At 64.6% G+C, this 113,166-nt stretch carries 99 protein-coding genes and 5 pseudogenes (2 of these 104 only partly in view); 38 read left to right on the top strand and 66 right to left on the bottom strand.

The window, feature by feature from the left end; genetic code table 11:
• Together HAP41_RS42190 and HAP41_RS42195 are read right to left on the bottom strand one after the other, a co-directional pair.
• Window positions 1–130: the 5' portion of a GNAT family N-acetyltransferase gene (locus HAP41_RS42190; RefSeq protein ID WP_166077909.1), read on the bottom strand. It extends 494 nt beyond the left edge of the window; 130 of the gene's 624 nt are visible here — the first part of the coding sequence; it begins with the start codon at window positions 128–130; its stop codon lies off the left edge, out of view.
• A gap of 69 nt (window positions 131–199) precedes the next feature.
• Window positions 200–403: a DUF1127 domain-containing protein gene (locus tag HAP41_RS42195; protein ID WP_063980835.1), complete on the bottom strand. Its 204-nt coding sequence runs from the start codon at window positions 401–403 to the stop codon at window positions 200–202.
• A gap of 110 nt (window positions 404–513) precedes the next feature.
• Here HAP41_RS42195 and HAP41_RS42200 point away from each other — a divergent pair, with 110 nt between their 5' ends.
• A complete protein-coding gene (locus tag HAP41_RS42200; protein WP_063980834.1) occupies window positions 514–1,413 on the top strand; it encodes a transcriptional regulator GcvA in 900 nt (299 codons plus the stop codon).
• Between the two features lie 143 nt (window positions 1,414–1,556).
• Window positions 1,557–2,888: an MFS transporter gene (gene tcuC / locus HAP41_RS42205; protein ID WP_071916835.1), complete on the top strand. Its 1,332-nt coding sequence runs from the start codon at window positions 1,557–1,559 to the stop codon at window positions 2,886–2,888.
• A gap of 114 nt (window positions 2,889–3,002) precedes the next feature.
• On the opposite strand, the gene HAP41_RS42210 is transcribed toward tcuC, so the two are convergent.
• From HAP41_RS42210 to HAP41_RS42220, 3 genes are read right to left on the bottom strand one after another with little or no spacing between them, the layout of a single operon-like run.
• Window positions 3,003–3,416: a Rieske (2Fe-2S) protein gene (locus tag HAP41_RS42210; protein ID WP_166077860.1), complete on the bottom strand. Its 414-nt coding sequence runs from the start codon at window positions 3,414–3,416 to the stop codon at window positions 3,003–3,005.
• Complete coding sequence (locus HAP41_RS42215) at window positions 3,416–4,525, bottom strand: amidohydrolase family protein (protein ID WP_166077841.1); 1,110 nt, start codon at window positions 4,523–4,525, stop codon at window positions 3,416–3,418. Before HAP41_RS42215 ends, HAP41_RS42210 begins: the two co-directional genes overlap by 1 nt.
• Before the next feature lie 24 nt (window positions 4,526–4,549).
• Window positions 4,550–5,608 carry an amidohydrolase family protein gene (locus HAP41_RS42220; RefSeq protein ID WP_166077822.1) on the bottom strand — a complete coding sequence of 353 codons (1,059 nt, stop codon included), beginning with the start codon at window positions 5,606–5,608 and terminating at the stop codon, window positions 4,550–4,552.
• Window positions 5,609–5,749: 141 nt separating this feature from the next.
• Here HAP41_RS42220 and HAP41_RS42225 point away from each other — a divergent pair, with 141 nt between their 5' ends.
• A complete protein-coding gene (locus tag HAP41_RS42225) occupies window positions 5,750–6,232 on the top strand; it encodes a CinA family protein (protein WP_166077801.1) in 483 nt (160 codons plus the stop codon).
• 261 nt (window positions 6,233–6,493) lie between these two features.
• Window positions 6,494–7,324, top strand: a complete 831-nt coding sequence (locus HAP41_RS42230) for an alpha/beta hydrolase family protein (protein ID WP_224580595.1) — start codon at window positions 6,494–6,496, stop codon at window positions 7,322–7,324.
• Window positions 7,325–7,353: 29 nt separating this feature from the next.
• On the opposite strand, the gene HAP41_RS42235 is transcribed toward HAP41_RS42230, so the two are convergent.
• From HAP41_RS42235 to HAP41_RS42300, 14 genes are all read right to left on the bottom strand, one after another.
• Window positions 7,354–8,178 carry a hypothetical protein gene (locus HAP41_RS42235; RefSeq protein ID WP_166077774.1) on the bottom strand — a complete coding sequence of 275 codons (825 nt, stop codon included), beginning with the start codon at window positions 8,176–8,178 and terminating at the stop codon, window positions 7,354–7,356.
• 67 nt (window positions 8,179–8,245) lie between these two features.
• The gene (locus HAP41_RS42240) at window positions 8,246–8,521 is read right to left on the bottom strand and encodes a DUF1488 family protein (RefSeq protein ID WP_063980827.1); all 276 of its coding nucleotides are present in this window, start codon (window positions 8,519–8,521) and stop codon (window positions 8,246–8,248) included.
• Window positions 8,522–8,656: 135 nt separating this feature from the next.
• Window positions 8,657–9,274 carry a tetratricopeptide repeat protein gene (locus HAP41_RS42245; RefSeq protein WP_166077750.1) on the bottom strand — a complete coding sequence of 206 codons (618 nt, stop codon included), beginning with the start codon at window positions 9,272–9,274 and terminating at the stop codon, window positions 8,657–8,659.
• Between the two features lie 120 nt (window positions 9,275–9,394).
• Window positions 9,395–10,864 (bottom strand): AMP nucleosidase, encoded by a 1,470-nt coding sequence (locus HAP41_RS42250; protein WP_166077742.1) that lies wholly within the window; start codon window positions 10,862–10,864, stop codon window positions 9,395–9,397.
• 240 nt (window positions 10,865–11,104) lie between these two features.
• On the bottom strand, window positions 11,105–12,439 hold the full coding sequence (locus tag HAP41_RS42255) for an HlyD family type I secretion periplasmic adaptor subunit (protein WP_166077723.1): 1,335 nt from the start codon (window positions 12,437–12,439) through the stop codon (window positions 11,105–11,107).
• On the bottom strand, window positions 12,436–14,184 hold the full coding sequence (locus tag HAP41_RS42260) for a type I secretion system permease/ATPase (RefSeq protein ID WP_166077714.1): 1,749 nt from the start codon (window positions 14,182–14,184) through the stop codon (window positions 12,436–12,438). Before HAP41_RS42260 ends, HAP41_RS42255 begins: the two co-directional genes overlap by 4 nt.
• A gap of 260 nt (window positions 14,185–14,444) precedes the next feature.
• Entirely contained in the window at window positions 14,445–14,714 is a 270-nt protein-coding gene (locus HAP41_RS42265; protein WP_063980822.1) for a GlsB/YeaQ/YmgE family stress response membrane protein, read from the bottom strand.
• Between the two features lie 363 nt (window positions 14,715–15,077).
• Entirely contained in the window at window positions 15,078–16,052 is a 975-nt protein-coding gene (locus tag HAP41_RS42270; RefSeq protein ID WP_166077694.1) for an ABC transporter ATP-binding protein, read from the bottom strand.
• On the bottom strand, window positions 16,049–17,455 hold the full coding sequence (locus HAP41_RS42275) for an amidase (RefSeq protein WP_166077689.1): 1,407 nt from the start codon (window positions 17,453–17,455) through the stop codon (window positions 16,049–16,051). The genes HAP41_RS42270 and HAP41_RS42275 overlap by 4 nt, the downstream gene beginning before the upstream one ends.
• Window positions 17,452–17,649 carry a hypothetical protein gene (locus HAP41_RS42280; RefSeq protein WP_018321359.1) on the bottom strand — a complete coding sequence of 66 codons (198 nt, stop codon included), beginning with the start codon at window positions 17,647–17,649 and terminating at the stop codon, window positions 17,452–17,454. Before HAP41_RS42280 ends, HAP41_RS42275 begins: the two co-directional genes overlap by 4 nt.
• Window positions 17,646–18,707, bottom strand: coding sequence for an ABC transporter ATP-binding protein (locus HAP41_RS42285; protein ID WP_166077651.1), 1,062 nt, complete (start codon window positions 18,705–18,707; stop codon window positions 17,646–17,648). The genes HAP41_RS42280 and HAP41_RS42285 overlap by 4 nt, the downstream gene beginning before the upstream one ends.
• A gap of 3 nt (window positions 18,708–18,710) precedes the next feature.
• The gene (locus HAP41_RS42290) at window positions 18,711–19,613 is read right to left on the bottom strand and encodes an ABC transporter permease (RefSeq protein ID WP_166077609.1); all 903 of its coding nucleotides are present in this window, start codon (window positions 19,611–19,613) and stop codon (window positions 18,711–18,713) included.
• A gap of 3 nt (window positions 19,614–19,616) precedes the next feature.
• Complete coding sequence (locus HAP41_RS42295) at window positions 19,617–20,570, bottom strand: ABC transporter permease (RefSeq protein WP_166077574.1); 954 nt, start codon at window positions 20,568–20,570, stop codon at window positions 19,617–19,619.
• A 201-nt stretch (window positions 20,571–20,771) separates the two neighbouring features.
• The gene (locus tag HAP41_RS42300; RefSeq protein ID WP_166077556.1) at window positions 20,772–22,427 is read right to left on the bottom strand and encodes an ABC transporter substrate-binding protein; all 1,656 of its coding nucleotides are present in this window, start codon (window positions 22,425–22,427) and stop codon (window positions 20,772–20,774) included.
• Between the two features lie 200 nt (window positions 22,428–22,627).
• Here HAP41_RS42300 and HAP41_RS42305 point away from each other — a divergent pair, with 200 nt between their 5' ends.
• Complete coding sequence (locus HAP41_RS42305) at window positions 22,628–24,223, top strand: ABC transporter substrate-binding protein (RefSeq protein ID WP_166077553.1); 1,596 nt, start codon at window positions 22,628–22,630, stop codon at window positions 24,221–24,223.
• Window positions 24,224–24,599: 376 nt separating this feature from the next.
• Here the strand turns inward: HAP41_RS42305 and HAP41_RS42310 are convergent, their stop codons facing one another.
• Window positions 24,600–26,831 (bottom strand): CHASE2 domain-containing protein, encoded by a 2,232-nt coding sequence (locus HAP41_RS42310; protein WP_166077529.1) that lies wholly within the window; start codon window positions 26,829–26,831, stop codon window positions 24,600–24,602.
• A 147-nt stretch (window positions 26,832–26,978) separates the two neighbouring features.
• Window positions 26,979–33,791 carry a FecR domain-containing protein gene (locus HAP41_RS42315; protein ID WP_166077507.1) on the bottom strand — a complete coding sequence of 2,271 codons (6,813 nt, stop codon included), beginning with the start codon at window positions 33,789–33,791 and terminating at the stop codon, window positions 26,979–26,981.
• 116 nt (window positions 33,792–33,907) lie between these two features.
• Between HAP41_RS42315 and HAP41_RS42320 the strand changes: the two are divergent.
• The 3 genes and pseudogenes from HAP41_RS42320 to HAP41_RS42330 all read left to right on the top strand — a co-directional run bounded on the left by HAP41_RS42320 (window position 33,908) and on the right by HAP41_RS42330 (window position 37,234).
• Window positions 33,908–34,743: pseudogene (locus HAP41_RS42320) on the top strand (IS5 family transposase).
• Window positions 34,744–35,305: 562 nt separating this feature from the next.
• Window positions 35,306–36,037 carry a transglutaminase-like cysteine peptidase gene (locus HAP41_RS42325; protein ID WP_166077477.1) on the top strand — a complete coding sequence of 244 codons (732 nt, stop codon included), beginning with the start codon at window positions 35,306–35,308 and terminating at the stop codon, window positions 36,035–36,037.
• Window positions 36,038–36,109: 72 nt separating this feature from the next.
• Window positions 36,110–37,234: a lysozyme inhibitor LprI family protein gene (locus tag HAP41_RS42330; protein WP_166077468.1), complete on the top strand. Its 1,125-nt coding sequence runs from the start codon at window positions 36,110–36,112 to the stop codon at window positions 37,232–37,234.
• 189 nt (window positions 37,235–37,423) lie between these two features.
• On the opposite strand, the gene HAP41_RS42335 is transcribed toward HAP41_RS42330, so the two are convergent.
• The 6 genes from HAP41_RS42335 to HAP41_RS42360 all read right to left on the bottom strand — a co-directional run bounded on the left by HAP41_RS42335 (window position 37,424) and on the right by HAP41_RS42360 (window position 44,213).
• The gene (locus HAP41_RS42335) at window positions 37,424–38,623 is read right to left on the bottom strand and encodes an ABC transporter substrate-binding protein (protein WP_166077459.1); all 1,200 of its coding nucleotides are present in this window, start codon (window positions 38,621–38,623) and stop codon (window positions 37,424–37,426) included.
• An 81-nt stretch (window positions 38,624–38,704) separates the two neighbouring features.
• A complete protein-coding gene (locus tag HAP41_RS42340; protein ID WP_166077439.1) occupies window positions 38,705–40,543 on the bottom strand; it encodes an AMP-dependent synthetase/ligase in 1,839 nt (612 codons plus the stop codon).
• Between the two features lie 90 nt (window positions 40,544–40,633).
• On the bottom strand, window positions 40,634–41,422 hold the full coding sequence (locus HAP41_RS42345) for an ABC transporter ATP-binding protein (RefSeq protein ID WP_166077418.1): 789 nt from the start codon (window positions 41,420–41,422) through the stop codon (window positions 40,634–40,636).
• Window positions 41,423–41,425: 3 nt separating this feature from the next.
• Window positions 41,426–42,184 carry an ABC transporter ATP-binding protein gene (locus tag HAP41_RS42350; RefSeq protein ID WP_071916857.1) on the bottom strand — a complete coding sequence of 253 codons (759 nt, stop codon included), beginning with the start codon at window positions 42,182–42,184 and terminating at the stop codon, window positions 41,426–41,428.
• Complete coding sequence (locus HAP41_RS42355) at window positions 42,181–43,332, bottom strand: branched-chain amino acid ABC transporter permease (RefSeq protein WP_028148665.1); 1,152 nt, start codon at window positions 43,330–43,332, stop codon at window positions 42,181–42,183. Before HAP41_RS42355 ends, HAP41_RS42350 begins: the two co-directional genes overlap by 4 nt.
• Window positions 43,333–43,337: 5 nt before the next feature.
• Window positions 43,338–44,213, bottom strand: a complete 876-nt coding sequence (locus HAP41_RS42360; protein WP_166077389.1) for a branched-chain amino acid ABC transporter permease — start codon at window positions 44,211–44,213, stop codon at window positions 43,338–43,340.
• Between the two features lie 262 nt (window positions 44,214–44,475).
• Here HAP41_RS42360 and HAP41_RS42365 point away from each other — a divergent pair, with 262 nt between their 5' ends.
• The 5 genes from HAP41_RS42365 (at window position 44,476) to HAP41_RS42385 (ending at window position 49,396) form a co-directional block, all read left to right on the top strand.
• Window positions 44,476–45,225 (top strand): ABC transporter ATP-binding protein, encoded by a 750-nt coding sequence (locus tag HAP41_RS42365; protein WP_166077374.1) that lies wholly within the window; start codon window positions 44,476–44,478, stop codon window positions 45,223–45,225.
• The gene (locus HAP41_RS42370) at window positions 45,222–46,748 is read left to right on the top strand and encodes a permease (RefSeq protein ID WP_166077370.1); all 1,527 of its coding nucleotides are present in this window, start codon (window positions 45,222–45,224) and stop codon (window positions 46,746–46,748) included. Before HAP41_RS42365 ends, HAP41_RS42370 begins: the two co-directional genes overlap by 4 nt.
• Window positions 46,749–46,840: 92 nt before the next feature.
• Window positions 46,841–47,647: an MBL fold metallo-hydrolase gene (locus HAP41_RS42375; RefSeq protein WP_166077284.1), complete on the top strand. Its 807-nt coding sequence runs from the start codon at window positions 46,841–46,843 to the stop codon at window positions 47,645–47,647.
• Between the two features lie 65 nt (window positions 47,648–47,712).
• Window positions 47,713–48,231, top strand: a complete 519-nt coding sequence (locus HAP41_RS42380) for a hypothetical protein (protein ID WP_166077280.1) — start codon at window positions 47,713–47,715, stop codon at window positions 48,229–48,231.
• Between the two features lie 112 nt (window positions 48,232–48,343).
• The gene (locus tag HAP41_RS42385) at window positions 48,344–49,396 is read left to right on the top strand and encodes an amidohydrolase family protein (protein WP_166077272.1); all 1,053 of its coding nucleotides are present in this window, start codon (window positions 48,344–48,346) and stop codon (window positions 49,394–49,396) included.
• Between the two features lie 80 nt (window positions 49,397–49,476).
• Here the strand turns inward: HAP41_RS42385 and HAP41_RS42390 are convergent, their stop codons facing one another.
• The gene (locus HAP41_RS42390) at window positions 49,477–49,932 is read right to left on the bottom strand and encodes a cupin domain-containing protein (RefSeq protein WP_166077264.1); all 456 of its coding nucleotides are present in this window, start codon (window positions 49,930–49,932) and stop codon (window positions 49,477–49,479) included.
• A 238-nt stretch (window positions 49,933–50,170) separates the two neighbouring features.
• Between HAP41_RS42390 and HAP41_RS42395 the strand changes: the two genes are divergently transcribed.
• On the top strand, window positions 50,171–50,725 hold the full coding sequence (locus HAP41_RS42395) for a hypothetical protein (RefSeq protein ID WP_166077262.1): 555 nt from the start codon (window positions 50,171–50,173) through the stop codon (window positions 50,723–50,725).
• Between the two features lie 137 nt (window positions 50,726–50,862).
• Here the strand turns inward: HAP41_RS42395 and HAP41_RS42400 are convergent, their stop codons facing one another.
• Complete coding sequence (locus HAP41_RS42400; RefSeq protein ID WP_166077245.1) at window positions 50,863–52,119, bottom strand: aminopeptidase; 1,257 nt, start codon at window positions 52,117–52,119, stop codon at window positions 50,863–50,865.
• Window positions 52,120–52,231: 112 nt separating this feature from the next.
• Window positions 52,232–53,593, bottom strand: a complete 1,362-nt coding sequence (gene pcaB / locus HAP41_RS42405) for a 3-carboxy-cis,cis-muconate cycloisomerase (RefSeq protein WP_166077232.1) — start codon at window positions 53,591–53,593, stop codon at window positions 52,232–52,234.
• A gap of 470 nt (window positions 53,594–54,063) precedes the next feature.
• Here pcaB and HAP41_RS42410 point away from each other — a divergent pair, with 470 nt between their 5' ends.
• Window positions 54,064–55,614, top strand: a complete 1,551-nt coding sequence (locus HAP41_RS42410) for a winged helix-turn-helix domain-containing protein (RefSeq protein ID WP_166077222.1) — start codon at window positions 54,064–54,066, stop codon at window positions 55,612–55,614.
• A gap of 202 nt (window positions 55,615–55,816) precedes the next feature.
• On the opposite strand, the gene HAP41_RS42415 is transcribed toward HAP41_RS42410, so the two are convergent.
• Window positions 55,817–56,239: a GFA family protein gene (locus HAP41_RS42415; protein WP_028148676.1), complete on the bottom strand. Its 423-nt coding sequence runs from the start codon at window positions 56,237–56,239 to the stop codon at window positions 55,817–55,819.
• Between the two features lie 207 nt (window positions 56,240–56,446).
• Window positions 56,447–57,235 (bottom strand): methanethiol S-methyltransferase, encoded by a 789-nt coding sequence (gene mddA / locus HAP41_RS42420; protein WP_166077183.1) that lies wholly within the window; start codon window positions 57,233–57,235, stop codon window positions 56,447–56,449.
• Between the two features lie 133 nt (window positions 57,236–57,368).
• Between mddA and HAP41_RS42425 the strand changes: the two are divergent.
• Window positions 57,369–58,918 (top strand): annotated as a pseudogene (locus tag HAP41_RS42425) (winged helix-turn-helix domain-containing protein).
• 56 nt (window positions 58,919–58,974) lie between these two features.
• Here HAP41_RS42425 and HAP41_RS42430 read toward each other — a convergent pair.
• The 5 genes from HAP41_RS42430 to HAP41_RS42450 form a co-directional block, all read right to left on the bottom strand.
• Window positions 58,975–60,219, bottom strand: a complete 1,245-nt coding sequence (locus HAP41_RS42430; RefSeq protein ID WP_166077180.1) for an acyl-CoA dehydrogenase family protein — start codon at window positions 60,217–60,219, stop codon at window positions 58,975–58,977.
• Window positions 60,220–60,314: 95 nt separating this feature from the next.
• A complete protein-coding gene (locus tag HAP41_RS42435) occupies window positions 60,315–61,247 on the bottom strand; it encodes a helix-turn-helix domain-containing protein (RefSeq protein ID WP_166077157.1) in 933 nt (310 codons plus the stop codon).
• Between the two features lie 193 nt (window positions 61,248–61,440).
• Window positions 61,441–62,010 carry a DUF2147 domain-containing protein gene (locus HAP41_RS42440; RefSeq protein WP_166077138.1) on the bottom strand — a complete coding sequence of 190 codons (570 nt, stop codon included), beginning with the start codon at window positions 62,008–62,010 and terminating at the stop codon, window positions 61,441–61,443.
• A gap of 32 nt (window positions 62,011–62,042) precedes the next feature.
• Window positions 62,043–62,705 carry a DUF3313 domain-containing protein gene (locus HAP41_RS42445; RefSeq protein ID WP_166077130.1) on the bottom strand — a complete coding sequence of 221 codons (663 nt, stop codon included), beginning with the start codon at window positions 62,703–62,705 and terminating at the stop codon, window positions 62,043–62,045.
• A gap of 253 nt (window positions 62,706–62,958) precedes the next feature.
• Window positions 62,959–63,597 (bottom strand): TetR/AcrR family transcriptional regulator, encoded by a 639-nt coding sequence (locus HAP41_RS42450; protein WP_166077115.1) that lies wholly within the window; start codon window positions 63,595–63,597, stop codon window positions 62,959–62,961.
• A gap of 215 nt (window positions 63,598–63,812) precedes the next feature.
• Here HAP41_RS42450 and HAP41_RS42455 point away from each other — a divergent pair.
• From HAP41_RS42455 to HAP41_RS42470, 4 genes and pseudogenes are all read left to right on the top strand, one after another.
• Window positions 63,813–65,362 (top strand): annotated as a pseudogene (locus tag HAP41_RS42455) (ABC transporter substrate-binding protein).
• Window positions 65,363–65,599: 237 nt separating this feature from the next.
• Window positions 65,600–66,571: an ABC transporter permease gene (locus tag HAP41_RS42460; protein WP_166077112.1), complete on the top strand. Its 972-nt coding sequence runs from the start codon at window positions 65,600–65,602 to the stop codon at window positions 66,569–66,571.
• On the top strand, window positions 66,568–67,407 hold the full coding sequence (locus tag HAP41_RS42465; RefSeq protein ID WP_028148686.1) for an ABC transporter permease: 840 nt from the start codon (window positions 66,568–66,570) through the stop codon (window positions 67,405–67,407). The genes HAP41_RS42460 and HAP41_RS42465 overlap by 4 nt, the downstream gene beginning before the upstream one ends.
• Before the next feature lie 2 nt (window positions 67,408–67,409).
• On the top strand, window positions 67,410–68,948 hold the full coding sequence (locus HAP41_RS42470; protein WP_166077093.1) for a dipeptide ABC transporter ATP-binding protein: 1,539 nt from the start codon (window positions 67,410–67,412) through the stop codon (window positions 68,946–68,948).
• 18 nt (window positions 68,949–68,966) lie between these two features.
• Here HAP41_RS42470 and HAP41_RS42475 read toward each other — a convergent pair whose 3' ends face one another.
• Window positions 68,967–69,239, bottom strand: coding sequence for a hypothetical protein (locus tag HAP41_RS42475; protein ID WP_224580593.1), 273 nt, complete (start codon window positions 69,237–69,239; stop codon window positions 68,967–68,969).
• A gap of 417 nt (window positions 69,240–69,656) precedes the next feature.
• Here HAP41_RS42475 and HAP41_RS42480 point away from each other — a divergent pair, with 417 nt between their 5' ends.
• From HAP41_RS42480 to HAP41_RS42490, 3 genes and pseudogenes are all read left to right on the top strand, one after another.
• The gene (locus HAP41_RS42480; protein WP_166077088.1) at window positions 69,657–69,830 is read left to right on the top strand and encodes a hypothetical protein; all 174 of its coding nucleotides are present in this window, start codon (window positions 69,657–69,659) and stop codon (window positions 69,828–69,830) included.
• Window positions 69,827–70,084, top strand: coding sequence for a hypothetical protein (locus HAP41_RS42485; RefSeq protein ID WP_166077086.1), 258 nt, complete (start codon window positions 69,827–69,829; stop codon window positions 70,082–70,084). Before HAP41_RS42480 ends, HAP41_RS42485 begins: the two co-directional genes overlap by 4 nt.
• A 56-nt stretch (window positions 70,085–70,140) precedes the next feature.
• Window positions 70,141–70,914, top strand: a pseudogene (locus tag HAP41_RS42490) (AEC family transporter); the annotation flags it as partial.
• A 163-nt stretch (window positions 70,915–71,077) separates the two neighbouring features.
• On the opposite strand, the gene HAP41_RS42495 reads toward HAP41_RS42490, so the two are convergent.
• Together HAP41_RS42495 and HAP41_RS42500 are read right to left on the bottom strand one after the other, a co-directional pair.
• Window positions 71,078–71,365, bottom strand: a complete 288-nt coding sequence (locus HAP41_RS42495) for a hypothetical protein (protein WP_166077062.1) — start codon at window positions 71,363–71,365, stop codon at window positions 71,078–71,080.
• Between the two features lie 126 nt (window positions 71,366–71,491).
• Entirely contained in the window at window positions 71,492–71,833 is a 342-nt protein-coding gene (locus HAP41_RS42500; RefSeq protein ID WP_166077045.1) for a hypothetical protein, read from the bottom strand.
• 120 nt (window positions 71,834–71,953) lie between these two features.
• On the opposite strand from HAP41_RS42500, the gene HAP41_RS42505 reads away from it, so the two are divergent.
• The 4 genes from HAP41_RS42505 (at window position 71,954) to HAP41_RS42520 (ending at window position 76,744) form a co-directional block, all read left to right on the top strand.
• Window positions 71,954–72,274 carry a helix-turn-helix domain-containing protein gene (locus HAP41_RS42505; RefSeq protein WP_166077004.1) on the top strand — a complete coding sequence of 107 codons (321 nt, stop codon included), beginning with the start codon at window positions 71,954–71,956 and terminating at the stop codon, window positions 72,272–72,274.
• Window positions 72,275–72,498: 224 nt separating this feature from the next.
• Complete coding sequence (locus HAP41_RS42510; protein ID WP_166076991.1) at window positions 72,499–73,224, top strand: outer membrane protein; 726 nt, start codon at window positions 72,499–72,501, stop codon at window positions 73,222–73,224.
• 166 nt (window positions 73,225–73,390) lie between these two features.
• Window positions 73,391–75,547 carry a methyl-accepting chemotaxis protein gene (locus tag HAP41_RS42515; protein WP_166076984.1) on the top strand — a complete coding sequence of 719 codons (2,157 nt, stop codon included), beginning with the start codon at window positions 73,391–73,393 and terminating at the stop codon, window positions 75,545–75,547.
• Window positions 75,548–75,682: 135 nt separating this feature from the next.
• Window positions 75,683–76,744, top strand: a complete 1,062-nt coding sequence (locus HAP41_RS42520; RefSeq protein ID WP_166076952.1) for an MBL fold metallo-hydrolase — start codon at window positions 75,683–75,685, stop codon at window positions 76,742–76,744.
• 59 nt (window positions 76,745–76,803) lie between these two features.
• On the opposite strand, the gene aroQ is transcribed toward HAP41_RS42520, so the two are convergent.
• Genes aroQ through HAP41_RS42540 form a run of 4 tightly spaced genes read right to left on the bottom strand, consistent with a single transcriptional unit; the run spans window position 76,804 to window position 80,134 of the window.
• On the bottom strand, window positions 76,804–77,235 hold the full coding sequence (gene aroQ, locus HAP41_RS42525; protein WP_166076946.1) for a type II 3-dehydroquinate dehydratase: 432 nt from the start codon (window positions 77,233–77,235) through the stop codon (window positions 76,804–76,806).
• Between the two features lie 19 nt (window positions 77,236–77,254).
• Window positions 77,255–78,535: a TRAP transporter large permease gene (locus HAP41_RS42530; RefSeq protein WP_166076937.1), complete on the bottom strand. Its 1,281-nt coding sequence runs from the start codon at window positions 78,533–78,535 to the stop codon at window positions 77,255–77,257.
• A complete protein-coding gene (locus HAP41_RS42535) occupies window positions 78,532–79,080 on the bottom strand; it encodes a TRAP transporter small permease (protein ID WP_166105443.1) in 549 nt (182 codons plus the stop codon). The genes HAP41_RS42530 and HAP41_RS42535 overlap by 4 nt, the downstream gene beginning before the upstream one ends.
• A gap of 25 nt (window positions 79,081–79,105) precedes the next feature.
• A complete protein-coding gene (locus tag HAP41_RS42540; RefSeq protein WP_206706258.1) occupies window positions 79,106–80,134 on the bottom strand; it encodes a TRAP transporter substrate-binding protein in 1,029 nt (342 codons plus the stop codon).
• A 158-nt stretch (window positions 80,135–80,292) separates the two neighbouring features.
• On the opposite strand from HAP41_RS42540, the gene HAP41_RS42545 reads away from it, so the two are divergent.
• The 3 genes from HAP41_RS42545 to HAP41_RS42555 all read left to right on the top strand — a co-directional run bounded on the left by HAP41_RS42545 (window position 80,293) and on the right by HAP41_RS42555 (window position 86,286).
• Complete coding sequence (locus HAP41_RS42545; protein ID WP_085402607.1) at window positions 80,293–81,027, top strand: GntR family transcriptional regulator; 735 nt, start codon at window positions 80,293–80,295, stop codon at window positions 81,025–81,027.
• A 198-nt stretch (window positions 81,028–81,225) separates the two neighbouring features.
• Complete coding sequence (gene hemA, locus HAP41_RS42550; protein ID WP_028148697.1) at window positions 81,226–82,455, top strand: 5-aminolevulinate synthase; 1,230 nt, start codon at window positions 81,226–81,228, stop codon at window positions 82,453–82,455.
• A 321-nt stretch (window positions 82,456–82,776) separates the two neighbouring features.
• On the top strand, window positions 82,777–86,286 hold the full coding sequence (locus HAP41_RS42555) for a PAS domain-containing hybrid sensor histidine kinase/response regulator (RefSeq protein WP_166076892.1): 3,510 nt from the start codon (window positions 82,777–82,779) through the stop codon (window positions 86,284–86,286).
• 6 nt (window positions 86,287–86,292) lie between these two features.
• On the opposite strand, the gene HAP41_RS42560 is transcribed toward HAP41_RS42555, so the two are convergent.
• The 4 genes from HAP41_RS42560 to HAP41_RS42575 all read right to left on the bottom strand — a co-directional run bounded on the left by HAP41_RS42560 (window position 86,293) and on the right by HAP41_RS42575 (window position 89,248).
• Window positions 86,293–87,117, bottom strand: coding sequence for an SDR family NAD(P)-dependent oxidoreductase (locus tag HAP41_RS42560; protein WP_166076853.1), 825 nt, complete (start codon window positions 87,115–87,117; stop codon window positions 86,293–86,295).
• A gap of 17 nt (window positions 87,118–87,134) precedes the next feature.
• The gene (locus HAP41_RS42565; RefSeq protein ID WP_166076825.1) at window positions 87,135–87,698 is read right to left on the bottom strand and encodes a cytochrome P460 family protein; all 564 of its coding nucleotides are present in this window, start codon (window positions 87,696–87,698) and stop codon (window positions 87,135–87,137) included.
• 66 nt (window positions 87,699–87,764) lie between these two features.
• On the bottom strand, window positions 87,765–88,793 hold the full coding sequence (locus HAP41_RS42570) for an alpha/beta fold hydrolase (protein ID WP_166076824.1): 1,029 nt from the start codon (window positions 88,791–88,793) through the stop codon (window positions 87,765–87,767).
• 35 nt (window positions 88,794–88,828) lie between these two features.
• Window positions 88,829–89,248, bottom strand: a complete 420-nt coding sequence (locus HAP41_RS42575; protein ID WP_166076811.1) for an organic hydroperoxide resistance protein — start codon at window positions 89,246–89,248, stop codon at window positions 88,829–88,831.
• A 200-nt stretch (window positions 89,249–89,448) separates the two neighbouring features.
• Between HAP41_RS42575 and HAP41_RS42580 the strand changes: the two are divergent.
• Window positions 89,449–92,284: pseudogene (locus HAP41_RS42580) on the top strand (ATP-binding protein).
• 30 nt (window positions 92,285–92,314) lie between these two features.
• Here HAP41_RS42580 and HAP41_RS42585 read toward each other — a convergent pair.
• The gene (locus HAP41_RS42585; protein ID WP_071917775.1) at window positions 92,315–92,986 is read right to left on the bottom strand and encodes a response regulator; all 672 of its coding nucleotides are present in this window, start codon (window positions 92,984–92,986) and stop codon (window positions 92,315–92,317) included.
• 343 nt (window positions 92,987–93,329) lie between these two features.
• On the opposite strand from HAP41_RS42585, the gene HAP41_RS42590 reads away from it, so the two are divergent.
• A complete protein-coding gene (locus HAP41_RS42590) occupies window positions 93,330–94,955 on the top strand; it encodes an MFS transporter (RefSeq protein WP_175617987.1) in 1,626 nt (541 codons plus the stop codon).
• 62 nt (window positions 94,956–95,017) lie between these two features.
• Here HAP41_RS42590 and HAP41_RS42595 read toward each other — a convergent pair whose 3' ends face one another.
• The 3 genes from HAP41_RS42595 to HAP41_RS42605 form a co-directional block, all read right to left on the bottom strand.
• Window positions 95,018–95,491 (bottom strand): secondary thiamine-phosphate synthase enzyme YjbQ, encoded by a 474-nt coding sequence (locus tag HAP41_RS42595; protein ID WP_166076779.1) that lies wholly within the window; start codon window positions 95,489–95,491, stop codon window positions 95,018–95,020.
• Between the two features lie 160 nt (window positions 95,492–95,651).
• Complete coding sequence (locus tag HAP41_RS42600) at window positions 95,652–96,170, bottom strand: hypothetical protein (protein WP_166076764.1); 519 nt, start codon at window positions 96,168–96,170, stop codon at window positions 95,652–95,654.
• A 41-nt stretch (window positions 96,171–96,211) separates the two neighbouring features.
• Window positions 96,212–96,454: a hypothetical protein gene (locus tag HAP41_RS42605; RefSeq protein ID WP_166076733.1), complete on the bottom strand. Its 243-nt coding sequence runs from the start codon at window positions 96,452–96,454 to the stop codon at window positions 96,212–96,214.
• Between the two features lie 75 nt (window positions 96,455–96,529).
• Here HAP41_RS42605 and HAP41_RS42610 point away from each other — a divergent pair, with 75 nt between their 5' ends.
• The 5 genes from HAP41_RS42610 (at window position 96,530) to HAP41_RS42630 (ending at window position 99,165) form a co-directional block, all read left to right on the top strand.
• Window positions 96,530–96,904 (top strand): AtpZ/AtpI family protein, encoded by a 375-nt coding sequence (locus HAP41_RS42610; RefSeq protein WP_166076726.1) that lies wholly within the window; start codon window positions 96,530–96,532, stop codon window positions 96,902–96,904.
• Window positions 96,905–97,016: 112 nt separating this feature from the next.
• On the top strand, window positions 97,017–97,766 hold the full coding sequence (locus HAP41_RS42615) for a F0F1 ATP synthase subunit A (RefSeq protein ID WP_071916889.1): 750 nt from the start codon (window positions 97,017–97,019) through the stop codon (window positions 97,764–97,766).
• 53 nt (window positions 97,767–97,819) lie between these two features.
• Window positions 97,820–98,050 (top strand): F0F1 ATP synthase subunit C, encoded by a 231-nt coding sequence (locus HAP41_RS42620; protein WP_007599451.1) that lies wholly within the window; start codon window positions 97,820–97,822, stop codon window positions 98,048–98,050.
• Window positions 98,051–98,110: 60 nt separating this feature from the next.
• Complete coding sequence (locus HAP41_RS42625) at window positions 98,111–98,674, top strand: F0F1 ATP synthase subunit B family protein (protein WP_085402616.1); 564 nt, start codon at window positions 98,111–98,113, stop codon at window positions 98,672–98,674.
• A gap of 5 nt (window positions 98,675–98,679) precedes the next feature.
• Entirely contained in the window at window positions 98,680–99,165 is a 486-nt protein-coding gene (locus HAP41_RS42630; RefSeq protein ID WP_085402617.1) for a F0F1 ATP synthase subunit B family protein, read from the top strand.
• A 201-nt stretch (window positions 99,166–99,366) separates the two neighbouring features.
• On the opposite strand, the gene HAP41_RS42635 is transcribed toward HAP41_RS42630, so the two are convergent.
• From HAP41_RS42635 to HAP41_RS42655, 5 genes are all read right to left on the bottom strand, one after another.
• The gene (locus tag HAP41_RS42635; protein ID WP_063980773.1) at window positions 99,367–100,023 is read right to left on the bottom strand and encodes a hypothetical protein; all 657 of its coding nucleotides are present in this window, start codon (window positions 100,021–100,023) and stop codon (window positions 99,367–99,369) included.
• A gap of 134 nt (window positions 100,024–100,157) precedes the next feature.
• Window positions 100,158–100,745 (bottom strand): GNAT family N-acetyltransferase, encoded by a 588-nt coding sequence (locus tag HAP41_RS42640; protein WP_014498500.1) that lies wholly within the window; start codon window positions 100,743–100,745, stop codon window positions 100,158–100,160.
• Between the two features lie 39 nt (window positions 100,746–100,784).
• A complete protein-coding gene (locus tag HAP41_RS42645) occupies window positions 100,785–102,074 on the bottom strand; it encodes a M16 family metallopeptidase (RefSeq protein WP_028148714.1) in 1,290 nt (429 codons plus the stop codon).
• A complete protein-coding gene (gene thrC, locus HAP41_RS42650; RefSeq protein WP_166076654.1) occupies window positions 102,071–103,489 on the bottom strand; it encodes a threonine synthase in 1,419 nt (472 codons plus the stop codon). Before thrC ends, HAP41_RS42645 begins: the two co-directional genes overlap by 4 nt.
• 594 nt (window positions 103,490–104,083) lie before the next feature.
• On the bottom strand, window positions 104,084–104,728 hold the full coding sequence (locus HAP41_RS42655) for a response regulator transcription factor (RefSeq protein ID WP_014498503.1): 645 nt from the start codon (window positions 104,726–104,728) through the stop codon (window positions 104,084–104,086).
• Window positions 104,729–104,814: 86 nt separating this feature from the next.
• Between HAP41_RS42655 and HAP41_RS42660 the strand changes: the two genes are divergently transcribed.
• Window positions 104,815–106,146, top strand: coding sequence for a histidine kinase (locus tag HAP41_RS42660; protein WP_166076641.1), 1,332 nt, complete (start codon window positions 104,815–104,817; stop codon window positions 106,144–106,146).
• Here the strand turns inward: HAP41_RS42660 and HAP41_RS42665 are convergent, their stop codons facing one another.
• From HAP41_RS42665 to coxB, 9 genes are all read right to left on the bottom strand, one after another.
• Window positions 106,147–106,512: a nuclear transport factor 2 family protein gene (locus HAP41_RS42665; RefSeq protein ID WP_085402620.1), complete on the bottom strand. Its 366-nt coding sequence runs from the start codon at window positions 106,510–106,512 to the stop codon at window positions 106,147–106,149.
• A gap of 118 nt (window positions 106,513–106,630) precedes the next feature.
• A complete protein-coding gene (locus tag HAP41_RS42670; RefSeq protein WP_166076636.1) occupies window positions 106,631–107,383 on the bottom strand; it encodes an SURF1 family protein in 753 nt (250 codons plus the stop codon).
• Window positions 107,380–107,781: a DUF983 domain-containing protein gene (locus HAP41_RS42675; protein ID WP_166076618.1), complete on the bottom strand. Its 402-nt coding sequence runs from the start codon at window positions 107,779–107,781 to the stop codon at window positions 107,380–107,382. Before HAP41_RS42675 ends, HAP41_RS42670 begins: the two co-directional genes overlap by 4 nt.
• 199 nt (window positions 107,782–107,980) lie before the next feature.
• Window positions 107,981–108,877, bottom strand: coding sequence for a cytochrome c oxidase subunit 3 (locus HAP41_RS42680; protein WP_166076616.1), 897 nt, complete (start codon window positions 108,875–108,877; stop codon window positions 107,981–107,983).
• A gap of 79 nt (window positions 108,878–108,956) precedes the next feature.
• Window positions 108,957–109,607, bottom strand: a complete 651-nt coding sequence (locus HAP41_RS42685) for a cytochrome c oxidase assembly protein (RefSeq protein WP_063980766.1) — start codon at window positions 109,605–109,607, stop codon at window positions 108,957–108,959.
• A 5-nt stretch (window positions 109,608–109,612) separates the two neighbouring features.
• A complete protein-coding gene (locus tag HAP41_RS42690) occupies window positions 109,613–109,789 on the bottom strand; it encodes a cytochrome c oxidase system small membrane protein (protein WP_014498510.1) in 177 nt (58 codons plus the stop codon).
• Window positions 109,786–110,730 carry a heme o synthase gene (locus HAP41_RS42695; RefSeq protein ID WP_166076593.1) on the bottom strand — a complete coding sequence of 315 codons (945 nt, stop codon included), beginning with the start codon at window positions 110,728–110,730 and terminating at the stop codon, window positions 109,786–109,788. Before HAP41_RS42695 ends, HAP41_RS42690 begins: the two co-directional genes overlap by 4 nt.
• A 61-nt stretch (window positions 110,731–110,791) precedes the next feature.
• Window positions 110,792–112,417: a cytochrome c oxidase subunit I gene (gene ctaD / locus HAP41_RS42700; protein WP_071916896.1), complete on the bottom strand. Its 1,626-nt coding sequence runs from the start codon at window positions 112,415–112,417 to the stop codon at window positions 110,792–110,794.
• Window positions 112,418–112,505: 88 nt separating this feature from the next.
• Window positions 112,506–113,166 carry the 3' portion of a cytochrome c oxidase subunit II gene (gene coxB / locus HAP41_RS42705; RefSeq protein WP_063980764.1) on the bottom strand. Its footprint extends 179 nt past the window's final position, so the window shows 661 of its 840 coding nt (coding positions 180–840); the start codon falls outside the window, past its right edge; its stop codon occupies window positions 112,506–112,508.

Genomic DNA, 113,166 nt, shown 5'->3' on the forward strand with positions numbered 1-113,166 from the left:
GCGATCGAAAATAGTGCTGAAGCTCCTCGGTGTCGCGCGGCTCGACGAAGCGGATGTTGATCGCCTCACCCTGCCGGGTGCGCAGCACGTCCGAATATTGCTTCAGATCTTCCAGGCGAAGAGTGCTCATGACACGAGCCCTGCGGAAAGAGGGACCGCCGGCGCCCCTGTGATCAGGCGGCGCCGGCCTGGCGGCCAATCAGGCCCGCCAGAAGGGTTTGTCAGCCTCGTAGGCGATGTCGGTCCAGGACAGGCCGACGTCGTGGAGATCGCGGGCCGTCCAATGGGTCAGTTCGCGGCGGGTCCGGTAGCGCTCGTGCCAGACGTGAAGCGTCTCGCCGATCTGCTGGATGAGGCCGGGTGCATGATGATTTGTCATCGAATTGTGGGTCAAAGTAGACATTTTCAGCTCCTTGAGCTAACTTGACCGCTAATATCTGCTTGCTACCGCGCTGCGACAAACGACAATTTGTACCCCTTCGCATGAAATAACGTCATGCATCCTGCTGCCAAATGACTGCCAGATTGCCCTCCCTGAACGGATTGCGGGCCTTTGAGGCCGCCGCGCGCCATCTCAGCTTCACGCTGGCCGCGTCCGAGCTGAACGTGACCCAGACCGCGATCAGCCATCAGATCCGGCGGCTCGAGGAGGAGCTCGGCATCCGCCTGTTCGTCCGGCAGAACCGCGCGCTGGCGCTGACGCCGGAAGCGCGCGACTATTTGCCGGGCGTCCGCGCCGCCTTCAACGACCTCCGCCTTGCGACCGACCGGCTGCTGCGCAAGGACGACGACAAGGTGCTGACCGTCTCGACGCTGGCATCGCTCGCCGCGAAATGGCTGCTGCCGCGGCTGACCGATTTCCAGGAGCAGCACCCCGGCATCGACGTCCGCATCACCACCTCGACCAGCCTCGTCGATTTCCAGCGCGACAATGTCGATGCCGCGATTCGCTATGGCCGCGGTCAATGGCCGGGCCTGCGCGCCGACTGGCTGATGGCCGACGAGCTGTTTCCGGTGTGCAGTCCGTCGCTGCTGCGCGGCGACAAGCCGCTGCGCCAGCCTGAGGATCTCAAAGGCTATCCGCTGCTGCACACCTCCAATGCCAACAGCGATGACTGGCGGCTGTGGCTGACGGCGGCCGGCCTTCCGGGCGACATCGCCAGGCAGCCCGGCATCACCTTCGACATGATCTTCATGACCATCCAGGCCGCAATCGACGGCATCGGCGTGGCAATGGGGCGAACCTCCTACGTCCAGGACGACATCGCCAAGGGCCGGCTCGTGGTGCCCTTCAAGATCGCGCTGCCGGCCGATGCCGGCTTCTACCTGGTCGCGCCGGAGGGCCGGCGCGAGGCGCCGAAGCTGGCCGCGTTCCGCGAGTGGATGATCGCTGCAACGCAGAATAAAGCGTGAAAAATCATCAGCTTCCCCGGTGAAATCGATTGACTCGCCGCGCCCCGCGCGAGAGGGGTAGGACAGATTGTCGCAGCCGACAATCTGATGCCTTGCCGTGAAATGAGTTCCGGTCCGGCCGCGCCTTCCAGGGGAGAAACGTCATGGCTGGACCAGCAACCAATCCGCCCGAGATCAAGTCGCGCATCGGCGCGATCCTCCGCGCCACCTCCGGCAATTTTCTCGAGCAGTTCGATTTCTTCCTGTTCGGCTTCTATGCCGCCGCCATCGGCAAGGCGTTCTTTCCCTCCAGTAACGAGACAGCCTCGCTGCTCAACACTTTTGGCGTGTTCTGGCTCGGCGCGCTGATGCGCCCCGTCGGCGCGATCGTGCTCGGCGCCTACATCGACCGCATCGGCCGCCGCCAGGGCCTGATCGTCACGCTCGGCATCATGGCGATCGGCACCGTCGTGATCGCATTCTGCCCGAGCTATGCGACCATCGGCATCGCGGCGCCCGTCATCGTGCTGATCGGCCGCCTGCTGCAGGGCTTCTCCGCCGGCGTCGAGCTCGGCGGCGTCTCGGTCTATCTCGCGGAAATCTCCACGCCCGGCAATCGCGGCTTCTACACCTCGTTCCAGTCGTCGAGCCAGCAGGTCGCGATCTTCGTGGCCTCGATCCTCGGCTTCATCCTGTCCGAGGTGATGCCGGCGGACGTCGTGACCGCCTGGGGCTGGCGCATTCCCTTCTTCGTCGGTTGCCTCATCATTCCCCTGATCTTCATGCTGCGGCGGACGCTCGAGGAAACGCCGGCCTTCCTCGCCATGAAGAAGCACCCGACGGCAAACGAGGTGTTCGCCTCCGCGCTCGCCAACTGGCGCATCGTCATCCTCGGCATGATGATCGCGGTCCTGACCACGACGACATTCTACTTCGTCACCGTGTACACGCCGACCTTCGGCAAGACGGTGCTGAAGCTCTCGACGCAGGACGCACTGCTCGTGACGCTGCTCGTCGCCGTGACCAACTTCTTCTGGAATCCCGTCGGCGGCGCGCTGTCCGATCGCATCGGCCGCAAGCCGGTACTGCTCGCCATCGCCGGCCTGGCGCTCGTCACCGCCTACCCGGCACTGTCCTGGCTGGTCGCCGCGCCGACTTTCGGCAAACTGCTCGCGGTCGAGATGTTGTTCTCGTTCTATTTCGGCATGTACAGCGGCACCATGCTCGGTGCTCTCGTCGAGATCGTGCCGGCGCATGTCCGCACCACCTGCTTCTCGCTGGCCTTCGCGCTCGCCGCTGCGCTGTTCGGCACGTTCACGCCATTCGCCTCGACCTTGCTGATCGACTACACCGGCAACAAAGCCTCACCCGGCTTCTGGCTGATGTTCGCCGCTGCGCTTGGCATCATTGCCGCATCGATCGTCTATCGCGGTGGCCGCCAAGCGGTGACGACGTACGATGCGACCGGTGAAGCGGCGCCGGCGGTGAGCCACTGATGGTCATTCCGGGGCGCCTCGAAGAGGCGAACCCGGAATCCATTTCTCCCAACATTCTTGCGGCACGATGGATTCCGGGCTCGATGCTTCGCATCTCCCCGGAATGACAGTAACCTAAAGCTCCACCACCACGTAATCGCTCTCGACCTTCACCGGGATGGTCTCGGCGACATACGGGCCCTTCACCACGCTCGCACCCGGCTCGACATGCGCCGGATAGGCCTTCACGCGGAAGCGACGGGGGTCGCAATAGGACTGGCCGGTGCGGATGTCGAACTCCCAACCGTGCCAGGGGCAGCGGATGATCTCGCCGAGCTTGGTGTATTCGATCTCGCCGGGTTCCTTTGATTGCGCGAGCCCGATCAGCGGGCCCTCGCACAGCGCCGCGCCCTGATGCGGGCAGCGGTTCATCAGGCCGAAATACTCGCCCTTGATGTTGAAGACCGCGATCGGCCGTCCGTCGATCTCCAGAAATTTTCGCGTGCCCGGCGGAAGCTCATCCACCGCCGCAATCACGTGCCGCGCCATCAAGCAATCCCATAGAGCATGCGCGCATTGCCGAGATAGAACGCTTCGCGGTTGGCGTCGCTGACGCCCGCCGGCAGCACGCGCGACGGCTCGTCATAGTCCCAATGCGGATAGTCGGTCGCGAACAGCAGTCGGTCCCAGCCGATCCATTTGATGACGTCGAACAGGTCCTCGCGCCGCTCCGGGTCCTCCATCGGCTGCGTGGTCCACCACACCTGCTCGCGGATATATTCAGACGGCGGCCGCTTCACGTGCGGCACTTCGCTGCGCAGCCGGTGCCAGACCTTGTCGAGCCGCCAGGCAAGCGACGGAGCCCAGCCGAAGCCGGCCTCGATCATCACCATCTTCAGCTTCGGAAAGCGCTCGAACACACCTTCCAAGACAAGGCTCGCCAGCGCCGATTGCTGGCACTGCGAGTGGCCCACCATCTCCTCGATGTAATAGGAAGGCCAGCCGGACGGCGTGATCGGATTGCCGCCGAAGCCGAAAGCGTGCACGCCGACGGGAAGCCCCGCCTCTTCCGCGGCCTGATAGATCGGCCAGTAACGGCGTTGACCGAGCGGCTCGACATTGCGGCTGAGCAGCAGCTCCTGCACGAAATTCTTGTCGCCGGCGCGCTCGCGGATTTCGGCGGCGGCCGACAGGCCGTCCTCATTGCCGACGACGATGGACGCCTTCAGACGCTTGTCCTTGCTGGTCCATTTGTCGATCTGCCAGTCGTTGATCGCCGAGCACAGCGCCGCCGAGAGCTCGTGATTGCGGATGCCCTGCCCGGTGTTGAGCGGATTGAGCACGCCGAGTTCCACGTTGTTGGGATCGAGCAGCTGCTTCTGCATGAAGGACAACGAAGAGCCCTGCGGCCCGCCTTCCGGCGGATAGGCGTCGCGACGCGATGCGTTGGGCTGGGCCTTCGGATAGGGCGGGCCTTCCATCATGCCCTGATAGGCATGGACGCCGTAGACTTCGAGATGATGCTGCCAGCGTTTCGCCAGATAAGGATAGAGCTCGGTGCGGGTGGCGCGTGCCGGATGGATGTCGCAGTCCGCGATTGCGGTTTTGACGGTCAGTGGGGAAGCGGCTTCGGTGCTCTCGCGGAATTGGACATTCATCGCCTTGCCTCCTTTGGCAGCGGGCTAAGTCAGGCGGGGATAGGTCGCATGCGGATTTTCGATCATGATCTTGCGCACGAGATCGGGGGTGAGGCCCTCGGGCAGCGCGTCCTGGCCGTCGAATTGCCAGTGCGGATAGTCCGTGGAGAATAGAACCAATTCGTCGGACTGCATATGATCAAACAGGCGAATTAATGTCTCAGGTTCCGGCGGCGCATCAAATGGCTGTAAAGAGAACCGGATGTTGCTGCGCACAATGTCGAGCGGCGCGCGATCGACCCATGGCGTCTCCATTCGCACCCCGCGCCAGAAGTTGTGCAGGCGCCAGAGAAAAGGGGAGATCCAGGAGACGCCGGATTCAAGCATGACCATTTTCAGCCGCGGATATTTGGCGAACACGCCCTCGACGATCAGACTGGTGATCTGAGTCTGGAACGCCTGGGCCTGACCGACATAATCCTCGATGTGATAGGAACCCCAGCCCACGGCAGTCGGCGGATTGTGATAGGCGGAACCGGCGTGAATCCCGATGGGCAGCTGGAGCCGTTCCGCCGCCTCGTAGATCGGCCACACCGCGCGCTTGCCGAGCGGCGTGTCGCCCATGACCAGCATCAGCACCTGCACGAAGCGGCGGTCCTGTGCGCAGCGCTCGATCTCGGCGACGGCTTTCTCGACACTTTGCGTGGGGATCACGATCGAACCACGCAGCCGTGAATCGCGATCGAGCCATTCCTTCACGAGCCACTCGTTCAACGCGCGGCAGAAGGCGGCCTGCAAATCTTCCGAAAACACCATCTGCACGCCGTAGAGTGGATTGCAGATGGCGTATGTGAGCTTGAAGGGACCGAGCAGATGGCGCTGCATGTCCTCCAAGCTTGCGCCGGGCTTGCCGGTTTCCGGCCGCCAATCGGGACGCGCCACGATCGGCGAGTTCTGCGGATAGGATTGCGAGACAAGGTCGACCATGCCGCGCGTCGTCACCTGATCGCGCCAATAGTCATTCAGGTACGGCAGCAGGCTGGTCAGATGCGGCACGGCGGGATGCACGTCGCAATCCACCCCGCCGGCGATCAGGGACGCCATCACGTCTCCTTCACGTTTCCTCGTCACGTTTTGTCTTGTCCACCATTCAAGCAGGCCTGCCCGTCGCCCGCAACTCGGCCAAGGCCGCTGTCATATGCTAGGAAGGCACAGCTCCGTTGCGAGGACTGAGAGGTTAAAGGGATGAAAGAGCTCGTCGGCATTGCGGAACAGGTTGCGGCCCGACTAATCGCGCGCAAACAGACCATTGCAGTGGCTGAATCCTCGACCGGCGGCCTGATCTCGGCCAGCCTGCTCGCGGTGCCCGGCGCCTCCGCCTATTTCCTCGGCGGCGCCGTGGTCTACACCCGCGATGCCAGGCGTGTGCTGATGGATATTTCGGACGAAGGAATGAAGGGCTTTCGTTCCTCGTCGGAGCCATATGCGAGACTCCTCGCCGAACAGATGCGCAGCCGCTTCAGCTGCGACTGGGGCCTGTCCGAAACCGGCGCCGCCGGCCCCACCGGCAACCGCTATGGCGACGCCGCCGGGCACAGTTGCATGGCGGTTTCGGGACCTACGGCAGAGGTGATCACGCTGGAGACGGGCAACAACGACCGGTTTGCGAACATGCAGGTGTTTGCGGCCACGGCGCTGAAGCTGTTGCTGCGGAAGCTGGAGGGGTGAACGCCCTCACATGGGAACCGCACGCGCTCCCGATCTCCAGCCGGACCGACCGTCGTGCCGGCGCATGAGCGAGCGCGTCACCGCCCAGGCGCGATAGGAGCAATGATGCGACTTCCTGCGTTCGTCTTCGCGACCCTGCTCGTCCTTGGGATAACGACGGCGCAAGCCGCCGGGGTCAGAAACTTCGACATTCCTGCCGGTCCGGCGGGACCGGCAATCCGACTGCTGGTCTGGACTCCGTGTGCTGAGTCACCTCGCGAGATGGATGCGCGTGGCGCCACCTTCTTCGCCGTGCCCGCATGTCCAGTCATCGGAGAAAAGCTTCCACTCATCGTGATGTCGCACGGCCGCCGAGGATGGTTCGGCGGTCACCATGACACCGCCGCGGCTTTGGCCGATGCCGGGTTCGTCGTGGCGGCGCTCAATCATCCCGGCGACACCATGCGTGACACCAGCCGCACCGACAGTCTTTCGGTTCTCGTCGAGCGCCCCACGGATATGAGCCGGCTGATCGACTATATGCTGGAGGGGTGGCCGGACGCATCCCGCATCGATCCTCAGCGCATCGGGCTCTACGGGTTTTCGTTTGGCGGCTACACCGGCCTTGTCGTCATCGGCGGCGATCCCGATCTGCGCAAGGGATTGCCGAATTGCGAGACGTCGAGCTTGAAGGCGTGCAAACAACTCGAGAGCGGCGAGCTTCCTGATCAGCCGACGACCCATGATAAGCGCGTCAAGGCCGCGGTCATCATCGATCCCTATCCGGTGTTCGTCTTCCCGGAGGAGAATCTGAAAGCAATAGCAGTGCCGGTTCAATTGTGGAGTTCTGCCCCCGCGCAGAATGCCGATGGTCTATCCGGATGCTGTGCGGCAGCCATCAATCAAAGGCTTCCGATCAAGCCGGACTACCATTTCGTGGACAATGCCCGGCATTTTTCCTTCCTCGCGACCTGCACCCCAAAGGACGCCCGGGAGGCCCCCGCCGTCTGCACCGATGCGCCGGATTTCGATCGCGTCGATTTCCACCGACGGCTTCACGTCGATGTCGTTGCGTTCTTTCGCAAGCATTTCGCCGAAAGCGCCAAGCCGTGACGCGGCCCTCGGCCCGGCGCCGCGCCGGCCTAAGAGCAGGACAAGCCGTTGCCGGGCTCGCGGCAGAGCTTCGCGCGAACCTCTACGATATCGATATCGTACTTCCCGGCTCTCCGCTTGCGCGAGGCGGAGGCCGAGTCGGCACTGTCCATCGAAAGCAGATTGAGCTGCTTCTTGGTCGCCGCGCTGCACATCAGAGCAGCGTTGCCGCCGAGGTATCTCGACTGGGCGCCAAGCTCCTGCCGGGTGAGCTCCGCGAATGGCCCCAGACGCAATTGCGTTTCGACCGCTGCGATTTCAGCGTCGCTCGCCTGCGTCCGGGCAACACCCTTCATCCTGCGTTCGAAGCCGTTTGCGATCGCCGCCCCATGTTCCGCACCAAGATCCGCAACCTCTTGCGCTGCGTCCGTAAACTCACCGCGCTGGGAACCGGCCAACAGATAGGACTTGCAAGCCAACGGGTTGCTCGCGAGCTTCAGGAGGGTCGCCAGTTCCGCCCGGTCCAGGGCATTGATGTGCTCGTCGTCGGCATAGACTTCCATCTCGCTCGCCAGGATCATGTTGAGTGCACCATTGGCGGCGGACCATCCGCCCTCGTTGAAGGCCTCTTCGGTCTCCCGAAGGAAGACCGCCCTGAGCGCGGGATCGCTGCGGGCAATCGACGCGGCCAAAGGGAAGCGCGCGATGTTCTGATCGAAATCGCGCGCAAACGCGCTCGGCCCGGAGAGGCTCGCATATGCCAAGTTTCCGGCCAGCAGGGCGACGACGACGAGCAGCAGGATTGATCTTCTGGTCATGTGAGAGTTTTGGTGTGGGTTACCGCGAGAGATCATCTCACGCCGGGTCACCGCCATCCATTGCAACTACAGGCTGCCCTTAATGAATCCTTTCGCAGCCGTGGCGAGTTGCGCGGATGCCCTGCTATCTTGCCAGATGCCGCATGAAGATCCGCACCACATATCCCTGGACCCGCGGCGCTTCGTCGTAGATATCCGACGCGAGCCGCTCGATGGTCTCACGCAGGGATAGGAACTGCGCCTGGCGCGCGCTGCTCTCGGTGCCCTGCATGCCCGCGAGCTCGTCCATCGCGGCATCGCTGATCTGGCAATGCACGACCTCATCCTCACGCATCATCGTGAAGCGAAAGGCCAACCGTTCGAGGTCGTGGCCGATGATCCTGTCGCGCGACAGCGGCATTCAATTGTCCCGTTCGCGCCCCCGAACGGGACAATGCTGAAAATCTGGCGCTTTGTCACCATCCGCGCCAGGAGGCATCGCTGTCATGCGATGTTCATCAACAGCGAGCTTCCGTCGGTCGGCCCGGCTCCAACGTCAGTAGGCGAGCGCCGTGCCGGTCGGCTTGTCGAGTGCCGCGGCCAGCGATCGATACTCCTCACAATCCGTCCCGCAGATGGCAGCGATCCGGCTGAGATGATAGAGCGCCTGCTCGCGGTTACCCCGCTCGAGCTGCCACAACCCGTAATACTGCCACGTCAATACGTGGTTCGGATCTGCCTTCAACGCGCGCTCGTACCAGACCTGCGACTGCTCGTAGTCGCCGAGCTTGCGGTAGGAATAGCCGATGAGGTTGGCGACGTTCGGATGGTCGTCATGGCCGAGCGATTTTAATTCCGCGATCGCGGTCGCATAGTCGTTGCGCTCGTAGATGGTGTCATAAGCCACGCGGTAGCCGGCCGCGAAAGCGGGATCGCCGATACTGGACTGGTTGTTCGGCTTCCTGCCTTTGTGTGTCGCCTTGGTGCCCCAGCGTTTCGGGTAGACTGGCTGCGGCTGCGGCCTCGGATCCGCATAGGCTCCGGCATAGGGATCGGTGGAGCTGATGCCGCCCCCGCCGCCACCACCGCCGCCGCCGGCGGCAAAGGCCGGCGAGCTCAACAGTACTGCCGCAAATGTACCGAGCGTGACGAGCCTGATCATCGCTGTGATCATGTCTGCCTCCTGTCCTGTTCAAGCGGCCCCGGACGACGTGATAACCCTGCGTCGGCCGCGATATTCCGGGACACTGTGCTCACAGAGACGTCAGCGTTCGTACGACAGTCACGTTGTCCTTTACTGGAACGCGACCTCGGCGAAGCTTCGCAGCTTTCGCGAATGCAGCCGTTCCGATTCCTGCTGCTTGAGCCGCTCCAGCGCCTTCAGGCCGATCTCGAGATGCTGGCCGACGCGGCGGCGGTAGAATTCGCTGGCCATGCCCGCGAGCTTGATCTCGCCATGCAGCGGCTTGTCGGAGACGCACAGCAGCGTGCCGTAGGGAACGCGGAAGCGGTAGCCGTTGGCAGCGATCGCGGCCGATTCCATGTCGAGCGCGACCGCGCGCGACTGCGACATGCGGCGGATCACCTCGGGCCCCGAGATCTCCCAGTTGCGGTTGTCGACACTCGCGACGGTGCCCGTGCGCATCAGGCGCTTCAGCTCGAAACCTTCGAGGCCGGTGACGTCCTCGACCGCCTGTTCGAGCGCGACCTGCATCTCGGCCAGTGCCGGGATCGGCACCCAGAGCGGCAGCTCGCGGTCGAGCACGTGGTCCTCGCGTACATAGCCGTGGGCAAGCACGTAGTCGCCGAGCCGCTGCGTGTTGCGCAGGCCTGCGCAATGGCCGAGCATCAGCCAGGCATGCGGGCGCAGCACAGCAACGTGGTCGGTGACGTTGCGCGCGTTCGACGGGCCGGTGCCGATGTTGATCAGGGTGATGCCGCGATAGCCAGGCGCGACCAGATGGAAAGCCGGCATCTGCGGCGCGCGGGCAGGCGCCACCCCGCTGGTTGCGCCGCCGCTGCCCGTGATCACATTGCCCGGCGCGACGAAGGCCTCGAGGCCGGCTTCACCGGACTGCAGCCGCTGCTGGCAGAGCTGTGCGAAGGCATCGACATAGAACTGGTAGTTGGTGAAGATCACGAAATTCTGGAAATGCTCCGGATCAGTGCCGGTGTAGTGATAGAGCCGCCGCAGCGAATAATCGACACGGGCAGCCCGGAACAGGGACAGCGGCTCGGGCGCGCCCGGCTGAAGCTCGAAGGTGCCGTCGGCGATCGAATCGTCCATGGTGGCGAGATCAGGCACGTCGAACGCGTCGCGTAGCGATCGCGTCACAAGGGAATTCTCGCTGGTGGTGATGGCGGCTTCGATGTTGATGTCGCGGCGATAGGCAAAGTGGATCGGGATCGGCTCGGCGGATTCGCCGATCTCGACGGGAACGCCGTGGTTCTGGATCAACAATCCGATCTGCTCGGTGAGATAGGCGCGGAACAGATCCGGCCGCGTCACGCTGGTCTCGTGCACGCCGGGGCCGGCGACGAAGCCGTAGGCGAGACGCGAGTCCAGCCGCGCATACGTCGCGGTGGTGACGCGGACGAAGGGATAATAGGCCCGCACCCGCGTCGTGATCGCCTCGCCGTTGACATAGGCCTCGAACCGGTCGCGCAGGAATTTCGTGTTGCGCTCGTAGATTTCCTCGAGGCGGGCGACTGCGAGGACGGCGTCGGTGAAGGATTTGGTGGCGATGGAGGGTGGGGATTGCATTGTTCGACCGCCGGGTTGCTGGGCTTGAGTCGAACTATAGCAAAGAACGATGGCAATCGTCAGCGAAGGGCGGTTTGCGGACCACACGCTCCACTGTCATGCCCCGGCTTGACCGGGGCATCCAGTACGCCGCGGCGTCCCGGTTCAATCACAGCCGCCTGTGGAATACTGGATCGCCCGGTCAAGCCGGGCGATGACAGCGAGTGTGCGGCGCGCTCCGGGATGACGCGCTTTTGCGCGTCACTTCTCGCGGAAGGCCCGCATCAGCTGGTCGTGCAGCGGCTTCATCAGATAGGACAGCATGGTACGGTCGCCGGTCTGGACGAAGGCTTCTGCCGGCATGCCGGGGATCAGCTTGGAGTCGCCGAGCTTGGCGACCTCTTCCGGGGACATCGACACGCGGATGGTGTAGTAGCTCTGGCCGGTGCGCTGGTCGGTGGTGACGTCGGGCGAAACGCGGCTGACGACGCCATTGAGCTCGGGCGTGGTGCGCTGGTTGAACGCGGACAGGCGCAGCAGCGTCTTCTGACCGATCTGGAGCTTGTCGATATCGACAGGATTGACCTTGGCCTCGACCTGGAGATCGTCGGCCTGCGGCACGATCAGCATCAGCGCGTCGCCGGCGGTGACGACGCCACCGACGGTATGCACGGTCGATTGCAGCACCATGCCGTCCTGCGGCGCGCGGATGTCGACACGGCGGAGCTGGTCTTCGGCGGCGACCTTGCGCTCGATCATTTCACCGATCTTGTCGTTGGTCTCGCGCAGATCCTTGGAGACCTCGCTCACCATGTCCTTGTCGACCTGGATGATCTGGAGCTCGGTCTCGGTGATCTTGCCCTTGGCCTGCGCGCGCGAGGCGATGTATTGCGCGCGCTCGCCGTTGAGGCGGGCGCTGTCGCGTTCCAGCGTGGTCAGGCGAGAGATCTGCACCAGGTGCTTCTCGTAGAGATCGCGGACACCGACCAGCTCCTGCTGCACCAGGACGATCTCCCTGTCCTTGGCCTTTTCCTGGGCGGACAGTCCTTCGATCTCCTCATTGAGCTGCTGGACACGCTCGCGGAGCTGCGCCTTCTGCCCGGCGCGGCCATTGACGCGGACGTCGAACAACTTGGTTTCGGCGGAGAGCAGGTTCTTGACGTCGGGATCGTTGCCGCGATCGAGGAGCGATTGCGGAAACTCGATCTTGTCGACACCGCGCTGCTCGGCCTGGAGCCGCGCCGTGCGCGCCAGCGCGGCGTCGAGATTCTTGGTGACGATGGCGAGGTTCGCCTTGGTGACGGTGTCGTCGAGCCGCACCACGATATCGCCGGCCTTGACCACGTCGCCGTCGCGGGCACGCAGCTCGCCGACCACGCCGCCGGTCGGATGCTGCACCTTCTTGACGTTGGATTCGACCACGACCTGGCCCGGCGCGATCAGGGCTCCCGAGATCTGCACCGTCGAGGCCCAGCCGCCGAGACCGATGACGAGGGCCAGCACGATGGCCAGCCCGAGCATCAGATGAAACCTGATGGAATCCCGCACGGTCCTCTTCGCGGCGGGCTTCCTGCCGCCGATAGCCATCGTGCTCATGACTTGGGCACTCCGCCTTCGCTGACGATCTTGATCGGTGCCGGCGGCGTCACGCGCGGCTGAAGCACCTGGGCAAGCACCTGCTCCTTCGGCCCGAACGCCTGCATGCGGCCGTCGCGCAGCACCAGGATCTGGTCGACCGCCTCGACGCCGATCGGGCGATGCGCCACCACGATGACGATGGCGCCGCGCTCGCGCGCGCTGCGGATCGCGCGGGTCAGCGCCTCGTCGCCTTCGGTGTCGAGATTGGAATTGGGCTCGTCGAGCACGATCAGGAACGGGCTGCCGTAGAGCGCACGCGCCAGTGCCACGCGCTGCGCCTGGCCCGCGGAGAGCGCGGTGCCCTGCTCGCCGACCTGCGTGTTGTAGCCCTCGCGCATCTTGATGATCATCTCGTGCACGCCGGCTTCCTTCGCCGCGGAAATGATGCCGTCAGAGGTGGCCTCGGGATCGAAACGGCTGATGTTCTGCGCGATGGTGCCGCCGAACAATTCGACGTCCTGCGGCAGATAGCCGATGTGGCGGCCGAGCATGTCGGAGGCCCACTGATCGAGCGCCGCGCCGTCGAGCCGCACCTTGCCACGGACCGGATGCCAGACGCCGACCAGCGCGCGGATCAGCGACGATTTGCCGGAGCCGCTCGGCCCGATCACGCCGAGGCCATTGCCGGCGGTGAGCGCGAAGCTGACGTCCTGCACAATGAGGCGCTGATCGCCCGGCGGCACCATGGCGATGCCCTCGACCGACAGACGACTGGTGGGCGCCTGCAACTGGGTCGGTATCGTTTGCGGCGGCATCTGCTCCAGCAGGCGCGTGAGGCGCTGCCAGCTCTGACGTGCCGCGACAAAGGATTTCCAGTGCGCGATGGCGAGATCGACCGGCGCGAGGGCGCGGGCGGAGAGGATCGAGCCGGCGATGATGATGCCTGCGGTCGCCTCCTGGTGGATGACGAGATAGGCGCCGACCGCGAGCACGGCCGATTGCAGCATCATGCGCAGCACTTTTGCGACCGCACCGAGACCGCCGGCGACGTCGCTCGCACGCTGGTTGCCGTCGAGGTACTTTTCGTTGGCCTCGCTCCAGCGCTGGTTCATCCGGCCGGTCATGCCCATCGAGACCATGACTTCGGCGTTGCGCCGGCTGGAGGCGGCGAGATCGTTGCGCTGGGCGGCGAGGCCCATCGCCTCCTTGGCCGGCTGGCGGGACATGAATTCGGTGACCAGCGTCAGCCCGACCAGGATGATGGCGCCGGCCAAGGCGGTGAGGCCGATCATGACGTGGAAGGCGAAGCAGATGGCCAGGTACAGCGGCAGCCAGGGCAGGTCGAAGAACGCGCTCGGGCCCATGCCGCCGAGGAACGAGCGGACATTGTCGAGGTCGCGCAGCGGCTGCAAGCCCTCGTTGCGGCTGCCGACCAGGAGCGGCAGGCGCACGACGGTGTCGAACACGCGCTTGTTGAGGGCTTCATCGAGCGCCGTGCCGATCCGCCCCAGGATCCGGTTTCGGATCATGTCGAGCATGCCCTGCGCCATATAGAGGAAGCTGGCGATGATGATCAGGCCGACGAGAGTCGGAACGCTGCGGCTCGGCAGAACCCGGTCGTAGACCTCCAGCATGAAGATCGACCCAGTCAGATAGAGCAGGTTGATCATGCAGCTCATCAAGCCGACGCCGACGAACGCCGTGCGACAAGCACGCAAGGCGTCACCGAGCTCTGAACGGCGGACGCCGGGTACGGCTGCCATCAGTCTGATCTCTTTCGGGTAAGGGGCAACGCCCCTGATTTCCTAGGTCGTTCAGGGGTACGCGACCTGGATTAACATCGTATTCCCCCGCGACGAACGCGGTCGAATTAATCCAGGTCCCTGATAGGCCACCTCTACCCCTGACGGCCTCGCACGCAAGTCCGGTATTTCACAGTCTTTGCGGCTTTTTATAGCAGACATCGCGGCCTCTCCCCAGCGGGGGAGAGGCGAAAGTTCTGGCTCACCGAGCCAATGTGACGCTAGAGCCGGCCGCCGCCGCGCACCAGCCGCACCACCAGGAGCAGGATGATGGCGCCGATGGCGGAATAGATGATCTCGGACACGAGTCCGGTGCCGAGATGGATCCCGAGCTTCGGAAACAGGAAGCTTGCGACAAACGCGCCGGCGATGCCGATCACGATGTCGCCAATGATGCCGAACCCGCTGCCGCGCACCACCTTGCCGGCGAGCCAGCCGGCGACGAGGCCGACGAACAGGATGACGATGAGGCCTTGGCCAGAAATGTACATAAGTTGAAGTCCCTCTCCATGAACGGGGGCATGGAACCGGAACCGGGATGAATGGGGTCTGAATGGTCGGTTCGGATAAAAATGTCGAAAACAACCCCATGCACAGTAGGAGTGCAGTTGGCCGGCGGTGCGAGGTGAACTGTGACAAGTCGGTGTTGTCGTAGAGGGATTCTGAAGAAGTGCGCGATTTGAAGTGAGGGACGCGCCGCTCTCTCATTCCCTCCCCCTTGCGGAGGAGGGCCTGGGAGAGGGGTGGCCACGGGCGAGGTCTGAGTTTGTGGCGCCCCCTCTCCCCCGCCCTCCCCCGCAAGGGGGGAGGGAGCGCAGTGTCGCGCGGGGGATGTAGTACGGCTGGAGAACGAGCTACGTCGCTCCCACCGGCTCCGCCAGCACGCACCTCGCCGCCCGGCCCGGTCCGACCTCCACATTCGCAGGCGGTTGCTCCAAGCATCGCGGCTGGGCGACCGTGCAGCGGGGGGCGAAGGAGCAGTTGTTCGGCTTTTCGGCCAGCGAGGGCGGGGTGCCGGGGATGGTCTCCAGCCGGGCGCCGCGCTTGGCGCCGTGGATGGTGGAGGCGAGCAAGCCCTTGGCGTAGGGGTGCACCGGCGTGCGGACGATGTCGCGGAGCGTCCCCTGCTCCACGATCTGGCCGGCATACATCACCGCGACGCGGTCGCAGATCTCGATCGCAACACCAATGTCGTGGGTGACGAAGATGACGGACATGCCGAACTCGCGCTGAAGCTCGCGCAGCAGCAGCAGGATCTGGATCTGCACGGTGGCATCCAGCGCGGTGGTCGGCTCATCCGCGAGCAAGATCTTGGGACGGCAGGCGAGCGCCAGGGCAATCATCGCGCGCTGGCGCATGCCGCCGGACATCTCGTGCGGATAGGCATCGAGCCTGCGCTTTGCGGAGGGAATGCGCACGACCTCGAGCATTTCGAGCGCCCTCGCCCGCCCTTCCGCATAGCTCTTGCCTTCGTGGCGCACGACGCTTTCGGCGATCTGCGCGCCGATGGTGTAGACCGGATCGAGCGCGAGCGCGGGCTCCTGGAAGATCATCGACACGGTCTGGCCGCGGAACGACGACAGCTCCTCGTCGTTCATGGCGAGCACGTCGCGGCCCATCACGTTGACCTTGCCCGTGATCTGCGTGCGCTTCTTCGGCAGCAGCCGCATCAGCGCGCGCAGGGTCACGCTCTTGCCGGAACCGGACTCGCCGAGCAGGCCCAGCACCTCGCCGTCACCGAGCGAGAGACTGAGATCGTTCACGGCAAAGACCGTGCGCTCGCCGGTGAAGCGGATGTTGAGGCCTGAGATGTCGACGAGCTTTGTCATGACGGCAGTTTGGGTACCCGGTCGTGGTAGTCGGTGACGCGCTGGAAGGCGGCGCCGATGGTGAGCAAGGTCGCTTCATCGAAGGAGCGGCCGATCAGCTGCATGCCGACCGGCAGGCCGCTTTTGGTAAAGCCGGAGGGAATGGTGAGCGACGGCAGGCCGAGAAAATTCACCGGGCGGGTGAACAGCGTCAGCCGCTGCACCATGGCCGGCGCGTTCGGGCCGCCGCCGACATCGCTCTCCTCGATCGTCGGTGCCGGCACGGGCGATGCCGGCGCGATGATCGCGTCAACACCAGCGGTGGCTGCATTGTGGGCGGCGAGTGCGGGGCCGCGCCAGCGCATCGCTTCGAGATAGGTGATGGCGGGAACGGCAAGACCGTTCTGAAGCCGCATCAGGACCTGCGGGCCATAGTCCTGCGGACGCTCGATCATCCAGCGCTTGTGGAAGGCGGCAGCTTCGGCCGCGAGCACGAGCTGGCTTGCCGCAGACAATTGCCGCTGGTCGGGCAGCTCGACCGTGACGATGTCGGCGCCCTCGCGCTTGAGCACCGCGATGGTCTCGTCCAGCACGCGCGCGACCTCGCCGTCGAGATCGTCGACATAGAAGGACGCGGGCACGCCGATCTTCAGGCCCTTGAGCGAACCCTTGGTGGCGCCGACATAGTCGGACAGCGGCTCGCGGCTGCAGGTCGAATCCGCGGGATCGGGACCGGCCATCAGCGCCAGCAGCAGCGCACAATCCTCGGCGGTGCGGGCGAGTGGGCCGACGGTATCGAGCGATTGCGACAGCGGCATCGCGCCGGCGCGGCTGACGGTGGTCTTCAGCCCGGTGACGCCGCAGAAATGCGCGGGCATGCGGATCGAACCACCGGTGTCGGAGCCGAGCGCCGCGAACGTCAGGCGCGCCGCGACCGACGAGCCGGAGCCGGAGGACGAGCCGCCGGTGATGTGCGCGACGTTCCAGGGATTGCGCACCGGGCCGTAATGGGCGTTGTGGCCGGTCGGGCCATAGGCGAATTCGGCCAGATGCAGCGTACCGAGGCGGACCTGGCCGGCATCCTTCAGCCGCTGCAAGGCCGTGGACGTGACGGTCGGCACGAAATCGCGGCGGATCAGCGAGCCGCAGGTCGAGACGTGGCCCGCGTCGTAATACATGTCCTTGTGCGCGAGCGGCACGCCGTGCAGCGGACCGCGGACATTGCCCTTGGCGAGCTCGGCATCCGCGGCCTCGGCAGCCTTCAACGCGGGCTCGGCTTCAACCGACATGAAGGCGTTGAGATGCGGCTGCCACTGCGCGATGCGGTGCAGTAGCGCGCGCGTTACCTCATGCGAGGACGCCTGCTTCATCGCAATCGCACGCGCGACCTCGGTGAGCGTCATCAATGCAGGCTCACGGCTCATTTCGACACCTTCTGCGTCTGCGCGATCGGATAGAGCGCGGGCTCAAGATCGAATGGCAGCGTGCCGGCGATGGCCGCGAAGCCTTCGAAGGCCGGTCCGATAGAATTGGAGATACGCGTCGCGATCTCGTCATCAACAGGGACGCCGGCGATCTGCGCGATCGGCTTGATCTCTTTGGGTGTCGGTCTTGTCATGCTGTTTCCTCTGCGGGCGCGCGGCTATGGCCTGAACCCGGAATCGCCATGTAGCACGCGGCCTCGTGGCCCATTCTATCGAGCGCGGTGAGCTTTGGTGCTGCATTTGCGCAGAGCGGCTCCGCAAACGCGCAGCGGGTGTGGAAGCGGCAACCCGGGGGCGGATCGATCGGATTGGGCGGATCGCCGGTGATCGGCGGCTTTTCGGTGCGACGATCCGGGTCCGACGACGGCATCGCGGCAAGCAGTGCGCGCGTATAGGGATGCGCAGGGTTATCCCAGACCTGATCGACCGGGCCGAGCTCAACGACCTCGCCGAGATACATCACCAGCACGCGGTCCGAGATGTAGCGCACGACGTTGAGGTCGTGGCTGATGAAGAGATAGGTCAGCCCGAACTCGCGTTTGAGGTCGGCGAGCAAATTGAGCACCTGTGCCTCGACGGACTTGTCGAGCGCCGAGACGGCTTCGTCCAAAATCACCAGCCGCGGCGACAGCGCCAGCGCACGCGCAATGTTGACGCGCTGGCGCTGGCCGCCGGAGATCTCGTGCGGATAGCGGTTGGCGAAGTTTTCCGGCCGCAAGCCGACCTTGCCGAGCAGCTCGCGCGCGAGCGCACGGGCCGTTCCATCGGCCATGCCGTGCACTTTCGGGCCGAACGCGATCGATTCCTCGATCGTCAGGCGCGGATTGAGCGAGGCATAGGAATCCTGGAACACCATCTGCATGCCGCGGCGCAGATCGCGCAACGACAGCGCCTGGCCGACGGTCATGCCGTCATAGATGATGTCCCCGGTATCGCGCGGCATCAGATGCATCAGCAGCCGCGCGGTGGTGGACTTGCCGCAGCCGGACTCGCCGACGATGCCGACCGTCTCCCCCTTCGCGACCGAGAAGGAGACATTGTCCACCGCGCGCACGGTGCGCTTGGCGGCGAACAATCCGCCGCGCACGGGGAAATGCTTGGTCAGACCGTTGACCTGGAGCAGCGGCTGCGCGACGCCGCCAACGTCCTCGACCGGTTCCAGCATTTCAACGGATGTGTTGCTCTCCCTCATGGCCTAGTTCCTGATGTCCATGGCGCTGCGCAGGCCGTCCGAGAGCAGGTTGAAGCAGATCGAGACCGCGAAGATCATCGCGCCCGGCAATGCCGCGACCCAGGGATTGACGTAGATCGCGGTGCGGAGCGTGTTCAGCATCAGGCCCCATTCCGGCTCCGGCGGCTTTGTGCCGAGGCCAAGGAAGGAGAGACCTGCGGCGAGGATCATCGAGACCGAAATGAGACTGGTCGCATAGACGAAGATCGCGCCCAAGACGTTGCCGAGGATATGCACGCGCATGATGGTGAAGGGCCCCGCGCCTGACGCGCGCGCGGCTTCGACAAAGTCCATGTTGCGCACGCCGGTGGTGACGCTCTCGGCGACGCGGGTGATCTGCGGCACGAACACGACGGTCAGCGACACGATGGAGTTGAGGATGCCGGCGCCGAGCGCGCCGGAGATCGCGATTGCGAGCAGCACGGAGGGAAAGGCGTAGAACACGTCGATCGTGCGCATGATCGCGGTGTTGAGCTTGCCGCCGACATAGCCGGCGACGAGACCGAGCGACGTGCCGATGCAGAACGCGAGGATGACAGGCAAAATGCCGATGACCAGCGACAGCCGCCCGCCATAGATCAGCCGCGCCAGCATGTCGCGGCCGAGCTCGTCGGTGCCGAGCGGGTAGCCTGCTGTGCCGATGTGGCGCAGGCGGCGGATCATCGAACCCTTGTAGGGATCTTCAAGGCCGAGCCATGGCGCGAGCACGGCGGACAGGAAGATCAGCAGCAGCACCAGCGCGCGGGCCATGCTGACCTTGTCGCGGGCGATGCGGCGGCCGACGGTCGCCCAATAGCCGCGCGCCTTGGTGGCGGGCGCGGCCTGCAGCGCGGCATCGGCGGTGGCGGACAACGGAAGCTCGCTCATCGGCTAGCCCCGCTTGATGCGCGGGTCGATCGCGGCTTGCGCGATATCGACCAGCAGATTGAGGAAGACGAAGAACAGCGCCAGGATCAGGATCGTGCCCTGCAGCAGCGGCAGGTCGCGCTGGAAGATCGCCGAGTTGAGCAGGAAGCCCGAGCCCGGCCAGGAGAACACGGTCTCGATCAGGATCGAGCCACCGAGCATGTAGCCGAGTTGAAGCCCCATCACCGCGAGCGCGGTGGGCGCGGCATTCTTGATGACGTGGCGAAACACGCCGGTTTCGTGCAGGCCCTTTGCGCGCAACGCCTCGACAAAGTCCTGCGAGAGGATGTCGCCGGTGAGCGCGCGCACGGTGCGGGTGACGATACCCATCGGGATTACCGAGGTCGTGATCGCCGGCAGCACCAGGTATTTCAGATGCGCCCAGTCCCAGGCCCAGGAGTTGGAGCCGTTCGGCCCGGCGCCGACCGCGGGCAGCCAGTTCAGCTGCACCGAGAAGATGATGACGAGCACCATGCCGAGCCAGTAATGCGGCACGGAGACGCCGGCGATGGCGAAGGAGGTCGCGACCTTGTCGATCCAGGTCTCGCGGAAATAGCCGGCGATCAGGCCGAGCAGGATGCCCAACGTGAAGCCGATGATGGCGGCCGCAATCGCGAGCGTGACGGTGTTGCTGACCGCGCGCATGACCTCGGCGAGCACGGGACGCCCCGTCGCGATGGAATTGCCGAGATCGCCGTGAAGGGCGCGCAGCAGCCACAGGCCGAACTGCACCGGCAGCGGACGGTCGAAGCCGTAGGCGGCGCGGAGCTGCGCCGCGAGCTCCTGCGAGGCGTCGGCCGGCAGCACCGCAACCAGCGGATCGCCCGGCGTGATGTGCACGAGCAGAAAGCACACCAGCGCCACGCTGATGACGATCGGAATGACATAGACGATGCGGCGAGCGATATAGGCGAGCACTGGTCTTCTTTCTTCCTTCTCCCCTTGTGGGAGAAGGTGGCGCGCGATCAGCGCGCCGGATGAGGGGTATCTATCCGCAGATACAGCGTTATCGAATGAGAGAGAGGGTCGCTCGCGGAGAGAGACCCCTCACCCGGCTTCGCTGCCGCGAAGCCACCCTCTCCCACAAGGGGAGAGGGTGCACTGAGCGTGTGGCGCGAACTATTGCATCGACACCAGCGAGAAGTCGATGAACCAGCTCTTCGGCTGCACGACGCCCGTCACCTTCGGGCTGATGGCGCGGGGGCCGACGTCGTGGGCGACGTAGAGAAAGGCTGCGTCGTCGACGGAGGCTGCGTGCAGCTCGGCGAGCGCGGCGTCGCGTGCGGCGGGATCGAAGGTCTGCCGTGCCTTCCTCACCAGCTCGTCGAACTTGGGCTCATGGATGAAGCCCCAATTGTTCGAGACCGGCGGCGCCATGCCCGATTGAAGGAAGCGCACCAGCGCGAAGAACGGGTCCATCGCCGCATAGGTGACGTTGGTCGCGTTCGAGCCGTTGGCGCTGGGATCCTTGGCGCCGCGGCGCCAGTTGGTGAACAGCGTGTTCCACTCGATGACGTCAAGCTTCACATCGAAATAGCACTCGGCGAGCGCCTGCTGGAGATACTCGTTCATCGGCAGCGGCTGCATCTGGCCGGAGCCGGAGGCCGAGGTCTGGATCTTCACCGTCAGCTTCTTGGCTGGACCGAAGCCGGCCTCCTGCATCAACTTTTGCGCAGCCGCCTTGTCATACTTGATCTCGAAGGTCGGCTTGCCCCGCCAGGGATGACCGGGCTCGAAGGTGCCAGTCGCCGGTACCATCAGGCCCGCGAGCAGGCCGTCCTTGAGACCTTCGCGATCGACGCAGAGGTTGGCGGCCTTGCGGACGCGGATGTCGTTCCAGGGCGAGCCCTCGACGCGCGAGAACTGCCACGGCCAGACATGCGGCTGCTCGTTGGCGTAGAGCTTGAAGCCGCGCTGCTTCAGCTCGGGCAACGCGTCGGGCGCCGGCGCCTCGACCCAATCGACCTGCCCCGAGAGCAGCGCCGCGGTGCGCGCGTTTGCCTCCGGCATCGGCAAGAGCACCATCTTGTCGACCTTGGGCACGCGCGCCTTGTCCCAATAGGCCGCATTCTTCACCAGCTCGAGCCGCTCGCGCGGCGTGAAGCTCGCCATCTTCCACGGGCCGGTGCCCGCGGCGTCCTTGGCGAACGCCGTCCACGCAGCCTGCGACTTCGCCTTGGCGTCGGCGCCTTCCGCCTTGTCGTAGAAATGCTGCCACTTCGCCGGGCTCGCCATGAACAGGTTGGTGAGGTTGATCGGCAGGAAGCTGTCGGGCTCCTTGGTGGTGAGCTCGACCGTCATGTCGTCGATCTTCTTCGCGGAGGCCAGCGTCGGCATGCGTGACGCGGTGACGCCGACCTGGCTGGCGTCGAACTGCGGCGCATCCTGTTTCAGCACCTTCTCGACGTTCCACACCACGGCATCGGCGTTGAACGGCGAGCCGTCATGGAAGGTGACGCCGGGGCGCAGCTTGAAGATCCACTTGGTCTTGTCGGCATCGTCGACCTTCCACTCGGTGGCAAGGCCCGGGATTACCACGCTCGCCTTGTCGGCCGAGGACAGGTCCCAGCCGGTGAGTGCGTCGTACATGGTGAGGCCGGTGAAGCGGTTGCCTTCAAAACCCTGATCGGGCTGGCCCAATGTGCGCGGAATATCGGCAGCGGTCATGCCGATGCGCAGCACGGTTTCGGCGCTTGCCACGCGCGGCCACACGGCCGCAGTCGTCAGAGCCAGCGCAGCAATCAGCGCCGCGCGGGTGGTTGTCTTCATAAGCATCGTCTCAGTCCTCTTCCGGCTTTCAATGACTAATTTTGATGCAAACGTATGCAATGGCTATGCCAATGGGGAAACTTTTTCTGCAAATTGCCCCTGCGACGACAAGTCTGTGTGATCACGTGTCGGCAAAGGCACCGTCCTGCCTATTCTGGCATCAAGATTGCAGGTTTGGCCCTGAAATCTCCTGGGAGCCTTGGGCCATGCGTATCCGACTATCGACCTGCCTCGCCGTGCTTGCGCTGGCGTTATCCGCGATCATGGCACGCGCCGAAACGGTGGTGCGCTACGGCATCTCGATGGCGGATATCCCGCTGACGACGGGCCAGCCCGATCGCGGCGCCGGCGCCTATCAGTTCACGGCGTACACCATCTACGATCCGCTGGTCGCCTGGGAGATGGACGTCGCCGACCGCCCCGGCAAGCTGGTGCCCGGGCTCGCCACCGAATGGAAGGTGGATGATGCCGACAAGACCAAATGGCGGTTTGCTTTGCGCAAGGGCGTGAAGTTTCACGACGGCAGCGAGTTCAACGCCGATGCGGTGATCTGGAATCTGGACAAGGTGCTCAACGACAAGGCGCCGCAATTCGACAAGCGGCAGAGCGCGCAGGTGAAGACCCGTCTGCCTTCGGTCGCTAGCTACGCCAAGATCGACGATTTCACGGTGGAGATCACGACCAAGACGGTCGATTCCTTCTTTCCCTACCAGATGCTGTGGTTCCTGGTCTCGAGCCCGGCGCAGTACGAGAAGCTCGGCAAGGATTGGGACAAGTTCGCGAGCCAGCCCTCCGGCACCGGTCCGTTCAAATTGACCAAGCTCGTGCCGCGCGAGCTTGCGGAGCTCACGAAGAATCCGGACTACTGGAACAAGAAGCGCATTCCAAAGGCCGACAAGATCGTGCTGGTGCCGATGCCGGAAGCGCTGACGCGCACCAATGCGCTGCTCGCAGGGCAAGTGGACCTGATCGAGACGCCGGCGCCGGACGCCGTGCCGCAGCTGAAAGCCGCCGGCATGAAGATCGTCGACAATGTCACGCCACATGTCTGGAACTATCACCTCAGCGTGCTGCCGGGCTCGCCCTGGACCGACATCCGCCTGCGCAAGGCGCTGAACCTTGCGATCAATCGTGACGAAGTCGTCGGCCTGATGAATGGCCTCGCAAAACCGGCCAAGGGCCAGGTCGACCCGTCGAGCCCGTGGTTCGGCAAACCGAGCTTCGAGCTGAAATATGATCTGGCCGCGGCCAAGAAACTGGTCGAAGAGGCAGGCTACTCCAAGGCAAAGCCGCTGAAGGCCACCTTCATCATCGCGCAGGGCGGCACCGGCCAGATGCTGTCGCTGCCGATGAACGAATTCCTGCAGCAGAGTTTCAAGGAGATCGGCATCGACATCGACTTCAAGGTGGTCGAGCTCGAGACATTATATACGCATTGGCGCAAGGGCGCGGCCGACGAGATGAACGCCGGCATCACCGCCAACAATATCGCCTATGTCACCTCGGACCCGCTCTACGCCATCGTCCGCTTCTTCGCCTCCGACCAGATCGCGCCGGTCGGCGTCAACTGGGGCGGCTACAAGAACCCGAACGTCGACGCTCTGATCAGCGAGGCCAAGCAGACGTTCGACACCGCCAAGCAGGACGATCTGATCGCGCAGGCGCACGCGCTGATCGTCGACGATGCCGTGCTGGTCTGGGTCGTCCACGACACCAACCCGCACGCGCTGTCGCCGAAGATCAAGCAGTTCGTGCAGGCGCAGCACTGGTTCCAGGATCTGACGACGATCGGGACAGAGTGAAGGGGCGGCGACCGCGGGTGTCGCAGGGTGGGCAAAGCGACTTGTCCGCCGTAGCTCGTAGAGCGAAGGCGTAAGCGTGCCCACCACTTCTCCACGCGGAGTAAGATGGTGGGCACGGCGCTTGCGCGCCTTTGCCCACCCTACGGGAGTTGATGTTGGCGCAGGTAGCGTGGCGCCAAGCTACCGCGTCAAACACCGCTGTCGTCCCGGGGCGCGACGTAGTCGCGAGCCCGGGACCCATAACCGCAGGGAGTGGTTTGGCGAAGACTCGGAGTTACCGGCTCGCGCGATAACATCTCCCTGGGGGTATGGGTCCCCGCGTACGCGGGGACGACACTTTCAGTGCAGCACCAGCGATGGCCACGCACTCACACCGCTACTTCGTCAGCAGCGCATACGCGCCGTTCCATCCTTCCGCCGGCGGATTGATCTGGAATTCCTTGATCCGCGCCTCGTACAGCTTGAACAGCTTTTCCAGCGTGTCGGCATCCTCGCTGCGGCGGCCGCGCTCGATCGCTTCCAGCGCGCCCTGCCAGTCGCGGCCGCGGTAGCAGCCGAGCATCTCGATGGTGACGTTGCGCAGGCGCTGGAAAGCGCCCGAATGCATCACGTCCTCGCGGCCGGCGATGGCGTAGATCACCTCCGGCTCGGTCTTGCCCTTGACCATGATGAAGTCGAGCTCGAGGATCGCGAACTTGTCCTTGGCGGCGAGCGCGGTCCTGGAGCCGACGATGATGGGAAAGCCGTATTCCTTCGACTGGCCTTCCAGGCGTGAGGCGAGATTCACGCTGTCGCCGAGTACGGAATAGTTCTTCTTCAGGTCGGAGCCCATGTTGCCGACGACGCCAATGCCGGTATTGAGGCCGATACCGACATTGAGCGGGATGTAGACATGACCGCCGTCGGCGGCCTCATGCTCGCGCTCCTTGTTGACGGCGTCGATCTGCTCCAGCATCTGGATCGCGGCCTCGCAGGCGTTGACCTCGTGATCGGGATCATCGAGCGGCGCGTTCCAGAACGCCATGATGGCGTCGCCCATGTACTTGTCGATGTAGCCCTTCTGATCGATGATGACGTCGGTCAGCGGCGTCAGGAAGCGGTTCATCAGCGCGATCAGGCCTTGCGGATCTTGCTTGTAGCTCTCCGAGATCGTGGTGAAGCCGCGCACGTCGGAGAACATGATCGTCATCTCGCGCTCCTCGCCGCCGAGCACGAGCTTTTCGGGTGACTGCGCGAGCTGCTCGACCAGGACGGGCGACATGTATTGCGCGAACATGCCGCGGATCTGCACGCGCTGACGCTGCTCGCGCACGAAGCTGGCGAAGATCAGTGTCAGATAGATCGCGGTGGTCGAGAGCAGCGGATAGGTGAAGTCGATGAGGTAGCGGTTCTGCGCATAGAAGAACCAGGACACACCGACCAGGATGGCGGCGAACATCGCGCCCGCGAGCCCGAGGCGCACCGGTCCGAGATTCGGCGTGAAGATGATGACGAGCAGGCCGATCACGAGCGCGGCGATCAGCTCGACGCCGAGCGCATAGTTCGGCTGGGAGATCACCGCGCCGCTGAGCACGCTCTCCAGCACCTGGGCATGGATCTCGACACCCGGCATGGTCGATGACACCGGCGTGGTCTTGATGTCGTTCAGCCCGACCGCCGAGGTGCCGACCAGCACCAGCTTGCCAGCGATCTTGTTCGGCGGCGCGGTGTTGTCGAGCACGTCGGCCGCCGAGATGTAGATCGAGGGATCCTGGCGGGCGTAGTGCACCCAGAGCTGGCCGTTCTTGTCGGTCGGAATCTCCACGCCCTTGAGGCGCACGGCCCTGATGCCGGTCTTGTCGGTCCGGATCAGCAGCGTCGGCGTTCCCGTGACGACGCGCAAAATCTCGAGGCTGAGCGAGGGCATGATGTTGCCCTGGGCGCGCATGATCAACGGCACGCGGCGGATCAGGCCGTCGCGCTCGGTCTTGATCGAGAACAGGCCCCGGCCGGCGGCGACCTTCTCGATGACGGGCACGTTGCGCAGCAGGCCCGGAAATTCAAACAGGAAGCGTTCGGCGCCCTCTTCGCCGACCGTCGCGATGCCGGTGAAGGGCAGCGACTTGTCGATCTCGGACGAGATCGGCTGCTGCCCGGTCTCGCCCAGCACCACGCTCGAGCGCTTGATCGCGTCGGCGAGGATCTGGTCGTTGGTCGGGAGCTCGCGCAGCCTGGCGCGGGTGGCGTCGTCGAGATCGCGCATCTGGCTCGCGACCAGATCCGGGTTGAGCCGGTCGGCTTCGGAGAACACCATGTCGAAGCCGATCGTCACCGCGCCGTTACCGGTGAGGTTCTGGATCAGGTCCGCGATCCGCGTGCGCGGCCATGGCCACTGGCCGAGCTTGGCGAGGCTCTTGTCGTCGATGTCGACGATGGTGACCGGCCGCGCCGCCTTGTGGCGCGGATCGATCAGCTGGAACATGTCGAAGGTGCGCAGCCGCAATTCCTGGATCGGCGGCGGATCCCAGACACGAGCGCCGGCGAACAAGACCAGCAGCGCAAGGCACATCAGCCGCGCGAAGCCGAGCTTCCGCGCAAACCACCGCCGCAGGATCTTGAGACGTTTCATTTTAGTCGGACTTCCTGACCTGCATCGCGCCCGGGGCACCGATCATGGAGCGTCCGCGGGCGATTGGCTATTCCCCGGCGGTTGAGGATTATGGATTTTTTGCCGCGGTCAAGCTACGAGCCGGCCGCCAGGAGGCCCGGGCGGCGATCAGGTGATGTGGAAGATGAAATCGCTGGCCTTCAGATTTGCCGCGATCACGTTCTTCAGCAGGATCGTCTCGTGGTTGTCCAGCGTGATCTGGGCGCCGCCCGATTGCGGAGCGATATTGACGTCGTCCAGCGAGCTGATGCTGCCGAACTGCCGCAGGTCGATCTTGTCGAGGCCGACCTCGAAATCGTCGACGCTGTGCTGGACCGTGGACTGCGACGACGTCGGCGCGAACACGAACTGGTCCTTGGCGCCGCCGCCGATAAGCGTGTCGCTCGACTCGGTGGCGAAGATCACGTCCTTGCCGTCGGTGCCCTCCAGGCGGATGCCCTGGCTGTTGGCGCCCTCGACGAAGATGAAGTTCACGGTGTCGGAATGGCCGGTCGAGTCGGCAACGGTCACCGTGATCTTGTCCGTCACGGGCGGCTGCGGATACTGCTCGGTGCTGGCGCCTGTCGGGTCGTAGGTGATGCCGGCACCTTCTGCGAGGCCGGTGTTTATCTGCTCGAGCGAGCCCGTCGTCGTATATGCACTGACGCTGCTGGTATCCGGATGCGAGGTCGACACCGTGACGGTGAAAATGTCCGTCGCCGCGCCAGAATCGGTATCGGTGACCACCAGATCGGTGATGATATCGTTGCTGTTCTCGCGGATGTGCTCGACGTGGAAGCTCTCGGTATTGATGACTGGGCCGATGGCAAGCGTCACGCTCGTGCCGATGGTGGTGATGTCGTGCGAGATCGACGCGGTGCCGCCGGTGCCCGTCGCCGTGAGATCGATCGTCGCCGTCGAGCCAGCGGTGGTGATGGCGCCTGTATAGGTGTCGTCGAGAGCGTGGACGCCCAGCGCGCCAGGCTCGCCGCTGAATCCGTCGGCAGGCACAAACCGGATCAGCGTAGCGGAGCTCAGCACGAGCGCATTCGCATCACCGACCGAGTCGACATCGACCCAGCAGCCGCCAACCTTGTACTGCCAGACGCCCTGGTCGGCGGTCGCGGCGTCCGACGTCACCGCGATGGCCTTGAAGGTCGCGCCAGTGTCGACGTCATGGAACTTGTTCGTGAAGAGATCGCGGATCTTGCTGCCAGCCGGATCGCTGTCGTTGCCGGCGACGGCGGCCAGCGTCGCGCTGTCGAGCGTCGGCGCGTCGTTCTTGCCGGTGATCGTGATGGTGACGTCGGTCGTGGTGGTCTCGCCCCGGCCATCATCGAGCGTGATGGTGGACACGACCTTCGCCGTCTGGTCCTGGCCGAGGAAATCGAGCGCGTTGTCGGCGATCGAATAGTGCCAGGTGACGGTACCGTTGTTCTTGCCGGTCAGCTGATACGTCAGCGCGTTCTTCAACGCGGCGGTCTCGTCGGGCGTGAGCGACGCGGTGAGGTCGGTGGCGCCGTCGAGCCAGGTCACGTCCTGGTCGACCTTCGTCACCGTCGGACGGTCGGTCAGGTCGATGTCCTCGAAGTCGATCGAGCCGGTCGCGGCCGGCGACGGGTCGATCGTCGAGGACGAACCGGTGGTATCAGGCTGCTCGGAGAAGCTTGCGGTCAGCTGCGCCACATCCGTGGTGGTGAATGTCGGCGCATCGTCGTCCGCATGGATCGTGATCAGCGTGTGGCCGCCCTCATCGCTACCCGCGAAATGCGCGTCGCGATAGTCTCCGACCAGGGTCAGGCTGATGCTCTTGCCATCGTCGCCGGTGACCGTCAGCACGCCGCCGCTCGCGGGATGATCGGCATCGGGGACATAGACCGCGCTGGTGCCGAGGCCCCACTTGATCATCGTCAGGTCGATCTTGTCGTTCGCGGACAGCTCCGCGATCGAACCGCCGAAATCCTTCGTATCGATCTCCAACTCGGCGCCGTCACCGGCAAGCGTGATCGTTTGCGATACCGCACCCTTGACCTCGAGCGTCGCGCCGGCATCGACGACGACCGCGCCCGTGGCCGAGCCCGACAGCGAGCCAAACAGCGTCAGCGTCCCGGTGTGAACCTCGATCGAGCCGGCGCCGGTGTTGGTGATGTCGCCCGTGATCGACGCAGTGCCCCAGCTGTCGATGTCGCCATAATTTTCGATGGTCAGATCGGCCCCGGAAATGGAGGCCCCGTGCAGATCGATGTCGCCGTGGTTGACGATCGACGACGCATCGCCGAACACGCCGCTGCCGGCGACCGTCCAGGTGCCGCCTGCGTTGTTATTGAACGTGGCGGTGGCGACCGAGATGTTGCCGTTGATGTGGCCGGTGTTGTTGATCGTGATCTCGCCGCCAGTCTCGATGATCGCATAGGTCGATGAGGACACGCTTCCGGCATCGGCTGGCCCGATGGTGCCGGAGTTGATGATCGTCGCAGTGCCGGTGCCGTTCTCCTGGATGGAGATCGCAGCAAAACCATCGGCGCCGACCACGGAGCCGGTGTTGGTGATGTGCGTCGAGCCGGCCGCGCCCGCATCGTCCTGGTCGACATTGATGCCGACCGAGGAGGTGCCGGAGATGTGCCCGTTGTTGGTGACGGTGACTGCGCCGTTGCCATGGGAGACGATGTCGAGACCGACCGCGCCGAAAACGCCGCCGCCGATCGTCGCCGTGATATCGCCTGCGCCGTTCGCGCCGTCATGCAGCACGATGCCGTTGCCGGTCTGGCCGGTGATGTCGCCTGATGTCGTCAGCGAGATGTCGCCGATGCCGTTCTGGGTGACGACAATGCCGTTGGTCGCGCCGGTCAGCGTACCGCTCGGGGTCAGTACGATGTTGCCGCGATTGCCGATCGTCCCGCCCGAAGCGGTGAAGTCGAGCGCGTCGCCCTTGCCCGAATAGATGTCGGCATCGCCGGTGACCGTGAAAGTACCGCCGGTCGAGGCCTGACCGGTGATGGTGCCGGTAAAGGCATGGCTCGTCTTGTCGAACTCGAGCGTATTGGTGCCGCCGGCGAAGGTGACGGTCTGCGCGTCCGCACCACCGAGCTCCAGCGTCGTGTCATCGTCGATGATCAGCGTGCCCGTGCCGGTGATGCCGCCGGACAAGTTGAGCGTGCCGCTCTGGACTTCGATGGTGCCGGTGTTGGTGACGCCGCCCGTGATCGTGTTGAGGCCGGCGACGCTGTAGAGATTGCCGGCATTGCTCAGATTGCCGCCGTTGATCGAGACGTCGGTCAGATAGAGCTTTGACGCGGCGTCGACCGAGATCATGCCGCCGGCGTTGGCGATCGTGGCGGTCGTGAGCTTCAGCGTGCCGCCGGTCACTGCCTCGATCAGACCGTGATTGGTGATGGCGTGAAGGATGCCGGGATCGATCGTCAGCGCGCCGCTGGTGACCGAGATCGTGCCGGTGTTGCCGACGTCGGCGTTGTCGATGGCGCTCGCGCCGGTCGATTCCAACGTGCCGGCGATGGTGAGCGTGCCACCGGCCAGGCTCGCACCGTTCAACGTCAGCGTCTTGCTCGCATCGACATTGACAGTGCCGTGATTGACGATCGCGGTGCCCACAACGGTCGCGTTGTCCAGCGTCAGCGTGACGCCGCTCTCGACCGTCACCGCACTGACGCTGAGCGTGGCGGCGCTGTCGATCTTGCTGGCACCGGTGACGTCGATCGTGCCGGCGCCCTTGATGGCGCCGCCGCTGATCGTGGCATCGTCCAGCGTCAGGACCGCATTGCTGTCGACGATGACATTGCCGGCTGAATTGTCGACGGTCGAGCCCTGCTCGATCGCGAGCGCGCCGTTGGCGAGCACTTCGATGATGCCGGCATTGGTGACGGTCTCATCGCTGAGCGCATTGCGCGCACCGCTCACCTTGAGGACGGTATTGTTTTTCAGAATGCCGCCGCTCAGGACGGCATCGCCGGTCAGATCAATCTCACCGTTGTTGGTAATCGTGCCGGCGCCGCGAATGCCGGCGTTGAGGACGGGGCCCCCCTCGTCATCGCCGCCGCCGGTGTCGATCACCGCACCAGCACCGCCGATGGTCGCATTGCTGACGATCAGCTTGCCGCTGGCATCGACCGTGATCTGGCCGGCATTGGTAACGCTGGAGCCCTGATGGATCGTCAGCCAGCCGTTGGCCAGCACCTCGATCACACCGGTCGCGGTGTTGGACACGGTCTCGTGGGCGAACTCGACCGTGCCCTTGACGTTGACAGTGCCGGAATTGTTCAGCGTGCCGTTCTCGATCAGGCTGGTGCCGTCGAGCTCCAGCGTGCCCAAAATGCTGACGGTGCCGCCATCGACCGTCGCGGTATCGACGATCAGCGTCGAGCCGGCATCGGCCCTCAGCAAGCCGCCGGCATTGTGGATCGTGGCGAGCGTCTTCAGCGTGCCGCCGGACAGCTCGATCGTGCCGGAATTGGTGATCTTGGTGCCGCTGGCGAAATCGCCGCCGCCCGCGAGCGTCAGATAGCCGGCATTGGTGAGCACGCTCGTGCCCAGAATCTCGGCCTTGCCGCCGACCGACATCGTTCCGGTCGCGGCGGTCGTGAGGATCGAATCGGCACCCATGTTGAGCGCGCCTGATATCGTCAGCGAGCTCTGGACGATCACCTTCGGAGGCGGGCCACCGAAATCGTTCATCGTCAGCGACTTGGCGTAGGCCGCGGTGTCGATCGTCACCGGATAGGACGGCGTCAGGCCGTGCAGCTGATCGGTGATGACGATGACGTCGTCATTGATGGTCGGGACCGTGCCGGTTGCCCAGTTCGCCGCGTCCTTCCAGAAGCCGCCGGAGGGAGCGCCGGCCTTGTCGGTCGCGATCCACACCACCGCGGGCGCGTCGGTGCCGGTGATGGTGACGGTGATGGTCTGCTTCGAGGTCGCGCCTTGCGAATCCGTCAGCGTCACGGTGTAGACCAGCGTCAGCACCTCACCCTTCGGGATGAAGTCGGCGAGATAGACCGGCAGATCGGCCAGCGACCAGTTGATGGTGCCGGTGCCGTCTCCGGTGCTGTCGGCGCCCGCCGCGATCGCGACCGACATCGCGCTCTGGAACGCCGCGAGCGGGCCCGGCGGAACGGTGCCATCAGGCAGGGTCGCGCTGGTCAGCGCCACCGACACCGTATGCTTGTCGGTGAGATCGACGTCGTCGAAGTTCAGCGTGCCCGTCGTCGGCACATCGCTGGTGAGCGGGCCACCCGGCACGCTGGTGCCGCCTTCGAAGATGATGACCGGAACGCTGGTGGTGATCACCGGCTTGTCGTTGGTGCCGGTGATCGTGATCGTGATCGGGATGACGGTGGTCTCGGGGCTGACCGAGAAATTGTTGTCGACGCGGACCATGTAGGTCAGCGTCAGCGTTTCGCCGGCCGCGAGGAAGTCGAAGACATGGTCGGGGATCGTGTAGGTCCAGACCGCCGAGCCGTTGTTGTCGTTGGCGCCGTCGGCGACGACGCTGATCTGGATCTGCGTCGCCGCGATGTCCTGCTTCTGAAGTGCAGAGAGCGTGCCGGTGACATCCTGGCCGGCGCTCTTGTAGACGTAGTTCGGCGCATCGGCGAGGTTCACGCTCACCGTGGGCCTGTCGCCCAGGTTCTGGTCGATGAAGGTGATGCGGCCGGAGATCGTGTCGGAATGCGTGGTGTCGCCGGTCGTGTCCGCGCGCTCGGTCAGCACAAACGCCGTCTTCACGTTGCCGTTGAGATCGAGGCTCTGAGACAGAGGCTTGCCGGGGTAACGGTTGAAAGGCGTCGTGTGATCGCTGGGCCCCTGCGGTCCCTGCTGACCAAGGTTGGTGAAGAGCGCGGTCGCGATGTAGCCGGCTGGCGTCTTGATCACGAGGCCGTCGCTGGTCTGCGTGATCGTGTCGGTGAAGTTCGTGGTCAGCTTGGTGTTGGTGTTGTTATCGGTGAACTTCAGCGTGAACACGTCCGTGATCAGCTTCTGCACATCCGGCGACAGCAGCCCGTTGGTGATCGAGACATTGCCGCCGCTGATCTGGATCATCTGGCCAGCCTGGTTGACCGTCGCGATCGGCAGCAGCGTGACCTTGTCGAACAGGATGTAGGAGCCCGTCGTGCCGTTCGGCTCGACCAGCACCTGGAAGCTCGCCTGCGGCTGCGGATCGCCGCCGCCGGCAGGAACGACGAAGTTGATCTGGGTCAGCACCGCCGTGCCGCGGATGCCCATGGTGGCGACCGGCGTGTCGATCTTCATGTCGCCGTGCTTGGCGGTCTCGCCGGCGACGAAGGTGATGGTGCCCGCAACCAGGCTCAGCAGCGAGGAATTGCTCGACCCGTTGGGGTCGTAGACCATCTCGTTCAGCACCATCCGCGCATTGGAGGACAGGCCGAACACGGTGCCGTCGATGAAGGTGATGCCGAGCGTCGAATCCGCGCCGGTCGAGACCACATCGCCCTTCTCGACGTTATCGCCGTTGTTCAGCGTGACCGAGACGCCGTTGCGAACCGCGGTCGCGCTGCCGGAGAGTTTTGTGACGTGGCCGATGACCTGCGCGGCGGCGATGCCGGGCGCGGCCTGCGCAACCTGCACATGGCCCGTGAGCGCGTTGACGACGTCGCCGGTGAGATGGGCGCCATCGGGCGAGGCGATCGCTGCGCGCTTGTCGCCCTTGAAATAATCGTGAACGACGAACTCATGCCCCTCGTGGGACAGCACGAGGTCGAGACCTGCGCGCTTGAACTCGCCATTGAAGATCAGGTTAGCATCGGGAACAACGAACGTGCCGTCGGGCACGTGACCGTGCGCCTTCGCGACAAAAGGCTTGGCGATAAAAGTCTTGGCCGTAAAGGAATCGATATGAACGTCCGCGGCCGAGCGGGAACCCTCGCCATCAAGGGGAATCGTGGCGTCAAATTTGCCAGCGTAATTCAACCGGGGGGCACCGCAAAAAGAGTTAAAATCTAAGTGTCTATTCCAAAACATGTTGAGTCGAATGAATCGGTTGTGATTCAAGGTGAGCGGCCTGATTCGATGGGGACGCGCCGCCAATGTGGACTACCGAGAACCGTGCACGCTACGACCGCAGCCGCCTGCGCTATCCGAGCGACTTGACCGACGAGGAGTGGGCGCTGATCGCGCCTCGCATCCCGCCGGCCAAGCGCGGCGGCAACAAGCGTACGGTGGACCTGCGCGAGATTGCCAACGGGCTGATGTACATCCTGAGCACAGGTTGCCAGTGGCGCGCGATCCCCAAGGACCTGCCGCCGCGCTCGACGCTGTATGGCTACTTCGATCTGTGGAGCTGGAACGGCACGCTCGATAAAATTCATCACGCCCTCTATGTCGAATGTCGCGAAAGGGCCGAGCGCGAGGCTTCTCCCACCGCCGCCATCATCGATAGCCAGAGCGTGAAAAGCGCTGAAAAAGGGGGCCTCATGATCTCCATGGCTACGACGCGGGCAAGAAGATCAAGGGCAAGAAGCGGCACATTCTCGTCGACACGCAAGGCCTCTTGATGCACGCCATCGTGCATGCGGCGGACATCCAGGATCGCGACGGCGGCGTGCTCCTGATGGCAACGTTGTTCGGCCTCTATCCCTTTCTTCTGAAGCTCTACGCCGACGGCGGATATCAAGGGCCACATTTCCAGAAGGGGCTGCGTAGCGCTCTGAAGCGCGTGAACCTCGAAATCGTCAAACGCTCCGATCAGGCTCACCGTTTCGTCGTCTTGCCCAAACGCTGGATCGTCGAGCGTACCTTTGCCTGGCTCGGGCGATGCCGAAGACTGTCCAAAGATTGGGAATGCTTCAATCACAGGGCGCTCGCCTTTCTCAAGCTGGCCTCCATCCGACTCATGCTGCGAAAGCTATGCAATCCAAGGTAATCTTTCCGGACAGACTCTTAGTGAAACCATCTATTGCTTGTGTGATTCCCATCACTTGGCTGGAGGAGTCCCCAATAGCGGCGCCTTCACAGAGAAGTCGAAGTAATTCTTTAAATATTCCGAGGTCGGTTTTCGGCTTATTTTCACGCATTCCCAGTCATCCAAAGTAATCAGTCGCCCATATCGAACGACGGATACTTGTGTCATCTTTTGTTCGCAGTTCCCCGCAGCATCCTGCGGCAAATACGGGGCAGAATCTGTGACCCAACTAACAGAACCCGTGAAATAGCGGGCTGTTAGCCATAAGCGGTAGAATCAGTCCTCCCGCAGCTTCAGCCCGCAATTGGTTCCATTTCGCGGCGACGGAGCCCTCCTAGCCGGCGAATCGTAAAATTTTACGCAATTTGCACAGGCCCGTTTCAGCCTGTCCCACGGTTTTGGGAGCCCTGCCGGGCGCATTAAGCAGAACAAAACGGCCCATCTCGCACTATCTCCGCGAAAGCAACAAAGCCCGGCACGACCAGGTCGAGGGGGACCTGGCGAAGCTGGAAGGGGATGTCAGATGGAGACCGCTGCTCGCTCGCGCGCTTGGCGCGCTGTCATTGTGCTGTGCGGATTGATCCTGCTTGGATCGGCCGCCGAGCTCCGCGCCGGCACGCTGCTGTCGCCTGGAGCCGGCGTCCTCGTGCGCAGATCCGCCGAGCCGTTCGGCGTGTTCGCCTTCGCCATCTCGTCCGGCAGCCTCCAGCAGAAATGGTTCGCGCTGAAGCAGAAGCTCGACGACGACATGGTGCAGCTCGCGCTGTGCGACGGCGACCGGGACAATTGCGCATCGCCGGCGGCGCTCAAACTGATCACCATCGTCGACCAGGCCCGCAGCCGTGACGGCCGCGCGAAGCTGGGCGAGACCAATCGCGCCATCAATCTTGCCATCCGGGCCGCCAATGACGGCGCCGACGACGTCTGGAGCTCGCCGCTCGCGACCTTCGCGCGGGGCGCTGGCGATTGCGAAGACTATGCCATCGCCAAGCTGGCCGCGCTGCGGCTCGCCGGCGTTGCCAATGAGGACCTCCGCATCGTCGTGGTGCGTGATGTCAGGGCCGGCGAAGAGCATGCGGTCGCCGCAGCAAGGCTCGACGGCCACTGGCTGATGCTCGACAACCGCCGCATGGCGATGGTCGAGGACGACGCGGCCCAGACCTACCAGCCGCTGTTCGTGCTCTACCAGTCCGCCGTGATGAAATATGTCGACGAACCCGTGCGGTTGTCGATGGCCGCGCCCGAGGCGCACTGAACCCCCCTCCACAAAGCCGTTTCGCCGCGCGATCCGGGGCGCTAGCATGGCGCCTTTGCGGGGGCGACTGGAATGCGTTTCATCGTGCTGTCTGTGCTTGCGCTGCTGGTATTGCCGGCGGCACCAGGCTCCGCGCAATCGGACCCGTCCGACCGCTCCATCGCCGACAGGCTGCCGCTGTTTGCCCGAAACAACTGCCAGCAGATCCGCGATCCCGGTAATCAATTGATCTGCGGTGATGCCGAGCTGGCCGCCGCCGCCGAGAAGCTCGGCACGGCGATCGAGGCGCGGCTCGCCCGCCTGCCCGATCGCCTGCCCGCGATCGAGGAAAATGCGATCTGGATCCGACAGCGCAACCTCGGCTGCGGCATCGTTGGCCAGACCGCGATCCGCGCCGACGATTTCGACCGCGTGAAGGCGTGCCTTCTCAAGGTCACCGAAGAGCGCGCCGCAATCGTGCGTGATCCCGATTTCGACTGTCTCGCGGCCAACACGGCCGCGGGCGCGCTGATCTGCGCGGACCCGTCGCTGGCGCTCACCGAAACCGAGCTCAACAGCCAGGTGCTGGGCCTGATCGGCAGGCTGGACCCGACCGCGGCCCGCTTTGCCTTCGCCGAATACGGCCGATGGACGAGAGAGCGCGATCGCAAGTGCAATCTCGTCGGCAAGGAGAACGTGCCGCTTGCCGAGCTTTCGTCCGCGGAAGATTGTCTCGCCGAGCATCTGAAGCGCAAGACCGAGGAGATCGCCGCCGCCAAGGGCGATCCGAAGAAAGTGTTCGGCCGGCAGGTCGCGGCGCGCTCGCCCGACACCGATGCCGTCGATTTCTGCGCCGCACGGATTCACGCCGCCAATTCGTGCGGCAATTTCCTCCGCATCAACCGCGTCTACGCACTCGACAGCCAGGTGACCGACCAGGAGGCGCAGGTCACGGGCGAGATCGAGATGGTCGTGCTGGCGCCCTTCACCATGTGCAGCAAGGTCGCTTCCACCTGCACCGGCACCTGCTGGGACCCCAGGACGGGCCGTCCGCAGACTGGCGTCGGCAGCAAGGAGCGATCCGGCGAGGCCTTCAACGTCACACGCCGCCTGAGAATCCAGCGGACGTTTGCCTTCGTGAAAGCCGCCGACGGCTGGCGCTGCCAGGAGGACGAACTCGCGCCGGTGAATTCGGGTACTGCGGGCGGGGGATCGTAGGACCCCTCCCCTCGTGTCGCTCTTTCTTCCTTCTCCCCTTGCGGGAGAAGGTGGCGCGAAGCGCCGGATGAGGGGTTCTCTCCGCTCGCTCGAGTATTCGTGAGGATAGAGACCCCTCACCCGGCTTCGCTTTCGCGAAGCCACCCTCTCCCGCAAGGGGAGAGGGTGCACCGTGATCGCCGCGAGAGATCAAAACATCAGATTGTCCTTCACCAGCACCCAGCGGCCGTTCTTCACCTGCTGCACCTGGGTGACGGTGGTGGCGAGATGGTTGGTCTTCGAGAACACCGTCGGCGGCGAATTAAAGATATCTTGGAACTTGTCGCCGGACTCCAGCGCGTCGAGCATCTTCTGGCCAGTGAGATCCTTGCCGGCCTTGTTGGCATAATGCGCGAACGTCATCACCGCATTGTAGCCGATGATCGCCTGGGTGTTGGCGTCGGCGTTGAACATCTTCTTGTAATTGACGAGCCAGTCCTTCACCTTTCCCTTTGCGGTGTCTTCGTAGGGAATTTCGAAGTTCGAGGCGGAATACAAGCCTTCCACCACTTCCTTGCCGAGCGCCGGCACTTCGAGCACGTTAACGGGAGTGGCGCCGAGGAAGGTGACGTCCCATCCGAGCTTCTTCGCTTCACCCATCGTGCCGATCGGCTCACGGAGGACCGCGCCGAGCACGACGAGGTCGCAACCGTCGGACTTCATCTTGGCGACCTGCGCGCTGAAATCGGAGGCGCCGCGCTTGTAGCTCGTGATCGAGGCCGGCTGCAGCTTCATGGCAGTGAGCTGCTGGTTGAAGCCGTCGAGCACGTTTTTGCCGTACTCGTCGTCCTGATGCAGGATGCACGGCTTCTTGAAATTCTTTGCCTCTATCATGTATTTGAGCGCTGCGCGCGTGCTCTCGACATAGGGCAGGAGGTTGTTGAACTTCAGCCGCTCCTGCGGCTTGGCCGGATCGAACTTGAAGGTGAACTCGGCCGCCGTCAGCGGGAAGAGCTGAAGCACGCCGGCGTCGAGCAAGATATCCTGCGCAGCGAGCACGGTCGGCGATCCCATTGGTCCCACCATCGCGAAAATCTTGTCGCGCTCGATCAGCTTTTGCGAAGCCAGCACCGCTTTCTTCGGATCGTAGCCCGAGTCCTCGACGACCAGCTTGATCTTGCGGCCCTGGACACCGCCGGCCGCGTTGATCTCCTCGACCGCCATCTTCATGCCGTTGGAGACCGGGACGCCCCAGCCCTTGATCGGCCCCGACAGGTCCTGGTGGGTGCCGATGACGACCTCGGATGCCGAGATGCCATCGTTGGTGACCTTGGTTTGCGCCGCGGCCGGCAGACAGGTGAGCACCACGGCGCTCACAGCAAGGCCGAGCGTGCTGAACGATTTCGACATTGACGTCTCCTCTCCTTTGGGCCCGTATGGTGCGAAGGGCGGGGGCCACAGCTCCTTCGCTTTCTCGAACTGGCAGGCTCGTCACGCCACCGCGCGCTGGCGATACATCGCCTCGATCTCGGCAGCGTAGCGCTTGTTCACGAAGCCGCGCTTCAGCTTCATGGTCGGCGTCAGCTCCTCGTCCTCCGGGGTCAACTGCCGCTCGATCAGGTAAAATCTCTTGATGGTCTCGACGCGGGCGAAATTTCCGTTGACGCCTTCGATCTCGCGCCAGATCAGGTCCTGGATCTCCGCCGCGCGGCACAGGCTCGCATAATTGGTAAAGGGGATGTCGTGGTCCTGGGCGAACTTCTCGACATTCTCCTGGTCGATCATCACGAGGCAGGTGAGATAAGGCCGCTTGTCGCCGATCACCACGGCATCCGAGATGTAGGGCGAGAATTTGAGCTGGTTCTCGATCTCGGACGGCGTGACGTTCTTTCCGCCGGAGGTGATGATGATGTCCTTCATCCGGTCGGTGACGCGGACAAAACCTTCGTTGTCGATGGTGCCGACGTCGCCGGTGTGCAGCCAGCCGCGATGGTCGATGGTCTCGGCGGTCTTCTCGGGCTGATTCAGATAGCCCATGAACAGGAAGTCGCCCTTGATCAGGATCTCGCCATCGGGCGACAGCGCGACCTCTCCCCAGGACACGGCGGTGCCGACCGAGCCGAACTTGATGCGTTCCGCCGGCATCATGGTCGCGACGCCGCAGTTCTCGGTCTGGCCATAGACCTCGTGCATGTCGATGCCGAGCGCGAGATACCAGCGGATCAGCTCTGGCGCGATGGGCGCAGCGCCGGTGAACGCGATGCGGCAGCGGTCGAGCCCCATCATGCGGCGGATGTTGCGGAACGCGAGCCGGTAAGCGATGCCGTTGGCGATGCGCAGCGAGAGCGGCGGCGCCCTGCCCTCGATCCGGCAATCGACCATGCGATAGCCGACCTTGATGGCGCGGCGATAGACCCATTGCTGGAGCGGCGTCGCGTCCTTCAGCGCGATGGTGATCGCGGAATAGAACTTCTCCCAGATGCGAGGCACCGCAAAGAAGACGGTCGGCTGCACCTCGCGCAGATTGTCCGGCACCGTCTCCGGGCTCTCGGCGAAATTCATCACCGAGCCGAGTGCGACCGAGATGTAGTAGCCGGCGACCCGCTCGGCGACGTGGCAGAGCGGAAGGAAGATCAGCCGGTCTTCGTCCTCTCGCGCCGAGATAAAATCGTTGGCATGCCGCATCTGGTGCGTGACGCTGCGGTTGGCGTGCATCGCGCCCTTGGGCGGGCCGGTGGTGCCCGAGGTGTAGACGAGGATGACAAGGTCGTCCGCGCTGCGGCTGTCGATCATGTCCTGCCACAACGCCTCACGGCCGACCATGTGGGTGCGGCCGAGCGCACGGAACTCGTCGAGCGACATCACCATGTCGTCGAAGAAGCCGCTGAGGCCCTCCATGTCGAACACGATGATCTTTTGCAGGGACGGACAGCGCGCGCGGCAGGCGAGCACCTTGTCGAGCTGCTCCTCGTCCTCTGCAAAGATCACCTTGGTCCGGGAATCGTTGACCAGGTATGCGACCTGGGACGATGCATCGGTCGGATAGATTCCAGAGGAAACGCCGCCGGCGCACAAAATCCCCATGTCGGCATGAACCCATTCCGGCACGGCATTGGCGATGACGGAGGCGACGTCGCCGGACCGGAAGCCGGAGGCGTGAAGCGCGTAGGCGATCTCCTTCGATATCTCCAGCCACTCGCGCCAGCTGGTCGGCTGCCAGATGCCGAATTTCTTCTCGCGGATGGCCGGCCTGTCGCCCCGCGTCTCGGCGGCGCGCAAGAAGCTCTTCGCGATCGTATCAGCGACCGTCAGCACCGCCGGTCGGGCCATGCGCGTCTCCTCCTTGTCGCTCTCCCCTCCGCAGCCTGCCTTGCCGGCGGTCTGTCGTTGCGGATGGGCCAATCCATTTAACGCCTTGCTCTAGCGCCAAGTCTTCTTCTTTTTCCAGCGACGCTCGCCTCGTGCGCCCGCCTCCTTGGCGCCAAGGTAGAATTCCTGAATGTCCTGGGAATGCATCAAGCGGTCGCAGGTGTCGTTCATCACGACGCGGCCGATCTCCAGCACATAGCCGTAATGCGCCGTCTCCAGCGCCACCTTGGCGTTCTGCTCGACCAGCAGGATCGACATGCCCTGCTCCTCGTTGACGCGGCGGATGATGGTGAAAATCTCCTTCACCAGCAGCGGCGACAGGCCCAGCGAGGGCTCGTCGAGCAGCAGCAAGGTCGGCCGGTTCATCAGCGCACGCCCGATCGCGAGCATCTGCTGCTCGCCGCCGGAAAGCTGGCCGGCCGGCTGGTTGATGCGCTCCTTCAGACGCGGGAAATAGCCGTAGACGCGCTCCAGATCCTCCGCGACGCCATCACGATCCCGGCGCGGATACGCCCCCATCATCAGGTTCTCGCGCACCGAGAGAAACGGGAACACCTCGCGCCCCTCCGGCACATGACTGAGGCCGAGCCGCACGATCCGGTCCGCCTCCATGCGCTGGATCGACTTGCCCATGAATTCGATCGTGCCCTTCTGCGGATCCAGAATGCCCGAGATCGTCTTCAGCACCGTGGTCTTGCCGGCGCCGTTGGCGCCGAGCAGGGTGACGATGCGGCCGCGCGGCACCTCCAGCGAGATGCCGCGGATCGCCATGATCGGCCCGTAATAGCTCTCGATGTTGGAGAGCTTCAGGATGATGTCGGGCGTGACGGCGGCGTCCATGCGTCAGGCTCCCAGATACGCGGCGACGACATCGGGATGCTGCTGCACCTCGGCCGGCGAGCCCATCGCCAGCACGCGACCGTAGTTCAGTGCGATGACGCGATCGGAGACGCGGTTGACCAGCGACATGTCGTGTTCGACCATCAGCACGGTGACACCGAGCTCGTTCTTCATGTCGCGGATCCAGAAAGACATGTCGCCGGTCTCCTCGACATTCAGTCCGGAGGACGGCTCGTCGAGCAGGATCAGTTTCGGCTCCGAGCACAGCGCGCGTGCGAGCTCGATCACCTTGCGCACGCCGTAGGGCAGGCCGGAGATCAGCTTGTCGCGATAGGGTTCGAGATCGAGGAACTCGATCACCTGCTCGACCCTGCGGCGATGCACCTTCTCGTTCGCCCGCACGCTGGGCAGGAACAGCAGTTCCTGCCAGAGCTGGGTGGTCGAGTGACGGTGGCGGCCGACCAGGAGGTTGGAGAGCACGGTCGCGTTCTCGAACAGCTCGATGTTCTGGAAGGTGCGGGCGATGCCGAGCCTGGCGATGTCGTAGGGCGGCTGCTCCGTGATGTCCTGGTCTTCGAAGAAGATGCGGCCCGTGGTCGGCCGGTAGATCCGCGAGATCAGGTTGAAGATCGAGCTCTTGCCGGCACCGTTCGGTCCGATGATCGAGAGGATCTCGCCCTTCTCGACCGCGAAGGACACCGCATCGACCGCCTTTAGTCCTCCGAAATGCAGCGACAGGTTCTCCGCGCGAAAATAGCTCATCGGTTGCGCTCCGACTTCACGTAGATCTTCTGACGCTTGAAGGTGGCGCGCTTGTAGAGCGGAAACAGCTGGAAGAAGAGCTTGATCTTGAGCCAGCGGCCGTAGAGCCCGAGCGGCTCGAACAGCACGAACAGGACGATGATGATGCCGTAGATCGCGCCCTTCAGCCCATTGAGCGAGGCGAACGCCGCGACCTTGGACTGGATATTGCCCGCAGTCGCCGGACCCGCCCCGAACGTCGCGGCAATGCCGGCGATGATGCCGGGCAGGTCGTCCTTCAGATAGGTCAGGAACGGGTCGATCATCACGATGAAGATCGCGCCCAGCACTGCGCCGTGCAGGCTGAAGGTGCCACCGATCAGGATCACGATGATGAACTCGATCGAGAGCTGGAGCGTGAACATCTCCGGCGAGATGAAGGAGAGCTTGTGCGCGAACAGCACGCCGGCAAAGCCGGTGATCGCCGCCGAGATCGCAAAGGACTTCACCTTGTACAGCGCGACGTTGACGCCCATGCTGCGCGCCGCGGTCTCGCTGTCGCGGATCGCGACGAAGGCGCGCCCCGTCGGCGAGCGCAGCAGATTGAGCGTGCCGACGATGGTCAACACCAGCACGGCCAGGCAGAGGAAATAGAAAGTCGGGCTGTCGCGCGGGACCGTGACGCCGAGCAGCGACAGGGTCTTGACCCGCATGCCCTCGTTGCCGTTGGTGACGCTCTCCCAGCGCGCCAGGATCTCCTCGACGATCAGGGCAAAGGAGATGGTGGCGATGACGAGGTAGATGCCGGTCAGACGCAGGGCGGGAAAGCCGACCATCGCGCCGATCAACCCGGTCAGGGCACCGGCAGCGAGGAAATAGACCGGGAACGGCACGTTATATTTCTGCAAGTATGCCGCCGTGTAAGCGCCGATCGCGAGGAACGCGGCGTGGCCGAGCGAGGCTTGCCCGGTAAAACCGGTCAGGATCAGAAGGCCGACGCCGACCGTCGCGTAGATGCAGACGAAGACGAGCTGGCTCATCAGATAGCTGGAGAGCACATAGGGCGCGATCAGCAGCAGCGCGAGCAGGATGCCGTAGGAGACGACATAGCCCGAATGCGGGAACAGCTTGATGTCGTCCTCATAGTCGGTCTTGAACAGGAAGCGCATGGCGTTCAGACCTTCTTGCGGACGTGAAGGCCGAACAGGCCTTCAGGCTTGAGCAAGAGCACGGCGAGCAGCACGAGATAGGGCGCGACGTCCTTCCAGCCCTCCGCCAGATAGAAGCCGGCCATGCTCTCGATCACGCCGATCAGCACGCCGCCGACGACCGCGCCGGGGATCGAGCCGAAGCCGCCGAGGACTGCGGCGGGAAACGCCTTGAGGCCGAGCACGAGGCCGACATTGGAATGGATGAACGTGATCGGCGCCAGCAGCACGCCGGCGCAGGTCGCGACCGCCGCGCTGATCGCCCAGACCACCGACACCACGCGCTTGACCGGGATGCCCATGTAATAGGCCGCCAGCATGTTCTCGGAACTGGCGCGCATCGCTGTGCCGAGCGCGGTCTTGTTGAAGAACAGCCAGAGCAGCGCGCACAGGATCATCGTCGCGGCGATCACCGAGAGCTTGTCATAGGCCAGCACCAGCGAGCCGACGCGCAGCACGCCGTGGCTGAACGGCGTCTCGATCTTCAGATCGTCGGTGCCCCAGATCATCCCGGCGACCGAGCGCAGGAAATAGCCGAGGCCGATGGTGGCCATGATGATGGAGAATTGCGGATAGCCGAGGATCGGCCGCACCACCACGCGCTCGGCCAGCATGCCGAACAGCGCCATGGCCGCCACCGCACCGGCAAAGCCGATCCAGTAGTTCAGTCCCATCATGCCGATGAAGGTAAAGGCGAAGAAGCCGCCCAGCATCATCAAATCGCCCTGGGCGAAATTGACGACCTCGGTGGCCTTGTAGACGAGCACGAAGCCGAGCGCGATCAGGCCGTAGACGCAGCCGAGCGCAACACCGCTGACCAGCTGCTGAACGAAATCCAGCATCGCCGCGCAACCTCCCGATACAACAGCGGTTCTTCGTGACCGCCTTGCTGCATCTTGTGTCCAGTCGCTACGCGGTCGTTTCGCCGCGTTAGCGCCATTTGTCCCGGCGGCAATTCAGCCTGAACCGTCCAGCGCTGTCAACAAACGGTGACTTGCCATTAGTAGCAACCGGATGGCGGAATTTGTGGGCCGTAGATTCACGGTGCCGAAACATCTTGGGATCATGGTCGCGAGCGATGCAAAACCGGATGGTGTGGCCGTCATGAAGCCGGACAGATCGGCGCTGGAAGTCCTGGGGTTAACGAAGCGTTTTGACCGTCTGGCGGTCGACAGCCTCGATCTCACCATTCACGCCGGCGAATTCTATGCGCTGGTCGGCCCCAACGGCGCCGGCAAGACCACCACTTTGCGCATGGTCGCGGGCCTGTTGCGGCCCGACGCCGGCACAGTCTCGATCTTCGGCATCGATGCGCTCGCAAATCCCGTCGCCGCCAAGCAGGTGATGGCGTGGGTCTCCGACGAGCCCATGATCTACGACAAGCTGACGCCGCTTGAGTACCTCGAATTCGTCGCCGGGCTCTGGGGCATCGCGCCGTCGGTCTCGGAACCGGTCGCGCAGGACCTACTGACCTCGCTCGGGCTCGAGCCGCACCGGCACGAACGCTGCGAAGGCTTTTCCAAGGGCATGCGCCAGAAGGTCGCTCTCGCCGGCGCGCTGGTGCACGATCCCCGCCTCATCATCCTCGACGAACCGCTGACCGGCCTCGATGCCGTTTCCGCCCGCCACGTGAAGGGGCTGCTGAGCGAGCGCGTCCGCGCCGGCTGCACGGTCATCATGACCACGCATATTCTTGAGGTGGCCGAACGCATGGCCGACCGCATCGGCGTGATCGCCTCGGGCCGTCTGGTCGCCGAGGGCACGCTGACCGAGCTGCGCCAGCAGAACGGCCATGCCGACACCAGCCTGGAAGATCTCTTCATCGCGCTGGTGACGCTTCCGGAAGCCGCATGAGCTCGGCAACCGCGCTCTCCTGGTTTGCCCGCCACGAGCTCCGGCTCGCCTGGCGCGAATGGTTCGCCATGATGACCGGCGGGCGGCGCAAGCGGGCGCGCGCAGCAATGATCGGCCTGCTGTTCTTCGCGGCCCTGCTGCACGTACCGGCCTGGGCTGTGATCGGCCGCTTCGCCGACCTGCAGCTGCCGCTCGACAAATCCTCGCTGATCGTGATCTCGGCGACGATCTTTCTCGCCTGGACGCTGATGCTGTCGCAGGCGATCGAATCGGTGACGCGGGTGTTTTACGCCCGCGCCGATCTCGACCTGATCATGTCCTCGCCCGCGATGCTGGCCAATCTGTTCTCGGTGCGCATCGCCGCGATCGCACTGGCCGTCACCGTGATGGCGCTGCTGTTCTCGACGCCGTTCATCGACGTGCTGGTGATCGGCGGCGGCGCGCGCTGGCTTGCGGCGTTCGGCGTCGTCATCGCCATGGGCCTCTCGGCCGCGGCGATCGCGATCGCCATCACCATCCTGCTGTTCCGCCTGATCGGCCCGGCGCGCACGCGCTTCGTCGCCCAGGTCCTCGCCGCGATGATCGGCGCCGGCTTCGTGATCGCGCTCCAGGTCGCCGCGATCATGTCCTATGGCACGCTGTCGCGCTTCACCATCCTGACCTCGGGCAGCTTCGCCGCCTACGCGCCCGACGTCGACAGCATCTGGTGGTGGCCGGCGCGGGCGGCCATGGGCGACAGCGAGGCGCTGCTGCTGCTCCTGGCGCTCGGGCTCGTGCTACTCGGCAGCGTGATGGCGGTCTTCTCGCACCGCTTTGCCGATACCGCAATCGATGCCGCCGCTTACGGCGCCTCCGGCGGCAAGGCCGCGAAGCAGCGCCCGTTCCGCGGCGGATCGCGGCAACAAGCGCTGCGGCGCAAGGAATTTTCGCTGCTCTGGCGCGATCCCTGGCTGATCTCGCAGACGCTGATGCAGCTGCTCTATTTGGTGCCGCCGGCGCTGCTGCTTTGGCGCAACTTTGCCGACAGCTCCGCAGCGCTGACGCTGATCACACCCGTCATCGTGATGGCGGCGGGACAGCTCGCGGGCGGACTCGCCTGGCTGACGATCTCGGGCGAGGACGCCCCCGACCTGGTCGCGACCGCGCCGCTGACGCCGTCCAGCGTCATCCGCGCCAAGATCGAGGTGGTGCTGATCGCCATCGCCGCCATCTTCTGCCCGCTGATCGCGGCACTCGCCTTCGCCTCGCCGTTCCAGGCCGCGGTCAGTGCCGGTGCGGTCATCATCAGCGCGGCATCCGCGACTGCGATCCAGCTCTGGTTCCGGGTGCAGGCCCGGCGCAGCCAATTCCGCCGCCGCCAGACCTCGTCGCGGCTCGCGACCTTTGCCGAAGCCTTCTCCTCGATCGGCTGGGCCGCCAGCGCAGCCCTGCTGCTCGCCCTCCCCATCGCCGGCCTCATCAGCGGCCTGATCACCGCGGGCCTCATCGCCATCACCTGGAAATTCAGCCCGCGGCGAGAGTGAGGCTGCGACACTGACGCGCTGTTGATCGCGGCCTATTGGCCACGCGCTGCATGGCACGCTAGACTTCTTCCGAAGTCATCGGGGACGGATCCATGCGGCGACTGGTTTCAGCGGCTCTGGCGCTGTTCGGCGCATTCCTCTCTCCTGCTCTCGCTCAGCAGCCACCTCAGCGGAGCGAATGCCTAGCGATGGCAAACGCCATGCCCCGCGCAATTCCGGCCGCCTTCCGGCAGGCCGCAGGCTCGGCTGAAGTCCAGATCACCTATGCCGGCCATTCCACCTATTTCATCGACACGCCCGGCGGCCTGCGCATCGCGACCGACTACAGCGGCGCCTACCAGGTCGGACGTCTGCCCGATGTCGTCACCATGAACCGGGCGCACAGCACCCACTACTCTTTATTTCCCGACAAGCGCATTCCCCATGTGCTGCATGGCTGGGGTGAGGACGGCAAGCCGGCCATCGTATCGGAGCGCATCGGCGACACCTTCATCCGCAACGTCACGACCGACATCCGCCGCTATTTCGGTGACGATTCCGGCACCGACATGATCCGCGACGGCAATTCGATCTTCATCTTCGAGGTCGCCGGGCTCTGCATCGGCCATCTCCACCACAAGCTCGACGAAACCCATTTCGCCCAGATCGGGCGGCTCGACATCGTGATGGTGCCGATCGACGGCACCTACACCATGTCGCTCGACGGCGTCTCCGAGATCACCAAGCGGCTGCGCGCCTCTGTGGTGCTGCCGATGCATCGCTTCGCCACCCCGCTCGACGAGTTCATGCACCTCATCGGCCGGCAGTTCGAGATCGACCGGCGCAGCGAGCGCTCCTTCCGGATGTCGCGGGACGCGCTGCCGACGACGCCGACAGTGATCATCCTCGACGGCGTCTGACGCGCAATTTTCTCCAAGTCGATTGCCGTTCGGTCGTGCTGATCTCCTCGCGACAGGAGATCGACATGACCGACTTTGCCAGACTTTTGCACGCGGACGGACCGAACCCCGAGCACGCGGCGGCGCTCCAGCTCTACGGCCGCTTCGTCGGTGACTGGGATGCCGGGATCATCGCTCATAGCCCCGATGGAACCACGCACACGGCGCCCGGCGAAATCCATTTCGGCTGGGTGCTGGAAGGACGCGCCGTTCAGGATGTCTGGATCATCCCTCGCCCAGCGGCTGCGCCGGCATTTCCGATCGCCGGCAATTGGTACGGCACGACATTGCGCGTTTACGACCCCTCCATTTCCGCATGGCGGATTTCCTGGTTCGATCCCGGTCGTAGCGTGTTCCGCCAGCAGATCGGTCGTCCGCGCGGCGCGGACATCGTGCAGGAAGGTACGACCGATGCGGGCGACTTGACACGCTGGAGTTTCACAGAGATTACCGATGATTCCTTCCATTGGCTCGGCGAAGTGAAGCCGGCAGCCGCCGATTGGCGGCTTGTGGTCGATGTGAGAGCGAAGCGGCGCAAGGGCTAGCGACGGCGCCGCTGTGCTTGCGATGACGGGTGCGGTTGCGCAGCACGCGCAGCTGGATGCGAAGACGAGGTGCTAGGCTCCCCCCACAAAAAACATAAGGGAGCGAATGCCGATGGCTGCAAGCGGTGTGCCCGCCAACACGAGCGGGCTATTCGTCGAGCCGCGCGAGGACTGGCTCGCGCAATATCAGGAGGAGATCATCGATCCCTTGCGGCCGATCGTCGATCCTCATCACCATCTCTGGAATCGCGGGCAGCGCTATCTGATCGAGGAGATGGCGGCCGATATCGCATCCGGGCACAACATCATCGCCACCGTCTATGTCGACTGCCGTTCGATGTATCGCGCGCACGGGCCCGAGGCATTCCGGCCGGTCGGCGAAGTCGAGTTCGCCAACGGCGTCGCCGCCATGAGCGCAAGCGGCGGCTACGGCACGGCCGCGATCTGCGCCGGCATCGTCAGCCACGTGAACCTGCTGCTGGGCGATGCCGCCAAGCCGGTGCTGGAAGCCGAGATCGCGGCGGGCAACGGCCGCTTCCGCGGCATCAGGCATTCCTCGGCCTGGGACGAAGACCCTGTCGTCGCCGGCATGTATGCCAACCGGCCGAAGGGGTTGTTGCGGGATCCGACTTTCCGCAAAGGCTTTGCCTGCCTCGCACCGCTGAATCTGAGCTTCGATGCCTGGCTGTTTCACCCGCAGATCGGCGAACTGACCGAACTCGCGCGCGCCTTTCCCGACACCAAAATCGTGCTCGACCATTGCGGCGGGCCGGCCGGCGTCGGTCGCTTTGCCGGGCGGCGCGAAGAGGTGTTTCCGCAATGGCGCGCCTCGATCCAGGAGATCGCGAAGTGCGGGAACGTCTCGGTGAAGCTCGGCGGGCTCGCGATGTGCCTGCTCGGCTATGACTTCCATCTGCGCGCGAAGCCCCCGTCATCGGAGGAGCTTGCCGCGGCCTGGCGGCCCTATGTCGAGACCTGCATCGAGGCGTTCGGCCCCAAGCGCGCGATGTTCGAGAGCAATTTCCCGCCGGACAAGGGCCAGTGCAGCTACCAGGTGATCTTCAACGCGTTCAAGCGTATCGCCGCGCCCCTGAGCGAGGCCGAGAAGACGGCGCTGTTCTCGCAGACGGCGAGCGATGTCTACCGGCTCGAACTGCCGTCATGACGAGAAGAGGGGCCGGGATGTTGGTCCCGGCCCCTCTTCCGTCGTGGCCGCTGGGAAGCGTCCCTGGATATGTTTGAACTCTAGCCAGCCCCCAACAGCGAGGCGGGGCGGCGCTCGCCGGCGGAGACGAACATCCGCTTGAGCTTGTTGACGACGCGGATCAGGAATCCGATTATCACGGGATTGGTATTGCGGCAGAAGGCGATCTTCTTGACGTGGCCTTCGACATGCCATTTGGCATGCGCGCCGTCGCGGAAGAAAATGACGTCGCCCGGGCCGTAGCGCTTCGGCGGCATGCCGTTGCTTTCGAGCACGATCGATCCTTCCATGATCATGATCGTCTCGTCGATGTCGTAGTACCAGTTGAAGCGCCCTTCGGTGCAGTGCCAGATGATGGTCGAGGCGGTGCCGTCGGCGCTGGTCGACAGGATGTGCGAGCGCGAAACCGGATTGCCTTCGATAATCCAGGACGGCTCGATCGGCCGCAGCTCGAGATCCACGTTGCAACTACTGATTTCAATCAATGACGGCGACATCTGCTTCCCCAGGGAATAAAATATGTATGGCCGGGTCTGGGCCCGGATTGTTTCCAAAGATGTTGGAACGCTAGTAGCCGGTTTTTAATTCTTTCTTACGCAGGCGCCGACAATCAGCCGCAAGTTGCAGTGCGACGAGGTTAACGTCGGGATTTGCCTGCAAATTCGCGCACATGAACCCATCTTTTCCGGGGTGCGACAAAGTGCGCGAAAGTGACCAGCGAAGGAGCCCACACCGATGCCCCTCACCCCGGAGGTTCTGACAGCCCAAGGCGAGGTCGTCGCTTGGCTTGGCAGCCTCGATGTTTCCTTCGCAGCTGAAGAGGAGCCCTGGTTCACCATCGATGGCGTCGAAAACCCCCGGCAGATCGGCAGCGACGGCTCCGGCGGCACCTTCGTGCTGCTGCCGTCGCGGAATGTGCTCTACGTCTCATCGGAGGGCCGCGCAGGAATTATCGCCGGCACGTTCGAGGCCTTCATCCAGCTCGTTGTCGCCCGCCCCTACTGGCTGGACATCCTCAGATTCTCCGCCGGCGGCGATCTCGCGGAGATGCGGCGCGCGGCGGATGCGCTGGAGGCGACACTCGACGAGGAGGACGACGTCAACGCGGCCCGCGAGGAAATTCGCGGCGGCCTCGACCTGCCCGAGGCGGACGATCCCATCGGTGCGCTTTACGAAGCGGTCGCCACGTCCGACGCCATCGTGCGGGCCACCGACGGCAGCCCGTTCACGACGCTGTTCAACCGCTTCAGCATCGACAACAACCCGATGCTGCGCAACGCGGCGGCGTGAGAGCACGTGACGCCAGCGCTGGGGCTTGAACCTTCCACCATCATCGTCATGGCCGGGCTTGTCCCGGCCATCCACGCCTAGCGGCACAAAGAACGTGGATGCCCGGGACAAGCCCGGGCATGACGAGCAGCAGCGGACTACTTCGCCCACTCGCCCTTGCGGAACACCGGCACCTTGCTGCCGTCGGCGAGAATGCCGTCGATGTCGGTCTCGGCAGAGCCGATCATCCAGTCGATATGGATCAGGCTCTGGTTGCCGCCTTGCGCGGCGATCTGCTGCGGCGTCAGCTGCGCGCCGTTGACGAAGCACTTCGAATAGCACTGGCCGAGCGCGATGTGCGAGGCCGCGTTCTCGTCGAACAGCGTGTTGTAGAACAACAGCCCGCTCTGCGAGATCGGCGAGGAATGCGGCACCAGCGCCACCTCGCCGAGACGCCGCGCGCCTTCGTCGGTGTCGAGCACCTTGTTCAGCACCTCCGCGCCGCGCGAGGCCTTTGCGTCGACGATCCTGCCGTCCTCGAAGCGCACCGCGATGTTGTCGATCAGCGTGCCCTGGTAGGACAGCGGCTTCGAGCTCACGACATGGCCAAAGACGCGCCGGCAATGCGGCGTGGTGAAAACCTCTTCGGTCGGGATATTGGCGTTGCAACTGATGCCGTTCTTGGACAGCGAGGCGCCGCCCTCCCACTCATGTCCGTCGGCCAGCCCGATGGAGAGGTCGATGCCGGGACCTGAATATTGCAGCGCGCGAAAACGCTGGCCGTTGAGCCAGTTGGTACGCTCGCGCAGCACCGCATTGTGGCTCGCCCAATTGCCCATCGCATCCTCGCGGTCGACGCGGGAGGCCGCGAAGATCGCGTCTGCCAGCTTGCCGATCGCAACATCCTCGGGATCATCAGGGAAGACCTGTTTGGCCCATGACGGGCTCGGATAGGCGATGATGTTCCAGTTGGTGTCGAAATTGACGATTTTTTCCAGCGCCGGCTGATAGGCTATCGAATTGGCCTTGCTGGCGCGCGCCACCTTGGAAGGATCTTCGCCGGACAGCAGCATCGGATTGTCGCCGACGATGGCGAGCCGCGCGGTGTTGTCGGAGAACGCCTTGGCCATGCCCTCATAGAGCCAGTTGGCGGCACGATCGAAGCTGTTGTCCTGGCCGTGGCGGTAGCGCGCCAGCGTCATCTCCTCATCCGACAGGATCGGCGTCACGATACCGGCGCCGGCCTTGTAGGCGTGCACGGCGATCCGCCGCACCAGCGGCAGCGCGATCGCGGGCGCCGTCAAGAGCAGATCCTGTCCCGGCCGCAAGCCCAGGCCCACCTTCACCGCCACCTCGGCCAGCCGGTCGAGTTTCACGGGATCGATGGGAACGGCGGAATTGCGGTGATCAATCATGCGGGGTCCTCTGCCGAAGCTCTCCCGTTCAATCTAAGTCTAGCATCGCAAGGCGCAAGTGCGCGAGCGCCTTGCGACACGGAGAGATACGGAGTTTCGCGCATTTTGGTTTTCAACGCGTTGCCGATTTCAGCACCCGGTCGACCATGGCAGGCGCAAGGCCGAGGTAATTTTTCGGTGAAGTCAGCGCTTCGATCGTGGCACGGTCGATCCTGACGGAGACGCGGGCGTCGGACGAGAGCGCGTCCGCCAGCGTCAGACCCTTCTCATTGGCGAGCCGGCAGGCATCATAGACCACGTCATGCGCCTCCTGCCGCCCGATCTGCGGCGCCAGCCCCATCATGACCGCTTCGGCCACGATCAGGCCGCGGCTGATGGCGAGATTGTCGTTCATCTTCCTTTCATCGACGATGAGGCCTGCTAGCGCAAACTTCGCCTGGTGCAGCGCGCCGGCGGTCAGCACGAAGCTTTCCGGGATCGCCATCCATTCGGCATGCCAGGGCCCGGTGGCGCGCTCGAAATCCTGCACCATCGCATCCAGCATCAGACCGGCATGCTGGCGTACCGCCTTGGACGCCGCGAGCATCAGCTCCGAGGAGATCGGGTTGCGTTTCTGCGGCATGGTCGAGGATGCGCCGCGGCCCTTGACGAAGGGCTCGTAGACCTCGGCGAACTCGGTCGAGGCCATGATCATGATGTCGAGCGCGATCTTGCCGAGCGAGCCTGTGACCAGCGCGAGGAAATTCACGGCCTCGGCAAAGCCGTCGCGCGCGACGTGCCAGGTCGAGGCGGGAACGCCGAGCTCGAGCTCGGCGCAGAGCGCCTCCTGCACCTCGAACCCCTTGCCGCCGAGCGAGGCCAGCGTTCCGGCGGCGCCGGCGAACTGTCCGACCAGCACGCGCGGCTTCAATTGCACGAGCCGCTCGGCGTGGCGGTCGAACATCGCGAGCCAGATCGCGGTCTTGTAGCCGAACGTCACCGGCAGCGCCTGCTGGAGATGGGTGCGCCCGGCCATCGGCGTGTCGCGGTAGCGCTTCGAGAGGTCCGCGAGGATGTTTCGCAGCTCGGCGATGTCGCGCTCGACGATCCCGAGCGCGGCGCGCAATTGCAGCACCACCGCGGTATCCATGATGTCCTGCGTGGTCGCGCCCCAATGCACATAGCGGCCGGCCTCGCCGCACTGCTTCACCATCTGATGCACCAGCGGCAGGATCGGATAGCCGACGATGTCGGTCTCCTGTCGCAGCAGATCGAAATCGAATGCGGCGACGTCGGTCCGCGCCGCGATCTGGTCGGCGGCTTCCTGCGGGATCACGCCGCACTTCGCCTCCGCCTTCGCCAGCGCCACCTCGACCTCGGCATAGCGTCCGACCAGCGCGACATCGGAAAACACCTCGCGGATCTCGGGCGTGCCGAAGGCGTCGCGGAACAGCATGGAATCGAGCACGGTCGTCGAGGCGGGAAAAGCGGGCATGGGCGTTTCTTCGTGGTTGGTGTTTGTGTGGAGAGCAGCTTACGCGGGCCGCGCTGTTCGGCAATGGACATTCATGGCTCGCCACACATTCGATGCCGTAGGACGACATTACGACGGCGCATCGCTCCATCACCCCGTCATCCTGAGATGCGAAGCGTGCGACGCGCAGCGGCGCACGAAGGGCCTCGAAGTGATGAGCGGCCGCGATGCAGCCGGGCCGTCGCCCTTCGAGGGCCGTGACAAGGCGGCCACTTCAGGGGGACGGGATAAATTGTGCGCGCAGCAAGATCGGGCTAAGTGCGCAGCCCGCGACAGTCATTCAAGTTGCATTCCTATCCGAAAACGGCATAGCAGCCATCACGCGATCGTGGTGAACCCGGCAGGCCGCTCAGCGGACTCACAGTCTTAGAGTCGAAATCCATTCTGATTTCATCATTGCCTGATGTCATTGCGAGGGTTGAGTTTTCGACGTGCAGTTTATGTTCCGGGACCACCTTCTCGACACCGACCGGCGCGAGCTGAGCCGCGAGCAGGTTCCCGTGGCCGTGGAGCCGCAGGTCTTCGACCTCGTCGTCCACCTCATGGAGAACCGCGACCGGGTGGTCAGCAAGGATGAGCTGATCGACAAGATCTGGCACGGGCGCAGCGTCTCCGAATCCACCCTGACCAGCCGGATCAACGCGGCGCGCAAGGCGATCGGCGACAGCGGAGCCAACCAGGCGCTGATCCGCACCATCGCGCGCAAGGGCTTTCGTTTCGTCGGCGCTGTCCAGACGCAGCGCGGCGCGGCCTTGCCGGAGCCGGGCCGTGTCGCCCAGGCGGCGCTCGCGCTGCCCGACCGTCCCGCGATCGCCGTGCTGCCCTTCACCAATATGAGCGGCGACCGCGAGCAGGACTATTTCTCCGACGGCATCAGCGAGGACATCATCACGGCGCTGTCGAAGCTGCGCTGGTTCTTCGTCGTCGCCCGCAACTCTTCCTTCGTCTACAAGGGCCGCGCCGTGCACATGCACGAAGTCGCGCGCGAGCTCGGCGTCCGCTATGTGCTCGAAGGCAGCGTGCGGCGCAGCGGCGATCGCCTGCGCATCTCGGCGCAGCTCAACGACGTCTCGACCGGCAGCCATCTCTGGGCCGAGCGTTACGACCGCGAGCTTGCCGACATCTTCGCCGTGCAGGACGAGATCACCGAGGCGATCGTCGCCGCGATCGAGCCGCAGCTCTATACCGCCGAAAGCTTTCGCGCCCAGCAGAAGCCGCCGGGCAGCCTCGACGCCTGGGACCTCGTGATGCGGGCGCTATCGCATTACTGGCGCATCACGCACGAGGACAACGCCGTCGCGCAAGGACTGCTGGAACAGGCGACCGCGATCGATCCCACCTATGGCAAGGCGCTGGGCCTGCTCGCGACCAGCCATATCTTCGGCGCGCATATGGGCTGGGCCGACATGGCCATGACCGTGCCGGTCGCCGAACGCGCGGCGCTCGCGGCGGTGGAAGCCGATCGCGAGGACGCCTGGGCCCATCACGGTCTGGCTTACACTTATTTGTTCCGCCGCCGCTTCGACGACGCGCTGGCTGAGTTCGAGCTGACGCTGCAACTCAATCCGAATTTTGCGATGGCGCACGCTTTCTACGGCGTGACGCTGTGCTACGCCGGGAGATGGCGAGACGGCGATGCCGCCGCACGCCGCGCGCTGCGGCTGAGCCCGCGCGATCCGCTCGCGGCGATCTATTGCGGCGTTGCCGCCTATGCCCAGTTCATCGGCCGCAACTATGAGGGCGCCGTGCAGATGGCGCGGGAATCGATGCGGCAGCGCGCCGATTTCGTCGGCGCCCACCGCGTGCTGACGGCCGCCGCCGGCATGTTGGGCGATCCTCAGCTCGCGGCGTACGCGCTGCGGGGCCTGCAACGCACCCAGCCCGGCATCTCGCTGGCCTGGCTCACGCGCGAGCTGCCGATGCGGCGGGCAGAGGATCGCGAGCACTATCTGCAGGGGTTTCGGCGCGCGGGGATGAGGTAGGCCCTGCTCACCCTCCCCTGGAGGGGTCCGGGACGAGCGTAGCTCGCCCGTGGGTCGGCTCGTATCTGGGCGCAGCGAAGATGAGAGACGGGGTGGGGTGACGGTCTCTCCACAACGAAGACTGCCTGTGTGAGAGATCACCCCACCCCGCTCGCGCTTCGCGCGATCGACCCTCCCCCTCCAGGGGAGGGTAAGAGCACCTCTACTCCTGCATCATCTCGCCGCTGCCGCCGAACTCGGCCGGAAAGTCCTTCAGTTTCGGCAGGCCATCGCGCATCGGCAGCACCGTCTCGGCGTAGTTGACGTGAACACCGGGTGTGAATGCGAGCGTGGGGATGGTGGCGGTGAAGACGTCGATCAAGTCGAGCGGCGGGTGGTTGGTCATGAGATGACCGCCGCACTTCTTGCAATATTTGCGCTGGCTGAGCGGCGTCTTGGCAAAGGTCTCGACGTTCTGGGCGCCTTCGGTGATGCGCACGGCTTCCGGCTTCCACAGGCTGAAGGCATTCACCGGTCCGCCCGACCACGAGCGGCAGGAGCGGCAATGGCAATAGCCCATCGCCGCCGGCTCGCCCGTGACCTCGATCGTGACCGCGCCACAGAAGCAGTTTCCGACATGTTTCATTGGGTCGTCTCCGTCGGATGAAGGTTGAAATTCCTCTCCCCGCTCCGGCTCGCCGATAAACCGGCAAAGGCGGATGCGGGGAGAGGCGTCGGAGCGGAGGGAATCACCCCGAGGGACGTTGAAGGCTGGAGGCCGGCAACGTCCGTTACGCGCTTCGGTTCCGCCGCGCGTCCTCCTTTCGGTGGACGCGGCGGAAAGATGCTACGGCTATACCGATCTGCGCCAGGGAATAAGCATCGACACCCGTTGTTTGTACTGCCGGTATTCGTCGCCGAAGAGATCGACGAGGTCGTGCTCCTCCAGCGCGATGCCGACGAAGATGTAGAGCGTGGTCACGGCCGCGAACAGCAGATGGCCCGCTGTCATGACCGGCGCCGCCCAGAACGCGATGATGAAGCCGAGATAGATCGGATGACGAACGAACTTGTAGATCAACGGCGTCTTGAAGCGCGGCGGCGCCGCCTCATTGCCCACGAGATGGTTGGTCACCTGGTGCAATCCGAACAATTCGAAGTGATTGATGATGAAGGTCGAGGCGAACACCAGCACCCAGCCCGCGAGGGACAGCGTGACCAGCGTCACGGCGAGATCCGGGTTTCCGACATCCCATACGACTGCAGGCATCGGACGCCACTGCCAGAACAGGAGCAGCAATGACAGGCTCGCGAACAGCACGTAGGTCGAACGCTCGACCGGCTTGGGGACGAACTGCGTCCACCACGCCTTGAACTGCTTGCGCGCCATCACGCTGTGCTGAACGGCGAACAGCGTCATCAGCAGTAGATTGATGATGACGGCTTCGGCCGTCGGCGTGTCGGTTCCGGTGTCGATGGTCTTCGGCACCACCAGCCCCATGACGAAGCCGATGGCGTAGAGAATGGTAACGAAAAACACGAGATATGCCGCAATTCCGTACAGAAAGCCGATGAATTTGAAAATGCGTGAGCCCGCAACCTCCGGGCCGATGGAATGAAGCTGGTGATCAAGTTGGGTCATAGAACGCTCCGTTGTGCCGAGGCATCGGCACTGTTTAGTGTTCGCACCATGCCGGATCGGACACCCCCTGACTTTCGCGGACGGTTGATTTTCGCCTGAGACCACTTTGATTTTTGCTTGAGACGACAGAAACGTGCGATTTCTCTTTGAAAACAACGTGCTCGACGGCGACCTGCGGGAACTGACCTGCAGCGGCGCAGCCGTGCCGCTGCAGCCGCAAGTGTTCGATCTGCTGCTCTATCTGGTCTTGCAACGCGCCCGTGTGGTCAGCAAGGATGACCTGATCAGCCAGATCTGGAGCGACCGGATCGTCTCGGATTCCGCCCTGAACAGCCGAATCAATGCCGCGCGCAAGGCGCTTGGCGACGACGGCGCGACGCAGCGGCTGATCAAGACGATCCGCGCAAGGGCTTTCGCTTCGTCGGCGAAGTCCGGGAAGATGTGGCAGCGACGCTCGCGCCGGTGGAACCCGGCCCTGCCCCGGTGCGCGCCGTGACGGACCGCCCGGCGATCGCGGTGCTCGCCTTCGAGAACATGAGCGGCGATCCCGCGCAGGAATATTTCGGCGACGGGATCAGCGAGGACATTCTCACCGCGCTGTCGAAGCAGCGCTGGTTCATGGTGATCGCCCGCAATTCGTCCTTCACCTACAAGGGGCGCTCGGTTCATATCAGGCAGATCGCCGAGGAGCTCGGCGTCCGCTACATCGTCGAAGGCAGCGTGCGCAAGGTCGACAACCGTGTGCGCATCACCGCGCAGCTCAACGACGCCACCACCGGCAGCCATCTCTGGGCCGAGCGCTACGACCGCGAGCTTGTCGACGTATTCGCCGTGCAGGACGACATCACCAACGCGATCGTCGCGGCGATCGAGCCGCAGATCCATGCGGCCGAGAATTTTCGCGCCGACCGCAAGCCGCCCGCGAGCCTCGATGCCTGGGACCTGCTGATGCGCGCGCTGTCGCATTACTGGCGGGTGACGCAGCAGGACCACAAGGCTGCGCAGGCATTGCTCGAACGCGCCATTTCGATCGACTCGAACTACGGCCAGGCGCTGTCGGTGCTCGCGGCAAGCCACATGTTCGGCGTCCATCTCGGCTGGGCGGAGCTTGCCACGACGGTGCCGATCGCGGAGGCCGCCGCGCTCGCCGCGGTGCGCCATGACCACGAGGATGCCTGGGCGCATGCCGCGCTCGGCAGCGTCTTCTTCTCGACGCGCAGGCTTTCCGACGCGCTGTCCGAGTTCGAGCAGGCGCTCGCGCTCAACCCGAACTTCTCGCTGGCGCAGGGCTATTACGCCCTGGCGCTGTCCTACGCCGGTCGTTCCGGGGAATCGTTCGATGCGGCGCAGAGGGCGATCCGGCTCTCGCCGCGCGATCCGTCGCTGGCGATCTATTACGGCATTGCCGGCTATGCGCGCTTCACCGAACGGCATTACGACGAGGCGATCGCGCTGGCGCGCGAGGCGATCCGCCATCGCGGCGACCTCACCGGCGCCTACCGCGTGCTCGCGGTGTCCGCCGGCATGACCGGCGACTGCGCGCTGGCCGAGATGGCGCTGGGCGAACTCCGCCGTACCCAGCCCAACATCTCGCTGCACTGGATCGCGACGCAGCTGCCCTGGGCCAGTGACGCCGATCGCGAGCACTATCTGGAGGGGTTCCGGCGTGCGGGGTTGGGGTAGAGAACTCCCTCTCCCCGCAAATGGGCAAAGGGCGGATGCAGATACGACGCGTCGTCTCAGGTTCCTCCGCACGCGGTCAGTGGATCGTAATCGGGCCGCATCAGCATCGCGTGGAGCTGGCGCCGCCGAACGCCCATGTTGCCACCGTCGAAGATCGGCAGCGCCAACGCGTCCTGCAACAAGCGGCCGAACGGCGCCGCGTGATCATAGCTGTCGATGCCGACCACGCGCATCAGGTCGGTGATGACCCGCACCGCGGCTTCGGAGCCGAAGATCTTGGCCTGGACCGCGAGCTCGTCGGCGCCCGGTGATTGCGTATCGAGCGCATGGCAGGCCCGCCAGCTCAGGTAGCGCGCGGCTTCGATAGTGGTCTTGGCATCGGCGAGTGCATAGCCGACCGCCTGATGCTCGATGATCGCCTGTACCCCGCCGCGTTTCTCGGTGCGGGCAAAATGCAATGCGAAGTCGAAGGCGGCCCGCATCAGGGCGACACCGAAGATGCCGACCAGCGCCGCCGTGCCGGTGAAGGCGGCGGACGCCAGCATCAAGCCGCCCCCCTCCTGCCCGAGCAGATTGCCGTGCGGCGCGGTGACGGCACGCAGGCTGAATTCCGGCACGAGGTGAGCGCGGTGGCCGATCGAATCAATAGCGCGTTCGAACACGATGCCATGCACCGGGCCTTCGACCGCAATGATGGAGACACCCTGCTCCGGTGGCGCGGCGGGATTGGTCCGGCACACCACGCACAACACGTCGGCGCCATTGCGATCCCACCCGGTGGCGGACGACACCCATTTCTTGCGGCCGTTGATGATCCAATTGCCGAGCTCGCGTTTTGCGGTGGTGCGCACGCCCTCGCCCGGCGGCGGTGCGGCAGCATTGGCGCTGCCGCCGGGTTCCGAGGAGCAGAAGCCCGCAAGCGGAGCGCCGCTCGTCTCCAGGAACGGTGCAAGCAGGCGGGCGCATTGCTCCGCGGTGCCACCAAGCAGAATTGGCAGCAGACCGAGCACCGTGCCGAGCATGGTCAGCGTCACGCTCGGATTCACGGCGTAGAATTCTTCCGCCAAGATCGCCATGTCGATGAGTCCGGCATTGTCGCCGCCCGCCGGCGCCGAAATGCATTTGCGCAGATAACCGGCAGCGACCATCGCCTCATAGGTCGGCTTCGTCGCGAGGAAGCGCTCTTCCGGCGTCGCCAGCAACTCCGCCTTGCCGGCGCCGGCCAAGACCTCCGCCGCGAATTTTCGCGATTGAAGCTGCAACGCGCGCTGCGCAGGTGAAAGCGTGAAATCAATCGCCATCGAACATCTCCCTCGCTCCGGCAGGTCACCAGGGTGAGCCGAGCGAGGGCGGAAAATCTTGGTCGGCAGCGACCTAATTCTTGGCTGGAGGTGAACTACTCGCCCTTCCCCTTCGTCCTGCGAAATTCGCGCGGGGCGAGGCCGTGGCTGCGCTTGAAGAGGCGGTTGAAGTGCGAGATGTCGGAAAAGCCGGCCTCATACGCGATCGTGGAGATGGTCTTGTGACGATGCTGTGCGTCGAGCAGGTCGCGGGCGCAGATCAGGATCCGCCGTTCGCTGACATGCTCGCCGACGGAGCGGCCGGTCGCGACGAACAACCGGTGCACATAGCGCTCCGAGCAGCGGAACTTCCGGGCAAGCAATTCGGCATCGAGACCGGGATCGTCGCTGTGGCGGTCGATATGGTCGAGCATCATCGACAGCAGCACGGGCGCATTCACACGCGCAACCGGCATTTCACCCAGCATCTCCGGTGCATGCGCGATCAGCTCGACCACATGCGTGCCGCTGCTTGCCGCAACGGCGGGTGCTGCCAGGCAAAGCTCGGCATAGCCTGCGAGCGTGCGCGACAACGCGCGGCCATTTTCCGTCCTCGACAACGCAAGCCGCGGAGAATCCGCAAAGCTCTTTGGCAGGTGCCGCCGCGGCACGGCAAAGCAAAAGAGGCGGAAGTCGCGGCCGTTGGCAATCTCGAACGGCTCGGTCGTATCGGCGACCGCGAGGTCGCCGGGCGCACAGACCTGCTCGTGTCCCCGCGGCGTCGTGCGGCCCAGACCCTCGAGCTGGAGATTGACGAAGCAGAGATCATCCGTGCTTCGCGCAATATGGGGCCGCAGCCGGAGAACGCAGTGCCCTGTGGCTTTCACCAGCGAAATCTGGACCGACGCAGCGTCGGTACGCGCGATCGAACCTTCGAAGGGACGGTCGGCGATTTTACGCGGCTCGAGCCGGACAAAGGCCGCAGCGAGATCGTCGGCCCAACTGCCGAAGGGCTGATCGGCGCGAGATGGCTTGGCTGACCATTCCATAGGTGCGCCCCCGGAACGAGGAATTCGCGCGTGCAAATTCAGATTGGACGACCCAGCGGGACGGAAGGATAGCTTTTGGCGAACAACCGGTCAAATCTCGAAGGCGCGCAATATGCGACCGTCATCACGTCGTCATTGCGAGCGCAGCCGTCGGCGCACCGGAAGCCAAGTGAGTGGTTAGAGGAGCAATCCGCTACCTGGCTTTCGCCTGCATCGGCTTCGGTGCCGGCACGGCGGCCCATTCCTTGTCGGCGCGGGGGCCGTTGAGATCGCCGGTGAGGCCGACGAGCTGGCCGGGCAGCACGTCGAGGGTCTGTTGCCAGGTCTGGGTCTGGCACAGGAACTTGATCAGGCAACCCCTGAGCTTGAGGCGATCGGCGGAGTCGCGCCACAGCGAGACCGAATAGGATTTGCCGTCCTCGGCATTGTAGATCTCGCCGGCAAACTGTCCCTCCGGCGTCGCCTGCAAACCCATGATGAGCTGATGGCCGAGCAGCGCGCGGGCGCGCTTGTCGGGATCGGGATTCTCCTTGTCGCGATAAGGCTGGCCGCGCTTGTCGGCCGGCTCCTTCATCCAGACGATGAAGCCGCAGATGCGGTCGCGCGACGGCCCGCAGCGCTCGAGCCTGATGCGCGCGCGGCCGTCCTGGACGAGCCAGGTGCCGCTGGGATCGGGCGGCGCCGCGGCGCCGGCGCGGCCGCCAAAGACCATCATCAGGATCGTGATCGCAACGCGCAGCACGAAGCGAAGGACAATGTTCATCAGCGGCACCTTTCGTTGGATGGGTCGCGGCGTCAGTTCAGTTGCGCCATCAGCGCGTCGGCGCCCTTGTCGAGGCCGGCGGTGGCGGCGGCGAGCGCGCCGGCGGTGGCCTTGATGTCGTAGGCAGCCGGGTATTGCTTGGTGACGTAGGCGGAGAGCAGGCGCGCGGTCGCGGCGTCGAAGATCTCGACGCCGTAGATCACCGAGCCGGTCATGGTGCCCTCGCCGTCGCGCGCGGCCTGCACGCCGTTGTAGACGGCGCCGGCGACGTCGAAGCGGGAGAGCGTGCCGAGCACCGGCGTGTTGGCGACGGCGCCGGTGAGTGTCAGCCTGATCCGCAGCGTCTCCGGCCCGCGCTCGCGCACCAGCGCGAAGCGGCCGCGCAGACCCTCGGCGAAACGGGTCTGCATGTAGGCGGCAAGCGTCGCCTTGTCCTTGTCGGACATGTCGCCGAACTGGTGATCCCTGCCGCGATAGACCACGACCGGTTCGAGGATGACTTTGTTATAAGCGCGCCAGGCGACCGGCGTGGAATAGCGGTAGGGCACGCGGCCGGAGGCGTCCGACTTGTCCGGAGCCATGTAGGCTGAGGACGCCATCCCGGAATACGGCACGGGCGCGACGGTGGCGCAGCCCGCGACGGCTGCGCCGAGCAGCAGCGTTCCCAGACCGCGCAGGGCGATCGAGCGATTCATTCCAGACTCCTCTAGCGGCTTGCTGCCAAGGCAATGGCGACCGCAGCCGCGTACGGGACCAGACGCGGCTGCGGCGCTCACCGGTGCCAACCCGAGGCTTCGTCCGGGGCCATCTCGGAAGCCTTGGGTCGTCTCAGTGTGTCGATTTATAAAACCGACTAGACGGTTTGGAAAGTTCAAAAACGGGGGTCTGACACATTTGGCCGCAGGCGCGGCTTTGGGCAGTGATCGGCGGGAAATTGCTGACGATGAATCAGGCGCGCTTGCGCGGCGTTGCGGCTTTCGCCGCCGAGTGCCCGCCGGATTTGGCGGTGCGCTTGGCGGCCGGCCGCTCGAGGCCGGTCCACTGCGCGTCGTCGAGCAGACGCGCGAACAGCCGCTGGTGCTCGTCCTTGCTGAGCGGTGACATGCCGAACAACGAGCTCAGCAGCAGTCCCATCGCGCCGGCCCAGCGCAGCATCGCGAGATCAGGATCAGTGGCCTCTTCCCTGATCGCCGCCATCCTCTCCATCTCGCGCTCGCGCGGCAGCGCCATCAGACTGGGATTCTCGACCATGGCCGCAACCAGCGCCAGCGCGGCAGAATTCGGCGAGGTGGCCGCTTCGCGCACGGTCGCGAGCTGGGTCGCCAAATTGGGATTCGCGGAGGTCGCGCTCACCTTTGCCATGGTGCTGGTGGCGAACTCCTCGAAATGCGCCATCTGCCGGTCGAGCAACGCCTTCAGCACCGCTTCTTTGGTGCGGAACTGATGCATCACGCCGCCCTTGCTGAGTCCGCTCTCGCGCGCGATCGCATCCAGCGTCAGCCGGCCCGGCCCGTCGCGCGCGATGATCGCGATGGCCGCTTCGAGTGCGGCGTTACGGGATCGTTCGGAGCGGCTGGCATTGTCCATGGCCGACTTGTCTCCGTGACAAGACAATGAATCAAGTGAAAACAGGACGCGCTGTACATTTTTTGTGCGAACACTGTCGAGACTTTCATCTTGCGGCCCCGAATGAGACTGTGTGAGCCTCGATACCGGATGGGGACTGGGATGGGCCGGCCGGAGCTTTGCGCGCCATGACGTGCGAAGCGTTCTCGGCCGGTCTCGCTTGAGAAAGATACGACATGCCAAAACGAGTGTTGCTTGGTGCCCTCCTGGCTTGCGGCCTCACGGCCTCGGCGCTGGCGCAAGAGCCGAGGACGGGGGGCGTGATCAACGCCGTGATCCAGCCCGAGCCGCCCGGCCTGATGCTTGCGCAGGTCCAGAACGGCCCGACTCAAATGGTCTCGGGCAACATCTTCGAGGGCCTGCTGCGCTACAGCCCCAAGCTCGAGCCACTGCCGGAGCTTGCCGAAAGCTGGAGCGTCAGCGAGGACGCCAAGACCTACACCTTCAAGCTCAAGAAGGGCGTGACCTGGCATGACGGCAAGCCCTTCACCGCCGCCGACGTCCTGTTCTCGATGGAGATGCTGAAGCAGACGCATGCGCGTGCCCGCACCAATCTGGCGCAGGTCGACAAGATCGAGACGCCGGACGACTATACGGTGGTGTTCACGCTGAAGCAGCCATTCGGACCGTTCCTCGGCATCTTCGAGGTCGGCTCGATGCCGATGGTGCCGAAGCATCTCTATGAAGGCACCGACTGGAAGACCAACCCCTACAACAACGCGCCTGTCGGCACCGGCCCCTTCATGTTCAAGGAGTGGCAGAAGGGCTCGTTCATCCGCCTGGTCAAGAACCCGAACTACCACGAAAAGGGCAAGCCCTATCTCGACGAGATCTACTGGCAGATCATTCCCGACGCCGCCGCGCGCTCGGTGGCGTATGAGACCGGCAAGGTCGATGTGCTGCCCGGCGGCTCGGTCGAGAACTTCGACGTGCCGCGGCTGTCCAAGCTGAAGGACACCTGCGTCACCGGCGCCGGCTGGGAGTTCTTCTCGCCGCTCGCCTGGCTATGGCTGAACAACCGCCAGGGGCCACTCGCCGACAAGCGGGTGCGGCAGGCGATCATGTACGCGATCGACCGCGATTTCGCCAAGGACGTGATCTGGAACGGGCTCGGCAAGGTGGCGACAGGCCCGTCCGCCTCGACCATCAAGTACTACACCGACGACGTGCCGAAATACCCTTACGATCCTGCCAAGGCCAAGGCGCTGCTGAAGGAAGCTGGCTACAAGGGCGAGAAGATCCGCCTGCTGCCGCTCGCCTATGGCGAGACCTGGCAGCGCTGGGGTGAAGCCGTGAAGCAGAACCTCCAGGACGTCGGCATGAACATCGAGACGATCGCCACCGACGTTGCCGGCGGCAACCAGAAGATCGGCGACTGGGACTACGACATCGCCTTCACCTATCTCTACCAAATGGCGATCCCGCGCTCGGCGTCGGCCGCAATTATATCTCCAGCAACATCGCCAAGGGGCAGGTCTTCAACAACGTCGAGGGCTACTCCAACCCGGAGATCGACAAGCTCTTCGCCGACGGCGCGACCGCGACGCCGGACTCGAAGCGCAAGGAGATCTACGAGAAGGCGCAAAAAATCCTGGTCGAGGACGTGCCGGTGGCCTGGATGCTGGAATTGCAATTCCCGACCATCACCCGCTGCAAGGTCAAGAACCTGATCACCACGGGCATCGGGGTCAATGACGGCTTCAAGGACGCATGGCTGGACAAGTGATGGCTGCCCTCTTCACCTCTCCCCGCTCGCGGGGAGAGGTCGAATGTGCGCATAGCGCACATTCGGGTGAGGGGGAGTCTCCGCGAGCCCAACTATCACCGTCCCCGCGGAGAGTCCCCCTCACCCCAACCCTCTCCCCGCATCCGCCTTCGCCGAGGCTTCGGCGGACAAGAGCGGGGCGAGGGAGCCCACTGTCTCCGTGGCTCCAGGTCACGCTACAAGAGATGACTCTCTAATATGCTCTCCTTCGTCGCTCAGCGTGTCCTGAAGAGCGTGATCGTCCTGCTCGCGATCGTCGTCCTCAATTTCTTCCTGATCCGGCTTGCGCCCGGCGACCCCGCGGTCGTGATGGCGGGCGAGGCCGGCGCCAGTGACCAGGTCTTCGTCAAGCAGCTCCGGGAAAAGTTCGGCCTCGACAAGCCGCTGCCCGAGCAGCTCTTCATCTACGTCAAGGGCGTCGTCACGCTCGACCTCGGCTTCTCCTTCCGCCAGCAGGCGCCGGTCGCGAAGCTGATCGGCGAGCGGCTGCCGGCGACGCTGCTGCTGACGCTGACGGCCTTCGCGATCTCGCTCATGCTCGGGGTTCTCTTCGGCACCTTCGCTGCGCGCTTTGCCGGAACCTTCCTCGACACGGCCATCACCGTGTTCGCGCTGATCTTCTACGCCATGCCGATCTTCTGGGTGGCACTGATGGGAATCCTCATGTTCTCGGTCACCATGGATTGGCTGCCGAGCTTCGGCTACGAGACCGTCGGCGCCAACCTCACCGGCCTTGCCCACGCAGTCGACGTCGCAAAGCATCTGATCATGCCGGCGATGACGCTCGGCCTGTTCTTCATGGCGACCTACACCCGCATGACGCGCGCTTCGATGCTGGAGGTGAAGCGGCTCGACTTCGTCAAGACCGCGCGCGCCAAGGGCCTTTCCGATGCCGTGATCCAGCGTCGCCACGTGCTGCGCAACGCGCTGCTGCCGGTCGTGACGCTGGCCGGTGTGCATTCCGGCACGCTGATCGGCGGCGCCGTCATCACCGAGACCGTGTTCGCCTGGCCCGGCATCGGGCGTCTGATGTACGACGCGCTGCTCCAGCGCGACTACAATCTGCTGCTCGGCGTCTTCGTGATCTGCTCCGCCATGGTGCTGATCTTCAACCTCATCACCGACCTCGTCTACCGCCTGGTCGACCCGCGCATCGAATTCGCCTCATGAAACAGTTCTGGAAATCGATGCTGAAGAGCCCGAGCGGCGTCGTCGGGCTCGTCATCCTTGTCCTTGCGATCTCGATCGCGGTGTTCGGGCCGATGCTGTTCCCGAATTCACCCTGGCGGATGGTGCAGCGGCCGTTCCTGCCGCCCTTCACGCTCTCGACCGTGCCGCTCGGCACCGACGCGCTCGGCCGCGACGTGTTCGCCGGCATGATCTTTGGCGCTCGCGTCTCGCTGCTGGTCGGCCTCGTCTCCACGCTGGTCGCGCTGGTCGTCGGCGTTCCCATCGGCGCCATGGCCGGCTATTTCGGCGGCAAGGTCGACGACGCCCTGATGCGCTTCACCGAGTTCTTCCAGACCATTCCGAGCTTCGCGCTCGCGATCGTGCTGGTCGCGATCCTCCAGCCCTCGATCTACTCGATCGTGGCCTCGATCGCGGTGGTGAGCTGGCCGCCGGTCGCCCGCCTCGTGCGCGGCGAGGTGCTGTCGCTGCGCACGCGCGAATATGTCCAGGCCGCCGTCGTGACCGGCCAGAGCAACACCTGGATCATCCTGCGCGAGATCCTGCCCAACGCGCTGTCGCCGGTGATCGTGCTGGCCTCGCTGATGGTGGCGACCGCGATCCTGCTGGAATCCTCGCTGGCGTTCCTTGGGCTCGGCGATCCCAATCTGATCTCCTGGGGCTACATGGTCGGCGCCGGCCGCACCGTGATCCGCCAGGCCTGGTGGATCACCGTGTTTCCCGGCGTCGCCATCCTGATCTCGGTGCTGGGCCTCAATTTGATCGGCGAAGGCCTCAACGACGCGCTCAATCCGCGCCTGTCTCGGGAGGGCCGCTGATGATGACCGCCCCGCCCGCCGTCTCGATCAAGAATCTGCGGATTGCGCTGCCCAAGGGCGCCGAGCGTCCGTTCGCGGTCGACGGCGTCTCGCTGGATTTACGGCCCGGCAAGATCGTCTGCGTCGTCGGCGAATCCGGCTCCGGCAAGTCGATGTGCGCGCATGCGCTGATGGGCCTGTTGCCTGATACGGTCACCGTCACCACCGGCGAGATCCAGTTCGAAGGCCGCGACCTGCTCAAGCTCGACGACGACGGCTGGCGCGATTTGCGCGGCCGCCGGCTCGCGATGATTTTTCAGGAACCGATGACCGCGCTCAATCCGTTGATGCGGATCGGCGACCAGATGGCGGAGATGTTCGAGGCCCACGGCCTGCTGACGCCGAAGGAGCGGCGCGCCAAGGCGCTGTCGCTGGCGCGCGAGGTCGGCCTGCCCGACCCCGAGCGCATTGTCCGCGCCTATCCGCACCAGCTCTCCGGCGGCCAGCGCCAGCGCGCCATGATCGCGATGGCGCTCGCGCTCGAGCCTGCGGTGCTGGTCGCGGACGAGCCCACCACCGCGCTCGACGTCACCACGCAGGCGCAGATCCTGAAACTGATCCGCAACCTCCAGCGCAACCGCAACATGGCGGTGATGTTCATCACCCATGATTTCGGCGTGGTCGCCGACATCGCCGACCAGGTCGTGGTGCTCAGGCACGGCAAGGTCGTCGAGGAAGGCCCCGCCGCGACCATCTTCAACAATCCGCAGCACGACTACACCAAGGCGTTGCTCGCCGCCGTGCCGTCGATGGACCCGCCGGCGCGTGAGCCGCTCGACGACCAGGCCAGAGCCGTCGAGGTGATCGGGCTGGACAAGACCTACGTCACATCAGGCGGCTGGTTTCGCGACGACCGCCGTGTCGATGCCGCGCGCGAAGTCAACTTCAATATCCTGAAGGGCGAGACGCTCGGCCTCGTCGGCGAGACCGATCTCACGCAGCTTTCGGGCAAGGCGCTCCGCGCCGAGCGCCATCGCATCCAGATGATCTTTCAGGATCCGTTTGCCTCGCTCAATCCGCGCCGCAAGGTCGGGCACATCATCGCCGACGGTCCGATCGCAGCCGGCATCGATCCGAAAGTGGCGTTCGACCGCGCCCGCGATCTCCTCAAGATGGTCGGACTGGACGCCGGCGCGCTCGACCGCTACCCGCATGAATTCTCCGGCGGCCAGCGTCAGCGCATCGGCATCGCGCGCGCGCTCGCGCTCGAGCCGGACATCATCGTCGCCGACGAAGCCGTCTCCGCGCTCGACGTTTCCGTGCAAGCGCAGGTGCTGCGACTGCTCGAGGACCTCAAGGCGCGCCTTGGCCTCTCGATGCTGTTCATCACCCACGATCTGCGCGTCGCAGCGCAAATCTGCGACCGCATCGCGGTGATGCAGCGCGGCGCCATCGTCGAGTTGAAGCCGACCGCGCAACTGTTCGCCGCGCCGGAGCACGCCTATACGCGCGAGCTGCTGGCGGCCGTGCCGGGCCGGAAGGAGCGCGCGCCGGCGGCGTGAGGCGGCCGATCGCGGTTGCTACTTGGCCGGAGGGTTGGTGTTCTTCCAGGTCGGGACTGAGTTGGTCACGCCGACCGATGGTTGATTGGACGTTCCGATCGACGGCGCAGTGACGGTCCCGACGGTCTGTCCGGAGCTTCCATAAGTTGTGCCTTGCGTTGCTGGCGCTCCGGAAAGACCGCCCGTGTTGCCTTGGGTGCCCGCCGCAGACGTCTGCGCGCCTGCAGCGAATGGCGATGCCGCAAATCCGACGGCGATAAGTACCGCAATCGAGCGTCTCGTTCTTGTCATGGCTAATCCTTTCGGGCGCGGTGTCTCAGTCGCGTCGGCCGTTCGCTCGTCGAACCAGTCGTGCACTGAGCAATCTTACAACTCCACGCGCGTAAAAATGTGCCGCAATACGATCACACTGCAGGGCCTGACGCTCCATCACGATGGCGCGACGAGCAGCTCCAGCCGAACAGGGGCGCACTCCCAGCCCCTTGGCTCGCCGCTGCGCCGCCGTGCCGGGACACAAGCAGCGCGCGCCGGCAACGTCAGGCCAGCTCATGGCTAAGGTATTCCGCTCCTCTTCACGCAACGGAACACTCACGGGCTTTTTATCCCTCGTGACCGCCCGCACAGATGCGAAACAGAGGCCGGCACCCCAGATTCGCATGGAATGATCTCCATCATCTGATGATGGATTCCCGATCCATTGGAGCCGATATGGGCCAGGTTATTCAGTTTATCTCGAAATCCGAGCGCGAGCGCGTTCGCCTCATTCAGGAGGCACGCGCGATCTACGACAGCATTTTTCCGCCGGCTGATCCGAGCGGCGAGCCGCAGGGCAAGACGACGATCGGCCGCGCGGCCAACGGCGACGCAGGAAATCTGGCGTGATCAAGATCATCGCGGTGCTCTGCAGCCTCTCCTCTCCGGCGAATTGTCACGAGCAGATCGTCACCACGTCGGACCTCGCCAACGTCTCGATGCAGTCCTGCCTGATGGGCGCGCCGCAGCTCGCCGAATGGATGAACCAGCATCCGGCCGAACGCCTGGCTGGATGGCGCTGCGTGTTCGGTCAACAGACCGGCAGGGGCGCCTGTGGCCACAGGCCGTCTGGTCGAGGACGGCGCCATCCAGTTGAACCGTGACGAGCATGCATCGCCAGGCTAGAATGGCGACGCTGCTTGGCAGAGGGGGACGCCGGATGGAGGTCGCCAGCCTCGTTCTTCCCGTGTTCGCAATCATCGTCACCGGCTGGCTTGCCGGCGAACTCGGTTATCTCTCCCGCTCGCTTGCGGACGCGCTGGTGCATTTTGCCTACAACGTGGCGATGCCGGCGCTGCTGATCGTCACGATCGCCCAGGAGCCGGCGCGCAACCTGCTGGAATGGCGCTTCCTGCTCGCGTTCGGCGGCGGCTCCCTCCTCTGCTTCGCGCTGGTCTTCCTGGCGGTCCGTGCGGACGGCAAGCACGACCTCGCCAGCAGCACGATCCATGGCATGGCGGCGGCCATGACCAATACCGGCTTCGTGGCGCTCCCGATCCTGCACGCGATCTACGGCCAGCCCGCCGTCTTGCCCGCCGCGGTGGCGACGGTGTTCGTCGCCGGCGTGATGTTTCCGCTCACGGTCATCCTGCTGGAAAGGGACGTGCGCAGCCCTGCGCATTCCGCCGGGCTGGTGAAGCAGATCCTGCTCAATCCGATGGTGCTGTCGACGCTGATCGGTCTCGTCTGGGCGATCACGGGCTTGCCGATTCCGGCGCCCGTCGCGGCCTATCTGAACATCATTGCCGCCGCGCTCACGCCCTGCGCACTGTTTGCCATCGGGCTTGGCCTGTCGGTCGACGGCCTGCGATCCAACCTGAAAGCATCGTTCGCGCTCGCGACCGTGAAGCTGGTGGTGATGCCGCTGATCGTCTACGGACTTTGCGTGGTCACTGGCCTCAACCCGCTCTACACGGTCGCCGCCGTCATATGCGCGGCCGTGCCGACGGCGAAGACCGTCTATGTGCTGGCACACGAGCACAAGGTCGGTCACCACGATGCTGTCGGTCGCGACATTGCTGGTCGCGCTCTACCTGCTCTCCGGCCTCGCGCCCGGGACGCGTTGACGGTCACCGGCGCGCCTGGCGAGGTGTTCTCTATCTCGTGGTGTTGCTCCAGGTCGGCACCGAATTGGTCACGCCGACCGACGGCCAATTGTACGATCCGATCGAGGGCGCCGTGGCCGTCCCGACCGTCTGTCCAGACGACCCGTAGGAGGTCCTGGGCTGCGCGACCGGCAATGCGGCGGCGCCGTAGGTCGGGGCCACCACGCCCGTGCTGTAGTGATGCCGGCTCGGCCGGGCCTTCTTCGCTTCGGCTGCGAAGGGCGCGGCAAGCAGTCCGACAGTGATGAGTGCGGCAATGGCGGGTTTGATGCGTGTCATGGCGGTTCCCTTCATTGGCCGCGAGCCCAGTGTGCGATGTGTTCATTCAACGCAAGATTTCCATAGGCATCCGTTCATAACTTCGTGCACGCCCGAATGTGCCTGACCCGGACACCGCTGCCGTGGTCATCGTCGCTTCGGACGACATGCCTTGCGGCCATGTCGCTCCTTAACTGTCGCGACAGAGTGCATCAGCGCCTTGAAGGCGGCGATCGCCGGATCGTCAGCGAGCGTGTGGTCGGGCCGCGACTCCAGATGCTCGACGACGGCCAGCAGCGCGTCCGCGATCTGTCCGATCTGCTTGCCGTAACCGGCCACATCCGACAGCACGTCCTTCTCGACATCTGGCGCCGAGGATTGCCCCACCGTGATGTTGACGAGACCGAACTGGCCGCCGGTGGGACTGAAGAACGACGGATAAATGGACTGGACGACATCCCCCGACAGGGGCAGCTTGAACACAGGCATGCGATTTCGCCTCGCTGATGCTCGACCGGCATGGACACACTATCACGACCACCCGCCTTCGGATGGACCCGAATCAGCGCTAGTGCATCGCCTTCAGTGACTTCCCTGGACGCAAACAGCATGACCGGCGCCGAACTGAAGCAGCTCCGCAACGACCTTTCCGATGCCCTCGAGCGCAAGCTCACCGCGGCCGACATGGCCAAGCTTTGCGGACTGCCGGAGAAGGGCGGCGCCGACACCATCCGGCGCTGGGAGGTCAGCGGGCCGACGCCGTCCGCGACCAAGGTGCTGCGCGTGCTCGCGATGGCGAGCGAGCGCTATCCGATCATGGAGAAGTTCGACGTCTTCGATCGCCACGACGTACGCGAGGAAGACCGGCCCGCAAGGCGCGCGGCCTTCCGCGAGCAGATGCGCGATGAGGTGCGACGGCGGCTTGGTTAACGAGAGACGCGCGCAAGTTACCCGAGACTTGCGACGTTAAGCCTTCCTTCACCACTTCTTAAGCCGCCATTAAGCACGAAAATCATTTACAGCCCAATAAGTTAGGTTGGCTGTCGCTGTGCCACGGATGTGACAGCATTTTCGTCAAAAGCGAGCTATCTGCAAAGCCAACGACGGCGCGGACAGCGCGTCTGCCGGGGACCAAAGTGCTGGAGTTCAAGACGATGAAGAAGATTTTGTTTGCGACCGTTGGGCTGCTCGTGGTGGGCGCTGCCGCGCCGGCCGTCGGCGCCGATCTCGGCAACCGCAACTATTACAAGGCGCCTGCGCCGGCCTATGCCGCGCCGATCTACAACTGGACGGGCTTCTATGTCGGCGGCCATGTCGGCGGCGCGTTCTCCAGCGACAACAATTTCAACGGCCTCTCCACCGGCAACAACGGCAACGGCCGTTTCCTCGGCGGCGTGCAGGTCGGTACTGACTGGCAGTTCAACCCGAACTTCTTGGTCGGCGTCGAAGGCCAGTATTCCTGGCTCTCCGGCAGCGTCGGCGCGGCGTTCCCGGGCGGCGTCGCCTACAGCAACGACCAGCGAGGCCTCGGCTCGATCACCGGCCGCGTCGGCTACACCTGGGGTCCCGGCCTGCTCTACGTGAAGGGCGGCTACGCCTATTCGGACAACAACGAGAAGGTGACGATTGGCGGCGTGCCGACCGGCTTCATCATCGATGGCGATCACCGCAACGGCTACACCGTCGGCGCCGGCCTCGAATACATGTTCGCCCCGAACTGGTCGGCCAAGGCCGAGTACCAGTACTACAATTTCGGCGACGCCCACTTCACCGCGGGCCCGCTGGTGGGCACCGGCAACTTCACGACCGACGACCACACCTTCAAGGCGGGCGTCAACTACCGCTTCAACTGGGCCAACTCGGCGGTCGCGCGCTACTGATCGCGCCTCAAAAATCTCCTCGCCAACAAGGGCCGGCAAATCTGCCGGCCCTTTCTTTTTTCGCTGTGCGGAACGAACGCAACCGATTGTGCAACTTGCGATTTTTTAACCCGACCCAGGGATACTCCGCGGCGAAAATATAAAGATCACGCGTGGGGGAATTTCGATGGCGATCCGTCTGGGTGCTGGCCGTGTCCTTGGCCGTCTCAAGCCTCGTTTCAAGATGCCAAGGTGGGGCGTGCGCGGCAGCCTGTTCGCCGCCTTCGCATTGATCGCGGGCATGGGCCTCGTGATCGCAGCCGGCGCCGGCTTCGTCTTCAATCACCTCGGCGCGACCATGATGGATCTGAGCGGCCGCGACATCCCGCGCCTCTCCGCCAGCCTGCAGCTTGCCTCGCAAAGCGCGACGCTCGCCGCGCAAGGCCCGGGCCTGCTGGCATCGCCCTCCGACGAGGCGCTGAAGGAACGCACCAAGAGCGTGAAGGACATCCAGCAGCTCGCCATGGCCAAGCTCGGCGAGATCATCGAGCTCGGCGCCGACAAGCAGGTCGCAACCGCGCTGCGCGACACCGCCAAGAGCATCGACGAGGCGACCCAGAGCCTGGTGTCGGCCGCGCGCGAGCGGCTCGAGACCGGCGCGCTGCATGACAAGCAGTATGAGGCGCTGCGCAAGGCCCAGCTCACCTTCGTCGGCGCGGCCGGTCCTGCGATGCTGGACGCACAGACGCGCCTGAACGCGATCCTCGGCGCGGCGGAAGTTTCCGCCGATGATGCGACTGAGGCTGCCCGCTCCGTCTCCCAGGTCGCGACAATCTCCGCCAACGGCAATCTGATGGCCGCCGACATGATGGCGGCGCTGTCGGCCAACAACAGCGACACGCTGGAAGCGATCGAGAAGGAGTTCAAGGCGACGCGCGACCGCGTCAAGTCGAACCTCGAGGACCTCCCGAACATGCCCTCGATGCAGACGGTGCGCGACGCCGTGCAGAAGCTGTTCGCCTTCGGCGAGGGCAAGACCGGCGTGTTCAAGATCCGCCAGAAGGAGCTCGACGCCATCGACTACGGCCAGACCATTCTGGACGAGACCCGCAAGCTCAATGTCGGTCTCGGCATCAGCGTGCAGCAGCTCGTCGACGGCGTGCAGAAGGAGACCAACGCGTCGACCTTCCAGGCGCGCCAGGAGATCTCGCTCGCCACCACCGCGATGCTGGCGCTGGGCGCGCTGATGTTGGTTGGCTCGGCGCTGTTCGTCTGGCTCTATGTCGGCCGCAACATCCTGCGGCGGATCGGCGCGCTGCATCAGTCGATGCAGCTGCTCGCGAATGGCGACCTCGAGACCGAGATCTACCGCTCGAAGCACCACAACGACGAAATCTCGGTGATGGCGAACACGCTGCAGGTGTTCCGCGAAAGCATGATCGAGGCCCGCGCGATGTCGAGCGAGCAGGACAAGGACCGTGTCGCCAAGGCCGAGCGTGCCGCGCGCATGGAAGCGAAGATCGCCGAGTTCGAGCGCGCGGTACGCAACGCGCTCGACAATCTCGCGCAATCGGCCAATTCGATGCAGTCCACCGCGCAGAGCATGTCGAACACCGCCGACCAGTCCAACGCGCTAGTGAACGCGGTTGCCTCCGCCGCGGAGGAAACCTCGGTCAACGTGCAGACCGTGTCATCAGGCACCGAGCAGCTGTCGTCCTCGATCGAGGAGATCAGCAAGCAGGTCGTCACCTCGGCCGCGATCGCCAGGAAGGCGGTCGACGAGGCCGGCGCCACCGACACCACGGTGCAGAGCCTTGCCGACAGCGCGAGCCGCATCAGCGTCGTGGTCGACCTGATCCAGACCATCGCCTCGCAAACCAACCTGCTCGCACTCAACGCCACCATCGAGGCGGCGCGCGCGGGCGAAGCCGGCCGCGGCTTCGCAGTGGTCGCCTCCGAGGTGAAGAGCCTCGCGAGCCAGACCGCCAAGGCGGCGGAAGAGATCCGCACCCAGATCGCCAGCATGCAGTCGGTCACGACCTCCGCGGTCGGCGCCATCCAGGGCATCGGCCGGATCATCGGCGAGATCAACGACGTGACGACGACGATCGCCGCCGCGGTCGAGGAACAGGGCGCGGCCACCCGCGAAATCGCCCGCAACATCCAGCATGCCGCCGGCGGCACCAGCGAGGTCTCCAGCAACATCATCGGCGTCTCCACGGCTTCGGCGGAAGCCGGCGCGGCGGCGAGCGAAGTGCTGGGCGCCTCCGACGCGCTCCGCCGCGAAGCCGACATGCTGCGCGGAGAGATCGACGCATTCCTCAACAATATGCGGGCGGCGTAAGCCGCCGGTCCGTAGCCCGGATGGCGCGCCGCGTAATCCGGGCTACGGAAAACTGCGGGTATGACCGCCATGCGGAGACCACGGCCCGGCCTTTTTCGGCTGGCGCCCCGCGCCCGGCGGGTTTAAGCCGGTAGCATGAACCCGAAAACCGACACCGTGCAGTCCTCGGCCGAGGCCCTGCGCTATCCCTGGGAACAGCATCCCGGCCCCGAAGAGATCGTCGAGGTGCGTCCCGGCGTGTTGTGGGCGCGGCTGAAACTGCCGTTCCGCCTCAACCACGTGAACATCTACCTGCTCGCCGACGGCGACGGCTATGCCATGGTCGATGCCGGCTTCGGCAACGAGGAGACGATCGAGGCCTGGACCAGACTGTTCGAGGGGCCGCTGAAGGGCGTCAACATCACGCGCCTGATCGTCACGCATTCGCACCCCGATCACGTCGGCCTCGCGGGCTGGATCGTCGAGCGGTTCAACTGCCCGCTGGTGATGACGCAGGTCGAATATCTGCAATCGGTCTACCACCAGAACCGCGGCACCGAGGAGCGGCGCGAAGCCCAGCGGCTGTTCTTCCGCCGCCACGGCATGGACGAGTCGCTCACCGAAAAGCTGCTCGGCCGCGGCCAGGATTATCTCAAGCGCGTCTCGGTGCTGCCGCCGTCCTACCGCCGCATCTCGCATGGCGACGAGGTCGTGATCGGCACGCGCCGCTTCAAGGTGATCACCGGCGGCGGGCACGCGCTCGACCAGGTGATGCTGTATTGCGCCGACGACAAGCTGTTTCTCTCCGCCGACCAGGTGCTGAGCAAGATCTCGCCCAATGTCAGCGTCTGGGCGGTCGAACCCGACCAGAACTCGCTCGGCGAATATCTGGCCTCGCTCGCGAGCCTGACCACCACCCTGCCCTACGATCTGCTGGTGCTGCCCGGCCACGGCGTGCCGTTCTATGGTCTGAAGACCCGCATCAAGCAGCTCGCCGACCACCATGAGGAGCGCTGCCGCCTGATCGCGGAAGCCTGCAGTGAGGTGCCGCAGACCTCGCGCGCCCTGGTGCCTGTCGTGTTCAACAAGCACGTGCTGGACGAACACCAGATGGGTTTTGCCGCCGGCGAACTCGTTGCCCACGTCAATTACATGATCGTCGAGGGCCGGCTGACGGCGGAGACGAAGGACGGCGTGCTCCAGTTCCGGACGACGTGAGCTTTTCGCCTCTCCCCGCCTGCGGGGAGAGGGAGCAGACCTCCGCCGCGGCTACCAGCTCACTTCATATTCGCGATCGCGTGCAGCGCCGCGACGTAGCCGAACGGGCCCAGCCCGCAGATCACACCGGTCGCCACGAACGAGATCTTGGAGTGCCGGTGATATTCGTCGCGGGCGTGGATGTTGGAGATGTGGACCTCCAGCACCGGGCCTTCGAATGTCTTGATCGCGTCCATGATCGAGACCGAGGTGAAGGAGAAGCCGGCCGGATTGATGACGATCGCATTGGCATCCTGCCGCGCCGACTGGATCAGATCGACCAGCACGCCTTCATGGTTGGACTGGTGGAAGGCCAACTTGAGCCCGAGCTTGGCAGCCGCTTCCTCGCAACTCACATTGACCTCCGCGAGCGTGGTCGTGCCGTAGATGTGCGGCTCGCGGATGCCGAGCATGTTGAGGTTGGGACCGTTGAGGATCATCACGCGCTTCATGGACAGGTCCTTCTAGAAGTTAGCCACCGAACCACTTGGCCGGGCCGGTGACGAGAGCGGGAAACAGCGTCAGCAAGGCTAGCACGACGAGCTGCGCGATCATGAAGGGCCAGACGCCGCGGATCAGATCATCCATCGAGACGCGGGCAACGCCACAGACGACGTTGAGCACGACGCCGACCGGCGGCGTGATCAGGCCGATAGCGTTGTTGATGATGAAGAGCACGCCGAAATAGACGGGGTCGATGCCGGCCTGCTTGACGATCGGCATCAGGATCGGCGTCAGGATCAGGATCGTCGGCGTCATGTCCAGCGCGGTGCCGACGATGACGACGATGATCATCAGCACGAAGGTGAGGAGGGTCTTGTTGCCCGCGAACGGTTGCACGAGCGCCACGATCTGGTCGGAGATCTCGGCAACCGTGATCAGCCAGGACGATACCAGCGCCGCGGCGACGAGGAACATCACGACAGCCGTGGTCTGCGCGGTGCTCACCAACAGTGCCGGCAGTTGTGCCGGCCTGAGCTCGCGATAGACGCCCATCGCCACCACCAGCGAATAGACCGCGACGACGACGGCCGCTTCCGTCGGCGTGAAGATGCCGAAGCGCAGGCCGAAAATGATGATCATCGGCAGCATCAGGGCCCAGAAACCGTCGATCAGCGCGCGCCAGATCTCTGCAAGGCTCTTGCGTGGGAGGCGCGCCGGGTTCTCCTTGCGCACCACCCACCACCAGGCAAAGCACAGGCCGACGCCAAGCAGCAGGCCCGGCACGATGCCGGCCAGGAACAGCTTCGAGATCGAGACATTGGCGGCGACGCCGAAAATGACGAAACCGATCGACGGAGGAATGACGGGCGCGATGATCCCGCCGGCCGCGACGAGGCCAGCCGCGCTGGCGCGATTGTGGCCGGCGGCGGCCATCATCGGCACCAGGAGCGCACCGAGCGCCGCGGCGTCCGCGACCGCCGAGCCCGAGAGCGAGGCCAGGATGCATGACGTGAGGATCGCGACATAGCCGAGCCCACCGCGGAAATGGCCGACCAGCGCGATCGCGAAGTTGAGGATGCGGCGCGCAAGGCCACCGGTGTTCATGACCTCGCCGGCGAGGATGAAGAACGGCACCGCCATCAGCGGGAAGGAATCGACGCCGTTGATAACGTTCTGCGCGATGATCTGGGAGTCGAACATCGCGAGATAGGTCATCAGCGCGATGCCGCAGATGATCAGCGCAAACGCGATCGGCATGCCGATCGCCATGGCGCCCAGCAGCGAGAAGGTGAAGACGGCGACAGTCATGCCTGCTGCTTTCCGCTCGCGTCGCCAGGAGAATGCGGGAGTTCCTCGGACTCGCTGATGGCGATCAGATCGGCATCGGCGACCTGCCCGGTCACGAGCCGATAGAGCTCGTGCACGATGATCACGCAGGAGGAGGCGCCGAACACGATCCCGGCGGCGTAGAACAGGCCGACCGAGAGCCCCGAGGCGGGCGCCACCGTGTCCCAGTTCAACACCGTCTGCTTCCAGGAGCCTTCCGTCAGCAGCACGGAGGCATAGAGCATCAGCGCGTGGCTGAGGCCGTAGCAGACCTTGCGGCCGAACGGCGACAGCACCTTGACGAGGCTGTCGACGCCGAGATGGGCATGCTCCTTCAGGCCGATGATCGCGCCCAGAAACACCATCCACACGAACAGCCAGCGCGACAGCTCTTCCGAGATCGCAATCCCGGAATTGAAGCCGTAGCGCAGCACGACGTTGCCGAACACCAGCACCACCATGGCGGCAAGCAGCACCGCGATCACCGCGCGGAGCAGCCAGAAGTAGGCGTTGACCATCGTTTTCATCATGTCCGGCCTGCTGCGCGTCGGCTTACGGCTTGAGCGCATGCACGCGGTCGAGCTCGCTGTTGAATAGCTTGACGATGGCGGGGTCGTAGTCGGCCGAGAATTTTTCCGCGATCGGCCTGGTCTTCTCGCGCATGCGATCGAGCTCGCCGGGCGCGATCTCGTTGACAGCCATGCCCTTGGCCTTGAGCTCGTCGATCGCGGCCGTGGCCTGCTCGCGGCTGACCTTGCGCTGGTAGTCGCGCGCCTCGATCGCCGCGTCCTGCAAAATCTTCTGCTCGTCAGGCGAAAGACCGTCCCAGAATTTCTTGCTGATCAGGATGATGTTGGTCGAATAGGTGTGGTTGGTGACGCTGAGATACTTTTGCACCTCGAAGAACTTGTTCGACAGGATCACCGAGAACGGATTCTCCTGGCCGTCGACGGTGCCTGTCTCCAGCGCGCTATAGAGCTCCGAGAAACTCATCGGCACCGGGTTGGCGTTGAAGGCCTTGAAGGTCTCCAGATAGACCGGGTTCGGGATCACGCGGATCTTGATGCCACCGAGGTCCTCGCCCCTGGTAATGGCACGCTTGCTGTTGGTGACGTTGCGGAAGCCGAGATCCCAATAAGCGAGACCGACCAGCCCCTTCTCGGGCAGCTTTGCCAGCAGCGCTGCGCCGAGCGGACCATCGAGCAGGGCGTCGGCCTGCTGCGGCGTCGAGACGATGAAGGGGAAATCGATCAGGCCGTAATCCTTGACGATGCCGACCAGCGACGTCGTCGCCGGCGACTGCATCTCCTGGGTGCCGGCGCGCAGCGCCGATTGCTGCTGCATCTCGCTGCCCAGCTGGTTGGCCGGATATTCGCGCACCTTGAGCTTGCCGCCGCTCTTGGCCGCGACGATCTCGGCGAATTTCTGCACGCCTTTGCTGACGGGATGGTCGGTGTTGTTGAGGTGCCCCCAGCGGATGGTGCGCTCCTGAATGGCCTGCGCCGAGGCCGGCCCCATCGCGCCCAAGGCGACCGCGCCGATCGCCGCCACCAAAGCCAGACCTTTGAACCGAACGGGCATCGCTCCCTCCCCTGTTGATCTCGTTCTTAGGGACAGGAACGTCTTATATGACGAATTATAAATCAACCTATATTTTTGATTTTGTATGATATTACATGAAACACTTGATAAAGTTTCGAAATCTGGCAAAACGCACGTCCAACGCGCTAGAATGAGGCATGGACACCCTTCCCGACACGACAGCCGAGACGGTGGGCGACAGCGCCTACCGCCGCATCCGCACCGACCTGATCTTCGGCAAGCTGACGCCGGGGCAGAAGCTGAAGCTCGAGCGGATGAGCGGCGCCTATGGCACCAGCATCTCGACGCTGCGCGAGACGCTGAACCGGCTGTGCTCGGAAGGTTTTGTCGTCGCCGAAGGCCAGCGCGGCTTCGAGGTCGCGCCGATCTCGGCGACCGAATTCCAGGAGATCGCGGAGCTGCGCGAGCTGCTCGAGAGCCACATGATCGAGAAGTCGTTTGCGGCCGGCGATCTCGACTGGGAGGCGCACATCGTCTCGGCGCATCACAAGCTCGCGGCGATGGAGCGGATGCTGCTGTCAGGCGAGCGGTCCGATGCGGAAAGCTGGAAACAGTGCGATTTCCAGTTTCATCGCGCGCTCGTCGCGGCCTGCGGCTCGAAGGTGCTGCTCGATGCGCATGCCGCGGTCTATGACCGCTATCTGCGCTACCAGATGATCGCCGTGGTGTTCCGCGGCGAGATGGCTGCTTCCGAGCATCGCGAGCTGAAAGAGCTGGCGCTGAAGCGCGACGCCAAGGGCGCGAACAAGGTGCTGCACACCCACATCCATGATTGCGTGGCGCATGCCTTGCGCAATTCGGATTGGTTAAAGCCGGTGGCCGCCGTCAAGGACGCGCGGAGCGAGCCGCGCAAGAAGGCCAAGGCCGGGTAGACCCGCAGCGCCGCCGATGGTGCAAAGCAACATTGCCTCTCGCGCGAACTTGATCGGGATCAAGTTTCAAATCGCACGATAGGGCATTTTGCCCAAATGCTCCCCATGCCCAAATGTGGGATAGCGCATAGACTCTAGAGCTGGAAAAGCTCTAAGAAGATGCGCCCTTTTTGGTCAGTTCCGTCTTAGGTTTTGCCGATGGATTACGCCCAGTTCTTCAATACCGCCCTCGATCGTCTCCACACCGAGCGGCGCTACCGCGTGTTCGCCGATCTCGAACGCATCGCCGGTCGGTTCCCGCATGCGCTCTGGCACTCGCCGAAGGGCAAACGCGACGTCGTGATCTGGTGCTCCAACGATTATCTCGGCATGGGCCAGCACCCGAAGGTGGTCGGCGCCATGGTCGAAACCGCGACCCGCGTCGGCACCGGCGCAGGCGGCACCCGCAACATCGCCGGCACGCATCATCCGCTGGTGCAACTCGAGGCCGAGCTCGCCGATCTCCACGGCAAGGAAGCGTCGCTGCTGTTCACCTCGGGCTATGTCTCGAACCAGACCGGCATCGCGACCATCGCGAAGCTCATTCCGAACTGCTTGATCCTGTCGGACGAGCTCAACCACAATTCGATGATCGAGGGCATCCGCCAGTCCGGCTGCGAGCGCGTCGTGTTCCGCCACAACGACCTCGCCGACCTCGAAGAGAAGTTGAAGGCCGCAGGTCCGAACCGGCCGAAGCTGATCGCCTGCGAGAGCCTCTATTCGATGGACGGCGACGTTGCTCCGCTCGCCAAGATCTGCGATCTCGCCGAGAAATATGGCGCGATGACCTATGTCGACGAGGTCCATGCCGTCGGCATGTACGGCCCGCGCGGCGGCGGCATCGCCGAGCGTGACGGCGTCATGCATCGCATCGACATTCTCGAAGGCACGCTGGCCAAGGCATTCGGCTGCCTCGGCGGCTACATCGCCGCCAACGGCCAGATCATCGACGCCGTGCGCTCCTACGCGCCGGGCTTCATCTTCACCACCGCGCTGCCGCCGGCGATCTGCTCGGCCGCGACCGCCGCGATCAAGCATCTGAAGACCTCGAACTGGGAGCGCGAGCGCCACCAGGACCGCGCCGCCCGCGTCAAGGCGATCCTCAATGCTGCCGGCCTGCCTGTGATGTCGAGCGACACCCATATCGTGCCGCTGTTCATCGGCGATGCCGAGAAGTGCAAGCAGGCGTCCGACCTGCTGCTGGAACAGCACGGCATCTACATTCAGCCGATCAACTATCCGACGGTGGCCAAGGGCACCGAACGCCTGCGCATCACGCCCTCGCCCTATCACGACGACGGCTTGATCGATCAGCTCGCCGAAGCGCTCTTGCAGGTATGGGACCGCCTGGGTCTGCCGCTCAAGCAAAAGTCGCTGGCGGCGGAGTAGGCCTGCTTCCACCCTCCCCTGAAGGGGGAGGGGCGGCTCACATTGAGCGCAGCGAAAATGGGAGACGGGGTGGGGTGACAGTCTCTCCACCTCTGACGCTGCTCGTGTGGAAAGATCACCCCACCCCGCTCGCGCTTCGCGCGATCGACCCTCCCCCTCCAGGGGAGGGTAAGCGGGATCCGCGTCCGCCCGCACCTTAACGACAACCCCAATTCCCGCCCCGGTAGGGCATTTCGCTGTCGCTTGCGCCCGCCCAACGCGCTAGATTTGCAGGGAAAATGAGTTCGGGCGCCCTCGCGCCCAGGGAGAAGCGCGCTCGCCATGCTGCACGACTGGGGCGTGATCGCTGCCGCCTTCGGCTATATCGGCTTCCTGTTCCTGGTGGCGAGCCACGGCGACCGCCGCTCGCCGGCCGGGCGCGGCCGCGCGTCCGGGCTGATCTATCCGCTGTCGCTCGCGATCTATTGCACCTCCTGGACCTTCTTCGGCTCGGTCGGCTTCGCCACCCGCGCCTCGACCGACTTCCTCGCCATCTATGTCGGCCCGATCCTGATGATCGGGCTCGGCGCCGGCGTCCTGCGCCGCGTGATCCAGCTCGCGAAGGCGCACAACATCACCTCGATCGCCGACTTCATCGGCGCGCGCTACGGCAAGAGCCAGGCGGTGGCGGCAACGGTGGCGCTGATCGCGATCATCGGCTCGGTGCCCTACATCGCACTCCAGCTCAAGGCGGTCGCCTCCTCGCTCGAAACGATCCTGAGCGAGGACCAGGCGTTCTCCCACATCCCGATCCTCGGCGACATGGCGCTGATGGTGACGCTGGCGATGGCCGCCTTTGCCGTGCTGTTCGGCACGCGGCAGACCGACGCCACCGAGCATCAGCACGGCCTGATGCTGGCGGTCGCAACCGAATCCATCATCAAGCTGATCGCCTTCCTCGCCGCAGGCATCTTCGTCACCTTCTGGATGTTCTCGCCGCACGAATTGATCGAGCGCGCGATGAGGACGCCGGAGGCGGTGCGCGCCATCAACTATTCGCCGTCGATCGGCAACTTCCTCACCATGACGCTGCTGTCGCTCTGCGCGATCATGCTGCTGCCCCGCCAGTTCCACGTCAGCGTGGTCGAAAACTCCTCGGATGCCGAGGTCAGCCGCGCGCGCTGGCTGTTCCCGTTCTATCTCGTCGCCATCAATTTGTTCGTGATCCCGATCGCGCTCGCCGGCCTCGTCACCTTTCCGTTCGGCGCGGTCGAACCAGACATGTATGTGCTGGCGCTGCCGATGGAGGGCGGCGCGGGACTTCTCAGCGTCGCCGTCTTCGTCGGGGGGCTGTCGGCGGCGACCGCGATGGTGATCGTCGAATGCGTCGCGCTCTCCATCATGGTCTCGAACGACCTCGTGGTGCCATTGGTGCTGCAGCGGCGGCCGGAGGGGCGCACCGGCGGCGCCGATTTCAGCGACTTCCTGCTGCGCTCGCGGCGGCTTGCGATCTTCGCCATCATGGTGATGGCCTATTTCTACTACCGCGCGCTCGGCAACACCCAGCTTGCGGCGATCGGCCTGCTCTCCTTTGCCGCCATCGCCCAGCTCGCGCCAAGCTTCTTCGGCGGGCTGCTGTGGCGGCGCGCCACCGCGCGCGGCGCCATCGGCGGCATGCTGGTCGGCTTCGCGGTGTGGCTCTACACGCTGTTCATCCCGAGCTTCATGGATTCCTCGACGGCCGGCATCCTGCTGCTCCAGCACGGCCCGTTCGGGATCGAGGCGCTGCGGCCGCAAGCGCTGTTCGGAGCCGACCTGCCGCCGCTGATGCACGGCGTGATCTGGTCGCTGTCGCTCAACATCCTGACCTATGTGCTGCTGTCGCTGGCGCGGCGGCCGTCCTCGATCGAGCTGGTGCAAGCCGATCTGTTCGTACCCAACACGCTCGCGCCGATCTCCCCGAACTTCCGCCGCTGGCGCACCACCGTCACGGTGCAGGACATCCAGACCACGGTCGCGCAATATCTCGGACCCGACCGCGCCCGGCATTCGTTCGAGGCATTTTCGTTGCGGCGCAATGTTCGCCTGGAATCCGGGGCGCCCGCCGATTTCGAGCTGCTGCAGCACGCCGAGCACCTGATCGCCTCTTCGATCGGCGCGGCCTCCTCGCGGCTCGTGATGTCGCTGCTGCTGCGCAAGCGGACGGTCTCGGCGAAAGCGGCGCTGAAACTGCTCGACGATTCCCACGCCGCGCTGCATTTCAATCGCGAGATCCTCCAGACCGCGCTCAACCATGTCCGCCAGGGCATCGCCGTGTTCGACGCCGATCTGCAGCTGATCTGTTCCAACCGGCAGTTCGGCGATCTCCTGAACGTGCCGCCGCATTTCATCCAGTTCGGCACGCCATTGCGTGAAATCCTGGAATTCATGGGTGTGAGCGAGCCGGACAATCCGGTCGAGCGCGAAGCCATGCTGGAGCGGCGGCTCGCGGCTTACACCACCGACGGCGAGCCTTATCTCGAGCGCCTGCCCGACCGCCACATGGTGATCGAGATCTTGACCAACCGCATGCCCGGCGGGGGCTTCGTCATCACCTTCACCGATGTCACCCCCACGTTCGAGGCCGCCGAAGCGCTGGAGCGCGCCAACGCGACGCTCGAAAAGCGGGTGCGCGACCGCACCGAGGAGCTGACCCGGCTGAATTCCGAGCTGGCGCTGGCCAAGAGCGCGGCCGAGGACGCCAGCATCTCCAAGACGCGCTTCCTGGCGGCAGCCAGCCACGACATCCTTCAGCCCCTGAACGCGGCGCGGCTCTATGTCACCAGCCTGGTCGAGCGCCAGCACAGCGGCGAGGAGACGCGGCTGGTCGAGAACATCGACGAATCGCTCCAGGCGATCGAGGAGATCCTCGGCGCACTGCTCGACATATCGCGGCTGGATGCCGGCGCGATGACGACCTCGATCTCGAGCTTCAAGATGGCCGATTTGATGCGATCGCTGGAGATCGAGTTTGCACCGATTGCACGCGCCAAGAACCTGGAGCTCGCCTTCGTGCCCTGCTCGCTGCCGGTCGAGTCCGATCGGCTGTTGCTGCGGCGCCTGCTCCAGAACCTGATCTCCAACGCGATCAAATACACCCCGCGCGGACGCGTGCTGGTCGGCTGCCGCCGCCAGGGCCCTTCGCTGAAAATCTGCGTCTACGACACCGGCGTCGGCATCCCGCCGGTCAAGCGCGGCGAGATCTTCAAGGAATTCCACCGCCTCGAACAGGGCGCTCGGATCGCCCGCGGCCTTGGACTCGGCCTCTCGATCGTCGAGCGTCTTGCACGCGTGCTCAAGCACGGCATCGCCATCGACGGCAACAAGAGCGGCGGCTCGGTCTTCTCCGTGACTGTGCCGACAGCCAAGGCGATCACCCACACCGCTGCCGTCACCAGCGCGACGCCGCTGGCGCGTAGGCCGATCTCGGGCGCCCTCATCGTCTGCATCGAGAACGACGCAGCGATCCTCGACGGAATGCGCACGCTGCTGAAGGCCTGGGACGCCGAGGTCATCGCGGTCGCCGACCCCGAGGGCGCGATCGCCGCGATCGAAGGCGCGGGCCGCCGCGTCACCGGCCTGCTGGTCGATTATCACCTCGATCGCGGCAACGGCATTGCCGCCATCCGCGACATCCGCCGCCGCTTCGGCGACGGCATCCCCGCGATCCTGATCACCGCCGACCGCAGCCCCGCGGTGCAGGTCGCCGCGCGCGAGGAAAATGTCGCGGTGCTCAACAAGCCGGTGAAGCCGGCCTCGCTGCGCGCCCTGCTGGGACAGTGGCGCACGCAGCAGATGGTGGCGGCGGAGTGAGCGCGGTCAGTAGTCGGTCGAGACGCTGAGCGCGCGCCACCTCTCGAGCTCGTCGAGGCGTTGCCGGTCCGTCGCCGCGATGGCGTTCACGGCGTCGCTGCCGAACGCGATCCGCAGCGGCGGGCTGTCCATGTCGACGAGCTCCAGCACGACGGCAGCGGCCTTCGCCGGATCGCCAGGCTGGCGACCATCGTAATCGCGCTGCATCCTGACGGCCGCTCCAACGACGGCATCGTACTCTGCCCGCCCTTCGCCGGTCGCATGCGCTGACTGGGCAAAGCCCGTACGGAAGCCGCCGGGTTCGACGATCGTCACGTGCACGCCGATCAACGCCATCTCGCGCGCCAGCGATTCCGAAAAGCCCTCGATGCCCCATTTGGCGGCCGAATAGGCCGCGCGTGCGGGGGCTCCGATCCGTCCGCCGACGGATGAGAATTGCACGATATGCCCGCGGCGCTGCCGGCGCAGGACGGGGATCGCTGCCTTCGTGACGATGATGGTGCCGACCAGATTGACCTCGATCTGCTGACGGAACGAGGCCAGGCTCGTGTCCTCGACCGATCCGAGATCGCCATAGCCGGCATTGTTCACGACCACATCGACGCCGCCGAACGCCTCCACGGCGAGGCCGATGGCCGCTTGCGCGGCCGCCTCGTCAGTCACGTCGAGCGTTGCGAGCCGCAGTCTTTCCTCAAAGCGTTCCCGCACCGGTTCGAGCGGACCGAGATTCCTGGCAGTGGCAACCACCCGGTCGCCCGCCGCAAGCGCGGCTTCCGTGATGGCGCGTCCGAGCCCGCGCGAGCTGCCACTGATGAACCAGGTCTTTGACACGGCGGGCTCCTGACCGCTCAAGGCGCAAGCCGGGTGAAGACGTAGTCGCGGCTCTTTGCGCGGGCGTCGTGGCAGGTGAAGCAGGTGCGGTGCTGGGCCTCGTCGACCGGCTTGCCATTGATGAAGCGGCCGAACCCCCAGCCGCCGGTGGACGCATATTTTCTGGAATCCTTGACCATCACCTGCACCGTGGTGGCCGCGCCGGGGATCGTCGCGGATGCGAATTCCGGCGACTGTTTCCGTTTCCAGGCGCGCTTGACCAGAATGGTGCCATCGGGGAACGGAAGCTTGCCGGCCTGATAAGCGTCGATTGCCGTCTGGTTGCCGACAACGGCGCGAAGCTCGTCGAGTGGCGCCGCCTCCTCGGCGGGCGCGATCAGCTCCCACTGCTTGTAACCCGCAGGAATCGTGACGCCGAAGATCGGCGAGGCGTCTGCCGTGTTGCCTTGTGCCGGTCCCTCGGCGAGAGCGATCGAGACCAGATAGGGCACGCAAGTCAGGAGAACGACGAGAAGGAGCGCGGCAAGCGTGAGAGCCGTCGCATAAGAGCGCTTGTTCTTTTCAGGTTCGATGGACGTCATGACGTTCCTTCATGCTGGGATCGCGGCATAGCCTCGGTCCAATGGACCGAGGCATCGAATGAACGATCAGGCGCCGTCGGCGTCGATGACGGCCTTGGCGAAGGCTTGCGGCGCTTCCTGCGGCAGATTGTGGCCGATGCCGCCGGTGATCAGGCGGAAGTCGTACCGGCCTGAGAACCTCTTGGCATAGGCGCTGGGGTCGGGATGCGGCGCACCGTTGGCGTCGCCCTCCATCGTGATCGTCGGGACGCTGATCACCGGAGCTGCGGCGAGCTTCTTTTCGAGCTCCTCGTATTTGGCTTCGCCCTGGGCGAGCCCGAGCCGCCAGCGGTAATTGTGGATCGTGATGGCGACATGATCCTTGTTGTCCAGCGCCGCCGCGCTCCGGTTAAAGGTCGCGTCGTCGAACTTCCATTGCGGCGAGGCGAGCTTCCAGATCAGTTTTGCGAAATCATGCGTGTACTTCTCGTATCCGGCGCGGCCGCGCTCGGTCGCGAAATAGAACTGGTACCACCATTGCAGCTCGGCCGACGGCGGCAGCGGCGCGTTGCCCGCGGCCTGGCTGGAGATCAGATAGCCGCTGACCGACACCAGCGCGCGGCAGCGATCCGGCCACAACGCAGCGATGATATCCGCGGTGCGCGCGCCCCAGTCGAAGCCGGCGATAACAGCCTTCTTGATGTCGAGCTTGTCCATCAGCGCGATGATGTCGACGGCCATGGCCGCGGGCTCGCCGTTGCGCGGCGTCTCGCTGGAAAGGAAATGCGTCGAGCCGTAGCCACGCAGGTACGGGATGATGACGCGATAGCCGGCCTTTGCCAGGATCGGCGCGACATCGACGAAGGCGTGAATGTCGTAAGGCCAGCCGTGCAGCAGGATCGCCACGGGACCGTTGGAGGGACCTGCTTCCGCATAGCCGACATTGAGGACGCCGGCGTCGATCTGCTTGATCGGACCGAACGACGCGTTCGATGCTTGGGAACGCGACGCTTCCGTCTCGGCGCGGGCGAGGTCGATCACGCCGAGACCGACGGCGACGGTTCCCGCGGCGACGCCGAAAAATTTGCGGCGGTGCTGGTCGATGATCTGTTTCATGGTGGTGCTACCTTGTTGATGGTTGGTGATGTCCGTCAGATCAGCGCGACCGTGACGTCGATATTGCCGCGGACGGCCTTGGAATAGGGGCAGGTCTGGTGCGCCTCATCGACGATGCCGCGCGCGATCTCGCGATCGAGGCCCGGCAGGCTGACGTTGAGGCGCGCGCTGAGCGAATAGGCGCCCTCGTCGAGCACGAGATCGATCTCCGCATCGATCGCGCATTTCCGGGGAAGCTCGATCTTGCGCTTGCGGGCCGCGATCTCCATCGCGCCTTCGAAGCAGGCCGACCAGCCGGCCGCGAACAATTGCTCGGGATTGGTGCCGATGCCGGTGCCACCCGGCGGCGACAGCTTGACGTCGAGGCGGCCGTCGGAACTGCGCGATATGCCGTCGTGTCGTCCGCCGCCGGTATGGGTCCTGGCCGTGTAGAGCAGTTTTGCCGCTTGCGTCATGAAGGTCTCCTTGCCGTCGGGAAACTGACTAGCAGCGGCAGCGGCAGGACACCCGTTTGGACTTGTGAGAAGTTGTGAGGCCCCGGCGCGCAGTCCCGCCACGAGGCCTGCATCAGCGGTCTGATGCCGATGCAGGTGCGGCCTTGCCGAATTGCGATCATCTGGCTATCCGGTCGGTTTGAAAGGACCAAGATTTCGCCATGACCGAGCCGGCCGGCACCGCAACGGGAACCCTATCGTTCGGGCCGTTCACCGTGACATCGCACGAAAGGCTCGTGATGCGCGACGGCGTCGCGCTGCCGCTCGGCGCGAAGGCCTTCGACACGCTGATCGCGCTGATGTCGCGGCCGAACGAGGTCGTCAGCAAATGGGACCTGATGGCGCTGGTGTGGCCCGGTCTGACCGTCGAGGAAGCCAATCTGCGCTTTCACGTCGCAGCCCTGCGCAAGGCGCTCGGCGACGGCAAGGACGGCGCCCGCTACATCACCACGCTGTCCGGCCGCGGCTATTGCTTCGTGGCACCGATCTCCAAGGCGGAAATCGCGGCCGAGCGGCGTCCCGCGCAGCGAACGGAATTACCGCCCGTCAAGCTGCCGAACCGGCTGCAACGGATGGTCGGGCGCGACGATGCGGTCGCCGCCGTCTCCGACAAGCTCATCGGCTCGCGCTTCGTCACGATCGTCGGCCCGGGCGGCGTCGGCAAGACCGCCGTTGCGGTGGCGATCGCGCACGACCTGCTCGAGACTTTCTCCGACGCCGCGCATTTCGTCGACTTCGCCGCGCTCAGCGATCCCGATCTCGTGATCACCTCGATCCTGCTGATGCTTGGCTTGCCGGCGCAGACCGACGATCCCCTGCCTGCATTACTCGCGCATCTCGGCGACAAGCGGATGCTGCTGATCCTCGACAATTGCGAGCACGTCATCGCCGCCGCAGCGCCGCTGGCAGCCGAAATCTTTCACGCCGCACCGCATGTCCATATCCTCGCCACGAGCCGCGAGGCCCTGCGCGTCGAGGGCGAGCAGGTCTACCGATTGGCGCCGCTCGCCGTTCCGCCTGACAATCCCGGGCTGACCGCGGCTGCCGCGCAGACCTATCCCGCGCTTCAGCTCTTCCTCGAACGTGCCATGGCCGGCGGCGCGCAGATCGCGCTCGACGATGCCAATGCCGCGATCGTCGCCGGGATCTGCCGCAAGCTCGACGGCATGGCGCTGGCGATCGAGCTCGCCGCCGGCCGGGTCGAGGCCTACGGACTGGAGCAGACGGCCGCACTGCTCGACGAACGCCTCAATCTGCTCTGGCAGGGCCAGCGCACCGCGCCGCCGCGGCAGAAGACGTTGCAAGCGACGCTGGACTGGAGCTACGGGCTCCTGTCCGACACCGAGCGCCTCGTGCTGCGCCGGCTTGCCGTCTTCGCCGGTCACTTCACCATCGACGCCGCGCTCGAAATCGTGCCGGACGAGCGCGTCGACCGCTCGCGCCTGTTCGATGCCATCGACAGCCTGGTCGCCAAGTCGATGGTCGCGCCGCGACCGGTCGGCGCCATGATGCGCTACCGTCTGCTCGACACGACGCGCGCCTATCTGCTCGAGATCGAGCCGGACGAGACCGCGCTCGCCGCCCGCCACGCAACCTACTACCGGCGATGGCTGGAGCAGGCCGGCACGACATGGGCGACAGTGCCGAGCGCCGACGAACGCGCGATCCATTTCTCCGCGCTTCACAACGTGCGCGCCGCGCTGGACTGGTGTTTTGGCGCGAACGGCGACGCGAGCATCGGCATTGCGCTCGCCGCCGCGGCGGCTCCGATCTTTCTCGCGATGTCGCTGCTGATCGAATGCCGACGCTGGTCGGAGCGGGCGCTGCTTGCGATCGATCCGCCCTCGCGCGGCAGCGCCGAGGAAATGCACATCCAGGCCGCCCTCGGATTGACCTTGATGTTCACGCGTGGCGGCAGCGAAGCTGCGCGTGCCGCCCTGAGCCGGAGCCTGGCGATCGCCGAGGCGCCGCGGCGACGCGCCGAACCAGCTCCAGCTGCTCGGCCGCATGCACATCTTCCACGAGCGGATGGGACAGTTCGACGCCGCGCTCGGTTATGCGCAGCAGAGCCTCACGGTCGCCGAGACGCTTGGCGATGCCGCCTCCACCGCCCTCGCCCATTCGCTGCTGGGTGTCTCCTTGCACCTGGCCGGCGAGCATCGCGACGCCCTGAGCATGCTGGAGGCCGCCTGGCACGGGCCGGGCACGGAGCGGATCAGCACGGTCAATGGCTTCGATCACCGCAACCGGGCCGGCATCGCGCTCGCGCGCGAGCTTTGGTTGCAGGGCCGACCGGCGGCTGCGCGGCAACTGGCGCTGCAGACGGTCACCGAGGCCGCGCAGATGGACCATCCGATCACGCTCTGCATCGCGTTGATCTGGGCGGTCTCGATCGATCTCTGGAGCGGGGATCTCGACGGCGCGGAAGAGAACATCGACCGCTTCATCGCACATGCCGAAACGCGCTCGATGGGCCCTTATCTCGCGGTCGGCCGCGGCGTCAAAGGCGAGCTGGCGATCCGGCGCGGCGACGCCGCTGGCGGCGTCGAGACGATACGGGCCTGTCTGCGAGAGCTCCACGACGCCGGTTACGAGCTGCTCACCACGACGTTCAACATCGCACTCGTGCATGGCTTGCTGGCGCTCGGGCAGATCGAGCGGAGTGCGCGCCTGATCGATGACGCGATCGGCCTCGTCGAGCAAAGCGGCGATCATCTCTACATGCCCGAGCTGCTGCGCATGAAGGGCAAGGTGTCGCTGTCATTGCCGCAGCCGAACCGTGGAGAGGCCGAAAACCACCTGATGCAGTCGTTGGAACTGAGCCGTCGCAACGGTGCAAAAGCCTGGGAGCTGCGGGCTGCGATCGATCTCACCGAGTTCCTTGCTGAACGTGGCCGGTGTGAGGAAGCGAAGCGGTTGCTGCAGTCGGCGCTCGAGGGCTTTGCCGAGGGCTCCGAGACTGCGGATATCAAGGTCGCCAAAAGGCTCCTGGGGTGACCCAGGTCGGCAGTGCGCACCGACGACGGCTCACCCCGTCGGGGTGCCCTGCTTCCACTGGCCGCCGGCGATCTTCGCCGCGGCAATCACCGCCTGGGTGCGGCTCTCGACGCCGAGCTTTTGCAGGATCGCCGAGACATGCGCCTTGATGGTGGCTTCGGAGACGCCGAGCTCGTAGGCGATCTGCTTGTTGAGCAGCCCTTCCGACAGCATCATCAAGACCCGGACCTGTTGCGGCGTCAGCGTCACCAGGCGGTCGCGCAGGCGCGTCATGTCGGGATCGGCGGCGGCCGATAGATCGGTGTCGGTGGGAACCCAGACGTCCCCCTCCATCACCTTGAGGATCGCGTCGCGCAAGGTCTCGACGCCGAACCGCTTCGGGATGAAGCCGGAGGCACCGAAATCGAGCGAGCGGCGAATCGTGGCGCTGTCGTCGGAGGCCGAGACGATCACCACCGGGATGGCCGGGTACTGCGCGCGCAGATAGATCAGCCCGGAAAAGCCGGAGATCCCGGGCATCGAGAGGTCGAGCAGGACCAGATCGACGTCGGATGTCTGTTCCAGCAGCTTGGTGAGATCCTCGAACGATCCCGCCTCGTCGATCCTGGCCGAGGTCAGGACGCCCGCCACCGCTTGCCGCAACGCGTCGCGGAACAGGGGATGGTCATCGGCAATGACAAGATGGGTCGAAGGAGCGCTCATCGTTCTCTTGCTGGCATTCACACCGGGCCAGTAGGCCGGCCCGGGGCCTTGGTCAATTCTTTCCCGACCGGCCGTGGCATGCAAGTGGGCATTATCCCTTTGCGGGAACGGGGTTAACCCATGGTCGAGCACGATCGTGCCGGATTGAAAGGTCCGCGGCGTCAGGTGCGCGTCAGTGCGCAAGGCCGAAAGTCGTATTGGGGCGGGTTTCACGCCGATGTTACCTTGGAGCCAAGACCTGGGTTGATCCGGCATGACCGGGTATCCGGGGCGCGAGGAAACGCATTTCGGGGAGCGACTCAACATGTCGACAATGGCTGTGTCTCAAGCGGGCGCGGGAGGAATGACGAAGGACGAACGGTTCGTCATTCTCGCCTCCTCGCTCGGTACCGTCTTCGAGTGGTACGACTTCTACCTCTACGGTTCGCTGGCCGGCATCATCGGCGCGCAGTTCTTCTCGGCCTATCCGCCGGCAACCCGCGACATCTTCGCGCTGCTGGCCTTCGCCGCGGGCTTCCTCGTCCGTCCGCTCGGCGCCATCGTGTTCGGGCGCGTCGGCGACATCGTCGGCCGCAAATACACCTTCCTCGTCACCATCCTGATCATGGGTCTGTCGACCTTCATCGTCGGCCTGCTGCCCAATGCGGCGACCATCGGCATCGCGGCCCCGATCATCCTGATCGCGCTGCGCCTCGCCCAGGGCCTGGCGCTCGGCGGTGAATATGGCGGTGCGGCGACCTATGTCGCGGAGCACGCGCCGAACGGCAAGCGCGGCTATTACACCTCGTTCATTCAGACGACCGCCACGCTCGGCCTGTTCCTGTCGCTGCTGGTGATCCTGTTCACCCGCAGCGCGATCGGCGAGGCCGATTTCGCGGCTTGGGGCTGGCGCATCCCGTTCCTGGTCTCGGTGCTGCTGCTCGGCATCTCGGTCTGGATCCGGCTCCGCCTCAGCGAATCTCCGATCTTCCAGAAGATGAAGGACGAGGGGAAGAGCTCGAAGGCGCCGCTGACGGAAGCCTTCGGCAACTGGCAGAACGGCAAGCTCGTTCTGCTCGCGCTGCTCGGCGGCGTGATGGGCCAGGGCGTGGTCTGGTACACCGGCCAGTTCTACGCGCTGTTCTTCCTGCAATCGATCCTGAAGGTCGACGGCTATACCGCCAACCTCCTGATCGCCTGGTCGCTGCTGCTCGGCACCGGCTTCTTCATCGTGTTCGGCGTGCTCTCCGACAAGATCGGCCGCAAGCCGATTATCCTCGGCGGCTGTCTGATCGCGGCGCTGACCTTCTTCCCGATCTTCAAGATGATCACCACCAACGCCAACCCGGCGCTGGAAAAGGCGATCGAGTCGGTCAAGGTCGACGTGGTGGCGGATCCCGCGGGTTGCGGCGACCTGTTCAACCCGGTCGGCACCCGCGTCTTCAGCGCGCCCTGCGACACCGCACGCGCCTACCTGTCGGGCGCGTCGGTCAAGTACTCGACCTCTTCCGGCCCGGCCGGCTCCGGCGTGAAGGTGGTGGTCAACGGCAAGGACATCGCCTACGCCAACGCCAAGGACGGCAATCCCGCGCTGCTCGCCGCAGTGCAGGCAGCCGGCTATCCGAAGCCGGGCGATGCGGGCATCGTGAAGATGTCGCATCCGTTCGACATCTTCCGTCCGCAGGTGGCCGCGACCGTCGGGCTGCTGTTCATCCTGGTGATCTTCGTCACCATGGTGTACGGCCCGATCGCCGCGATGCTGGTCGAACTGTTCCCGACCCGCATCCGCTACACCTCGATGTCACTGCCCTACCACATTGGTAACGGCTGGTTCGGCGGCCTGCTGCCCGCGACCGCCTTCGCCATCGTGGCTTCCACAGGCGATATCTATGCGGGTCTCTGGTATCCGGTCATCTTCGCATCGATTACCGTCGTGATCGGCTTCTTCTTCCTGCCCGAGACCAAGGACGTCGACATCAAGGCGACCTGATCGACAGCAGCGATCGAAAACACGAACCGGCCGCGGTCTCCGCGGCCGGTTTTGTTTTGGGATCAGTGATTGCTGCCGATGAATTGCAGCACCACCTCGCGTCGGTGCGGGCGCTTGCGGTGCTCGATCAGGTAGATCGCCTGCCACGTACCGAGCGCGAGCTTGCCGTTCAGGACCGGGACCTGAAGCGAGGTCCCGGTTAGCATCGTCTTGATATGCGCCGGCATGTCGTCCGGTCCCTCGGTGTCGTGCGTCCAGCCGCCGTTTTCAGGCGCGAGCCTGGACAGCGACGTGGTGAGATCGACCAGCACGGACGGATCGGCATTCTCCTGGATCGTCAGCGAAGCCGAGGTGTGCCGGATGAACAGCGTCAGCGCGCCATCGCGCGCCTGAACCTCATTGATGAACTTCGCGGCTTCGCTGGTGAAATCCGTGAAGCCGCGGCCGGGCGTCTGCACGGTCAGCAGTGACGATGCGACGGTGGTGGCTTGCACCGACGATGGCGCCGAGCGCGTGACGGATTTGCCTGATGTCATGAAAGATCTCTCAACTCGGAATGCCGCCGTAGGGTAGGCAAAGGCGCGTAGCGACGTGCCCACGTCTTCTTACGTCACAGTGGAAACATGGTGGGCACGGCGTAAGAACGCCTTTGCCCACCCTACGGCAGCTCAACGCATGGATAGCGCGAAGTGGTCCTCAAATCCTCCCCGAGACGTCCTTCTGCACGCGGTTGGCCATGTCGATCAGCCGGCGCCAGGCCTTTTCCAGGAACGACATCACCCGATCGACATCCTGGTCGCTGGGCAGCGGAATCTCGATCTTGCGGTCCCCCTCGGCGACCTTCGGGTCCTTCTTGAGCGGATCGGATTTCGGCATCGCCTCGTCGATCTTGCCTGACACGGTCGGCCCCGCCGCGATCTGCCCCTTCAGCTTCTCGACTTCGGCCTGGAGCCGGCCGATCTCGGCGTCGAGCGCGGTGCGTTCGTCGGGCACCGCGTAACAGGCCCAGCCCGCGCCGTTCTTGGTGCAGGTCGATACCGTGCCGGTGCGGGTGTCGAGCCGCAGCACGCCTTCGGGGATGGGCGTCATGCTGTAGCGGCCGTTTTCGCTGTCGGGCGCGGACTGTGCGGCAACGAGGCCGTCGCCGATGGTCATCATCGCGGCGAATACCGCCGCTGCAAGCCATGATGCTGTGGATGAATTTGCTGGTCTCATCGCGCTCTCCGCCATGGCGCTTCTGTGGCTTCTCTTCAATTCTACACCCCGGCGAGGCGATCTGCCGCCCAAAACGCGCCACCGATATCAACGATCGCGGCAATCCCTTTGATCCCGCCAGCAGGACGAAATGGTGGTCGCATTCGCCGATCATGAAGAGAGCTGCTGCGGTGCGGCGTCACGCTGTGTGCAGCGTTGCCGTGCGTGCCAATATCATCAAGTAAATCAGATACATAATAGAACGCGACGCAATCGTGACTTGGCTTGACTTGATTATGGGCCATCAGTATGGTCCGCGCGGCTTTTGAGGGTGGCGGGCGTAATTTCCATTCAGCCGCGGCGTTTCGGGTCTTCGTTGCATGACACAGGGCACGGGACACGGCGAGGATGGGGATCGCGATAAATCGTCCGAGGAAGCTGCGCTTTCCGAACGGCTCGGGAATCTTGATCAGCGGTTGTCCGAATTCCGGGACCGACGAATCAAGACCGAGCAACCCGCAGGTGACGGTGAAGACAGAGCGGCCAGAGCTTCGGCGATGGCGCTTGGTTTCCGGTTATCCTCCGAGTTGGTCGCCGGTGTCGTTGTCGGAGCGGGGATTGGCTGGGGTTTCGACCGCTTGCTGTCGACGTCGCCTTTCGGATTTATCGTGTTCCTGCTGCTGGGCTTCGTGGCCGGCGTGGTGAATGTGGTGAGAACGGCAGGCGCGGGTCAAAACAGGCGCGGTGATTCTTAAGCGATCCGCACCAACAGAGGAATGATCGTGCCGGCTATGCCGGTACGGGCCGGCCCGGCCGGCAGACCGAGACCCGCCGGCATTGCCCGGCAGACCAAGAGATGCCGCGCTGATGAAAATCGACCCGATCCACCAGTTCAACATCGAGCCTCTCTTCACCCTGGGCCATATCGGCAATCACACGATCGCCTTCACCAATTCGTCGCTCTACATGCTGGTGGCGGTGGCGATCATCTCGTTCCTGATGCTTGCCAGTGGCACGCAGCTGGTTCCCGGGCGCCTCCAGTCGGTCGCCGAGATCTCCTACGAATTCGTCGCCTCGACCATCCGTTCGACGGCCGGCGCGGAAGGCATGAAGTTCTTCCCGCTGATCTTCTCGCTGTTCATGTTCATCTGCGTCTCGAACCTGGTCGGCATCATCCCCTATACCTTCACGATCTCGAGCCATCTGATCGTGACGGCCGCGCTCGCGCTTTTGGTCTTCTTCACCGTGCTGATCTACGGCGTTGCCAAGAACGGCCTGAAATTCTTCTCGATCTTCGTGCCTCACGGCGTCCCCGGCTACATCCTGCCGCTGGTGATGTTCATCGAGATCCTGTCGTTCTTCCTGCGGCCGGTCTCCCACAGCGTCCGTCTGTTCGCCAACATGCTGGCCGGCCACATCGCGCTCAAGGTTTTCGCGGGCTTCGTCGCCATGCTCGGCTTCTCGCTCGGCGCGCTGGGCTGGGTCGGCGGCGTGCTGCCGCTGGCGCTCACGGTCGCACTGTACGCTCTCGAGATTCTGGTCGCGTTCCTGCAGGCCTATGTGTTTGCGATCCTGACCTGCATCTACCTGAACGACGCCATTCATCCGGGACACTGAGCGGTCCGGGGAATTTCCACCCACAACCCAATCTTTCTTCCAAGGAGTCTAAAATGGATCCGGCAGCAGCAAAACTTATCGGCGCGGGCATCGCATGCATCGGCATGGGCGGCGCGGGCGTCGGCGTGGGCGTGATCTTCGGCAACTACCTTGCCGCAGCCGTTCGCAATCCGTCGGCCGCTCAGGGCCAGTTCGGCAACCTGATCTTCGGCTTCGCCGTGACCGAAGCGCTTGGCATTTTCTCGCTGCTGATCGCGCTGCTGCTGCTGTTCGTTCCGCTCTGAGGACGATGTTTCGCGCCGCTTCGACCGAAGCGGCGCGCATGACGGCAACAGGAGTAATCCATGGCTGAGAGTCATGGCGGGGCGAAAAGTCCGGCGGCGGGCGCCCACACCGAGTCCGAAGGCGGTCACGGTGGCGGTTTTCCGCCTTTCGAGAGCGGCACCTATGCTTCACAGCTGGTGTCACTCGCGATCTTCTTCGTCGCGCTTTACGTGATCGTGTCCAAGCTCGCCCTGCCGCGCGTCGGCGGTGCGATCGAGGCACGTCAAAACAAGATCGAGGGTGACCTCGCCGAAGCGCAGAAGCTGAAGGACCAGTCCGACGCGGCGCTGAAGGCCTATGAGGGTGAGCTTGCTTCGGCACGTTCGCGCGCGCAGGCGATCGGCAACGAATCCCGCGACAAGGCGAATGCGCAGGCGGAAGCCGAGCGCAAGGCGCTTGAAGAGCAACTGGCGGTCAAGCTCGCCGAGGCGGAAAAGACCATCGCCTCGACCCGCACGACGGCCATGAGCAACGTCCGCGGCATCGCGGCCGATGCGGCAGGCCAGATCGTGCAGCAGCTCACCGGTATCGTTCCGGACGCAGCCTCGGTCAGCACTGCCGTTGACGCGTCCTTGAAGGGTTAGTCGATATGTTCTTCGATCCTGAAACCTGGGTCGCCATCGCCTTCGTGATCCTGATGGTCCTGTTCGGCTATCTCGGGGTCTTCAAGAAGGTGACGACTGCGCTCGACCACCGCGCCGACCGCATCAAGGCCGAGCTCGACGACGCGACGCGCCTCAAGCAGGAAGCGGCCAAGGTGCTCGCTGACTACAAGGCGCGCAGTGCCACGGCCGAGCGCGAGGCTGCCGACATCATCGCCAACGCCAAGTCCGAAGCCGAGCGCATCGCGACCGAGGCCAAGGCGAAGATGGAAGACTTCGTCGCCCGCCGCACCAAGACCGCGGAGAGCAAGATCGCGCTCGCCGAGGCCCAGGCGGTGGCCGATGTCCGCGCCGCAGCCGCGGAAGCCGCCGTCCAGGCCGCCTCCACGATCCTGTCGCAGTCGGTCAAGGGCCAGGTCGCCGACGACCTGCTCGCCAAGGGCATCAACGAGGTTCGGCAGAAGCTGAACTGAGGGGCTTTGCCTTTCACCAATCAAAAAGCCGGCGCGCGAGCGCCGGCTTTTTTGTTGGGCAGGTCTGTAGCCGCAAATCAGGTGTCATCACCCGCGAAGGCGGGTGATCCAGTATTCCAGAGACAGCAATGGGATACGGAGAAGCCGCGGCGTACTGGATGCCCCGCCTTCGCGGGGCATGACAGCGAAGCTTGTGGTTACCTATTTCTTCTTCGGCCTTGCTTTCGGCTCGGGCGAGAGCGCCTGCGGGTCGAAGCCGACATAGAAGATGTAGGAATCGGCGATCTTGGCCGAGGGCACCGGATAGGCCAGATCCTCGGCGATGAAGGTGAAGGGCACGCTGCCGCCCTCCGACATCTCGACCGTGGTCCGGTACGCCTTCGAGGCGATCACCTTCTCGCCGACGCCGCCCTGCACCACGGCAATGCGCAAGGGCACCTCGACGGTCGCAGGCGCACCGGCGGGACCGGCTATGACACGGCCCTGGATGCCGATCCGGGCCGTGATATCGCCGCCATTCCGGGTACATTCACGCGCCATCTTGGTGATCGTGGCCTGGAAGCGGATCTCATTGCCGACGGCCGGCTTGCCGGCGGCGCCGACCGCGTAGGTCGAGGCCCCGGCGCGCACCGTGACCTGCGGACAATCGACGTCGTCATCGGCCGCCGGCTGGCCGGGCGCGGGCGCCGGCTTGGGCTGGGCCGGCTCGTCGGACTTGCCGCCGAACAGGCTCTTGAAGCGGTCGGTGAGCGACTGGGCCGCCACTGGCGAGACGGCGGCGAGCGCAACCGACAACGCCAGCGCGATCCCCGTACCCCGCCGCAACGCATTCCGCGATGACCGAAGCTTCTTCACCATCAACGCCCATACTCCATGACCATCTTCCGGCCGATCGCCGGCCGGGCCTCGCGCGTTATATCGTCAAAATCGGCGAACCCAAGGCAAGCAAGCAAGGCAGTCCAATCAGACTTTGGCCTCAGGCATGACAGGGCTCAGCCGCGGAAATCCTCGTGCAGCAGGCCGAACAGCAGGTGGTCCTGCCAGACCCCGTTGATGCAGAGATAGCGGCGCGCCAGGCCCTCGCGGGAGAAGCCGCACTTCTCCAGCACCCGGATCGACGGCGCATTGGTTGGGATGCAGGCGGCCTCGACCCGGTGCAGATTGAGCTCGCCGAACAGCGTCGGCAGCAGCACCCGCAGCGCCGCCGTCATGTAGCCGCGATGGGCATGAGGCTTGCCGACCCAGTAGCCGATGGTGCCGGCCTGGACGATGCCGCGGCGGACATTGGCGAGCGTGATGCCGCCGACCATGGCGCCATCGAGCTCACGGAAGATCAGGAAGGGATAGGAGCGGTCCGCGGCGATGTCCTCGGAATAGCGCCGCAGGCGGCGGCGGAAGCCGGACCGGGTCAGGTCGTCCGACGGCCAGATCGGCTCCCAGGGCGTCAGGTAATCGCGGCTGGACTCGCGCAAATGCGCCCACTGTATGAAGTCCGACATCTGCGGCGCGCGCAGCAACAGGCCGTTGCCGCGCGGCGCGAGGGCGGCGGGTCCACTGGATGGCAGGCGAAACAGGGCCATGGTGATGCTTCCCGGGGCAGATCAGCCCGTGCGCGGCTCCTAGTGCAGCCGCGCCTTGGCACGTGCCCGGGTCAATCCTTCCGCAAAAGATACCGCCGTGTCCAGACCCCTGCCACTGCCCAATGCGACAACTGCAGGGCGGCTCCGCGAAAGCAGCGCACGCGCGGCATCCCGGGTTGATTCGACGCTGACGGCGTCGATCCGGGCCACCAGTTCCTCGACCGTCTGCGGCCGGCCATAGGCCAGCACATGCCGGGCCAGCTGCTCGGCGCGGGACGAGCAGCTCTCCAGCGCCATCAGGAGGCCCGCCTTCATCTGCGCCTTGGCCCGCGCGATCTCGGCCTCGGTCAGCGTCTCCACCGAATCATTCATGATATCGACCACGACCTCCATCATCTCCGGCGCGTCGGCCGGATCGGTGCCGGTGTAGAGGCCGAAGAAGCCCGTGTCGGTGTACGGCGCGTGGAACGAGTAGATGGAGTAGCAGAGGCCGCGCTTCTCACGCACCTCCTGGAACAGCCGCGACGACATCCCGCCGCCGAGGATGTTGGTGAAGACCTGGAGCGAGAACAACGACAGATCGCTCTGCGGCACGCCTTCCAGCGCCAGCGTCAGATGCGCCTGCTCGAGCTCGCGATGCACCACCTTGGCGCCGCCCTTGCCGAACTGAGCGGCTTGCGGCTTCGGACCCGGCGTCCCCTCGAAGCTCGCAAAGCGCTTCTCGACCTCGGCGACGACCTGCTTGTGATTGACCGCGCCGGCTGCCGCCACCACCATGTCGGGGCCGCGATAATGCGTCGACAGATAACCGCGCAGCATGTCGCGGTTGAAGGCGCGCAGGGTCTTGGCGGTGCCGAGCAGCGAGCGGCCCATCGGCTGGTCGGGATAGCAGAGTTCGTTGAGATGCTCGAACACGACGTCGTCGGGCGTGTCCTGCGCGGCACCGATTTCCTGCACGATGACGTTCTTCTCGCGCTCGAGCTCGTCGGGCTCGAAAGCGGGATTGGCGAGGATGTCGGCGAGTACGTCGAGCGCGAGCGGCACGTCGGCCTTCAGCACCCGTGCATAATAGGACGTGGTCTCGGTCGAGGTGCCGGCATTGAGGTCGCCGCCGACCGCCTCGATCTCCTCGACGATCTCGCGCGAGGAGCGCTTGGTCGTGCCCTTGAACGCCATGTGCTCGAGCAGATGCGAGATGCCGTGCTCGTTCGGCTTCTCGTCGCGCCCGCCAACGCCGGCCCAGACGCCGAGCGCCGCGGTCTCGAGATGGGGCATCTCGTCGGTGACGACGGTCAGGCCGGAGGCAAGCTTGGACATCTCGACACTCATCCGGCAACTCCCTGTTTTGCGGCCCGGCTGACCGACAGCACGAACCGCTCGACCTCGGCCTGATCGTTCTTCATCACCTTCATGTGTTCGGATTTGGTCATGAGACCGTCGAGCCAGGCGGGCAATTGCGGCCGCTGGCCGCAGGCTGCCTCGACCGCATCGGGGAATTTGGCCGGATGGGCGGTGGAGAGCACGATGCTGGGCACCGTCGTATCGGTGGTGTCGCGGTCAGCGACAGCAAGCGCGACCGCGGTATGGGGATCGACCAGCTCGCCCGCCTCGCGCCAGGCGGCGCGGATCGCGGCTGCGGTTTCGGTCTCGTCGGCCCGGCCGGCGTCAAATTCTTCACGGATTGCGGCCAGCATCGCGTCAGGCAACACGAAGCGCCCCGACTGCTTCAGCGAGTCCATCAGACGGCGCACGCCGGCCGCATCGCGCCGGCCGGCCTCGAACAGCAGCCGCTCGAAATTCGAGGAGATCTGGATGTCCATCGATGGCGACGCGGTGGCGTGCACCTCGCGCACCTCGTAGATCCCTGTCTTGAGCGTGCGCGCCAGGATGTCGTTGACGTTGGCGGCGATGCGCAGCGTGCGCACCGGCAGCCCCATCCGCTTGGCGACATAACCGGCAAAGATGTCGCCGAAATTTCCAGTCGGCACGACGAAATCCACCGTGCGCGCCGGCCCGCCGGCGGCGACGGCGGAGGTGAAGTAGTAGACCACCTGGGCGACGATACGCGCCCAGTTGATGGAGTTGACGCCGGAGAGCGAGGTCGCATCGCGGAAGCGATGGTTGTTGAACATCCCCTTCACGAGCGCCTGGCAGTCGTCGAAATTGCCCTCGATGGCGAGCGCATGGACGTTGGCCGCGCCCGTGGTCGTCATCATCCGCTGCTGCACTTCGGAGATGCGCCCGTGCGGGAACAGCACGATGAGATCGACATTCTCCAGGCCCGCGAACGCGTCGACCGCGGCGCCACCGGTGTCGCCGGAGGTCGCGACCACGATGGTGGTGCGCTGGCCGCGCTTGGCGAGCACGTGGTCCATCAGCCGCGAGATCAGCTGCATCGCCACGTCCTTGAAGGCGAGCGTCGGGCCGTGGAACAGCTCCAGCACGAATTGATGCGGCGTCATCTGGCGCAGCGGCACCACCGCCGGATGGCGGAAGGTGGCATAGGCCTCGTTCGCCATGCGGCCGAGTTCGGCATCCGAAATCTCGCCGCCGGCGAACGGACGGATCACGTCGACTGCGACCTCCCAATAGGGGCGGCCGAAGAAGCCAGCGATGGCCTCGGTCGAGAGCTGCGGCCAGGTCACCGGCACATACAGGCCGCCGTCACGGGCAAGCCCGGTCAGCATCACGTCGCAGAAGCCGAGTTCTGGGGCCTCGCCCCGGGTCGAGATATAGCGAGTCAAACTGCCCTCCAAAGGCCGGCCGGCCTTGAGCCAGATCCATAAGCCTTTGATTTCATGAAACTACTTGTTAACGACCAGAGGCGTTGGGCCACCATAAAGTGTTTTGCGGCATCGGGAAACCGCTTCCCGCCTGTGCCCCGCTCAACGAAAAAGGGCTGCGGCGATGCCGCAGCCCTCTCTTGGAAGGTCTGTCGTTGATATGTGCAGACCCGGTTTGCCTCGTGCGGGTTGCCGGCCCGCCAAAAACTGTCGGCCAAGTTCTCGGCGCCCGTCACGAAATCGTCAAGGGCCAAAACGGCGGGGGCAAGAAAATGTTCCTATTTTTCCCGGCGCGGTTCGCGTTTCGCAAAGGCATCCCTGCGAGCACTCGCGTACCATTGCCGCTTTTTCCCGAAGTTTCGGGTGATTCAGGAACGAATAGCACTCCGGCCCATTGTGTCGGCGGATGGTGTCGGCGCTGTCCATGCATTGCCCGGCTAAGCGTCGAGACCCGATCCGCCCGGCCGGACCGGCTGCATCCTGGAGCAGCCGGTTCGGTGCCGGGCCGCAAGTGCGCGGGCCGCCGGTGCCCCCGGGCCGCCAGTGCCCCGGGCGTCAGCTCATCCCGATTTCCACCGCGATCCTGATCAGGTCGGAATGGTTCTTGGCGCCGAGCTTCTGCTTGAGCAGGGACGTGGTGTTGGCGACCGTCTTGTAGGAGATGCCGAGCGCCTCGGCGACCTCGACGATCTTGTCGCCACGGCCGAGCAGGCGGAGAATTTCGAGCTCCCGCGGCGTCATCTGCGAGGCCGGATTGGCCTTGATCGCTGCACCGGAGAACGTGACCGCCTCCGCGAGCTGCGGCGAGATGAAATTGTCGCCGGCGACCACCTTGCGCACCGCCTTGAGCAGAATCCGGGGATCGTCGCCCTTGGAGACATAGCCCTGCGCGCCAAGCTCGACCGCCCGTACCACGAAGGCCGGATCGTCGTTCATACTGAACATGATGATCTTGGCATCAGGGTCGTCCTTGCGGATCCGCCGCATCAGCTCGAAGCCGGAGACGTCGGGCAGGCTGATGTCGATGACGGTGACGTCGGGCCGCTTGCTGATATAGGCGCGATGCCCGGATTTGGCGTCGGTCGCCTCGTCAATACGGATCGAGTGGTCGGACGCGAAAAGGGTGCGGCATCCTGACAGCACCACGGGATGGTCGTCGACGATCAGAACTCGGGTTGCCGGCTTGGCGGTATCTTGCATCGCGCACTCTCTTGTTTTTCGACTCATAGACCGGCGGGAACAAATGGAAAGAGAAAATCCCGCCAATGCGCGTTAGAATTGACCTAATGTGGCAGCGGCTCTCGTTCAGAACACAATTGTTTCTTCCGCTCGGCTTGAGCTTCCTTGCCGCGCTGGTCATGGGCGGCGTTCTGCTCCAGACCTTCGCGACGGGGCAGCTTGCCGACGAGAATGAGCCGGGCCGACGCTCGACCCGGACGGTCGCCGAGGCCCTCAACAACAGCCTGAGGGCCTCGGACGACCCGCGGAAGATACTCGATGCATTTGTCCATTCTTTGGACAGCTCCTCGGATATTCAATTCCGTTCAGTGGAAGCAGGTCCCGCCCCCTCTCCAAAGGACAGCCTGCGCGATCTGCATGGCGTGCCGCATTGGTTCGTGGACCTGATCGCCATCCCGGACATGGACGCCGCATCTCCCGTCATCATCGACGGCAGGCGTGTCGGCGACATCGTGTTCACGCCAGACCTGTCAGCCGATCTGTTCGAGAAATGGATCGGCTTCCTGGCGCTGACGAGCCTCATCTCCGTGCTGATGATGCTGACTGGGACAATTGCCTATCTCTTTGCGGGATCGGTGCTGCGTCCCCTGCAAGATCTCGGCGCAGGCCTCACGCGAATCCGGCGCGGCGATTATGCAACGCCTATCCCGGTCGCAGGACCGCAGGAGATCCGGCAGAGCTGCGAGGAAGCCAATGCGCTGGCGCTGACGCTCGCGCAATTGAGTCAGGATAATCGCGACCTGCTGCACCGCCTGGTGTCGCTCCAGGACGACGAGCGGCGCGATCTCGCGCGCGAGCTGCACGACGAGCTCGGACCGCTATTGTTCGGCATCCGCGCCAGCACGATCGCGCTGAGCGAGACCTCGGGAAATCTCGGCAACCCGGCGCAGGAGGTGATGCGATCTGTCGAGGCGCTCCAGCAGACCAACCGCCGCATCCTCGACCGGCTGCGGCCGCTCTACATCGAGGAATTGGGGCTCGAGACCAGCGTGCAGACGCTGCTCCAGAACTTTCGCAGACAGGCGCCGCATATCAGCCTGACGGCCACGATCGATCCTGGCCTGAACGAGATCGACCGACCGCTGGCCCAAACCGTCTATCGCTTGATCCAGGAGGCGCTGACCAACGTGCTGCGCCACGCCGGGGCGAACAATGCCCATGTGCTGGCGACCATGGCCGGCGAGGTGCTCACGATTGAGATCTCCGACGACGGCGGCGGCTTTCCCGCCGACAACGTCTTCGGCCGCGGCCTGACGGGCATGCACGAGCGCGTGCGCGCGCTCAGCGGATCGCTGTCGCTGCTGCGCGCGGACCAGCGAACCTATGTGCGCTGTCGCCTGCCGGTCGAGACGGCGCGAGATGCGCCGGCGGCCGGCTAGCTAGCACGCACCATCGGCATGCGGAGTCTGCTCCGCCGGCTCGCACATGGTGCTGTAGATCTTGCCTTCGGGACTGAAGCGAAACGAGGCGTGGATACGCAGCGAGCCCGCGACGGAATATTCGAGATCGATGCCATGCGGCACTGGATTGATCTCCTCCAGACCGAAGCCTGCCGACGAGAAGGTGCTGAGCCGCGGTCCCCAGTAGGTTTCGAGCTCGCGCCGCCCGCGATAATGTCGCTTGCCGTTGCACATGCATTCGACCCGGGCGTCGTCCGCATAGAGATCGAGGAGCGTCGCGAGGTCGCCCTTCCGGCAGGCGTCCACCCAGTCGACGACAATTCCCATCTGGTCGAAATCGCTCACACCAAAATCCTGTCTGCCGCGAAAAATTTGCGTGCGGCTTAGGACCACCCTCGTGAATATGTCCTGAATAATAAACCCCGGGCGATACCGGGTTCCCTCCAGGAACCTACGGAAAATTTCAGGTCGGGTGCCGTCCCCTCGCCCAGACGCCGAATGCGATCAGCACCGCGCCGGCGAGCGCGAACCAGGTGATGGCGTATTGCAGATGATCGTCCTTCAGATGCACGTCGAGCGGGCCGGGACGCGGAATGCCGTTCTCCGGCACCGGCCGCTCCAGGTCGATGTAGAACGGCGCGACCGTGCCCCAGCCGAGCGCCCGGGACATGGCGAGATGATCGCGGGTGAACCACAGTCGTTTGTCACGCTCAGCGTCAGGCATCAGCACGCTGGCTGTTTCGGGGAAACGGACGTAGCCGGTCAACATCGCCGGCTTGTTGGTAATGAGTCGCGCGACCGCCCGATCCTGCAGGGCGCGGTCCTGTTGGGTGTTCGGCACGAAGCCCGCGTTGACCGCGACCATATCGCCGCCAGGCAGCCGTGCGGGAAGGAAAGCCCAGGTGCCGGGGCCGGAAATGTCGGAGCGGATGGCGGAGCCGGAACTGTAGACCATCGCATCCAGACGGGACTCGTAGGTCGCCGTAAATGTGACCCGACGGAATTCGTCCCGCTCCGGCGTCAGCGTGCTCCATTGCGACGGCGGCGGCAACGCAACAGGTGCCGCCGCGAGACGCTCGGTCAATGCGGCGATCAACTGATGTTTCGCGACGCGGCGCTGCAATTGCCAGACGCCGAGCGCGACCAAGACGGCGGCCAGGAAAAGCGTGAACAGCGCGAAGCCGGCCACGCGGGGCTTGCGCGCGGTCTCGTTCATTTCGCGCGGTCGACCAGCCGGCCCGGCGCCGCCTTGTGGTGGAATTGCAGCGCGATCAGCAGCGACTTCATCGCGCGCAGCGGCAAGAGCGTGGTCACGAGGATCAGCGGCAGCCACAGCGCGGCATGCAGCCAGTACGGCGGCTGGTATTTGACCTCGACGATCAGCGCGCACGCAACGACGATCCCGCCGGCCAGCATGATGATGAAGATCGCAGGACCGTCGCCGGTGTCGATGAAGGCATAGTCGAGGCCGCAGCGGTCGCAGCTGGGCGCGAGCGTCAGGAAGCCCGCATAGAGCTTGCCCTTGCCGCAGCGCGGGCACTTGCAGGCAAGCCCGCGCAGCGCGCTTTGCAGGACGGTCGTCTCGGGCTCGGATGGGCCGGCGGTATCGTTCATGATGACGGACTCTAGACATTATCGGTTCTGATTGAATCAGAACCGAAGCTCTAGATTCTTGTTTTGACGCGTTTTCTTCACGCGAACCGGTATCCGCTTCGCTCGAAAACGCTCGATCACAGTTTCCGCCGAAGCTTCCGGCGGCCCAAAAGCGAAAGGGCGGCCCTGCGGCCGCCCTTTCTGATCGGTCCAATGCGGCTCAGTGCGCGCCGTGGGCCATGGTCTCGGCGCCGTGTCCCCACACATAGATGCAGAGGAACAGGAACAGCCAAACCACGTCGACGAAGTGCCAGTACCAGGCGGCGAACTCGAAGCCGAGGTGCTGTGTCGGGGTGAAGTGGCCGGCATAGGCGCGGAACAGGCAGACCAGCAGGAAGATGGTGCCGACCAGCACATGGAAACCATGGAAGCCGGTCGCCATGAAGAAGGTCGCGCCATAGACATTGCCGCCGAACGAGAACGCCGCGTGGCTGTACTCATAGGCCTGCACGCAGGTGAAGAGCGCGCCGAGCACGACGGTGAGGATCAGGCCGTATTTCAGGCCCTGGCGATCGTTCTCGAGCAACGCATGGTGCGCCCAGGTCACGGTGGTGCCTGATGTCAGCAGGATCAGCGTGTTCAGGAGCGGCAGATGCCAGGGATCGAAGGTCTCGATGCCATGCGGCGGCCAGGTGCCGGGCACGGCGCAGGCGCCAGCCGCGGTGCCGAGACCGCAGCCGAACACGGCGTCGCGCGTGGCGTGGACGGCGTCGGCCGGGAACAGCGCCGCGTTGAAATAGGCCCAGAACCAGGCGACGAAGAACATCACCTCGGAGGCGATGAACAGGATCATGCCGTAGCGGTGATGCAGCTGCACGACGCGGGTGTGATCGCCCTTGTACTGGGCTTCCTTGATCACATCGGCCCACCAGCTCGCCATGGTGTAGATCACGCCGACGGTGCCGGCACCGAAGATGATCGGCGCGGCCGAGAACATGTGGTGCATCCAGGTGATCGCACCGACCGCCATGACAAAGGCCGAGATGGAGCCGACGATGGGCCACGGGGAGGGATCCACCAGGTGGTAGTCGTGATGCTTGGTGTGCGCCGTTGCCATTTGCGGTCTCTCTCCTCAATCCCGTGCCTGTCCGGCACTTATCCCCTTGTGTCCAACCCCCGCGGCATGAGCCCGGCGGTCAGAGATTTCCCTTGCGTTTGTCGTCTTCGCCCGACGCCAGCGGCTTCACGACGGGATCGCGCACCGGATAGAACGTGTAGGACAACGTGATCGTGTTCAGCCCGTCGTTCTCGTGATCGTCGGCGATCGACGGATCGACGTAGAACACGACCGGCATCTCGCGCTTCTCGCCGGGCGCCATGGTCTGTTCGGTGAAGCAGAAGCAGTTGATCTTCTGGAAGTAGGAGCCGACCGTCAGCGGGGCGACGTTGTAGGCCGCCTGGCCCGCAGTGGTGCGCGCGGCCTGGTTGGTCACGGTGTAAAAGACGGTCACGACCTGGCCGATATTGACCTCGATCTCGCTCTGCTCCGGCTCGAACTTCCAGGGCAGGCCGGGCGCGACGTTGGAATCGAAGCGCACCGCGATCTTGCGCGCGATCGGCCCCGTGGCCGGTGCGGAGGTCGCAACCTGTGTCGTGCCGTTGAAGCCGGTGGCGCGGCAGAACCAGTTGTAGAACGGCACCGCCGCGTAGGAGGCACCGACCATCAGCGCCACCACGCCGCCGCAGATCGAGGCGACCAGCACGTCGCGGCCAAGACCCTTGGAAGGCCCCCGCCCCTGCTTGGCCGTCCGGCTCTGATCCCGCGATATGGTGGGCTCTCGATCCATGTTTCCTACATCGGCCGGACGAGTACTGCCGGTCCCTTGACGATGGTGACGGCGAAGAACAGCACCACGAGCACGCCGAGCGCGAGCGCGATCGCGATCGAGCGCTGGCGGCGGCTCTTCTTCTGCGCCTCCGTGAGGACGATTCCATTCATCTCAGGTTTGTCGGCCATTCCAGCGATCATGCGCCCCCTACCATCGGAGCAAGCGCCCGGAACACGACTTCGGCCAGCAGGGTCGCAAACAGTGCGAACAGATAAAGGATGGAGAAGGCGAACAGCTTGCGGGTCGCGCGCAGCGATTGGCTGCGCTCGCGGCGCACATAGACGTTGATCGCGAGCACAAGCATGCCGGCGCCGAGGATCAGCGAGACGATGCCGTAGATGGCGTCGAAATAGCCGAGCGCCCACGGGGCGGCGGCGACCGCGATCAGCACGATGGTGTAGAGCAGGATCTGAAGCCGCGTCGCGTCGGGACCGGCGACGTTCGGCAGCATCGGAATGCCGGCACGCGCGTAGTCGTCGGAGCGGAACAGCGCCAGCGCCCAGAAGTGCGGCGGCGTCCAGAAGAAGATGATGGCGAACAGCAGCAGCGGCTCGACGTCGACGGTGCCCGTGACCGCGGCCCACGCCACCACCGGCGGCAGCGCACCAGCGGCGCCTCCAATTACGATGTTCTGTGCGGTCCGGCGCTTCAGGATCATCGTGTAGATCACGACGTAGAAGAAGATGGTGAAGGCGAGCAGCGCGCCCGCGATCCAGTTGACGAGGATGCCGAGCGTCATCACCGAGAAGAAGGCGAGCGTCATGCCGAACGCCATCGCCTCGGGACGGGTGATGCGGCCGCGCGGAATCGGCCGGTTTGCCGTGCGCGACATCTTGGCGTCGATATCGCCCTCGAGCGCCATGTTGAGCGCCCCGGAAGCGCCGGCACCGACTGCGATGCAGAGCAGCGAGGTGATGGCCAGCACCGGGTGGAAATGCCCGGGCGCCATCGCCAGTCCGACCAGCGCGGTGAAGATCACCAGCGACATCACCCGCGGCTTGAGCAGCGCAATGTAGTCACCCACCTCCGCTTCGGAGATGCGGGGATCGATGTCGATGGCGTTGTGGTCGAGGACGGACACTAGTTTTGACTCGCTTCGCTAAAGAGCCGCGGCGCCCGTCACGGGCGCCGCGAGCGTTGGTTTACTGCACGCGGGGCAGCACTTCGAACTGATGGAAGGGCGGCGGCGAAGGCAGCGTCCATTCCAGCGTGGTCGCGCCCGCACCCCACGGATTGTCGCCGGCCGGCACCTTTTTCGCGAAGGCGTCGAACACGCAGTAGAGGAAAATCAACACGCCGAAGCCGGAGATGTAGGAGCCGACCGAGGAGACCAGGTTCCAGCCGGCGAACGCGTCGGGATAGTCGACGTAGCGGCGCGGCATGCCCGACAGGCCGAGGAAGTGCTGCGGGAAGAACACAAGGTTCACACCGATGAAGGTGACCCAGAAATGCGCCTTCGCCAGCGTCTCGTTGTACATGTAGCCCGACATCTTCGGGAACCAGTAGTACCAGCCGGCAAAGATCCCGAACACCGCACCGAGCGACAGCACGTAATGGAAGTGCGCAACGACGTAGTAGGTCTCCTGGAGCACGCGGTCGACGCCGGCATTCGCCAGCACGACGCCGGTGACACCGCCGACCGTGAACAGGAAGATGAAGCCCACCGCCCAGATCATCGGCGCACGGAACTCGATCGAGCCGCCCCACATCGTGGCGATCCACGAGAAGATCTTCACGCCGGTCGGAACCGCGATGACCATCGTCGCGGCGACGAAATAGGCCTGCGTCGCCGAGGACATGCCGACCGTGTACATGTGGTGCGCCCAGACCACGAAGCCGATGCCGCCGATCGCGACCATGGCGTAGGCCATGCCGAGATAGCCGAACACGGGCTTGCGCGAGAAGGTCGAGACGATCTGGCTGACCATGCCGAAGGCGGGCAGGATCAGGATGTACACCTCGGGGTGACCGAAGAACCAGAACAGATGCTGGAACAGCACGGGGTCGCCGCCGCCGTCGGGCGCGAAGAACGTCGTGCCGAAATTGCGGTCGGTGAGCAGCATAGTGATCGCACCGGCGAGCACCGGCAGCGACAACAGCAGCAGAAACACCGTCACCAGGATCGACCACACGAACAGCGGCATCTTGTGCAGGGTCATGCCCGGCGCGCGCATGTTGAAGATCGTGGTGATGAAGTTGATGGCGCCGAGGATCGACGAGGCGCCCGCCAGATGCAGCGACAGGATCGCGAAGTCGACGGCCGGCCCCGGATGGCCCGAGCTCGACAGCGGCACGTACATGGTCCAGCCGGCGCCGACGCCGTTGGCACCCGGTTCGCCCTCGACGAAGGTCGACATCAGCAGCAGCGCGAAGGAGGCCGGCAGCAGCCAGAACGAGATGTTGTTCATGCGCGGGAACGCCATGTCGGGCGCGCCGATCATCAGCGGCACAAACCAGTTGCCGAAGCCGCCGATCATCGCGGGCATGACCATGAAGAAGATCATGATCAGGCCGTGAGAGGTCACGAACACATTATAGGTGTGCGTCTCGTGGAAGATCTGCACGCCCGGATACATCAGCTCGGCACGGATCGCGATCGACATCGCGGCACCGATCACGCCGGCGATGACCGCGAAGATCAGGTACATCGTACCGATGTCCTTGTGGTTGGTCGAATAGACGTAGCGCCGCCATCCGGTCGGATGGGCGTGCTCGTCATGTCCGTGGTCTTGTGCGTGATCGCCGTGTGTCGCTGCGCTCGTTGCCATTTTCAAATCCTGCCTTGCGTCCCGTTCGGACCTTGTGCGGTCCCACCCTTTATGTCGCCTTCAGTCCCCTCGAGCCGTCGTCCGGCGCTTACTGCGTCGGGCCGGCCGCGGAGGCGAAAGTGCTGGTGCCGCCGCTCGCATATTTCTTCTTTGCCGTTTCGACCCAGGAGGCGAAGTCCTTGTCCTCCACGACGCGAATCGCGATCGGCATGAAGGCGTGGTCCTTGCCGCAGAGCTCCGAGCACTGGCCGTAGAACATGCCGGTCTTGGTGGCCTTGAACCAGGTCTCGTTCAGCCGCCCCGGAATGGCGTCGATCTTGACGCCGAAAGCCGGCAGCGCAAAGGCGTGGATGACGTCCGCGCCGGTGACCTGAACACGAATCACCTTGTTGACCGGCACCACCATCTCGTTGTCGACGCCGAGGAGACGGGGCTGCTTGTCCTGGGCCATCAGCGAGTCGAACTCGAACTTGCCGTTATCAGGATAGGCATAGGACCAGTACCACTGCTTGCCGGTGGCCTTGATGGTCAAATCCGCCTTCGGCACGTCGAGCTCGAGGAACAGCAGGCGGAACGACGGCACCGAGATACCAACCAGGATCAGCACCGGAACGAGCGTCCAGGCCACCTCGATCAGCGTGTTGTGCGTGGTCCGCGACGGCACCGGATTGGCCTTCGCGTTGAACTTCATGACCACGATAACCAGCAACGCCAGAACGAACAGCGTGATCAGCGTGATCAGCACGAAC

Origin of the sequence: Bradyrhizobium barranii subsp. apii (assembly GCF_011516635.5) — a bacterium.
Lineage (GTDB): Bacteria > Pseudomonadota > Alphaproteobacteria > Rhizobiales > Xanthobacteraceae > Bradyrhizobium > Bradyrhizobium barranii.

Excerpts from the sequence above, each read along its gene's own strand:
- HAP41_RS42350 (WP_071916857.1), bottom strand. The coding sequence starts at position 42,184 with ATGAGCTATTTTCGCGCGGAGAACCTGTCGCTGCATTTCGGAGGACTA.
- HAP41_RS42450 (WP_166077115.1), bottom strand. The coding sequence starts at position 63,597 with ATGGACAATGCCAGCCGCTCCGAACGATCCCGTAACGCCGCACTCGAA.
- HAP41_RS42220 (WP_166077822.1), bottom strand. The coding sequence starts at position 5,608 with ATGGCGTCCCTGATCGCCGGCGGGGTGGATTGCGACGTGCATCCCGCC.
- HAP41_RS42300 (WP_166077556.1), bottom strand. The coding sequence starts at position 22,427 with ATGCTTATGAAGACAACCACCCGCGCGGCGCTGATTGCTGCGCTGGCT.
- HAP41_RS42630 (WP_085402617.1), top strand. The coding sequence starts at position 98,680 with ATGTTCTTCGATCCTGAAACCTGGGTCGCCATCGCCTTCGTGATCCTG.
- HAP41_RS42285 (WP_166077651.1), bottom strand. The coding sequence starts at position 18,707 with ATGAGGGAGAGCAACACATCCGTTGAAATGCTGGAACCGGTCGAGGAC.
- HAP41_RS42225 (WP_166077801.1), top strand. The coding sequence starts at position 5,750 with ATGAAAGAGCTCGTCGGCATTGCGGAACAGGTTGCGGCCCGACTAATC.
- HAP41_RS42355 (WP_028148665.1), bottom strand. The coding sequence starts at position 43,332 with ATGCGCTTCCTGTTCAAGACCGACTATGAGGACGACATCAAGCTGTTC.
- HAP41_RS42200 (WP_063980834.1), top strand. The coding sequence starts at position 514 with ATGACTGCCAGATTGCCCTCCCTGAACGGATTGCGGGCCTTTGAGGCC.
- HAP41_RS42575 (WP_166076811.1), bottom strand. The coding sequence starts at position 89,248 with ATGACGCAAGCGGCAAAACTGCTCTACACGGCCAGGACCCATACCGGC.
- HAP41_RS42250 (WP_166077742.1), bottom strand. The coding sequence starts at position 10,864 with ATGCAATCCCCACCCTCCATCGCCACCAAATCCTTCACCGACGCCGTC.
- HAP41_RS42690 (WP_014498510.1), bottom strand. The coding sequence starts at position 109,789 with ATGATCGCTGGAATGGCCGACAAACCTGAGATGAATGGAATCGTCCTC.
- HAP41_RS42505 (WP_166077004.1), top strand. The coding sequence starts at position 71,954 with ATGACCGGCGCCGAACTGAAGCAGCTCCGCAACGACCTTTCCGATGCC.
- HAP41_RS42385 (WP_166077272.1), top strand. The coding sequence starts at position 48,344 with ATGGCTGCAAGCGGTGTGCCCGCCAACACGAGCGGGCTATTCGTCGAG.
- tcuC (WP_071916835.1), top strand. The coding sequence starts at position 1,557 with ATGGCTGGACCAGCAACCAATCCGCCCGAGATCAAGTCGCGCATCGGC.
- HAP41_RS42595 (WP_166076779.1), bottom strand. The coding sequence starts at position 95,491 with ATGACATCAGGCAAATCCGTCACGCGCTCGGCGCCATCGTCGGTGCAA.
- HAP41_RS42280 (WP_018321359.1), bottom strand. The coding sequence starts at position 17,649 with ATGACAAGACCGACACCCAAAGAGATCAAGCCGATCGCGCAGATCGCC.
- HAP41_RS42470 (WP_166077093.1), top strand. The coding sequence starts at position 67,410 with ATGACCGCCCCGCCCGCCGTCTCGATCAAGAATCTGCGGATTGCGCTG.
- HAP41_RS42445 (WP_166077130.1), bottom strand. The coding sequence starts at position 62,705 with ATGAATCGCTCGATCGCCCTGCGCGGTCTGGGAACGCTGCTGCTCGGC.
- HAP41_RS42615 (WP_071916889.1), top strand. The coding sequence starts at position 97,017 with ATGAAAATCGACCCGATCCACCAGTTCAACATCGAGCCTCTCTTCACC.
- HAP41_RS42535 (WP_166105443.1), bottom strand. The coding sequence starts at position 79,080 with ATGAAAACGATGGTCAACGCCTACTTCTGGCTGCTCCGCGCGGTGATC.
- HAP41_RS42585 (WP_071917775.1), bottom strand. The coding sequence starts at position 92,986 with ATGAGCGCTCCTTCGACCCATCTTGTCATTGCCGATGACCATCCCCTG.
- hemA (WP_028148697.1), top strand. The coding sequence starts at position 81,226 with ATGGATTACGCCCAGTTCTTCAATACCGCCCTCGATCGTCTCCACACC.
- HAP41_RS42260 (WP_166077714.1), bottom strand. The coding sequence starts at position 14,184 with ATGGCAGCCGTACCCGGCGTCCGCCGTTCAGAGCTCGGTGACGCCTTG.
- HAP41_RS42675 (WP_166076618.1), bottom strand. The coding sequence starts at position 107,781 with ATGAACGATACCGCCGGCCCATCCGAGCCCGAGACGACCGTCCTGCAA.
- HAP41_RS42245 (WP_166077750.1), bottom strand. The coding sequence starts at position 9,274 with ATGATCACAGCGATGATCAGGCTCGTCACGCTCGGTACATTTGCGGCA.
- HAP41_RS42510 (WP_166076991.1), top strand. The coding sequence starts at position 72,499 with ATGAAGAAGATTTTGTTTGCGACCGTTGGGCTGCTCGTGGTGGGCGCT.
- HAP41_RS42440 (WP_166077138.1), bottom strand. The coding sequence starts at position 62,010 with ATGAACATTGTCCTTCGCTTCGTGCTGCGCGTTGCGATCACGATCCTG.
- HAP41_RS42605 (WP_166076733.1), bottom strand. The coding sequence starts at position 96,454 with ATGGCCCATAATCAAGTCAAGCCAAGTCACGATTGCGTCGCGTTCTAT.
- HAP41_RS42430 (WP_166077180.1), bottom strand. The coding sequence starts at position 60,219 with ATGGCGATTGATTTCACGCTTTCACCTGCGCAGCGCGCGTTGCAGCTT.
- HAP41_RS42625 (WP_085402616.1), top strand. The coding sequence starts at position 98,111 with ATGGCTGAGAGTCATGGCGGGGCGAAAAGTCCGGCGGCGGGCGCCCAC.
- HAP41_RS42255 (WP_166077723.1), bottom strand. The coding sequence starts at position 12,439 with ATGAGCACGATGGCTATCGGCGGCAGGAAGCCCGCCGCGAAGAGGACC.
- HAP41_RS42520 (WP_166076952.1), top strand. The coding sequence starts at position 75,683 with ATGAACCCGAAAACCGACACCGTGCAGTCCTCGGCCGAGGCCCTGCGC.
- HAP41_RS42610 (WP_166076726.1), top strand. The coding sequence starts at position 96,530 with ATGACACAGGGCACGGGACACGGCGAGGATGGGGATCGCGATAAATCG.
- HAP41_RS42390 (WP_166077264.1), bottom strand. The coding sequence starts at position 49,932 with ATGTCGCCGTCATTGATTGAAATCAGTAGTTGCAACGTGGATCTCGAG.
- HAP41_RS42530 (WP_166076937.1), bottom strand. The coding sequence starts at position 78,535 with ATGACTGTCGCCGTCTTCACCTTCTCGCTGCTGGGCGCCATGGCGATC.
- HAP41_RS42500 (WP_166077045.1), bottom strand. The coding sequence starts at position 71,833 with ATGCCTGTGTTCAAGCTGCCCCTGTCGGGGGATGTCGTCCAGTCCATT.
- HAP41_RS42265 (WP_063980822.1), bottom strand. The coding sequence starts at position 14,714 with ATGTACATTTCTGGCCAAGGCCTCATCGTCATCCTGTTCGTCGGCCTC.
- HAP41_RS42635 (WP_063980773.1), bottom strand. The coding sequence starts at position 100,023 with ATGGTGAAGAAGCTTCGGTCATCGCGGAATGCGTTGCGGCGGGGTACG.
- HAP41_RS42370 (WP_166077370.1), top strand. The coding sequence starts at position 45,222 with ATGAGCTCGGCAACCGCGCTCTCCTGGTTTGCCCGCCACGAGCTCCGG.
- HAP41_RS42375 (WP_166077284.1), top strand. The coding sequence starts at position 46,841 with ATGCGGCGACTGGTTTCAGCGGCTCTGGCGCTGTTCGGCGCATTCCTC.
- HAP41_RS42480 (WP_166077088.1), top strand. The coding sequence starts at position 69,657 with ATGGGCCAGGTTATTCAGTTTATCTCGAAATCCGAGCGCGAGCGCGTT.
- HAP41_RS42670 (WP_166076636.1), bottom strand. The coding sequence starts at position 107,383 with ATGAACGAGACCGCGCGCAAGCCCCGCGTGGCCGGCTTCGCGCTGTTC.
- HAP41_RS42325 (WP_166077477.1), top strand. The coding sequence starts at position 35,306 with ATGGAGACCGCTGCTCGCTCGCGCGCTTGGCGCGCTGTCATTGTGCTG.
- HAP41_RS42540 (WP_206706258.1), bottom strand. The coding sequence starts at position 80,134 with ATGCCCGTTCGGTTCAAAGGTCTGGCTTTGGTGGCGGCGATCGGCGCG.
- HAP41_RS42290 (WP_166077609.1), bottom strand. The coding sequence starts at position 19,613 with ATGAGCGAGCTTCCGTTGTCCGCCACCGCCGATGCCGCGCTGCAGGCC.
- HAP41_RS42600 (WP_166076764.1), bottom strand. The coding sequence starts at position 96,170 with ATGAGACCAGCAAATTCATCCACAGCATCATGGCTTGCAGCGGCGGTA.
- HAP41_RS42210 (WP_166077860.1), bottom strand. The coding sequence starts at position 3,416 with ATGGCGCGGCACGTGATTGCGGCGGTGGATGAGCTTCCGCCGGGCACG.
- pcaB (WP_166077232.1), bottom strand. The coding sequence starts at position 53,593 with ATGCCCGCTTTTCCCGCCTCGACGACCGTGCTCGATTCCATGCTGTTC.
- HAP41_RS42240 (WP_063980827.1), bottom strand. The coding sequence starts at position 8,521 with ATGCCGCTGTCGCGCGACAGGATCATCGGCCACGACCTCGAACGGTTG.
- HAP41_RS42340 (WP_166077439.1), bottom strand. The coding sequence starts at position 40,543 with ATGGCCCGACCGGCGGTGCTGACGGTCGCTGATACGATCGCGAAGAGC.
- HAP41_RS42475 (WP_224580593.1), bottom strand. The coding sequence starts at position 69,239 with ATGACAAGAACGAGACGCTCGATTGCGGTACTTATCGCCGTCGGATTT.
- HAP41_RS42310 (WP_166077529.1), bottom strand. The coding sequence starts at position 26,831 with ATGAAACGTCTCAAGATCCTGCGGCGGTGGTTTGCGCGGAAGCTCGGC.
- HAP41_RS42335 (WP_166077459.1), bottom strand. The coding sequence starts at position 38,623 with ATGTCGAAATCGTTCAGCACGCTCGGCCTTGCTGTGAGCGCCGTGGTG.
- HAP41_RS42495 (WP_166077062.1), bottom strand. The coding sequence starts at position 71,365 with ATGACACGCATCAAACCCGCCATTGCCGCACTCATCACTGTCGGACTG.
- HAP41_RS42460 (WP_166077112.1), top strand. The coding sequence starts at position 65,600 with ATGCTCTCCTTCGTCGCTCAGCGTGTCCTGAAGAGCGTGATCGTCCTG.
- HAP41_RS42660 (WP_166076641.1), top strand. The coding sequence starts at position 104,815 with ATGTGGCAGCGGCTCTCGTTCAGAACACAATTGTTTCTTCCGCTCGGC.
- HAP41_RS42235 (WP_166077774.1), bottom strand. The coding sequence starts at position 8,178 with ATGGCGGTGACCCGGCGTGAGATGATCTCTCGCGGTAACCCACACCAA.
- HAP41_RS42570 (WP_166076824.1), bottom strand. The coding sequence starts at position 88,793 with ATGAAACAGATCATCGACCAGCACCGCCGCAAATTTTTCGGCGTCGCC.
- HAP41_RS42685 (WP_063980766.1), bottom strand. The coding sequence starts at position 109,607 with ATGGATCGAGAGCCCACCATATCGCGGGATCAGAGCCGGACGGCCAAG.
- HAP41_RS42380 (WP_166077280.1), top strand. The coding sequence starts at position 47,713 with ATGACCGACTTTGCCAGACTTTTGCACGCGGACGGACCGAACCCCGAG.
- HAP41_RS42655 (WP_014498503.1), bottom strand. The coding sequence starts at position 104,728 with ATGCAAGATACCGCCAAGCCGGCAACCCGAGTTCTGATCGTCGACGAC.
- HAP41_RS42415 (WP_028148676.1), bottom strand. The coding sequence starts at position 56,239 with ATGAAACATGTCGGAAACTGCTTCTGTGGCGCGGTCACGATCGAGGTC.
- HAP41_RS42515 (WP_166076984.1), top strand. The coding sequence starts at position 73,391 with ATGGCGATCCGTCTGGGTGCTGGCCGTGTCCTTGGCCGTCTCAAGCCT.
- HAP41_RS42305 (WP_166077553.1), top strand. The coding sequence starts at position 22,628 with ATGCGTATCCGACTATCGACCTGCCTCGCCGTGCTTGCGCTGGCGTTA.
- HAP41_RS42270 (WP_166077694.1), bottom strand. The coding sequence starts at position 16,052 with ATGACAAAGCTCGTCGACATCTCAGGCCTCAACATCCGCTTCACCGGC.
- HAP41_RS42400 (WP_166077245.1), bottom strand. The coding sequence starts at position 52,119 with ATGATTGATCACCGCAATTCCGCCGTTCCCATCGATCCCGTGAAACTC.
- HAP41_RS42465 (WP_028148686.1), top strand. The coding sequence starts at position 66,568 with ATGAAACAGTTCTGGAAATCGATGCTGAAGAGCCCGAGCGGCGTCGTC.
- HAP41_RS42590 (WP_175617987.1), top strand. The coding sequence starts at position 93,330 with ATGACGAAGGACGAACGGTTCGTCATTCTCGCCTCCTCGCTCGGTACC.
- HAP41_RS42645 (WP_028148714.1), bottom strand. The coding sequence starts at position 102,074 with ATGAGTGTCGAGATGTCCAAGCTTGCCTCCGGCCTGACCGTCGTCACC.
- HAP41_RS42680 (WP_166076616.1), bottom strand. The coding sequence starts at position 108,877 with ATGGCAACGGCGCACACCAAGCATCACGACTACCACCTGGTGGATCCC.
- HAP41_RS42395 (WP_166077262.1), top strand. The coding sequence starts at position 50,171 with ATGCCCCTCACCCCGGAGGTTCTGACAGCCCAAGGCGAGGTCGTCGCT.
- aroQ (WP_166076946.1), bottom strand. The coding sequence starts at position 77,235 with ATGAAGCGCGTGATGATCCTCAACGGTCCCAACCTCAACATGCTCGGC.
- HAP41_RS42230 (WP_224580595.1), top strand. The coding sequence starts at position 6,494 with ATGGATGCGCGTGGCGCCACCTTCTTCGCCGTGCCCGCATGTCCAGTC.
- HAP41_RS42360 (WP_166077389.1), bottom strand. The coding sequence starts at position 44,213 with ATGCTGGATTTCGTTCAGCAGCTGGTCAGCGGTGTTGCGCTCGGCTGC.
- mddA (WP_166077183.1), bottom strand. The coding sequence starts at position 57,235 with ATGACCCAACTTGATCACCAGCTTCATTCCATCGGCCCGGAGGTTGCG.
- HAP41_RS42565 (WP_166076825.1), bottom strand. The coding sequence starts at position 87,698 with ATGACGTCCATCGAACCTGAAAAGAACAAGCGCTCTTATGCGACGGCT.
- HAP41_RS42345 (WP_166077418.1), bottom strand. The coding sequence starts at position 41,422 with ATGGACGCCGCCGTCACGCCCGACATCATCCTGAAGCTCTCCAACATC.
- HAP41_RS42330 (WP_166077468.1), top strand. The coding sequence starts at position 36,110 with ATGCGTTTCATCGTGCTGTCTGTGCTTGCGCTGCTGGTATTGCCGGCG.
- HAP41_RS42555 (WP_166076892.1), top strand. The coding sequence starts at position 82,777 with ATGCTGCACGACTGGGGCGTGATCGCTGCCGCCTTCGGCTATATCGGC.
- HAP41_RS42640 (WP_014498500.1), bottom strand. The coding sequence starts at position 100,745 with ATGGCCCTGTTTCGCCTGCCATCCAGTGGACCCGCCGCCCTCGCGCCG.
- HAP41_RS42620 (WP_007599451.1), top strand. The coding sequence starts at position 97,820 with ATGGATCCGGCAGCAGCAAAACTTATCGGCGCGGGCATCGCATGCATC.
- HAP41_RS42275 (WP_166077689.1), bottom strand. The coding sequence starts at position 17,455 with ATGAGCCGTGAGCCTGCATTGATGACGCTCACCGAGGTCGCGCGTGCG.
- HAP41_RS42215 (WP_166077841.1), bottom strand. The coding sequence starts at position 4,525 with ATGAATGTCCAATTCCGCGAGAGCACCGAAGCCGCTTCCCCACTGACC.
- HAP41_RS42435 (WP_166077157.1), bottom strand. The coding sequence starts at position 61,247 with ATGGAATGGTCAGCCAAGCCATCTCGCGCCGATCAGCCCTTCGGCAGT.
- ctaD (WP_071916896.1), bottom strand. The coding sequence starts at position 112,417 with ATGGCAACGAGCGCAGCGACACACGGCGATCACGCACAAGACCACGGA.
- HAP41_RS42545 (WP_085402607.1), top strand. The coding sequence starts at position 80,293 with ATGGACACCCTTCCCGACACGACAGCCGAGACGGTGGGCGACAGCGCC.
- HAP41_RS42195 (WP_063980835.1), bottom strand. The coding sequence starts at position 403 with ATGTCTACTTTGACCCACAATTCGATGACAAATCATCATGCACCCGGC.
- HAP41_RS42365 (WP_166077374.1), top strand. The coding sequence starts at position 44,476 with ATGAAGCCGGACAGATCGGCGCTGGAAGTCCTGGGGTTAACGAAGCGT.